Source organism: Ignavibacteriales bacterium, from assembly GCA_026390575.1.
Lineage (GTDB): Bacteria > Bacteroidota > Ignavibacteria > UBA10030 > UBA10030 > Fen-1298.
The window spans coordinates 1-109133 of sequence record JAPLFR010000003.1 but is presented as its reverse complement, the minus strand read 5'-3'; the positions used below and the strand labels follow the sequence as shown (position 1 = coordinate 109133).

Annotated in this window: 99 protein-coding genes and 3 tRNA genes; 93 read left to right on the top strand and 9 right to left on the bottom strand. The window is 43.7% G+C overall.

What is annotated here, in order from left to right; translation table 11 throughout:
* The 28 genes from NTX44_03525 to NTX44_03390 all read left to right on the top strand — a co-directional run.
* The coding region (locus NTX44_03525) for a hypothetical protein (GenBank protein ID MCX6120673.1) at nt 1–232 on the top strand (232 nt) is incomplete at its 5' end.
* 183 nt (nt 233–415) lie between these two features.
* Nucleotides 416–1867 carry a glutamate--tRNA ligase gene (gene gltX, locus NTX44_03520; GenBank protein MCX6120672.1) on the top strand — a complete coding sequence of 484 codons (1452 nt, stop codon included), beginning with the start codon at nt 416–418 and terminating at the stop codon, nt 1865–1867.
* Nucleotides 1868–1921: 54 nt separating this feature from the next.
* On the top strand, nt 1922–2308 hold the full coding sequence (gene folB, locus NTX44_03515) for a dihydroneopterin aldolase (protein ID MCX6120671.1): 387 nt from the start codon (nt 1922–1924) through the stop codon (nt 2306–2308).
* Between the two features lie 9 nt (nt 2309–2317).
* Nucleotides 2318–2830, top strand: a complete 513-nt coding sequence (gene folK / locus NTX44_03510) for a 2-amino-4-hydroxy-6-hydroxymethyldihydropteridine diphosphokinase (GenBank protein MCX6120670.1) — start codon at nt 2318–2320, stop codon at nt 2828–2830.
* On the top strand, nt 2767–3486 hold the full coding sequence (locus NTX44_03505) for a deoxynucleoside kinase (GenBank protein ID MCX6120669.1): 720 nt from the start codon (nt 2767–2769) through the stop codon (nt 3484–3486). Before folK ends, NTX44_03505 begins: the two co-directional genes overlap by 64 nt.
* A gap of 1 nt (nt 3487) precedes the next feature.
* The gene (locus tag NTX44_03500) at nt 3488–3730 is read left to right on the top strand and encodes a hypothetical protein (GenBank protein ID MCX6120668.1); all 243 of its coding nucleotides are present in this window, start codon (nt 3488–3490) and stop codon (nt 3728–3730) included.
* A gap of 92 nt (nt 3731–3822) precedes the next feature.
* Entirely contained in the window at nt 3823–5121 is a 1299-nt protein-coding gene (asnS, locus tag NTX44_03495; GenBank protein MCX6120667.1) for an asparagine--tRNA ligase, read from the top strand.
* 58 nt (nt 5122–5179) lie between these two features.
* Entirely contained in the window at nt 5180–6364 is a 1185-nt protein-coding gene (locus NTX44_03490) for an ATP-binding cassette domain-containing protein (GenBank protein MCX6120666.1), read from the top strand.
* Entirely contained in the window at nt 6361–7608 is a 1248-nt protein-coding gene (locus NTX44_03485; GenBank protein ID MCX6120665.1) for an ABC transporter permease, read from the top strand. The genes NTX44_03490 and NTX44_03485 overlap by 4 nt, the downstream gene beginning before the upstream one ends.
* A gap of 37 nt (nt 7609–7645) precedes the next feature.
* The gene (locus NTX44_03480; protein ID MCX6120664.1) at nt 7646–8155 is read left to right on the top strand and encodes an NADH-quinone oxidoreductase subunit J; all 510 of its coding nucleotides are present in this window, start codon (nt 7646–7648) and stop codon (nt 8153–8155) included.
* A gap of 42 nt (nt 8156–8197) precedes the next feature.
* A complete protein-coding gene (gene nuoK, locus NTX44_03475) occupies nt 8198–8500 on the top strand; it encodes an NADH-quinone oxidoreductase subunit NuoK (protein ID MCX6120663.1) in 303 nt (100 codons plus the stop codon).
* An 81-nt stretch (nt 8501–8581) separates the two neighbouring features.
* The gene (gene nuoL / locus NTX44_03470; protein ID MCX6120662.1) at nt 8582–10540 is read left to right on the top strand and encodes an NADH-quinone oxidoreductase subunit L; all 1959 of its coding nucleotides are present in this window, start codon (nt 8582–8584) and stop codon (nt 10538–10540) included.
* 21 nt (nt 10541–10561) lie between these two features.
* A complete protein-coding gene (locus NTX44_03465) occupies nt 10562–12133 on the top strand; it encodes an NADH-quinone oxidoreductase subunit M (GenBank protein MCX6120661.1) in 1572 nt (523 codons plus the stop codon).
* A complete protein-coding gene (locus NTX44_03460; protein MCX6120660.1) occupies nt 12134–13573 on the top strand; it encodes a sodium:proton antiporter in 1440 nt (479 codons plus the stop codon). It begins immediately after the preceding gene.
* A gap of 259 nt (nt 13574–13832) precedes the next feature.
* On the top strand, nt 13833–15257 hold the full coding sequence (locus NTX44_03455; protein MCX6120659.1) for an NADH-quinone oxidoreductase subunit N: 1425 nt from the start codon (nt 13833–13835) through the stop codon (nt 15255–15257).
* Nucleotides 15258–15277: 20 nt separating this feature from the next.
* Nucleotides 15278–16870, top strand: a complete 1593-nt coding sequence (locus NTX44_03450; protein MCX6120658.1) for an NAD(P)H-hydrate dehydratase — start codon at nt 15278–15280, stop codon at nt 16868–16870.
* Between the two features lie 117 nt (nt 16871–16987).
* Nucleotides 16988–18739: an alpha-amylase family glycosyl hydrolase gene (locus NTX44_03445; GenBank protein MCX6120657.1), complete on the top strand. Its 1752-nt coding sequence runs from the start codon at nt 16988–16990 to the stop codon at nt 18737–18739.
* Nucleotides 18740–18858: 119 nt separating this feature from the next.
* On the top strand, nt 18859–19917 hold the full coding sequence (locus NTX44_03440; GenBank protein MCX6120656.1) for a cellulase family glycosylhydrolase: 1059 nt from the start codon (nt 18859–18861) through the stop codon (nt 19915–19917).
* A gap of 155 nt (nt 19918–20072) precedes the next feature.
* Nucleotides 20073–21212 carry a tRNA guanosine(34) transglycosylase Tgt gene (tgt, locus tag NTX44_03435; GenBank protein MCX6120655.1) on the top strand — a complete coding sequence of 380 codons (1140 nt, stop codon included), beginning with the start codon at nt 20073–20075 and terminating at the stop codon, nt 21210–21212.
* 72 nt (nt 21213–21284) lie between these two features.
* Nucleotides 21285–21614 (top strand): preprotein translocase subunit YajC, encoded by a 330-nt coding sequence (gene yajC / locus NTX44_03430; GenBank protein MCX6120654.1) that lies wholly within the window; start codon nt 21285–21287, stop codon nt 21612–21614.
* Nucleotides 21615–21625: 11 nt separating this feature from the next.
* Nucleotides 21626–22867 (top strand): bifunctional 3,4-dihydroxy-2-butanone-4-phosphate synthase/GTP cyclohydrolase II, encoded by a 1242-nt coding sequence (locus NTX44_03425; GenBank protein MCX6120653.1) that lies wholly within the window; start codon nt 21626–21628, stop codon nt 22865–22867.
* 154 nt (nt 22868–23021) lie between these two features.
* Nucleotides 23022–23507 (top strand): transcription elongation factor GreA, encoded by a 486-nt coding sequence (gene greA, locus NTX44_03420; GenBank protein ID MCX6120652.1) that lies wholly within the window; start codon nt 23022–23024, stop codon nt 23505–23507.
* A 273-nt stretch (nt 23508–23780) separates the two neighbouring features.
* Nucleotides 23781–24290 (top strand): class IV adenylate cyclase, encoded by a 510-nt coding sequence (locus NTX44_03415; protein ID MCX6120651.1) that lies wholly within the window; start codon nt 23781–23783, stop codon nt 24288–24290.
* Between the two features lie 117 nt (nt 24291–24407).
* A tRNA-Gly gene (locus NTX44_03410) sits at nt 24408–24480 on the top strand.
* A gap of 330 nt (nt 24481–24810) precedes the next feature.
* Nucleotides 24811–24882 (top strand) — tRNA-Cys (locus tag NTX44_03405).
* Nucleotides 24883–24961: 79 nt separating this feature from the next.
* Nucleotides 24962–25047, top strand: a tRNA-Leu gene (locus NTX44_03400).
* Between the two features lie 366 nt (nt 25048–25413).
* Complete coding sequence (locus NTX44_03395; GenBank protein ID MCX6120650.1) at nt 25414–25782, top strand: hypothetical protein; 369 nt, start codon at nt 25414–25416, stop codon at nt 25780–25782.
* A 393-nt stretch (nt 25783–26175) separates the two neighbouring features.
* Nucleotides 26176–26571, top strand: a complete 396-nt coding sequence (locus NTX44_03390; protein ID MCX6120649.1) for a nuclear transport factor 2 family protein — start codon at nt 26176–26178, stop codon at nt 26569–26571.
* A gap of 30 nt (nt 26572–26601) precedes the next feature.
* Here NTX44_03390 and NTX44_03385 read toward each other — a convergent pair whose 3' ends face one another.
* Nucleotides 26602–26853, bottom strand: a complete 252-nt coding sequence (locus NTX44_03385; protein ID MCX6120648.1) for a transposase — start codon at nt 26851–26853, stop codon at nt 26602–26604.
* A gap of 459 nt (nt 26854–27312) precedes the next feature.
* Here NTX44_03385 and NTX44_03380 point away from each other — a divergent pair, with 459 nt between their 5' ends.
* From NTX44_03380 to NTX44_03305, 16 genes are all read left to right on the top strand, one after another.
* Nucleotides 27313–28341 (top strand): LacI family DNA-binding transcriptional regulator, encoded by a 1029-nt coding sequence (locus NTX44_03380; protein ID MCX6120647.1) that lies wholly within the window; start codon nt 27313–27315, stop codon nt 28339–28341.
* A 23-nt stretch (nt 28342–28364) separates the two neighbouring features.
* The gene (locus NTX44_03375; GenBank protein ID MCX6120646.1) at nt 28365–31169 is read left to right on the top strand and encodes a TonB-dependent receptor; all 2805 of its coding nucleotides are present in this window, start codon (nt 28365–28367) and stop codon (nt 31167–31169) included.
* 15 nt (nt 31170–31184) lie between these two features.
* Nucleotides 31185–34901, top strand: a complete 3717-nt coding sequence (locus NTX44_03370; GenBank protein ID MCX6120645.1) for a hypothetical protein — start codon at nt 31185–31187, stop codon at nt 34899–34901.
* Nucleotides 34902–34913: 12 nt separating this feature from the next.
* Nucleotides 34914–35921 carry a PorV/PorQ family protein gene (locus tag NTX44_03365; GenBank protein MCX6120644.1) on the top strand — a complete coding sequence of 336 codons (1008 nt, stop codon included), beginning with the start codon at nt 34914–34916 and terminating at the stop codon, nt 35919–35921.
* A gap of 73 nt (nt 35922–35994) precedes the next feature.
* Nucleotides 35995–37590 (top strand): T9SS type A sorting domain-containing protein, encoded by a 1596-nt coding sequence (locus tag NTX44_03360; GenBank protein ID MCX6120643.1) that lies wholly within the window; start codon nt 35995–35997, stop codon nt 37588–37590.
* Nucleotides 37591–37746: 156 nt separating this feature from the next.
* Complete coding sequence (locus NTX44_03355; GenBank protein ID MCX6120642.1) at nt 37747–40059, top strand: alpha-amylase family glycosyl hydrolase; 2313 nt, start codon at nt 37747–37749, stop codon at nt 40057–40059.
* Nucleotides 40060–40252: 193 nt separating this feature from the next.
* On the top strand, nt 40253–42016 hold the full coding sequence (locus NTX44_03350) for a glycosyl hydrolase family 28 protein (GenBank protein MCX6120641.1): 1764 nt from the start codon (nt 40253–40255) through the stop codon (nt 42014–42016).
* A 187-nt stretch (nt 42017–42203) separates the two neighbouring features.
* Nucleotides 42204–44030 (top strand): hypothetical protein, encoded by a 1827-nt coding sequence (locus NTX44_03345; GenBank protein MCX6120640.1) that lies wholly within the window; start codon nt 42204–42206, stop codon nt 44028–44030.
* Nucleotides 44031–44050: 20 nt separating this feature from the next.
* Complete coding sequence (locus NTX44_03340; protein MCX6120639.1) at nt 44051–44317, top strand: hypothetical protein; 267 nt, start codon at nt 44051–44053, stop codon at nt 44315–44317.
* Between the two features lie 70 nt (nt 44318–44387).
* A complete protein-coding gene (locus NTX44_03335) occupies nt 44388–44873 on the top strand; it encodes a hypothetical protein (protein MCX6120638.1) in 486 nt (161 codons plus the stop codon).
* Between the two features lie 505 nt (nt 44874–45378).
* Complete coding sequence (locus NTX44_03330; protein MCX6120637.1) at nt 45379–45843, top strand: T9SS type A sorting domain-containing protein; 465 nt, start codon at nt 45379–45381, stop codon at nt 45841–45843.
* A gap of 21 nt (nt 45844–45864) precedes the next feature.
* Nucleotides 45865–46791 carry an SUMF1/EgtB/PvdO family nonheme iron enzyme gene (locus tag NTX44_03325; protein MCX6120636.1) on the top strand — a complete coding sequence of 309 codons (927 nt, stop codon included), beginning with the start codon at nt 45865–45867 and terminating at the stop codon, nt 46789–46791.
* Between the two features lie 373 nt (nt 46792–47164).
* Nucleotides 47165–47668, top strand: coding sequence for a thioredoxin family protein (locus tag NTX44_03320; GenBank protein ID MCX6120635.1), 504 nt, complete (start codon nt 47165–47167; stop codon nt 47666–47668).
* 46 nt (nt 47669–47714) lie between these two features.
* Nucleotides 47715–47921 carry a hypothetical protein gene (locus NTX44_03315; protein MCX6120634.1) on the top strand — a complete coding sequence of 69 codons (207 nt, stop codon included), beginning with the start codon at nt 47715–47717 and terminating at the stop codon, nt 47919–47921.
* 15 nt (nt 47922–47936) lie between these two features.
* Nucleotides 47937–48908 (top strand): aldo/keto reductase, encoded by a 972-nt coding sequence (locus tag NTX44_03310; GenBank protein MCX6120633.1) that lies wholly within the window; start codon nt 47937–47939, stop codon nt 48906–48908.
* 80 nt (nt 48909–48988) lie between these two features.
* Nucleotides 48989–49504, top strand: coding sequence for a hypothetical protein (locus NTX44_03305; protein ID MCX6120632.1), 516 nt, complete (start codon nt 48989–48991; stop codon nt 49502–49504).
* Between the two features lie 113 nt (nt 49505–49617).
* Here the strand turns inward: NTX44_03305 and rpsU are convergent, their stop codons facing one another.
* Together rpsU and NTX44_03295 are read right to left on the bottom strand one after the other, a co-directional pair.
* Nucleotides 49618–49812 (bottom strand): 30S ribosomal protein S21, encoded by a 195-nt coding sequence (rpsU, locus tag NTX44_03300; protein ID MCX6120631.1) that lies wholly within the window; start codon nt 49810–49812, stop codon nt 49618–49620.
* Between the two features lie 32 nt (nt 49813–49844).
* Entirely contained in the window at nt 49845–50273 is a 429-nt protein-coding gene (locus tag NTX44_03295) for a hypothetical protein (GenBank protein ID MCX6120630.1), read from the bottom strand.
* Between the two features lie 197 nt (nt 50274–50470).
* Between NTX44_03295 and NTX44_03290 the strand changes: the two genes are divergently transcribed.
* From NTX44_03290 to NTX44_03090, 41 genes are all read left to right on the top strand, one after another.
* The gene (locus tag NTX44_03290) at nt 50471–51361 is read left to right on the top strand and encodes a M23 family metallopeptidase (GenBank protein MCX6120629.1); all 891 of its coding nucleotides are present in this window, start codon (nt 50471–50473) and stop codon (nt 51359–51361) included.
* A 9-nt stretch (nt 51362–51370) separates the two neighbouring features.
* Complete coding sequence (locus tag NTX44_03285) at nt 51371–51736, top strand: polymer-forming cytoskeletal protein (protein MCX6120628.1); 366 nt, start codon at nt 51371–51373, stop codon at nt 51734–51736.
* Nucleotides 51737–51768: 32 nt separating this feature from the next.
* Nucleotides 51769–52065 (top strand): AtpZ/AtpI family protein, encoded by a 297-nt coding sequence (locus NTX44_03280; GenBank protein ID MCX6120627.1) that lies wholly within the window; start codon nt 51769–51771, stop codon nt 52063–52065.
* Complete coding sequence (locus NTX44_03275; protein ID MCX6120626.1) at nt 52055–52438, top strand: hypothetical protein; 384 nt, start codon at nt 52055–52057, stop codon at nt 52436–52438. The genes NTX44_03280 and NTX44_03275 overlap by 11 nt, the downstream gene beginning before the upstream one ends.
* Nucleotides 52439–52449: 11 nt before the next feature.
* Entirely contained in the window at nt 52450–53367 is a 918-nt protein-coding gene (gene atpB, locus NTX44_03270; protein ID MCX6120625.1) for a F0F1 ATP synthase subunit A, read from the top strand.
* A 52-nt stretch (nt 53368–53419) separates the two neighbouring features.
* A complete protein-coding gene (locus NTX44_03265) occupies nt 53420–53650 on the top strand; it encodes an ATP synthase F0 subunit C (protein ID MCX6120624.1) in 231 nt (76 codons plus the stop codon).
* Between the two features lie 14 nt (nt 53651–53664).
* A complete protein-coding gene (atpF, locus tag NTX44_03260) occupies nt 53665–54159 on the top strand; it encodes a F0F1 ATP synthase subunit B (GenBank protein ID MCX6120623.1) in 495 nt (164 codons plus the stop codon).
* Between the two features lie 6 nt (nt 54160–54165).
* The gene (gene atpH, locus NTX44_03255) at nt 54166–54714 is read left to right on the top strand and encodes an ATP synthase F1 subunit delta (protein ID MCX6120622.1); all 549 of its coding nucleotides are present in this window, start codon (nt 54166–54168) and stop codon (nt 54712–54714) included.
* 115 nt (nt 54715–54829) lie between these two features.
* A complete protein-coding gene (atpA, locus tag NTX44_03250) occupies nt 54830–56383 on the top strand; it encodes a F0F1 ATP synthase subunit alpha (protein ID MCX6120621.1) in 1554 nt (517 codons plus the stop codon).
* 3 nt (nt 56384–56386) lie between these two features.
* Nucleotides 56387–57286 (top strand): ATP synthase F1 subunit gamma, encoded by a 900-nt coding sequence (gene atpG / locus NTX44_03245; GenBank protein ID MCX6120620.1) that lies wholly within the window; start codon nt 56387–56389, stop codon nt 57284–57286.
* A gap of 114 nt (nt 57287–57400) precedes the next feature.
* Nucleotides 57401–58690 (top strand): GspE/PulE family protein, encoded by a 1290-nt coding sequence (locus NTX44_03240; GenBank protein MCX6120619.1) that lies wholly within the window; start codon nt 57401–57403, stop codon nt 58688–58690.
* 187 nt (nt 58691–58877) lie between these two features.
* Complete coding sequence (gene ffh, locus NTX44_03235) at nt 58878–60206, top strand: signal recognition particle protein (GenBank protein MCX6120618.1); 1329 nt, start codon at nt 58878–58880, stop codon at nt 60204–60206.
* A gap of 61 nt (nt 60207–60267) precedes the next feature.
* Nucleotides 60268–60708, top strand: coding sequence for a 30S ribosomal protein S16 (gene rpsP / locus NTX44_03230; protein MCX6120617.1), 441 nt, complete (start codon nt 60268–60270; stop codon nt 60706–60708).
* Between the two features lie 225 nt (nt 60709–60933).
* Nucleotides 60934–61203: a KH domain-containing protein gene (locus NTX44_03225; protein ID MCX6120616.1), complete on the top strand. Its 270-nt coding sequence runs from the start codon at nt 60934–60936 to the stop codon at nt 61201–61203.
* Nucleotides 61204–61256: 53 nt separating this feature from the next.
* Nucleotides 61257–61763, top strand: a complete 507-nt coding sequence (rimM, locus tag NTX44_03220; protein ID MCX6120615.1) for a ribosome maturation factor RimM — start codon at nt 61257–61259, stop codon at nt 61761–61763.
* Nucleotides 61763–62440, top strand: a complete 678-nt coding sequence (gene trmD, locus NTX44_03215; GenBank protein ID MCX6120614.1) for a tRNA (guanosine(37)-N1)-methyltransferase TrmD — start codon at nt 61763–61765, stop codon at nt 62438–62440. Before rimM ends, trmD begins: the two co-directional genes overlap by 1 nt.
* Nucleotides 62441–62491: 51 nt before the next feature.
* On the top strand, nt 62492–62833 hold the full coding sequence (gene rplS, locus NTX44_03210; GenBank protein MCX6120613.1) for a 50S ribosomal protein L19: 342 nt from the start codon (nt 62492–62494) through the stop codon (nt 62831–62833).
* A complete protein-coding gene (locus NTX44_03205; protein MCX6120612.1) occupies nt 62833–63666 on the top strand; it encodes a hypothetical protein in 834 nt (277 codons plus the stop codon). Before rplS ends, NTX44_03205 begins: the two co-directional genes overlap by 1 nt.
* A 66-nt stretch (nt 63667–63732) precedes the next feature.
* Nucleotides 63733–65484, top strand: coding sequence for a DNA repair protein RecN (recN, locus tag NTX44_03200; protein MCX6120611.1), 1752 nt, complete (start codon nt 63733–63735; stop codon nt 65482–65484).
* Nucleotides 65471–65941, top strand: coding sequence for a four helix bundle protein (locus tag NTX44_03195; protein ID MCX6120610.1), 471 nt, complete (start codon nt 65471–65473; stop codon nt 65939–65941). The genes recN and NTX44_03195 overlap by 14 nt, the downstream gene beginning before the upstream one ends.
* A 9-nt stretch (nt 65942–65950) precedes the next feature.
* Nucleotides 65951–67408 (top strand): cysteine--tRNA ligase, encoded by a 1458-nt coding sequence (gene cysS, locus NTX44_03190; GenBank protein ID MCX6120609.1) that lies wholly within the window; start codon nt 65951–65953, stop codon nt 67406–67408.
* 5 nt (nt 67409–67413) lie between these two features.
* On the top strand, nt 67414–68940 hold the full coding sequence (locus NTX44_03185; GenBank protein ID MCX6120608.1) for an amidohydrolase family protein: 1527 nt from the start codon (nt 67414–67416) through the stop codon (nt 68938–68940).
* A 25-nt stretch (nt 68941–68965) separates the two neighbouring features.
* A complete protein-coding gene (locus NTX44_03180) occupies nt 68966–69748 on the top strand; it encodes a hypothetical protein (protein ID MCX6120607.1) in 783 nt (260 codons plus the stop codon).
* Between the two features lie 239 nt (nt 69749–69987).
* The gene (locus NTX44_03175; GenBank protein ID MCX6120606.1) at nt 69988–70929 is read left to right on the top strand and encodes a hypothetical protein; all 942 of its coding nucleotides are present in this window, start codon (nt 69988–69990) and stop codon (nt 70927–70929) included.
* A 35-nt stretch (nt 70930–70964) separates the two neighbouring features.
* A complete protein-coding gene (locus NTX44_03170; GenBank protein ID MCX6120605.1) occupies nt 70965–72428 on the top strand; it encodes an outer membrane protein transport protein in 1464 nt (487 codons plus the stop codon).
* A 100-nt stretch (nt 72429–72528) separates the two neighbouring features.
* Nucleotides 72529–74940 carry a penicillin acylase family protein gene (locus NTX44_03165; GenBank protein MCX6120604.1) on the top strand — a complete coding sequence of 804 codons (2412 nt, stop codon included), beginning with the start codon at nt 72529–72531 and terminating at the stop codon, nt 74938–74940.
* Nucleotides 74937–75695 carry an NAD-dependent deacylase gene (locus NTX44_03160; protein MCX6120603.1) on the top strand — a complete coding sequence of 253 codons (759 nt, stop codon included), beginning with the start codon at nt 74937–74939 and terminating at the stop codon, nt 75693–75695. Before NTX44_03165 ends, NTX44_03160 begins: the two co-directional genes overlap by 4 nt.
* Nucleotides 75685–77124, top strand: a complete 1440-nt coding sequence (gene pyk, locus NTX44_03155; protein MCX6120602.1) for a pyruvate kinase — start codon at nt 75685–75687, stop codon at nt 77122–77124. Before NTX44_03160 ends, pyk begins: the two co-directional genes overlap by 11 nt.
* A gap of 269 nt (nt 77125–77393) precedes the next feature.
* Nucleotides 77394–78299, top strand: coding sequence for a sugar phosphate nucleotidyltransferase (locus NTX44_03150; GenBank protein ID MCX6120601.1), 906 nt, complete (start codon nt 77394–77396; stop codon nt 78297–78299).
* 158 nt (nt 78300–78457) lie between these two features.
* Entirely contained in the window at nt 78458–79567 is a 1110-nt protein-coding gene (mnmA, locus tag NTX44_03145; GenBank protein ID MCX6120600.1) for a tRNA 2-thiouridine(34) synthase MnmA, read from the top strand.
* A gap of 187 nt (nt 79568–79754) precedes the next feature.
* Nucleotides 79755–80327, top strand: coding sequence for a sigma-70 family RNA polymerase sigma factor (locus tag NTX44_03140; protein ID MCX6120599.1), 573 nt, complete (start codon nt 79755–79757; stop codon nt 80325–80327).
* Nucleotides 80324–80779: a zf-HC2 domain-containing protein gene (locus NTX44_03135; protein MCX6120598.1), complete on the top strand. Its 456-nt coding sequence runs from the start codon at nt 80324–80326 to the stop codon at nt 80777–80779. The genes NTX44_03140 and NTX44_03135 overlap by 4 nt, the downstream gene beginning before the upstream one ends.
* Nucleotides 80780–80798: 19 nt before the next feature.
* Nucleotides 80799–81164, top strand: a complete 366-nt coding sequence (locus NTX44_03130) for a hypothetical protein (GenBank protein MCX6120597.1) — start codon at nt 80799–80801, stop codon at nt 81162–81164.
* 84 nt (nt 81165–81248) lie between these two features.
* Nucleotides 81249–82301 carry an efflux RND transporter periplasmic adaptor subunit gene (locus NTX44_03125; GenBank protein ID MCX6120596.1) on the top strand — a complete coding sequence of 351 codons (1053 nt, stop codon included), beginning with the start codon at nt 81249–81251 and terminating at the stop codon, nt 82299–82301.
* 98 nt (nt 82302–82399) lie between these two features.
* Nucleotides 82400–85657, top strand: a complete 3258-nt coding sequence (locus NTX44_03120; GenBank protein MCX6120595.1) for an efflux RND transporter permease subunit — start codon at nt 82400–82402, stop codon at nt 85655–85657.
* A gap of 285 nt (nt 85658–85942) precedes the next feature.
* Nucleotides 85943–86950, top strand: a complete 1008-nt coding sequence (locus NTX44_03115) for a hypothetical protein (GenBank protein ID MCX6120594.1) — start codon at nt 85943–85945, stop codon at nt 86948–86950.
* Nucleotides 86943–87491, top strand: coding sequence for a spore maturation protein (locus NTX44_03110; protein ID MCX6120593.1), 549 nt, complete (start codon nt 86943–86945; stop codon nt 87489–87491). Before NTX44_03115 ends, NTX44_03110 begins: the two co-directional genes overlap by 8 nt.
* Nucleotides 87492–87521: 30 nt before the next feature.
* The gene (locus NTX44_03105) at nt 87522–88829 is read left to right on the top strand and encodes a hypothetical protein (protein ID MCX6120592.1); all 1308 of its coding nucleotides are present in this window, start codon (nt 87522–87524) and stop codon (nt 88827–88829) included.
* A 196-nt stretch (nt 88830–89025) separates the two neighbouring features.
* Nucleotides 89026–90423 carry an MBL fold metallo-hydrolase gene (locus NTX44_03100; GenBank protein ID MCX6120591.1) on the top strand — a complete coding sequence of 466 codons (1398 nt, stop codon included), beginning with the start codon at nt 89026–89028 and terminating at the stop codon, nt 90421–90423.
* Nucleotides 90424–90527: 104 nt separating this feature from the next.
* The gene (locus NTX44_03095; GenBank protein MCX6120590.1) at nt 90528–92456 is read left to right on the top strand and encodes a hypothetical protein; all 1929 of its coding nucleotides are present in this window, start codon (nt 90528–90530) and stop codon (nt 92454–92456) included.
* 13 nt (nt 92457–92469) lie between these two features.
* Nucleotides 92470–92922 carry an ATP-binding protein gene (locus NTX44_03090; GenBank protein ID MCX6120589.1) on the top strand — a complete coding sequence of 151 codons (453 nt, stop codon included), beginning with the start codon at nt 92470–92472 and terminating at the stop codon, nt 92920–92922.
* 85 nt (nt 92923–93007) lie between these two features.
* On the opposite strand, the gene NTX44_03085 is transcribed toward NTX44_03090, so the two are convergent.
* From NTX44_03085 to NTX44_03060, 6 genes are all read right to left on the bottom strand, one after another.
* Nucleotides 93008–94348, bottom strand: a complete 1341-nt coding sequence (locus tag NTX44_03085) for an outer membrane protein transport protein (protein ID MCX6120588.1) — start codon at nt 94346–94348, stop codon at nt 93008–93010.
* A 240-nt stretch (nt 94349–94588) separates the two neighbouring features.
* The gene (mdh, locus tag NTX44_03080) at nt 94589–95512 is read right to left on the bottom strand and encodes a malate dehydrogenase (protein MCX6120587.1); all 924 of its coding nucleotides are present in this window, start codon (nt 95510–95512) and stop codon (nt 94589–94591) included.
* 153 nt (nt 95513–95665) lie between these two features.
* Nucleotides 95666–95923 (bottom strand): 50S ribosomal protein L27, encoded by a 258-nt coding sequence (rpmA, locus tag NTX44_03075; GenBank protein ID MCX6120586.1) that lies wholly within the window; start codon nt 95921–95923, stop codon nt 95666–95668.
* 14 nt (nt 95924–95937) lie between these two features.
* Nucleotides 95938–96246: a 50S ribosomal protein L21 gene (gene rplU, locus NTX44_03070; protein ID MCX6120585.1), complete on the bottom strand. Its 309-nt coding sequence runs from the start codon at nt 96244–96246 to the stop codon at nt 95938–95940.
* Between the two features lie 92 nt (nt 96247–96338).
* On the bottom strand, nt 96339–97184 hold the full coding sequence (locus tag NTX44_03065; GenBank protein MCX6120584.1) for a shikimate dehydrogenase: 846 nt from the start codon (nt 97182–97184) through the stop codon (nt 96339–96341).
* Nucleotides 97185–97254: 70 nt separating this feature from the next.
* On the bottom strand, nt 97255–98673 hold the full coding sequence (locus NTX44_03060; GenBank protein MCX6120583.1) for a tetratricopeptide repeat protein: 1419 nt from the start codon (nt 98671–98673) through the stop codon (nt 97255–97257).
* Between the two features lie 70 nt (nt 98674–98743).
* On the opposite strand from NTX44_03060, the gene NTX44_03055 reads away from it, so the two are divergent.
* The 8 genes from NTX44_03055 to NTX44_03020 all read left to right on the top strand — a co-directional run bounded on the left by NTX44_03055 (nt 98744) and on the right by NTX44_03020 (nt 108935).
* Nucleotides 98744–99535, top strand: coding sequence for a YggS family pyridoxal phosphate-dependent enzyme (locus tag NTX44_03055; protein MCX6120582.1), 792 nt, complete (start codon nt 98744–98746; stop codon nt 99533–99535).
* 11 nt (nt 99536–99546) lie between these two features.
* Nucleotides 99547–100074, top strand: coding sequence for a DivIVA domain-containing protein (locus NTX44_03050; GenBank protein MCX6120581.1), 528 nt, complete (start codon nt 99547–99549; stop codon nt 100072–100074).
* A gap of 22 nt (nt 100075–100096) precedes the next feature.
* A complete protein-coding gene (locus NTX44_03045) occupies nt 100097–100924 on the top strand; it encodes a purine-nucleoside phosphorylase (GenBank protein MCX6120580.1) in 828 nt (275 codons plus the stop codon).
* Between the two features lie 97 nt (nt 100925–101021).
* Entirely contained in the window at nt 101022–104153 is a 3132-nt protein-coding gene (ileS, locus tag NTX44_03040) for an isoleucine--tRNA ligase (protein MCX6120579.1), read from the top strand.
* Nucleotides 104154–104216: 63 nt separating this feature from the next.
* Complete coding sequence (locus NTX44_03035; protein ID MCX6120578.1) at nt 104217–104723, top strand: TraR/DksA C4-type zinc finger protein; 507 nt, start codon at nt 104217–104219, stop codon at nt 104721–104723.
* A 95-nt stretch (nt 104724–104818) separates the two neighbouring features.
* Nucleotides 104819–105475 (top strand): signal peptidase II, encoded by a 657-nt coding sequence (locus tag NTX44_03030; GenBank protein MCX6120577.1) that lies wholly within the window; start codon nt 104819–104821, stop codon nt 105473–105475.
* An 11-nt stretch (nt 105476–105486) separates the two neighbouring features.
* Nucleotides 105487–106476, top strand: a complete 990-nt coding sequence (locus NTX44_03025) for an RluA family pseudouridine synthase (protein ID MCX6120576.1) — start codon at nt 105487–105489, stop codon at nt 106474–106476.
* Between the two features lie 59 nt (nt 106477–106535).
* Nucleotides 106536–108935: a DUF5686 family protein gene (locus NTX44_03020; protein ID MCX6120575.1), complete on the top strand. Its 2400-nt coding sequence runs from the start codon at nt 106536–106538 to the stop codon at nt 108933–108935.
* Nucleotides 108936–109133: the final 198 nt, after the last annotated feature.

The window sequence follows — 109133 nt, the reverse complement described above, 5'->3', positions numbered from 1 at the left end:
TGCTGGATACATTCGATCCACTAAAGCATATCGTCCTTGGACATTGATTCACAAAGAATTGTATTCAACGCGTGCAGAGGCGATGAAGAGAGAAACGTTGTTGAAGAGTTCGAGTGGCAGGAAGTTAGTAGCGGAGTTCATAGAAAATTGGCATGCACAAGGTTTGTCCGTGGCGCTACAAGCGCCACGAGATCGCGTCCCGACGAAGTCGGGACGGACTAAACCTGCATAGTGGGTAACTGCTATCGAGGGTTCTGAGCCGAAGGCTTATGCGCCTCTGGCGCAGAATCCCTCTCTCTCCGCTAAACTACGTCGCGTAAAATATCGCGCGATGTCGTTGTGCAGGCAAGTCCTGAAAGATGGATGAGCGTCTCGTATCTTCGGGACGCTTTTTTTATATCGCAGGTTATTGAAAATGGAAAATCAAATTCGCGTTCGTTTTGCACCAAGCCCTACGGGATATTTACACGTCGGGGGATTGCGTACAGCACTCTATAATTATCTCTTAGCAAAACATTTTGGCGGTAAATTCATTCTTCGCATTGAAGATACCGATCAATCGCGCAAAGCAGAAGGTGCAGTTGAAAATCTCATTGAAACATTGAAATGGTCTGGAGTTGAATATGACGAAGGACCAGATCGCGATGGCGGCTACGGTCCGTATGTACAATCTCAACGGTTAGAATTGTACCGCACGTATGCGCAAGAACTTATCAGCAAGGATAAGGCGTACCATTGCTTCTGCACATCCGAACGGCTACAGGAAGTTCGTCAGAAACAATTGGCTGCAAAACTCTCTACTTCGTACGACCGACATTGCCGTAATGTGTCTCGTGAAGAAGCGGAACGCCGAATTGCTGCTGGCGAGCACTATGTTATCCGCATGAAAATACCGCTCGAAGGTGAATTATCATTTGATGATGTTATTCGCGGCAAGGTGACCATTTCTTATAACATGATAGATGATCAAGTACTCATCAAGTCGGATGGATTTCCAACATATCATCTTGCGGTTGTTGTCGATGATCATCTCATGGGAATTACACACGTCATTCGCGGTGAAGAGTGGCTGTCGAGTGTACCGAAACATATTCTGCTCTATCAATATTTCGGATGGGAAATACCTGTACTTGCACATCTTCCCTTATTGTTGAATCCCGATAAATCCAAACTCAGCAAGCGGCAAGGAGATGTGGCGGTAGAAGATTATCGCGCCAAAGGGTATCTCAAGGAAGCACTTGTAAATTTTATTGCGTTCCTCGGCTGGAATCCAGGGGATGAACGGGAAATATTCTTTATGGAACAGCTTATTCAGGAATTTACATTGGAACGTGTAGGTAAATCCGGCGCGGTGTTCAATATCGAAAAATTGAACTGGCTCAATCAACAGCATATCAAACTTAAATCGAATGAAGAACTTGCTCAACTCATTAAACCGCAGATGCAATCTGTTCAATTAGCGGATGTTGATAATAGTTATTTTCTCAACATCATTGGATTATTGAAAGAGCGGCTGAGCTTTCCGAAGGATTTTATTGAGATGAGCACATATTTCTTTCGTGATCCTGAATTGTTCGATGAAGCGGGACTGAAAAAATATTGGGAACCAGAGACAGATGGTCAATTAAAATTGCTCGCTGACCGTCTTGAATCGCTTTTGGAATTTTCTCATACTTCCGTCGAAACAGCATTACGGCAATTAGCTGAAGAGCTTCAGATCAAGCCGACGAAACTTATCCATCCAACGCGGCTGGCGCTTTCCGGGAGAACCATAGGTCCGGGATTATTTGAAATGATAGAACTGCTTGGGAAAGAAACAGTCGTTCGTCGTTTGCGCCGCGCGATAGAAAAATTCAAAGTGGTGTAAGTTGCCTTTCCGGCTTTGGTTCTCTATATTCATCTGCCTTGAAAAGAACATTCTATGCCAAAACAACGAAAAAAAATTTTAGGTATTATTCGTTTGCACAATGCGGTGTTTTATGCGTACCATGGCGTGCTTTTAGACGAGCAAAACCTTGGCGGTAAGTTTGAGGTGGATGTCGATTTGCATTGCGATCTTTCCCGGGGAGCAAAGAGCGATCACCTTGATGATACCGTCAATTATGAGCGTGTCTACGATTGTATTCGCACGCTGGTGCTGGAGAAAAAACATTTACTGCTTGAGTCGCTTGCAAGCGCAGTCGGCAGAGGTATTCTAAAAAATTTTTCCAGAGTGCATTCTGTAACAGTAAAAGTCCGCAAACCAAGCGCACCCGTTAAAGGTATTATTGATTACGTGGAAGTAGAACTCACTGAAACGCGGAGGTAACTGAAAAAGATGAGTCGGATTTTTATAGGATTAGGATCGAATCTTGGAGATCGGGTAAAATATTTGCATCGAGCGCTATCTGAGTTGGAAAATTTGCATCAAACGACCGTGAAGAAATATTCGTCGATTTATGAAACGGAACCGGTCGGAGTAATAGAACAGCCGAAGTTTTTGAATATGGTGGCTGAGTTGGATTCCACACTGCGTCCAGATGATCTTGTTCGTCAACTGAAAGAAATCGAACTTCGCGTTGGCAGAACATTTCGTGAACATTGGGGACCGCGCGAAATTGACCTTGACCTGCTGTATTATGGCGGTGAAATGCTGAATGAGACAGCATTGCAGGTGCCGCATCCGGAAATTTCCAACCGGCGGTTCGTTCTTGTGCCTCTTAAAGAAATTGCCGCAGAATTCCAAGATCCTTTGCGGCACCTCAGCGTTGAGGAACTACTCCAACGTTGTTCGAACACCAGCGCCGTGCGCAAAACGAATCAACAAATATCTTTGCAGGTAAAAGTATGACGGCAGAGCTTCCCTCCGAAATTCATTACATTGCAATTGAAGGAGTTATTGGCGTTGGGAAAACAACATTAGCTCGGATGTTGTCTGACCAGTTGGGTGCACGTTTGGTGCTGGAAAAATTTGAAGAAAACCCTTTCCTCCCAAACTTTTACAAGGACCCGGAACATTACGCTTTTCAGACGCAAATATTTTTCCTGCTCAGCCGGTACCGGCAGCAGCAGGAATTATTCCAAGCCGATCTCTTCCATGCACATATCGTATCCGACTACATTTTTGAGAAGGATAAAATATTTGCGTACCTGACATTGCGTGATGATGAATTGAAACTATACGAGAATCTACTCGTCGCCATTGAGAAAACGATTCCGCCGCCCGACCTTGTTATTTATCTCCAATCGAGCAACGACCGCCTTTTGGCAAACATTAAGAAACGCGGGCGAGAGATGGAGAAAAACATGTCGGATGAATATATTAAAGAACTGAATGAAGCGTATAACTATTTCTTTTTCCGCTACAAATCTACACCGCTGCTTATCGTCAAAGCGACGGATATCGACTTCGTGAATAACCCGGAACATTTCGAAGATCTGCTGACGCAAATACTCCGTCCGAATAAAGCGCCGGTGGAATATTATAATCCGCTTGTGAAGAAGTAGTATGATTCGTTTATTTATATTTACACTTGTTCGTTTTTTCTTTATAGCACTTGCTATTTACGTAGCACTTACACTTCTGAAGAAAATTATCCAATCCTTGCAGGGACGCTCCCATCCATCCCCAGGCACATTCCAGCAAAAGAATGAACCAAAGCCAAAGGAAGATTACAAAGATGTAAAAGACGCAAAATTTGTCGAGCTTCCGAATAAACATACCGAAGATCATCAAGATTCGCCGAGTTGAATCGTATACCTAAAGTACATCATTTCGTTTGAACAAGTCCGGTTAGTTTCCTATATTTTGCAAATACTTTTTATCACTTTGAATGGCATTGTATGGCCCGAATCTATATTAACGAATTAGCCCAGCATGTGGGTGAAGAAGTTCAGCTGCATGGATGGGTCTATAATAAACGTTCCAGTGGAAAAGTAAAATTTCTCCTTTTACGGGATGGGACAGGTATTGTTCAAGCTGTCATTGTGAAAGGGCAGGTATCGGATGAAGTGATCAACCTCTTTGAGTCGTTGACACAAGAGTCTTCTTTATCAATTCGAGGTAAGGTAAGAAAAGAAGACCGCGCTCCCGGAGGATATGAATTGGATTTGACTGATATTCCAAAGATCTATCAAATTGCTCATGAATATCCCATCACTCCTAAGGAGCATGGGATCGAGTTTCTGGCAGATCGGCGCCATCTCTGGTTGCGTTCGGCACGCCAGCATGCAATTATGCGTGTGCGGCACCGTATCATCAAAGCGATTCGCGATTTCTTTGATGGACGCGGATTCACGCTTGTCGATTCACCGATCCTTACTCCTGCCGCCTGCGAGGGAACTTCGACTCTTTTTGATACCGACTATTTCGATCTTGGAAAAGCATACCTCACGCAGTCAGGGCAATTGTATGCGGAAGCAAGCGCGATGGCGATGGGGAAAGTGTACTGCTTCGGTCCAACATTCCGTGCAGAAAAATCAAAAACGCGCCGCCACCTAACAGAATTTTGGATGGTGGAGCCGGAAGTTGCTTTTAACGACTTGAATGATGATATGGATCTGGCGGAAGATTTTTTAGAATACATTGTTCAAAGCGTTTTGAAAGATTGTTTGCCGGAATTGAAAGCACTGGAGCGTGATATTACGAAACTCCAGAATGTGAAAAAACCGCTGCCGCGTATTACGTATGATGAAGCAGTGAAAATTCTTCTTGATAAAGGATTGCCGTTTGAGTGGGGAAATGATCTTGGCGGCACTGATGAAACCGTTGTTTCCGAACAATTTGATCGTCCGGTGATGGTGCATCGCTACCCGTCTGAAGTGAAAGCATTTTATATGAAGCGCGATCCGGATAATCTGAAAGTCGCTCTTGCCGTTGATGTACTTGCGCCGGAAGGATACGGTGAAATTATCGGCGGCAGTCAACGCGAAGACGATTTAGATGTTCTGCTTGCGCGAATCAAGGAACATAAACTTCCACAGGAAGCGTTCGAGTGGTATGTCGATTTGCGTCGGTTCGGCAGTGTTCCACATTCTGGGTTTGGACTTGGTGTAGAACGTACCGTTGGCTGGATTTGTGGATTAGAGCATGTACGCGAAACAATTCCATTCCCGCGCATGATTTATCGTAATACGCCTTAAACGGACAATGCATTCCATCTACCATTGTTCATGATGTTCTAGGTATCGGTGATTGAATATGCTGAAAATTAGTAACTTGCGAAAAGAGTATGATAACGTTGTTGCAGTGGACGGCGTTTCGCTCGAAGTCAAGCGGGGTGAATTGTTTGGCTTGCTCGGTCCCAATGGAGCCGGCAAGACAACCACCATTCGCACGGTGCTGAACATCATTCAACCGGACAGCGGCGAGATTAGATTTGACGGCAAGCCGTTTACTCAAGAGATGTGGAATAGTATCGGTTACTTGCCGGAAGAACGAGGATTATATCGCAAAAGTAAAATCATAAACACAATTTTATATTTTGCATCTCTCAAGGGATTAGCTGCTAAGCAAGCCAAGCCGCTGGCGTTCTATTGGCTGGAGCGATTCGGATTGAAAAATGAAGGTCACCGGAAAATCGAGGAGCTTTCAAAAGGAAATCAACAGAAAGTTCAACTCATCCTTTCCATTCTCCACCGTCCGGAACTGCTGATTCTTGACGAGCCATTCACCGGCCTTGATCCCGTCAACCAGGTTCTTTTGAAAGATGTTTTGCTGGAACTTCGTCAGCAGAATACCGCCATCGTTTTCTCGACACATCAAATGGAACAAGTAGAAAAGATGTGCGACAATATTTGTTTGATTAATAAAGGGAAACCGGTGCTCAGCGGAGAACTCTTCGAGATTAAAAAACAGTACGGAACGAATTCCATCCATCTTGAATATGAAGGCGATGGTGAATTCCTGAAAAGCTTTAGTTTCATCCGTCGGGCGGACGTCTATCAGAATTATGCTGAACTTGAGCTTACCGATATTTCTAAGAGCAGCGAATTGCTTGTGAGTCTCAACGGAAAACTATCGTTGAGAAAATTTGAAATTGTCGAACCCTCACTGAATTCTATTTTTATCAATGTTGTTGGCGGTCCTGAAAAAATTGAACAAGCAAGCGAGAAACCAATTCCTGTTTCGCAAATACAGCAAAAATCGACCGATGCCCTTGTGATGAAAGAAGGACGAGTTCGGAAAGCATTGTTTTCATTGATTGGAATGGCTATTCTCACTCTTGCCTTTACAATGTTTGCTTTGAGTCAAATACATCCGCAGCTCATGACTGTTGGAATCTTATCTGCCGTGACAATCTTGAGTGCTGTTCGGTTTTTCCAAACGAAGAAAAAAGTGAAACAAGAATTCATATCAAAGGCATCTCCGAAGGAACGGTTATGAAATCTAAAGCGTTCCAAGTTGCAGTATGGGAATTTAGTGAAAAGGTTAAGTCGAAAGCGTTTATTATCTCGCTTGTTGTTATGCCGGTTATAATGGTTCTGTTTGGCGTTTTACCGGGGCTGCTTATATCGCGGCCTGATGCAGATGCAACTGTCGTTGGAATAATTGATGAAACCGATAGCATCGTTGGCCCGCTTGCTAGGAGACTTGACGAAAAATATAAATTACCGGATGGTCAACCTAACTATGTTATAAGGAATCTAAGTTTACCAGGAGCTACTGAAAAAAAGAAGATGACAGCGAACAGCATGGTGACGACAGGAGATATAACAGGTTATTTTTATTTTCCTCCGGTCATCTTCGATAGCGGCAAAGTTGAATATCGATCAGAAAATGTAAGTAATATTAAAATTCAAGAACGATTTTCTCGAACGATAGAAGAAGTCATCGTCGAAAGTCGGATTCTTAAACAAGGATTGGATCCGGCACTCATTAAAAAAATTACAGCGGATATCAATGTCAAATCCATTAAAGTTTCCGAAAAAGGCGATGAAAAGGAAACGGGGTTTCTCGAAACATTTTTCAGCGGTTACGTTGTTATTATGATGTTAATGTTTTTAGTGTTGACTTCGGGTCAGCTTCTTATACGGAGTGTTGTAGAAGAAAAAACGAACCGTGTTATTGAAGTGCTCCTTTCATCTTGCTCTGCTAGAGATTTGATGGTGGGAAAAATCCTTGGGCTGAGCGGGCTTGGAATTGTGCAAATGCTGATTTGGGGGATGATTGGCTTTGCTGTATCGTTAAAAACAGGGGCAAACATCTTCACAACTATGAATCTGATGCTTTCACTTGTTTATTTTATCTTGGGATATATTTTCTATTCTGCAATATTCGTTGCGGCAGGTTCTCCAGTGACGACCGAGCAGGAAGCGCAGCAAATTACAACGTATGTAAGTTTGTTGCTTGTGTTTCCAATGGTCCTTGCCATGCCTGTCATGCAAAATGCAAATTCGGTTTGGATAAAAGTGCTCTCTTTTATTCCATTACTGACACCAACATTGATGGTTTTGCGAATTTCCGTGCAGATGCCGGCGACATGGGAAATTATTGGCACTATTGCACTTCTTATTATTTCTTCCATTGTTATGATGTGGGCAGCGGGGAAAATATTCCGAGTAGCAGTATTGTCCTACGGGAAAAGGCCGACACTCCCTGAACTTCTTCGCTGGGTGCGTGAGAAATGATCTATTTTGTGTTAACTAATTAGTATGGATTGAAAACGTGACACTCGAAGAAATATTATTTTATATTTTTGCGACGGGCGGAATCGTCTCTGCAATGCTCGTTGTAACGCGCCGTAATCCAATCATCTCTGCAATATATCTCATAGTGAATTTCTTCTGCCTTGCCGGCATTTATCTGACACTGCATGCACAGTTCATTGCCGTCATTCAAATTCTTGTCTATGCAGGCGCTATTATGGTATTGTTTGTCTTCGTTATTATGCTGCTCAATCTTGGCGACGAACGCCGTTTACGCGACGGATTCACATGGAAGAAAGTCGCTGCTGGCGGCTTCAGCTTCGGTGTACTCATGGAGTTGATTTATATATTTATGATGCAAACCGGAACGCCATCCATCGAAATGGAGCGAGCGACAAATATCGGGACGGTGGAGGCAGTCGGACGTGTGCTGTTCACACGCTTCCTGTTTCCATTCGAAGTGACATCGCTTTTGCTTACAGCGGCGATTGTCGGTGCAATTGTTCTTGCAAAGAAGAAACTCAATTAGTTTAGTATTTTTAATTTTACATTAAAACATTTTTCATTGAGTATGGTTCCATTAAATTCATACTTGATTCTCAGCGCAGTGATGTTCATTATTGGCGCAATGGGTGTGGTGACACGACGCAATGCAATTATTGTATTCCTGTCCATCGAGCTCATGTTGAATTCCGTCAATCTCACACTTGTTGCTTTTTCAGCGTTCTTCGGAGATGCGACCGGTCAAGTGCTCGTGTTCTTTGTGATGACGGTAGCGGCGGCGGAAGCGGCGGTTGGCCTTGCAATAGTTATTGCCCTCTTCCGACGCAAACAAACAATCAATTTAGATGAAATTAATATTATGAAGTGGTAATTCGAAAAAAAAGGTAGAAGGTAGAAGGTAGAAGGGAAGAAATCCCTCATACCTAAATTCTAAATATTAGACTCTAGAAAAATGTTCTCATACGCGCCATTAATTATTGTCTTTCCTTTTATAGGATTCCTCGTTCTCGGAATTTTCGGTTCGCGGATGAAGAATGAAAAACTCGTTGGAGCGATCGGCTGTGGTACAGTAGGATTTTCCTTCTTATTTGCTTTAATACTTTTCGTACAGATGTTGGGCGTTGAACCGGAGCAGCGAAAGCAGTCGGTGGAATTATTCACGTGGCTCTCAACGTTCACTGGTTCATCAAGCTCGCTCACCGTCAACGTTGCCTATCAAATTGACCAGTTATCGATTTTAATGACGCTTATTGTAACCGGAGTTGGATTTTTAATTCATATTTATTCCATTGGTTATATGCATGACGACGCCGGATTTTGGCGCTTCTTTGCCTATCTGAACCTTTTTATCTTTGCAATGCTCACTCTTGTTCTTGCTGATAATTTCCTGCTCATGTTTCTCGGCTGGGAAGGCGTTGGGCTTTGTTCCTATTTGCTCATAGGATTTTGGTACGAAAAGAAATTCACAGGCGACGCTGCAAAAAAGGCCTTTATCGTCAATCGTATCGGCGACTTTGGATTTATTCTTGGCATGCTGTTGATATATTCCACGTTTGGCAGTCTGAACTTTAACGCTGTATTTAACTCGGCATCACTGTTGTCGGTGGGGAATACGACTGCTTTATGGATTACACTCTTGCTTTTCGTTGGTGCGATGGGCAAATCGGCGCAGATTCCATTATATGTTTGGCTGCCTGATGCAATGGCCGGTCCTACGCCGGTAAGTGCATTGATCCATGCCGCAACAATGGTAACGGCCGGTGTATATATGGTCGCACGCTGTTCAATTCTTTTTGCACTCGCTCCGGTGACCATGGAGTTTATAGCAATTGTTGGTGCAGTGACGGCTGTATTCGCAGCGACTATTGGATTGGTGCAGAATGATATCAAGAAGGTGCTTGCGTATTCCACAATCAGCCAGCTTGGGTACATGTTTCTTGCAATGGGTGTGGCGGCATTCAGCGCCGGCATCTTTCATCTGATGACGCACGCGTTTTTCAAAGCACTTCTCTTCCTTGGATCCGGCGCTGTCATACACGCGATGCACGATGAGCAGGATATTCAAAAGATGGGCGGATTGAAAAAATACTTACCTGTCACATATAAAACATTTCTTATTGGCGCGATTGCAATTGCGGGCATTCCGCCTTTCGCTGGATTTTTTAGTAAAGATGAAATTCTCTGGAGAGCGTTTAGCAGTGAACAAGGATCATGGATACTTTGGCTGCTTGGAGTTTTTGGAGCGGCAATGACGGCGTTCTATATGTTCCGACTGGTGACACTTACATTTGAAGGAAAAGAGCGATTCTCCACCAAAGGCGGATCCGCCTCTGGCGGAGATCATCATCATGTACATCCTCATGAAGCACCAAAAACAATGACCGTACCGCTCATTATTCTTGCTGTGCTGTCGATCATCGGAGGATTCGTCGGTATCCCGCACGTAAGCGCTATCGAGAACTGGCTTGAACCTGTCTTCTCTCCAGCGCAATATAAATTACTTGCTGGTGAACATGCCGGTGGAATCATGGAATACCTGCTGATGTTTGTTTCAGTTGCCATTGCCGCCTCCTGTATTTATGTTGCGCGTTGGATATATCTCCAGCGTGAAGAACTCGCTGTATCTCTTGCGAAACGGTATCCTCGAATCTATCGCACACTGCTCAACAAATATTACGTCGATGAAATATATGATGCAGTGATTGTTGATCCCACGGTGAAAATATCAAACGATATACTCTGGAAGGCGATGGACGTTACCATGATTGATGGATCGGTCAATGGTTCAGCGAAAATTATCAACGGTGTCGGTCAAATACTTCGGAAAATTCAAACAGGTGTGGCGCAGTCGTATGCAGTAGTGTTCATTGGCGGTATCCTTTTTGTGATCACGTGGCTGTTGTTGAGGTAACATAAAAATGGAATTGATACGATGATTTCTGAATTCATCTTGACGGCGATAATATTTCTTCCGCTCTTCTTTGCTGTCATCGTTCTTTTTCTTCCGGAAGAGAACGACCGTGGTATTAAGCTGATTGGATTTGGAGGGACAGCGCTGACTTTTATTGTCTCGCTCGTTCTTTATTTCGGATTTGATGCAGCCGTTTTGGGATTTCAATTTCAGCAAAAAGCTGTCTGGATAAGCAGTTTGAATATCAGCTATCACGTTGGCATTGATGGGATGTCGTTGCTGCTGATTCTGCTGACGACATTTCTGACACCGCTGGCGCTCTTGGGAACGTGGAATGCTATTCAGAAACAGATTAGAAATTATACAGCGATGGTGCTGTTGCTGGAAGTTGGAATGATCGGCGTCTTTGCATCGCTCGATTTGTTCCTCTTCTACATTTTCTGGGAAGCAATGCTTATTCCGATGTACTTTATCATCGGAATTTGGGGCGGACAAAACCGCATTTACGCAGCAGTAAAATTCTTTCTCTATACATTATTCGGCAGTCTATTGATGCTTGTCGCAATTATTTCACTGGCGTATTTTGCATCGACTGTTCCGGGCGGACAATTCACAACCAACTTGCTTGATCTCTATCGTATTGCACCGATGCTCCCCGTCGACCTGCAGATGTGGATGTTTGCGGCGTTCGGATTGAGTTTTGCTATTAAAGTACCACTGTGGCCATTGCATACGTGGCTGCCCGATGCCCACGTCGAAGCACCAACGGCTGGCAGCGTCATTCTTGCCGGTATTTTATTGAAGATGGGCACATACGGCTTTATCCGCTTCAATCTGCCGCTCTTTGCCGAAGCATCGCTGCGTGCGGTACCACTTATGTGCACGCTCGCTGTCATCGGAATTGTCTACGGAGCATTAGTAGCAATGGTGCAAACCGATATCAAGAAACTTGTTGCATATTCGTCTGTCTCGCACCTGGGATTTGTAATGCTTGGAATATTTTCGATGACCGAAGAAGGATTGCAAGGCGCAATCATTCAGATGATTAACCACGGACTTTCGACCGGCGCACTCTTCCTCCTTGTTGGTATGATTTACGATCGCACACACACGCGGTTAATTGCAGACTACGGCGGAGTAGCGAAGCTAATGCCGATTTTTGCAACCTTCTTCATGATTGTTTCCTTCTCGTCTATCGGCTTGCCTGGATTGAACGGTTTCGTTGGTGAATTCTTGATCATGATAGGATCGTTTAAATCAACGTTGATAGATAATCGAATCTTTACTGCGGTCGCCGGTCTTGGCATTATCTTCTCAGCTGTCTATATGCTGTGGATGTATCAGCGTGTCATGTTTGGACCTGCGCATCAAGATGGTCTTTATGGCGGACATCATCTTATCGATTTGACAAAACGAGAAATCGCTGTGCTCGTTCCGATTGTACTCTTCATCGTATGGATTGGTGTTTATCCGAAGCCTTTCCTCAGCAAATCTGCTCCATTAGTGAAACAAACGGTCGAGCAGATGGAAAGCGTGAAACGTGGATCGCAGGTACGATTCATCGGTTCATTACAGCTTCAATCTGAAAAATAATTGAAATCACAAACTAAAAATATTGTCTGGAAATTTGCCGTTATCGCTGTCGTTGTGATGGCGTTGTATAATTTCTTCGGCTCTTATCTGATGGCTGTAGAAGTAATACCTGTAAATGCGTGGTATATAGCACCGTTCCTTCTATTGCTCCTATCAATTGCGATCATGCCGTTTATCGACAGGAATTGGTGGGAAAAGAATTATCCGCTAGTTGCGTTCACTCTGGGATTCGTTGTCGTTTTCTATTACTCATTTTCGCTTCACAATACTCCGCGTCTTTTTCTAACATCGTATGAATATATAAGTTTTATCTCGCTGATCGGATCATTGTTTGTCGTGTCAGGTGGAGTCCATCTTCGAATACGCGGAAAGTCAACGCCGAGAGGAAATGTCGCATTGCTTGCCACCGGTGCAGTTATTGCAAATATTCTTGGTACAACCGGTGCGTCGATGCTGTTGATTCGCCCATTTATTCGGATGAATAAGTACCGCATTAAGGGTTATCATGTTGTTTTTTTTATTTTCCTTGTTAGCAACATTGGCGGTGCGTTAACACCGATCGGCGATCCTCCATTGTTTCTCGGATTTCTCAAAGGTGTTCCTTTTTTCTGGATAATCACCCGTGTTTCTTCTATCTGGATATTGACGATAGGAATGATCCTGATAATATTTTATGTGATCGATGTGTACAACTTTCGGAAGGAATCGGTCGCGGCAAAGGAATCGACAATTGAAATTGACGAGCCGGAAGTATCCGGATTGCACAACATCGTATTTCTTCTCATTATTATTGCGGCCGTTTTTATAGAATCGCCTGCGCCATTGATGCTGCGGGAAGTACTTATGTGGAGCGCGGCGCTCGCATCGTTTCTGACAACAAAGGAAGAAATTCACCAGAAGAATGATTTTAACTTTGTGCCGCTGAAAGAAGTGGCAATATTATTTGCTGGAATTTTTGCTACGATGCTACCGGCGCTTGATTGGCTGGAATTGAATGCGGTAAGCATTGGCATTGTAACGCCGGGACAATATTTCTGGGGATCAGGAATTTTGTCAAGCGTGCTCGACAATGCGCCGACATATTTAAATTTTCTCACAGCAGCATTCGGATTGCACGGAGCGAATGTGGACAATGTGCAGCACATGAACCTGATGCTTGGTCTTACAACTCCATCAGCGGCTGGTTTACCGAATCCGCTGCAAGCTAGTGCATTGGAGATTACGTCGCAGTCATGGCGTTATGTACAGGCGATTTCAATTGGTGCAGTGTTTTTTGGTGCAAACACATATATTGGCAACGGGCCAAATTTTATGGTGAAATCCATAGCTGAACAATCCGGAGTTCAGTGCCCAAGCTTCTTCGGTTATATCGCGAAGTATTCGCTGCCGATTTTGTTTCCAATATTTGCATGTATCTGGTATCTCTTTTTCCGGATCTAAGCGTTCACTTTTTTATGAACGACTGTTTAGAGCAAATTTAAGTAAATTGTCAATAAATCGAGTTTCACGAAAAAGCATCTTGGATGAATAAAGATTGACAAATACGATAATTATTGCCACGACGCCTGCCGGCAGGCAGGTTTATGTCGAGGATAAATAGATGTGGCTCAAGCCGTAACATTTATATTATTCTATTCCACGAGCTGAAGTTCGTGGGAATTAATGCTAATGGATAAAACTCTGAATTGAATATGGATCTATGAATTCTTATTTGAACGATATTTATTCCAACGCACCTGTCATGATCGTGACAGTGACAGCGCTTGTGGCAATGATAGTGGAAGCAACTCACCGTACAAAACCGGTAATAACTTCGTACGTCAGCTTGGCTGGGCTAGCGTTGGCAGCAGTATTCGCTGTCTCTAATCTGGACGCTGAAGGACAAAGTTTTGGCGCGATGATCCGGCACGGCGGTTATGCAAATTTCTTTGGTACGTTATTTTGCATCGTTGCATGTATGACGGTCGTACTCTCACGCAATTATTTTGAACAGCAGAAGTACCATCGCGGAGAATTCTATATCCTGCTGCTTTTTACCACAGTCGGTATGATGTTGATAGCTTCGGCAAATGATCTCATCATTCTTTTTCTCGGTATTGAATTGATGTCGGTATGTTTATATGTGCTGGCGGGATTTATTCGCACGAAGGAACGCGCAAATGAGGCGGCATTAAAGTATTTCCTGCTCGGAGCGTTCTCAACCGGGTTTCTTCTCTATGGTATTGCGCTTATCTACGGTGCAGTCGGCACAACAAATCTTCTGATAATTCAAAACGTATTCGCTGTAGTTGCAACCAATAGTGTGTTTGTCATCGGTGCTGGTCTGATCATCATTGGGTTGGCATTCAAAGTGGCGGCGGTACCGTTCCACATGTGGGCGCCGGATGTGTACGAAGGTGCACCGACAACTGTGACAGCGTTTATGTCAACAGGAGTGAAGGCAGCAGCATTTGCGGCGTTTATTACCGTGTTCATTCGCACATTTGATTTTCTCGGCGGACGGGTCAATGAACTTATCGCTCTTCTTGCCGCGGCATCTATGATTCTTGGCAACATCGTCGCGATTACACAAACAAATATCAAGCGGATGCTGGCATATTCAAGCATCGCGCATGCCGGATATATGCTCTCCGGTATCGCCGCCGGTACGCTTGATGGACAAGTGGGTGTCATGTTCTATCTTGTTGCTTATACTATGATGAATTTTGGCGCTTTCGCCATCGTCAGTTTTGTGGAACAAGAAGATGATAAAAATCTTACACTTGATGATTATGTAGGATTAAGCCGCCAGCAGCCGTTGTTGGCATTCCTTATGTCTGTCTTTATGTTTGCACTAGCTGGGGTTCCGCCGTTCGCTGGATTCTTTGGCAAGTATTATGTCTTCTTTGCCGCAATCAAATCACACATGACGTGGTTGGCAATTATCGGCGTGCTTGCGAGTCTTGTATCTGCATATTATTATTTGCGAGTTGTGGTATTGATGTATTTCCGGGAAGGGCATGCTGATATTGCCTCCAAACCATCGCGAGCGGCATTGGCGGTGGTAGTGCTCTGTGCGGTTGCTGTGCTCGTGCTCGGACTGTTTCCTTCGTTTATCATTCAAGTTGCTCAACGTTTCTTGTAATTCACGAAACGGAGTTTTTTATGCAGCGCGTAGTTTCGGCCGAAGAAATGCGATGGTGTGACGAGTCCACTATCAATACCTACGGTGTCCCCGGATTACTCTTGATGGAGAATGCCGGACGCGGCGTAGTCGAAATCATCAAGCAAAAATATTCCACGCTTGAAACCAAAAATATTCTCATTGTCTGCGGTAAAGGAAATAATGGCGGCGATGGATTTGTTATCGCACGTCTGCTTTCAAATTCATGTGCACAGATAAGTGTCCTGCTGATGGCGTCACCATCTGAATTGAAGGGAGATGCAAAAAGGAATTTTATCATTCTGCAAAAATTCGTCAAGAAGTCGTCCCATCTAATCACGCTTCATCGATATTCAAAAAAACTTCTTTCATCAATTCCAAAGCCCGATATTATTGTGGATGCTATATTTGGTACCGGCTTTAGCGGTGCTGTCCGTAAACCATTTGCAGACGTCATTGACTGGATGAATACACAAGAAACGCAGATTGTTGCGGTGGATATTCCTTCCGGTGTCAATGGAACAACCGGGGTCGTTGAGAATTGCGCAGTGCGAGCCAATATAACGGTGACCTTCGGAGCTATCAAATCCGGATTACTCTGCAATCAAGGACGCGAGCGGGTTGGATCTGTATCTGTGGTAGAAATCGGAATTCCAAACTCGATTATAAAAGATAGACGACTGCAAGCTACTCTTGTTGAACAAGCGGATGTGAACAGGATTATTCCAAAGAGATCGATGCACGCGCATAAGTACAGCGTTGGCAAGGTGCTGGTGCTCGCCGGTTCAAAAGGATTAACTGGTGCGGCGGCATTATGCAGTACCTCTGCAATGCGGGCCGGTGCCGGTGCGGTTGTATTGGGAACACCAGAACCAGTGTATCCTATCCTTGCACGCAAGCTGACGGAGGTGATGACTTTTCCGCTTCCGGCGACGAGTGACGGAACATTGAGCCTTAGCGCACTTGATGGAATTCGCGCAAAACTTTCTTGGGCGGATGTATTAGTCATCGGTCCAGGATTATCTCAAAATCTTGAAACACAGCAGCTTATTCTCAAACTCCTGCTTGAGTATCGTGGAAAAGTGCTGGTTGATGCCGATGGATTAAATGCAATAGCTGCGAATGGGATTTCTAAGTTCCGTTCCGCACGCGCTCAATGTATACTGACGCCGCACGTTGGAGAATTCTCGCGTCTTACTGGATTGTCATCGATCGAAGTTGAACGCCACCGTATTGAGGCGGCTCGTGTTTTAGCAAAGCAAATTGGTACAACGATCGTACTCAAAGGTGTTCCAACTGTTACCGCATCAAAGGATGGGAACTGTTTCCTCAACTCAACAGGAAATCCCGGAATGGCAACTGCAGGTTCGGGTGATGTACTCTCCGGAATTATTGCCGGCTTATGGGCGCAGGGAATGCCTGATAGTGAAGCTGCTTATGCCGGTGTGTACCTCCACGGATTTTCAGGGGATCTTGCCGCAAAGAAAATAGGAAAACGGGGTCTTCTGGCAAATGATCTTATTGAATCTTTACCTGCCGCGATGCAATTAATTAAACTGATAAGAGAAGACCTTCATTGGATTCCAACGCTGTAAGGGAGATGTTCTCCCGAACTGAACATCCTGAAAACTGTGCTTCCGGGGATACGCTCTTCAACCGACTTGGGAGCGATGTTTAAGTCAACTTTACTCATAATAATCTGAATGAACATTATGATAAAAAATAAAATTATAATTCTTCTCAACATCGCTCTATTTCTTTTTGTTCTTACAGCAAGCGTGCCTCAGAGTCAAGCACAGGATACAGCGAATACATCAAAAACAACCTACTTGATAACCGGGAATGTTCAGCGCCCGGAGAGTCCGGCGTGGGTGGATAATGCGGTCTTCTATCAAATCTATCCTCAAACATTTTACGATGCGAACGGCGATGGAGTCGGCGACTTGCAGGGAATTATCGAGAAGCTGGATTATATAAAAAGCCTGGGTATCGGTGCGATCTGGCTCAACCCGTTCTATGAATCTCCCTTTCGCGATGCTGGATACGATGTGACTGACTTTTATAAAGTAGCGCCCCGGTACGGAACAAACGAGGATGCAAAACGATTGTTTGCTGAAGTGCATAAGCGGGGGATGCATGTCATTATCGATTATGTCCCAAGCTATACCAGTATCGATCACCCGTGGTTCAAAGCATCGTGCGATCCGAAGCCAAACAAGTACAGCAACTGGTACGTTTGGACAGGCAGTACGTGGTTTCCAGGAATGGAAAAATATCGCAGCAACTTCATCCAGGGGTATTGCGAACGCGACGGTATGTTTATGAATAATTTCTTCTGGCATCAGCCGGCATTGAATTACGGCTATGCGAATCCGGATCCGCAGCAGCCGTGGCAGCTTCCTACAGACCATCCCGATGTGATGGCATTAAAGGAAGAAATGAAAAATGTCATGCGCTTCTGGCTCAATATGGGATGCGATGGTTTCAGAATTGATATGGCCGGTTCGCTGGTGAAAAATGATGACGGTTCAGCAACCAGCAAGTACTGGAAGACCGTGCGTGAGTTCCTCGATAAAGAATATCCCGGTACTTTCACGGTGGCGGAATGGTCGTACCCCAAAGATGCGGTGAAAGGCGGCTTCAACGCCGATTTCTTCCACTGGTTCAATGGGTATGACGACCTATTCCAAAAAGAAAAGATCCGGAATCCAAATCATGACGGTCATAGCTTTTTTGACTCAGAAGGAAAGGGAGATATTTCCAACTTTATCAAACTCTATATGGATCAATACTATGGAAGCAGGGAAAAAGGATATATTTCCGTTCCATTCGGCAATCATGATTTAACAAGAATAAAAAACAACGGTAGGATTGATAAGGATATCGCGGTCATTTTTGCGTTCATGCTCACACTCCCCGGGACGCCTTTTGTATATTACGGCGACGAGATTGGTATGCGACAGTTAGAGGGATTGCCTCACATCGAAGGAAGTTATATGGGACGCGCCGGCGACCGGACGCCGATGCAATGGACCAATGGAATGAATAAAGGATTTTCAACAGCGAGTCCGGAAAAATTGTACCGGGCTGTGGATACAACAGCAGGTGCGCCTGATGCAGCGACACAGGAAAAAGATAAACGCTCGCTGCTCAATAAAGTGAAAGAGTTGATTCAATTGCACAACACAGAACCGGCACTTCTTGCATATGCAGAATTCGCTCCTGTCTGTGCAGAAAAGGATACCTATCCCTTTGCATATATCCGGACAAAAGGAAAAGAACGGTTGTTGGTTGTACTAAATCCTGCAAACCGGGAAGTGAGAACAACTTTTGCACTGACATATAAAAGTCAGAAACCAAAACTAATCTCGGGTGAAGGAACTGTATCGCTGAAGGAGAATTCAGCTTCGATCAGAATGAATCCGGTTAGTTATGCTATCTTCCGAATGAATGAAGTGAAGTAGGAACACTTTTATTAAAAGGATATTTCTCTATGAATCCATCACATTTTTTTCGACAGTTAAGAGTTGTCGGAATATTCTTCATCGTTATACAGACAATCTGTTTTTGTCAGAGGAGCACAATGAATCCATCCGGATTTGAAGTTCATCGCGGTGTCAATCTCAGCCATTGGTTGTCGCAAAACTTCGGCTGGTCACCGAAAGCAACATTTATAACTGAACAGGATATCAAATTTATTGATAGCATCGGGTACGACCATGTCCGGATTCCTCTTGATGAAGTCGAGTTATGGGATACGACAGGAAAACCGATTGAAGAATCATTCGCATTTCTTACGCATTGCCTGAATTGGTGCGCCAAATACAATCTGCATGCAATTGTGGATCTGCACATTATCCGTTCCCATTATTTCAATGCCGCGAATGAAGGGGGAACAAATTCACTATGGACCGACACGAATGCTCAAAATACTTTTTTGCATCTCTGGAGCGATTTGTCTGCCCACCTCAAGCGTTATCCGGTTTCCATGGTCGCATACGAACTGATGAATGAACCCGTTGCCGAAAATCCGGAAGATTGGAACAGGTTAATCGAGAAAGCAATGAAAGCAGTACGTGCGTTGGAACCACAGCGGGTACTGGTGATCGGTTCCAACAGATGGCAAACACCCGGTACATTTCCGCAGCTGAAAATCCCTGCGAACGATCCCAATATCATTCTGAGTATGCATACATATTCACCCCTCTTTTTTACACATCATCTGGCAAGTTGGGTTCAGTTTAAAGAATATAAGGGACCTGTGCGCTACCCGGGTCAGGTTGTAATCGACGCAGATTATAATGCATTTGTGAAGAATGATTCTGGACTGGTTCAGGTGATGAAGAACGCGAGGGAAGTATGGAACAAACAGAAACTCGCTGAAGAACTCCTGCCGGCGGTCAAGCGGGCAAAAGAACTTGGCCTGCAGTTGTATTGCGGTGAATTTGGCTGCCTGCCGCATGTCGATCGGAATGAGCGGCTGGCATACTACCGCGATCTGATTTCAGTTTTTAATGAGAATCAGATCGCGTACTGTAATTGGGAATATAAAGGAGATTTCGGCATTTATACGTTCGATTTCGAAAAGAACGCATCACTTGCTCCCGATATCGAGCTTATTCATATTTTGACGCAGAAATAAAACTGGCATACGATTTCGACGGGAGTTGTATTCCTCGCCGTTATAGCATTTGACAACCGTCCATTTTCTGGCTATATTTTATAAGAAGAATTTGAAATATTTTTTTACTCAGCCGCAGGGATTCTCTTCTGCGGTTTTTTATTGATTGAGCACATTTGAAATATAAACGCATTGCACAAGACGGCAAAGCCCGTGCTGGTGTTCTTGAAACCGATCATGGTGTGATTGAAACACCGATTTACATGCCGGTTGGAACGCAGGGAACCGTTAAGGCAACGGAACAACGAGAACTGATCGAGCTTGGTGCTCAAATCATTCTTGGCAACACGTATCATCTATATTTGCGGCCAGGAATGGATGTCATTGAACAAGCGGGCGGTTTGCATCGCTTCATGAATTGGCAGAAACCAATTTTAACTGACAGCGGCGGATTTCAGGTATTTAGTCTCACTGCCTTGCGGGATATTGCTGATAACGGTGTGACGTTTCGTTCGCATCTCGACGGTTCTGCGCATGTCTTTACACCAGAGAGTGTTATTCAGATTGAACGGCAGCTCGGTTCGGATATCATGATGGTATTCGATGAATGCACACCGTATCCATGCGAATTTGAATACGCAAAAAAATCGAACGAGATGACGGTACGTTGGGCTGAGCGCTGCAAAATGGCGGCGGAACAACAACCCGCCCTTTATGGACATTCGCAAGCGCTCTTTGGTATTGTACAGGGAAGTGTGTATCCGGAAATCCGCGAGATGAGCGCACGCGCGCTGACAGAATTTGATTTTGACGGTTACGCAATCGGTGGACTGGCGGTTGGTGAGCCATTGGAAGAAATGTATAACGTAACGGAATTTACTGAACAATTTCTTCCAACTGATAAGCCGCGGTACCTTATGGGGGTTGGAACACCGGAGAATATATTAGAATCTATTGAACGCGGCGTGGATATGTTCGATTGCGTGATCCCGACACGGAACGGCAGGAACGGAATGCTCTGGACGCACAGCGGAACCATCAATATCCGCAACGCGCAGTATAAAACCGACTTCACACCGGTTGATGCAGAGTGCAATTGTTATACATGCCGGACATTCACGCGTGCCTATTTACGGCATCTGTTCGTCACAAAAGAAATATTAGCGCTGCAATTAGCATCGATTCACAATCTTGCGTTTTTCTTATGGATAACGCGCGAGGCACGGAAAGCAATTTTGGAACAACGGTTCACAGAATGGAAAGCGATGATGCTTGCAAGATTACAAATATCATCAGCAATAGCTGAACCAACATAGTGGAATTTTAAGAAATCCAAAATCATTAATTATAAATAGCAATTAATATCATTTCATAAACAGGAGGATACAGTGCTACATTATTTCACACTTCTCATGGGTCAGCCGAATCAAGGGGAAGGCCCCGGCTTGATGTCAAATGTTATCCTTTTCGGCTCCATCATTCTTATTTTCTACTTTATGATTATCCGTCCCCAGCAAAAACGCGCTAAGGAACGCCAGAAACTTATTGAGAGCATGAAAAAAGGCGATAAAGTTATTACGTCAGGCGGTATGTACGGCACAGTTGCTGGATTGGATGAGAAAACTGTGCTTGTTGAGATAGCCGATAAGATAAAAGTGAAATTAGACCGCAGTGCCATTGCAACAATTATTTCGGAGTCTGCACCAGAAATAAAATAACCGAATAACTCATGGCAGAAGAGCAGTTCCATACGATTGAAGAAGCGATTGAAGATTTCCGGAATGGGAAAATTTTGATTGTTGTCGATGATGAAGACCGTGAAAATGAAGGTGACTTTGTTCTTGCGGCCGAAAAGGTGACTCCGGAAGCGATTAATTTCTTTGTAAAGGAGGGACGCGGAGTTGTGTGCACACCTCTTACAACTGAACGTGCAAAGGAATTAAATCTTGATCTCATGGTGGAAGCAAATACGTCACTTCATGAAACACCATTCACCGTCTCAATTGATTATCTGCACGGAACAACCACTGGTGTGTCCGTAGCGGATCGATCTATAACTGTGCGTGCGCTCACTGATCCGAAGGCTCAAGCACATGATTTTGCCAGGCCCGGGCACATTTTTCCGTTACGTGCAATAGAGGGCGGTGTGCTGCGTCGCGCCGGTCACACAGAAGCGGTTGTGGATCTCTGCAGACTCTCCGGTTTAATTCCGGCTGGAGTATTATGCGAAATCCTTGCTGAAGACGGTACTATGGCGCGTGTTCCGCAGCTATTGAAAATTGCCGAAAAATTTAATTTAAAAATTATCACTGTGCGCGCCCTGATTGAATACAGGATTCGGCGCGACAAGCTTGTCCAGCGTGTCGTCTCAACGGACCTGCCTTCGATGTACGGGAAGTTTCGTATTCATCTTTATAAAAGCCAGACCGACAGCAAAGAGCACATTGCGCTGGTCAAGGGAAATATTTCTCCCGAGATTCCAACGCTTGTGCGTGTTCACTCGGAATGCTTGACAGGCGATGTCTTCGGTTCGCTCAGATGTGATTGCAATGCACAATTGGTTGCTTCGATGGAACAGATAGAAAGAGAAGGATGCGGCGTCGTTCTCTATATGCGGCAAGAAGGACGCGGCATCGGATTGTCAAATAAACTTAAAGCGTACAGCCTGCAGGATGAGGGGCTCGACACAGTTGAGGCGAATGAAAAACTCGGTTTCCGCGCCGACCTGCGAGATTATGGCATTGGCGCGCAGATTCTTCGCGATCTTGGCGTCGGGAAAATGCGCCTGCTGACGAACAATCCCAAAAAGATAATTGGGCTCACCGGATATGGATTAGAAGTGGTGGAGCGTGTACCACTCGAGATTGATCCCAATCGGTACAATGAGCGGTACCTGACAACGAAACGTGATAAACTTGGTCATTTAATATTGGTAGAGCCAAGGAGTTCAGGAAAAGGTAAGAAGAGTTAGACAATAAAATTATTCTTGCGTCTATCTAATTAATCACCTACTTTGATTTTAGAATAGTACAGCCACCATTCTCAAGGATGATGGCTTTTATTTTTGCATGTACCCTTCAGAGATTTTCGGCTGAAGGGATTTTTTTCTGTCGAAGGAAGTTGATATGGGAGAAAGTAATAACGGTAAAGTATATCTCACGCGTGAAAAACTCACAGAGCTTGAGCATGAACTGCGCGAAATGAAAACGATCGGCCGTGCAGATATGGCGGCAAAGATTGCCGAAGCGCGCGGCTATGGTGATTTAAGTGAAAACGCAGAGTACGATGCCGCTAAAGAAGCACAGCAGCACCTTGAACTCCGTATTGCGAAGCTCGAGGAAACACTTTCGCGTACACAAATCATCGATACGAATAATTTGCAAACAGATAAAGTCTACATTCTCTCGCTTGTGAAGATTCAAGATCAGCGCACCAAACAAATCATCGAGTACCGGCTTGTTGCACCCGAAGAAGCCGACTTCGAAAAAAATAAGATCTCTTTCACTTCGCCGATCGGTAAAGGATTGCTCGGCAAAAAACCTGGCGAAACCATCCAAATCAAAGTGCCTGCCGGTATGCTGGAGTATAAAATTATAGAAATCGGCCGGTAGAAGATTCATAAAGCGAGAAACAAAGTTGTGCATCTGTTTAAACTCTTCCGACATAATTGAAGGGAGTTTCTAAATCTCAAATCACAAAATGCAAAAATCAAACAACGTTCAATAACTAAATACAAAACGCGATAAATATTTTATGCAATCGAACAGTTGGAATTTTGTATTTCTTTGAGATTTTCCCGAAGGGATGCCTGTGGCAGAGCTTTGGAAATTGATTTATTAAATATCCTCGTGAATTTATCCTTCCATGCATTTATAAAATAAATTATGCCGCAGAATTTAGAACTGAAAGCACGCATTTCATCGGTTTCTGAGGCTGTTCGTGCCGCGCATCGTCTGAACGCACACGCAAAAGGCGTTTTACAACAGCGTGATATTTACTACAGGGTTCCTCGCGGCCGGCTTAAGCTCAGAATCATAAAAGATCGTTCCGCAGAACTGATCTTCTACAATCGTCCGAATAAAAAAGGAAGCCGTTATTCCGATTACGTTGTGCTTCCCGTCGATGATGCAATACTCACAAACGCTTTGTGTACAGCGGCATTTGGACAGAAGGTAATAGTGGAGAAGAAACGCCGCCTTTTTCTCTATAAAAATTCCCGAATCCATCTTGATGAAGTGCGCGGACTTGGAACGTTTATAGAATTTGAAGTACTCGTGAATTATGGAAAACGGCAAGCGCAAAAATTGCTGGATGTGCTCTCCAAGGAATTCGCAATCAAGCCGGCGGCAGTCATTGGCATTTCCTACTCTGATATGCTTCTTCATAAGCAGTAAGCGCTGAAAAACAAGAAATGCAAAGAGACTCTTTTTAAGGTGAACTATCACAAAATAATGGAGAGAGAAAAAACTCTTGCAGAGTGTAGACGTTTTTGGTATATTATTGCTGGCAATGCGGGAATAGCTCAGTTGGTAGAGCGCAACCTTGCCAAGGTTGAGGTCGCGGGTCCGAGCCCCGTTTCCCGCTCTGTCTCTAGAATGCACAGCAATCAGAGACACTCTTGACGAAACTGAAAGATTCCGTTCCTTTACGGCTTTTGAGAGACGTCCGGAGAAATCTTATCTATGAATTTACCCCGCTGCCACTAACCCCACCGGACAGCGGGGTTTTTATTCCGGGGCGATTTGTTGATCCGAATTCTTTGTAATTTTAAGTATTAAATAAAAAATTGACAATTGAAAATTTCTCTGGTTCCTTACCGCATCCCATAAAGCGGGACAAGAGTGGTAAGGTAAGTAATGAAATTGCGGGTACAGGTTAATTCCGCAATTGAAATTGACAATCGAAAACTTAATTGGCGCCGTACCCAAGTGGTAAGGGAGAGGTCTGCAAAACCTTTATGCAGCGGTTCGAATCCGCTCGGCGCCTCTATCAATTGCGAAGTGCGAATTATAAATTTCGGATTTTTCCAATTCGGAATTGACAATCGGAAATTGACAATGATTTTGCCGGGATGGCGGAATTGGTAGACGCACAGGACTTAAAATCCTGTGTCCTGCAAAGGGCGTGCGGGTTCGAGTCCCGCTCTCGGCACTGTAAATTCGATGTTTCAATGAAACTGAAGATTTTGTATTTATCCTTCCTTCGACTCACTTTGATTGTTTTATGTCTGCTGCTTCAGCCAACTAAACGAAAGTTAAGACTTCAAACGGTGGATGGAGCTTCTTGCTTTCTCAGATGAAAACTAATACATTTATCGAAAGAACGTATCACGCCACGGTCTCCATCGCTGTTTGTTTGGGCTGACACAGAGAAAAGGAGAGGTCATTGAGACAATCAAAATATTTTCACTCATCTATAATTCATACCTCAAACGCATGAACTATAGAGTTACTCTATCAAAGCGGTAGTTAGACGGTAAGAAATTAGTCATTCAAATAAAAAGAATGTGTTAATGGAATGCCAGTAACTTATCGGTTCGAGTCTAATATAGTTATAATAGAAATGGTTGGTGAATATTCTATGGACGATATTCCTAAAACCATTCTCAAATCGATCGCGGATTCTACTTGTCCGGCAAATCCTTCCATACTGGTTAATCTGAGTGAATCTCTGAGTATTTATAAAAGGTCTACAGAAGATGTCATAACTGTAGCGCGCTCTCTTGTATCTCTGGGCAAATATTTCAATAATCGTATCGCGTTGGTTGCTCCAAACGATTTGCAATACGGTCTGATGCGTATGGGTTCCGTTTTCTCGGAAGAGCTTGGGATGAAGGTTGAAATATTTCGTACGTTCGCTAAAGCTCGTCAATGGTTACTTTCATGAAACTCGCTTTCCGTTTAACCAGACGCTCCCCGCAAAAAAAGCGGGGTTTCGTATAAAGCGCTCAACAAACTGACAGCCGGAGGCCTGAGAATGTTATTGCAGCAAGTGCAATACAAATTAAAAGTTTACAAAATTCATGCTTGCCTGCCGGCTTGTCCGCTGAAACGAAGTGTAAGCGGAAGTGCCTACGGCCTGTCCGCCGCATCCCGCTTTGCGGGACGGATGGCGGGCACGCAGGCTGGGCGAGCAACGGTTTTGTATTAAGTTGTGAGCCAGAGGCTCATGCGCCTGTGGCGCAAAAGTAACTTACATGAAATAATAGAAGCAGTAACACGCTATCGCGTGTTACATTATTAGGCCTCTGGCTGTTAAGCGGTTATTGTAAAGACAAAAATGGACAAACAGATTATCTACGACTTTGTTAGCGCTATCAACGAACACAACGTTGAAAAAATCTGTTCGCTCATGACGGACGATCATCAATTTATCGATTCTCAAGGAAACATAGCTCTAGGTAAAGAAAAAATGAGAGCAGGATGGATCGGATACTTTCAATTGTTTCCTGACTATAAAATCGAAATTACGGATATTTTTCTTAATAGAAATACTATTGCCGCGTTTGGTTTTGCAAGCGGGACATTTGAAGGATTGAGTGAAAGAAAAGAAAATTACTGGCGTCTACCAGCTTCTTGGAAAGCGGTCATTAAGAATAATAAAATTCAATTGTGGCAAGTGTATGCTGATTCAAAAATTCCATTTGATATTATCAGTAAAAGCAAAAAACAATAAACGCTTAACCAGATACTCCTCGCTATCCGGTTACAAAACAACGGGACGCATATAATGCAGAAAGCAGCGTTGACGCTTCGTCTGTGGAAATACATCCCGCAGAGCATTCCACAAGCCCAGAGATCCATCAGCAATCATCAAACCTATCCACTGCAAGCCACGTCGTTTTAAGTCACGAAGCACTTCGCGCCAAGAGCCAGCGCTTTCACGATACCCTTCGACAAGGCTCAAGATCTCTTTTTGCCCTTGCCGATTTAGGCCAACAACCACCAGAACAGCCATGGCATCGCTTTTCGGACCAGCTTTGGGATAGACGCCATCAGCTACCTCTGATCAAACTAATACGTTGATTACAGATTCAGGGCATAATATTTAATAACTCATTTCAAGTTTTAAATGCTTTTTCTTTTTTTCCTTTATCAGGTAGACATTACTTGTTAAAGAAACAATACTGACTTATCACTAACATCTTATTCAGGGCAGGTCAGTAAGATTTCCTTTCGACTATTTAGTTAGTGAAAGCTTAAGGGAGTTGATAAGAAAATGTTGAATTGTGGAACTAGTTCCAGAATGTAGAAAGCCCAATTGTTTTGAGAATGAATTGGATCAAACTTAGAAGGAATTTTTTCCGTTAAATTATGGAAGCATTTCCATAATTTTGCGAAAAAGAAAAAAAACGTTTGATATGCAACAAAATTGGTTGTATTTTATGAAAGTTGTTCCACAAATGGGATTATCGGTTTGAAAGTTAGACAAATAACGATTTATGACATAGCGAAGGCGGCTAAGGTTGGTGTTGGGACAGTATCCAGAGTTTTTAACGGCAGTTCTAGAGTCTCCTCAGATACTAAAGCGAAGGTATTGGAAACGGCAAGAGAGCTGCATTATCAACCGCATAGTTATGCCAGGTGGCTTACCAGACGGCACGTTCGCACAATAGCGGTCATGGTGCCTCATTTTGGCCATTACTTTTTCCATGAAATTTTATCTGCAGTCCAACAGAAGACAGAGGAATTAAATATCGATCTGGTTCTTTACGGAGGAAAGGCGCCAGATCAAGTGGAGGCAAATATCATTAGAGCAATTCAAAATGGGCACACAGATGGCTTGATTCTTTTTTCCATAATGTTGTCGGAACGGTATATAAAGATATTAAAAGAATCCGGTCTACCGGTCGTGTTGGCTGATGCAGAATCTTCACATTTCGATTCCTTTACAATTGCGAATTCAGAGGGTGCGTATGTAGCGACAAATCATTTAATTGCGCTAGGCCATACTTCTGTCGGTATGATTAATGCGCAATTGACAACACCACCTGCAATTCAGAGACTGGAGGGTTACAAGCGTGCGCTGGATAGACATGGGATTCCATATTCCGATGATCTGGTCAAAACAAGTGCGACAGATAAATGGGGTGGGTTTTATCGTGACGCAGGATATCAAGCCATGCTTGAGTTTTTGAAACTTGGTCCGGCGATGCCGAAAGCTTTTTTTGTTTCCTCAGATATTCAGGCCATCGGTGCGATTGATGCCTTGTCTGAAAATGAGCTTAGAGTTCCGGAAGATGTTGCAATAGTCGGATTCGATGACATCGAGCTTGCACAAGAAATGAAGTTAACAACAATGCGGCAGCCTATTTTTGAATTGGGGACACTTGCGGTAGAACGAATCGCGTTGAGGATGTCAAACCATAGAACTGAAATTATACATAAGAGCTTTTCACCTTCGCTTGTTATCAGGCGTAGTTGCGGGGCTCTGAGAAAAGACTAATACTCAAATAACCGAGGTAGTGCATGCGAAAAGTTGTTACTATTGTAATTGTATGTTTGCTCTCGTTTAAAGTTTACGCGGGCGATAGTGGAAAGATTGCAGGACGCGTCGTTGATGCTTTGACAAAAGAGCCTCTGGCTGGAGCTAATATCATAGTTGTGGGAACAACACGCGGCACTGTCGTTGATCTAGAGGGCAGATATGCAATTCTGAATTTATCACCGGGAACATATTCTATCCGTGCAAGTGCTTTGGGATACCAGGCAATGGAAATTGCAAACCTTCGCGTCTCCATTGACTTAACAACTGTTGCCGATTTCATTCTTACGGAATCGGCAATAACTACCCAGGCGGTCGTCGTAATGGCAGAGCGCCCACTTGTTCAGAAGGATATGACCTCCTCTACTGCTATCGTGGACAGCAAAAAAATTGAAGCTCTCCCTATCACGAGTTTCCAAGATGTGCTCGCATTGCAGGCTGGAGTAGTGGCTGGTCATTTCAGGGGAGGAAGAAGTGGTGAAGTGACGTACTTGCTTGATGGGATTCCGATGACCGATCCAAATACCGGCAGCGCTGTCATAAATGTCAACACAAACTCGATTCAGGAGATGCAGCTTGTTACAGGAGCATTCAATGCCGAATATGGAAATGCAATGAGCGGCATAGTCAACATTGCCACGAAGAATGGTGGTAATGAATTGAAGGGCAACATTACTGCGTATTCGGGAGGGTACGTCACCAGTCATTCGGACATATTCACTGGTCTTCAGAAGGTCAACCCATTTAATAGCCAGTGGCTGGAAGTGTCGTTGAATGGACCAATTGTGAGCAATGATCTTTTTTTCTATATAGATGCCAGACACTATTATACGGCAGGAAATCTGTTCGGGATAAGAAAATTTAATACTTTTGATATAACGAATGCAAGAGCAGCATCTACAGCAGACTGGAATATTCAGGAGACGGGCGACGGCGCAACTGTGCCCATGGCTCCTTATTTAGAAATGTACTTACAAGCTAAGTTAACCTATAAACCTTCTGCGACCTTCCAGATTTCATATAATTGTATACTCAACAACAATCGAGGAAAAGATTATAATTTTGCATTCAAATATAATCCTGACGGAGAGCTTAGCAATTTTACTAAAGGCTATGTGAATAACCTCAACATAACACACACCATTAACTCAAAAACCTACTATAATGTTGGCGCTTCTTACTTCTTTCATGACTACAGAGAATATCTCGATCAAAGCCCATTTTCATTGTCCGATCTTTTTAATCGGCGAGATCCATTCAATCAAGATTACGTAAACACCGCGCTCTTACAGGCTCCGGAGGGTACATTTGTCACCGGAGGAACTATTATGGCGCACAATGTAAACAACACCGGCTCGTATCTAGTGAAGTTTGACATAACAAGCCAAGCAACAGATAATCATATGATAAAAGGGGGCTTAGAATTTAACAAGTATCAATTATTTCTCCATTATATCAATCTACAAATGCCTCAGGGAGACATTAACCGAGATCCAGTTCTTGATGGAAAACCGTTTCTCGAAGGTCCCGTCGTTATTCCGAGTATAGAATCACTTAACAACCAGTTGTACCTTCATCGACCGATGCAATTTTCTGCTTACCTTCAGGACAAAATGGAGTTCAAGTCACTCATAGTAAACTTTGGTGTCCGGTTTGATTGGTTTCACCCTGACGGACAAGTGCTCGCAAATCCTGCTGATCCAAATGTCTATTGGCCTCTTCAACCGCAGTACCAGGATAGCGTGATAGCTCCTGGTGTAACGGATACCACTTTGCTACATCAAATAGCGGTTCAGAAAAGAATGGGGTTCTGGTACAAGAATGCTACAGATAAATATCAATTCAGTCCAAGGCTAGGAGTGTCATTCCCAATAACCGATCAGGGCATAATACATTTCTCTTATGGACTTTTCTTCCAAATGCCTTCTTTCTACCAATTGTACCAAAGTCCAGGATATAAATTGCGAATAGCTGGCAGTACATTTCTCGGGACTATTGGTAATCCCGATCTCAATCCCGAACAAACTACGAAAGGAGAGCTAGGTTTGCAGCAACAACTTTCCGATGACATTTCGATAGATATCACAGGTTACTTCAACGATATCCGGAATCTATCAGGCACATTGAACGAAATCATCTATGTGTATGGTGGGGCAGCGGAATATAGCAAATTTGTCAACACAGATTTTGGATTCGTCAGAGGTTTAGTGATATCGATCGACAAGAGGTTAGCCAATTCTTGGGCTGCTACGCTAGATTACACCTTTCAAATTGCGAAGGGGAACGCGTCGGATCCCAATGCTGCAGTTAATTTGCTGAACAGTGGCGTATTACCGGAAACCCAGCTCATACCTCTTGACTGGGACCAACTGCAAACACTAAATGTGACACTTAGTTATGCCAACCCCTCGAATTGGGGAGCGAGTTTCAACTTTCGTTATGGCAGTGGGACTCCCTATACACCGCAAGGATTGACCAACGTTGGACAGTTAGTATATAATTCTGCAATAAAACCTGCGACTTATAATCTCGATGCACGAATCTACAAAGATTTTAAGATTGGTGGGAAGACCCTATCACTTTTCCTGCGGATCATAAATCTTCTAGACACTAAGAACCCGCTCAACGTTTATACAGATACAGGTTTACCAAACGTCTCTCTGGCAGAGGAACAGATAATTTCTACGAATCCATCGCAACGAATATCAACGGTACATGACTGGTACACAAATCCAACTTTTTACTCAGAGCCGAGGAGAGTTGAATTTGGAACCACAATTTCGTTCTAAGCTTAAAGGTTGAAAATGAAAAATTTTTCTGTGTGTGTTCTTTTCTTATGTATCTCTGGTGTGGCTTTGGGGCAATCACCTGGACTTCTGAATTACGCTAAGACTCACAGAGGGAATGCTCTTTATACACGGTTTGGTGTACATAACGGAAATAAAGTTGGCATCTCATTTCGCAACGATGGCTCGATCTCAGGAACTAATGCGAATGATTTTAGGGGTTACTGGCCTACTCCAGCTACAAAGGACAGCTATATCGGGGATGTTGATCCTGTGGTTGGCATTCAGCTTCCTCTAAGAGATTATACTCGCAACAGTCAGCACATATCTCTTCATCTTGTTGACACTTTGCACTCGGTCACTATTACTCCCGGACCAAGAAATGGTCAAAGCCTCAAAGTGGATCCCAATACGGGTGCCTTTCAAGGATTTGAGCCGGAGGTCGGTTACGTAAACCTAAACCAGGATACAATCGCTATGAGTCATATTCCTTCCAGTTGGCCGTCCTTTTGGCCAGATCATCCGGACTGGATAGACCCTGGAACGGGCAAAGCGGTATGGAATGGTTATTTCGGAAAGGGTGTTTCGAATGCCGACCAAGAAAGCTACTTCGTAATGGATGATGCACAGGATAACAGCGTTCAACAGCGAACGAATAATCTTTTCCATCCTGATTCTACTGACCTTACCAGAAATGGCATGGGCATAGTCGTTGCCGTGAGGGGCTTCCAATGGTCGCAGATACAAGCGCAAGATGTTCTTTTCTGGCTCTATGACATAACGAATGTCGGCACCACTAATTACGATAAAGCTGTTTTCGGTTTAGTCATAGGTGGTTGCGTGGGTGCATATGGGTCAGGAACGGGACAAAATCTGTCCGCTATTTGTGGGGACAATCTCGCCTATTTTGACTTGAACAATAATCTTGCCTACACTTGGCAGGCAAGCGACAATAATTACGGGGCTGGATGGGTACCACTCAAGCAAGTGTATCCTGGCGCGACTACAAACACAGGATATGCGGGATATGCTTATTTGGAGAGCCCGGGGAATCCTTATGATGCAATCGATAATGATAATAGCAATGAAGATGCTAACAACCCGGTTTTTGCAGAAAGTGATTTTACATTTAATTCATCAAAAAACACTTACTTATCTTCACGCAAGCTCTCCAGAACCAATGCCGGTAGTAATTCTAACTTTCCTGACAATGAAATCGTCTTAATAACTCCCACACCTGAAATAGTCACTTCGGGTACTCAAACACCCTTTCAAGTAATCAAGTATGAAAGGAAAGTCGTTCTCTTGGACACGTTGCTTAAAAGCGCTACGGACACCGAGACTGTGTACTCGCAGGATTTGCCATTTAGAATTTATGATGGGGTGACACTTACTGAGATACCGAACAATGGTGTTGACGACAACTTGAACGGTATAATAGATGAAAACCATGATTTACATTATGAAAGGATTTTCAGGGACAATTACGGCAGAATATTACGCAGGGATCTCAGGCCTCTTGCATTTAGAGATTATTTGACGGGAGCAGGGAACGACAATACTATGATCGACAAAGCGCGAGATAGCGGTCCTGGACAATTTGTCACAAGCTGGGTCCCTAACTATAGCCAACCTCGTAATTCAATTACGGGAAAATATCCTGGTATTTTTCAATCACATTGGTCTGGCGATGAAAATGGGAATTGGAACTCAAAGTTTGATGATGTAGGCGCTGATGGTCTTCCGAGTACAAATGATTTCGGCGAGGGCGATGGAGCGCCCACTGAAGGCGAACCCCATTTTGATAAAACTGACGTGAATGAATCCGATCAATTGGGATTAACGAGTTTTAATTTTTTTAATTATAGTGTATCCCCACCAATGAATAACTCAGAAGCTATATGGAACAGAATGGTGCCGGGTTACTTTGATGTCATACCACAGGTCCCTATGGACGGTGACTTTATTTTTGCTTCTGGATATTTTCCGATGCCATCTCGTCACACGGAAAGGTTCTCGCTCGCGTTGGTGTTCGGTGCGGATAGTGCAGAGGTCTTTACCAACAAACAAATTGTTCAGCAGATATATGATAATAATTATAATTTCACCAGGCCACCGTACAAGCCAATTCTTACGGCAATCCCAGAAGACAAGAAGGTTACATTGATGTGGGATGATAGGGCGGAAAGTTTCATCGACTATTCTATTCAGGAAGTCTCGAAGCGACATACGTTTGAGGGATACAAGATTTATCGTTCAACAGGACCTGGATTTACTGAAAATGGTGGAAAACCAATTGCAACTTTCGATCTCGCGGATGGAATACGCGGTAATTTTCTGCCGCAAACTCAAGCTCTTTCTAACTTGCCAACATTTTTTCTAGGCACCGACATTGGACTGGTTCATACATTCGTGGACAGCAGTTTGCAAAATGGCCAAACCTATTTCTACGCCGTCACATCATTTACGAAAGGAGACGAGCAAAACAATATTTATCCTGCAGAGAATTCGAAGTATGTAACAATCGATGCAAAAGGAATAGCTCACCCGGATGTGAATGTTGCTTATGTGATGCCCAACGCACCTATGGCAGGATATATGCCAGCAACGGGCGGCCTAATTTATCATAATGCCCCGTTATACGGAACTGGAACTGCGTCTTTAAACATCGTGGCATCCTCACAATTGAGATCCTTGTCGGGGCACAACCTCCAAATCGTTTTCAACGATAGCGACATTACGACTCGGCCGGCAAATGCACCTGGTCTGGTAACTTATCTTAATAACACAACTTCTTATTCCGTGATAGATTTAACATCCCGCGATACAATCCTCAACAATCTTACCATTGATGAGTCACAGACGTCAACCGTATTTGCTGGGATGACCATCACATTCATGAATGATTCAACTCGCTTAGTAGTCAGCGACTCTTCTTTCGGTTGGAGCCAAGATTCCTTAAATAGCTCGTACCCGTATATAGTTGACTTGTTCAATTTGGGAGGAGCTTTGCCTACTAATTATGATCCTTCTGACTACCAAATAGAATTCGGCGGCACAATCGTTGATACATCGCTTTCTTATGCCGTACTTGGGCTCACTGCTCAGCCAGTAAATTTCAGAGTGAAGAATCTAACTACAGGACAGTATTCGAAGTTCTGTTACGCTGTGGTAAATAACAGATTGACAAATCCACCGAAAACAAATATAGATATTATAATTGTCCCAAGAATCACTAATAGAAATCCGGTTTTAGGATGGTACGTCAGCTTTAGTGGGAAGTTGGGTATTCAGCTACCAAGTAGCGGAATATTCACACTGGTTACGAAGAAACCGTTTAGGAGGGGAGATGTTTTCGAGTTCATAGTTCCCAAAGATTCGGTGAATATTGTTGTGGCACGACAGCAGCTTGATAATATAAGGGTTGTTCCAAATCCATATGTGGCTTCATCAACGCAAGAACCAGCATTGCCACCTGGAATCAATAGCGGCCGCGGATCAAGAAAGATTTCCTTTATTCATCTACCGCCTAATTCCACGATATATATATTTACTTCACGGGGTGAGATGGTAAGAAAATTGCAGATGTCGGCAGGGCAGGATATTTCTAACGGTTCCGTCGACTGGAACCTCAGAACAGATGCTAACTTGGAGATAGCCTATGGTGTCTACTTATATCTTGTAGATACTCCAGGCATAGGACAAAAATACGGCAGGATCGCGGTCATAAAGTAAATGAGGTTGCAGATGAAAATAAAATTTTTAGCAATTGTGTTTGTTTTGAGTACTTCACAGGTTTATCCACAAAACAAAGTCGGCACAACTGCTGCAGCGTTCTTAGGCATAGGCGCCGGCCCGCGCGCGATAGGAATGGGAGGTGCTTTTACGGCAGTAGCAAGCGACCCTTCGGCGCTCTATTGGAATCCCGCTGGCGTATCAAGAACCGGCCAAACTGAAGTTTTATTTGAATATACAAATTATTTTTTCGGGATAAGTTACAATTACTTTGCGGGTGTTGTTGCTCTTAACGAAGATAATGCCATTGGAGTGAGCATAACCAATCTTAACTATGGTAGTGATGTTGTGACGACACTTTCTGCACCTGAGGGCACAGGGCAGACTTGGAGTGCAAGCGACTGGGCGGTAGGGGTCACTTATTCAAGGAATCTCACGGATAGATTCTCCATTGCTGGGACCGCAAAGATGATAGTACAGAACATTTGGCGCGAATCGGCAACAGGTTGGGCGCTTGACGGCGGTGTACTATATATTACTCCGTTTAATGACATGAAAATAGGGATGGAAATAGCAAACTTTGGTACGGATATGCAGCTAACCGGATCTGATCTTTTCGTCTCTTATGATTCGAATCCTTCAATGGAAGGGAATAACAAAAATATCCCGGCACAATATTACACTAATTCTTACCCTCTCCCTTTATTCTTTAGAGTCGGGTTGTCGATGGACGTTGTACAGTTGGGTGATCATCGTTTGACAGTGGCTGCTGACGCGATACATCCAAGTGACAACTTACAAAGCGTGAATGTTGGAGCAGAATATTCGTGGGGCAATTTGGTCTTTCTGAGGGCAGGTTACAAATCGCTTTTTCAATCTAATAGCCAGGAAGGACTAACCCTTGGGGTTGGATTTCACTACCAGATAGATACCCATTTGATTGCAAAGATTGATTATGGTTTTGAGGATTATGGGTTATTAAAAAATCTTCAAGAATTTTCATTTTCAATAGGATTTTAAAAGGAGTTTGTCGTTGAGGAAAAAGATTCATGTGCAATTAATCGAAAAAACAAAAACAAAGGAGAATATGGTTATGAGAAAGCTTTCATATTTTGTGATAATTATTATAGGTGTAATGATTGTAACTCCGATAGCTAACGCTCAGAACCAGGTCACATTTCAGGTTAATATGGCTGTGCAGCATCTAAGCGGCATCTTCGGAATTGGAACCGACTCCGTTGCAGTCCGAGGCGGTTTCAACAATTGGGGGAACTCTCCGGGCAGTCCATTATGGATGAAAAAAAATTCGAGTGACACCATTTACACGGCAGTTTGGACATTCCCGGATTCTTTAGTAGGAGATACTATAGAATACAAATTCTTTTCAAGCAATGTTAGTGCATCCGGTGGGGCGGGCGGCGGCGGCGGTTGGGAAGGAGATTTTGCTCCTCCGGAAGGAATCGCTGGACATCGCTGGTACAAGCTTACCGCTGGTAGTCAGGTGATTCCAACAGTGTTTTTTGATGATGTTAGTGTGGTAATGGTTGTCCCGACCCAGACCATCACTTTTCTATGCGATATGACCGTAGCTGCACAAATGGGATATTTTTATCCTGATATTGACAAAGTCTGGGTCTGGGGTGACGGTATTCCCGGTGGATGGGGACCTGGCTCTCAGATGATACAGAATCCGTTGAATCCAGGTCATTACTTATTGTCTGTTTCCATTGTGCAAAATCCCGGTACAGTTCTAGGATATACTTTCCATATAACAACCAATAGAACTACAGGTCGTCCTCTACCTTATGGCGGTTACGACCAGGGTTGGCACAACAACAATTATCTTTATACAACGACAGGGAGTGATCAAGTGTTGTCGGAGATATTTTACAATGGTTCTTCTGCAGTCTTGACACATGATGTTACGGTGATTTTTTCCGTTAATGTCAAAGGAGCCATCAACGCTAGGACAGGTAATCCATTTCCGAAGGTTGACAGCGTGTACATCAGCGGCAGTGACGGGAATATAGGTGCGACTGTTCCTGAGATCGCATGGATTAATAGTGCACCATGGCGTGCCAGCGATATCAATTGCAAGATGTATGACAATGGAACGCACGGAGATCTGGTCGCGGGTGATTCAATCTACTCACTCAAGGTGAAATTCCTCGCTGGATCCGGTAATAATGAAAAATTCATGTACAATATAATGTACAACGTTGGCGCAACAAGCGGCGACTACTATGACATTACTAATGTTGATCAAAATGAACAGAATACTGTTTATAGTGCAAACTGTCATGAGTTTGTGATCCCCGATTCTGGAGGTGTTGTTCTCAGATTGACCACCAACAAGTTTGGCGATTACTTAGATAATACTACTGTTGCCCAGATTACCGGTGTCGAAAAAGTTTTGGGAACTCCTACGGTTTTCAGTCTTGATCAAAATTATCCGAATCCATTCAACCCTTCGACGACTATTCGGTATTCCATTCCACAGAATGGCTCTGTTACGCTGAAAGTCTATAATGTTCTTGGTGAGGAAGTCGCCACTCTTTATGATGCCACACAGAAAGCCGGTGTGTACGAAGCCCAATTTAACGGCGCAAATTTCGCAAGTGGTGTGTACTTTTATTCACTTCATGCAGGGAATTATTATTCTGTAAAGAAACTGCTTCTACTGAAGTAAGGTAATCTCAATATTTCAAAAGGCGCTCCGTTCCGGATATTAGAAATGTTGGGACGGAGCGCCTTTTTGAGTAGTCCTTCTAACGAAAGTAATGATTAGCGTGCTGTATATTACAATGATTTGTCTTAGATTGTTATAAAAACGGAACCCGTTAGTATGATCCATTCAAGGAAGTTTTTCCTGTTATTATCGGTATGCTCAACATTCATTTTTGGTATAAGACTTTCTGCGCAGACGGCTGTATCAATAGGAATCTTGACTGGGGGAGGAGACTGGTACGAGGATACAGTCAGGATTTATGCAACTGTAAGCGACGCAAGCATTGGTAGTGCGATGGTCGAGGTGAGAGGCAACAACTATGTTCACGATACCACAGTAAGTGTGTCGTCGAGTCTTCTGTCTGCGCTTGTGCCACTGGTTGATGGCAGAGATACGATAATAATTTCAATTACAAAGCCGTCGGCTGCAACCGTGAGCAGTAGAGTTGTGTTTGATTACCACGCTGACCATTCAACAAATATAATTATCAATTATAATATTAGTGGAAGTGCTGTAATTCTTGATGCAACTTCATCGACAAATCCGGATAATTTACCGGTCAGTTATTTATGGGAGCCTGATCCATTAAATCCATCGCTTGTAGCTTTATCTGGTTCAAACACAGCTACGGTATCCTATGAATCTCCAACTGCAGATGGCGAATATTATTTTACCGTGAAAGCTATTACTAGTCTCGATACATCGTGGGCACGTGCGGTGATAGTGGTGGATTCTGGACGAGCGCATATAGTTGATTCAGGAACATGGCATCCGTCGTGGATTGATAATGCAGTGATTTACGAAATTTTTGTTAATAGCTTTAGTTTTGGTGGACAATTTATAGAGGTCACAGCAGCAATTCCGCAGTTGAAGGCTCTCGGAATAAACTGCATCTGGCTGATGCCTATATACCCGGCGGTATCAACGCATGGTTATAACGTTACAGACTATTATCATGTGAGATCGAGTTACGGTTCTAATAGCGATTTTGCGAATCTTGTGAATACGGCACATCAATACGGGATCAAGGTAATCTTAGATTTGGTGATCAACCATACGTCGGCAGAGCATCCATTTATAAAGGATGCATACCAGTACGGAATATATTCACCGTACAATGATTTTTACGTATGGCATAATGGTGTGGTGTCAGAAAGCATGTACGTTTATTACTACGGATGGTCGGATTTGGCAAACATAAATTATCAAAGCAATTGGACAAAGGAATACCTGCTCAGGATGTCTAAATATTGGATTGAGAAATTTAATATAGATGGATACAGATGTGATGTCGCTTGGGGAGTAAATGACGGTGGCGTAAATGAATGGGGGCAAAACGAGATACGTCCGGGTGGACCAGCCTTCTGGCAGACATTCAGGGCCGAGTTAAAAAGCGTTAAGCCTGATATATATCTCCTCGGTGAGATGGATGCTGCTCGTTATTATGGACGTTCGCCGTACTTTGATAAAAAATTTGACAGCGGATATGACTGGTCGTTTCTTTCTTCCATTGAAAATTGCTTAACACATATAAGTTCTGTTACTACTTTCGATCTACTGGTTAAATTTTACGAAAGTAGTAATTATCCTTCATTCGCTCGCCCTTTCCGTTTCATTGAGAACCATGATCTTTCAAGATTCATTTCGATGTACAATGTTCAACAGACAAAGATGGCAGCGACGCTTCTTCTTACCATGCCCGGCGTACCTTTGATTTATTCTGGACAAGAGTATGGTGAGTTGACTATGCGTAATCTTATCGATCGAACCGATCCGAACGATCTGAATCCTTTCTATACGAAGTTGATACATATTAGAACCTCGCATCCCTCGCTTGAACAGGGAAGCCTCATGCGACTTCAGACATCGTCAAATGATACGGTATATGCGTATCTCAGAATGTTCGGAAATGATAAGGTGGTAGTGCTTAATAATTTCTACAGTAATAACGTAAATACCATTGTTACTATACCGCGAGATTCATTGAGGTTCGATTCAACAAAGACGTGGTATGTAAACGACATATTGAATGGCGAATCAACTACGGTAAACACATCTTCATCACTTGACGTATTCGATATCGATCTCGCCCCCTTCCAATCGAGAATCCTCATTTTCTCCAATTCGCCAATATATAACGGCGTTATGGAGAACGAGGCAAAACCGAAAGTGTTTAAATTAGATCAGAATTTTCCAAATCCTTTCAACCCGAGCACACACATCAATTATTCGTTGGCACAATCTGGATTTGTTTCATTGAAAGTTTATAATACTCTTGGTGAGAATGTTCAAACCTTGGTATCTGACTACAAACACCTGGGAGACTACTCACTCACTTTTAACGGAAACCGGCTCAGTAGTGGCATATACTTTCTTCGGTTGCAACAAGGTTCGCTAACCAGCACCAAGAAGTTATTACTACTAAAGTAGAATCAACTAAAGATAGATTGAAGTAAAGTTCTTAAGTTATGGTGCTATTTTAAAATTTTACTAAGACAAAGTAGTCGAACAAATTTGCGAATAGAATGAAATCTTTCAGCGTTCCTTTTAATGCGACTGATCGTGATTATTGGCACAGAATAAAACTCAACGGGAAGTTATGGTAATTTGGAGTCTGGAATCTATGAAAGCTCACAAATATTCAATTTGGCTTCTTTTAATTCCAACGATCGTTCTCACAATGGCAATAAGAACGGGCGTATCCTATGGTCAAACCACCGTTGTTGTAACATATCCTGGTCCCACAGGTATCTCGGCTGCGACCGATAGAATTGTTACGGTGAACGAGAATCCCGTTTTTGTTTACAATACAGCCGTTAACTTCAACCGGACGTATTCTACGAATCCCGTACTTGAAACCACTCCCGTAGCTTACTTTGATTTTTGTGGTGAAGTTACGATCAATGTGATTGTCCCGGGAGTGAAAATAGGCATGGTTACTATACGTCCTTTGGCCTTGGGAATTAAGCCGATCATAAATGGCGATACCATATCTTTTCTGCTATCAAACCCGGCAAAGCTCACGATAGAAATTAATAATAATCTGCATCGCGCCCTTCACCTTTTTGCAAACAAGTTGAACCTCAATCCACCGCTAGAGGGTGATCCAGGTGTTATTTATTTTGGTCCGGGCGTCCACAATGCAGGGAGTATCCAGGTTGGAAATGACAAAACAGTATACATTGCCGGCGGAGCAGTTGTATACGGTTGGATTAAGGCAATGAATATGCAAAATGTTAAAATTGTCGGTCGAGGCATTCTTGATGGAAGTATCTACTCCCGGTGGCCGAACGCAGTCGTTCCCATTGATTTTGAGCATTGTCAGAACGTGACTGTGGACGGTATCTTGATACTAGATCCGGCAGGATGGACGCTCAATACATATTTCTGTGATCGTGTGACAATTAATGATGTAAAAATAATATCGGCTCGTTCTAACGGTGATGGGATTACTACGCAATCCTGTACGAATGTTACCGCGACGGATTGCTTTGTGAGAGGCTGGGACGATAACCTTGTGGTGAAAGGGTACGGTGGCACAGTCCCGGGGTACGCTTATGGTAATGTGAAAAATGTCATATTCGACAATATGATTTTATGGACCGACCTTGCACAGTCTTGCGAAATTGGATACGAGACGAGGGCAGATACCATGCAGAACATTACCTTCAAAAACATAACGGTGCTGCATAACTTCCACAAGCCGGTGATGAGCATCCACAACAGCGATGAAGCTGTAGTAACCGATGTGCATTATGACAATGTTACAGTCGAAGATGCTGAGATGGGGCAAGGGGATGGTTCAAAATTACTCATTGATTTGTTCATAGGGACTTCTGTCTGGAGTCAGTCTTCCGAAAGAGGGAAAATTAGAAATGTGACTTTTAACAACATAAGAGTGCTTGGGGGCAATTTTCCGCCTTCACGCATTCAAGGATTCGATCAGAGTCATGACATAGAAAACGTGTCCATAAATAACTTGTATCTTTTCGGCACATTAATCTCCAATGCAAGTACAGGAGGGTTTTCCATCAACCAGTATGTACAGAACGTTTCGTTTGGCACGGACACCGGAATAGAGACAAATTCCAGTGATGAATCTGGTCCTAGGAATTTCTTGCTTGCACAAAATTATCCCAATCCTTTCAATCCGAGCACGACAATTCTTTATGAAATTCCTGAGGCTACACGAGTCACACTGCAAATTTATAATGAGCTAGGACAGCGTATCGCGATCCTTGTCGATGGCATTTTCCGGGCTGGGCAGTACGGTGTTGTCTGGAATGGGCGAGATACTTTGGGAATGCAAGTCCCTAGCGGGATTTATTTTTATCGTTTGCAAGTCGGAAGTCTTTTCGCGACGCGCAAAATGCTGCTGTTGAAATAACTATTATTGAGAATGAACTCGTGATCAAAGACATTTGTGGATGTTCTTCTCCTCATCAGTATTTAGGGGAGCGAGCACATAGAAAGGAAAGGTGCTGTCAATAATGAAGGAATTGTGTCCATCAATTGTTCGATTTTCTTATATGAACTTCTTGATCAATGAAAACTAACCAAGCTTTAGTAAAATAATGATGAAGCCCTTGTTTTGGTTTGTCATCGCAGTGTGTACTTTCGAGGGCATTAAAGCACAAACTCCCCTATCGAGTGATAACAACGCAACGAAAATTGACACGTTGGCCTTAATTGGTAGCAAGCCGATTACGACTGCAGATTTCCTTAACAGGTTTGAATTGTCAATTTATCCAGGTAAAGATGATCCTACGATGTTGGAAAAGGTCAAGCGTGATTTCCTTTACTCGATGATTGCTGAGAAACTTTTGTCTCAGGCAGCCGAACAATCTGAGATTTCCAGCACTTCGTCCGAAAACCTTGTTCGCGATCAGATGGAGAAAATTTTTATGAGGGATGCTCTTTACAAAAAGGAAATCATACCTCGTGCGCAGACAGTAGTCACAAATGACGAGATCTTGAAAGGGTTCAGCTTGTCCGTTCATAAGTATTTGGTGGATGCATATTATTTTGAAAGTGACAGCGCAAAGGCGTGGGATTTTTGGTCCGCTCTTAGGGAGGCACCCTCTCAGGACATCTATAAACTTGTTTCTCGTTTCAAGATACGTCATGATACTTTGGAGATTCCATACGGTGAATCATCAGCAAATTTAGAGGGTGCTTTCTTCGGGCAAAAAGAGGGATATATTTCGAAACCCATAATGACCGTTGACGGCGTTCTTATCTTTAAAGTTTTGGGGAGAGAACCGAATCAAAAGTTTATCTCTGGATCAACGGAAGACCGGCTGCTCAGGATTCGCAAGATTCTCGTAGCTCGTAAGGAAATGGAACTTGGTAATGAATATGTTGAAGATATTATGAAAAATGTCCGTGTTACAGTTGATTATAAAATTTTTCGCCCGTTAGTATATGCTATCCAACGAATCTCTGAAAAACAAAATCCTCTGTCGTTCGATCCACGCTACCGACTTTCCCCACAGGAAATACTTTTACTTCAAGATGAATTTAAGAAAGAGCTCTCCAATCCTCTGCTGACTTTTAATGGAGGAAATATCACGCTTAAAAAGGTTTTTGAAGAACTTGCAAGCTCAATATTTGCTACGGAAGATACGACAATATCTGGAATAACATTTGCGTTGCACAACTCACTTCGTTTTATTTCTCAAAACTATTTCCTTGTCAAAAGAGCAAGGGAATTGGGGCTGGAGAATTCTCCCGGAGTCAAGTACAACATTCAGATGGTACTCGATGCCTTCAGATCGTATCGAATGGCGAATCAAATAATTGATAATGTTACAATTACTCAATCGGAAGCGGACATATTTTTTGCAGCCCATCACGATGAAGTGCTAAAAGGAATTGATCTGCGTTTGAGAGTATATGAAACTGAGAATATCAACCAGGCGTTTGAGATCTATACTAGACTTACCAGAGAAAAAGACTCTTCTGTTGCTGAAAGTGATACAACAGTTTGTTGGGTCAAAGCTTATGATCTTGGCGAGATCGGTGCAGTACTTGCGGGATTCAAGCGAGGAGAAGTTTACGGGCCTGTAGTGAACAACGGCAAGTTCTTCCTTTATCAAATCTTTGATAAAAAATCGTCTGTTAATAATGCTGCTATAAAGAACAGCGTGCAAGTTGCGGAGGAAATACTTCTCACAGACAAGAAACGGGAGGTGCTGTGTAGATACATTGCAAAGCTCGCGAAAGAAAATAATGTCAGGTTATTCAGCCACAATGTCCTCGGCATAAGGGTCACACCTTTTCAAATGCTAACGTATCGGTACATGGGATTTGGCGGGCGAATACTTGCCGTCCCGGCATTGTATCCCCGAGAAGAGTGGATAAAATACTTCTATCAGCAAGAGAAACGTTCGCAGCCATGATGTAAATAATGGAAAGCGAAGTGAAAAGACCACGCCTGAGTATCTGGCAAATCTGGAATATGAGTCTCGGATACATAGGGATGAATCGCGATATGGAATGGTCTCAAGGAGGGCATTTCAAAGACTCACAGTCGCTCATATTCTTAACTCGTAAACTGCCAGTGCCATCCTTCAAAGTCGTGAAGACAGATTCATTACTTGTGATTACAACGGAAAAATGGTCGTTGAAGTATAAAGTGGGCTCAGGCAAGTTTACGAATGCCAATTTTCAGATAGCTTTCAATTGAACGGTAATACTATTGTGCGGCATCCCGGTGTATCTGAAGTTCATCCGTTAAGCACCTGTCTTAAATAGGGTTGAATATTAAAATCTCAAAGCCAAATCGAGTTACCCGAAGCTATACGCAACACCTTGTCGCTAATCCTTCGACTGTTTTTCCATTGCTTTGCCCAGTCCGCGAGGCAGATTGGATTGATGGATGGGATCCAATCTCCGTTCTCACGTACTCTGGAGTGTCCGAGTTAGATTGTGTATTTACCACGGCAGCAACTCCGAATAATGATATTTGGTATATCACTCGACATGAACCTAGCACTGGATTTGTCGAAATGCTCAAGATCACTCCATTGATAACTGCATGCAAATTAACAATCCAGCTTCACCCGTCTGATAACGGCTCGGAAGCCATTATTACATATTCCTATATAAGCCTTGGGTCTGAAGGTGACGCTTTCATCGAATCATTCACCGAGGAATACTACCGGAAATTCATGCAAGATTTGGAGTCACGTATCAATCATTATCTTGTCCATGGCAAGGCCTTACGTGTATCAGGTGCCTAATCTGTAACTTAAACTTGTCTTGTCCAGATAATTGAATCACAACCAGCACACAAAACCATACACTCTCCGAGTAATGGTTACGTGTAAGGATAACTGGAGAATGACCATCCTCTCTATCTACATTTTACGAATAGCCACTAAAAAGCATCGAAAACAAAGCAGATATTGAGGAAATGACTACAATGACTATGAAGACTTTCCTTTTTAATGAACGATAGCAGTAAAGCGGTGCATTGTCAGTCTTATGTGATGAGCAAGCGGCTCGATGACGGGGAATCTTCTTTGCTATTCTTCCTTATTCAACCTATCTTCAACCACATACCAACACGGTCATAAGACGAGGAGGGTCGTCGCAGGCGCCTCTCTCGTATTCACAGACAGAGAAACGAATATGTTTGCAATATTCTGCAAAATATTTGCTTCAGAAGATCCCCTACACACCCGACAACAAATTTGTTGCCATTTAACGGTACAATGTAGCCCACCAACAATCACCGGAGGAACAATGCGACGTGTCATTGCTTTACTATTCACGGCTTGTAGCTCCATCTGTCTCGCTCAAACAGATTCGCTGTTCGTGGAGAAGATGGATGGAACAATCCGCGGTTATCCAATCTCTTTGATAAACCAGATTTCCTTTTCTGATTTACCTACGAGCATAAGAGATCAAGAGTTAATACAGACGGTTCTTTCTTCTTTTGCGCTCCGTCAAAATTTTCCAAACCCGTTTAATCCGACGACGACTATCCAGTATGATATTCCTCGTAACGGTGAAGTCAACGTAGCTGTGTATGATATTCAAGGCCGCCTTGTTCGATCCCTGGCAAGCCTCACTCAACAGGCGGGCTCACATAGCATAGTGTGGGATGCTCGTAGCAACGGGGGAACCATTGTTGCGAGCGGTACATACTTTTGCCGCATTGATTTCAATAATGCATTTCTTGTCAAGAAACTAGTCCTTCTCAAATAGCAATTCACCAAGGAGATTATTATGAAGCGCACATTTATATTTCTTCTCTTTTTGGGGATGTCTTTTTCAGCATATTCTCAGACAAAGATGTTCATCAATAAAAACAATGGAACAACAGATTCTTTGTTTCTGTCCGATGTGAAGAGCATTTCATTCAAATCGGGTTCTTCTACTTCCCCTTTGGGCGGTATGATCCCAGTTGCGGGCGGCACATTTACGGTCGGCACAACACCTGTCACGATCAGCAGTTTCACGATTGATAAATATGAAGTTACATTTGAGAAATGGACAGAAGTAAGAACCTGGGCATTGACGAACGGTTATACTGATTTGGCGGCAGGCAAGAATGGTCACAATCCGATTGGGACGAATAATCCTGTAGACTCTTTGAATTGGTTTGATATAGTAAAATGGTGCAATGCCCGTTCGGAGAAAGATGGACTAACTCCTGTTTACTATACCACAAGTGCACAAAGCACGGTGTATAGGACGGGAGAGACAGTGATTAATACAGACGCGGTGAAATGGACAGCAAACGGCTATCGTTTGCCGACAGAAACAGAGTGGGATTTCGCCGCCCGAGGAGGAAATTCCACACAGGGATACACCTATAGTGGCAGTAACACCTTTGACAATGTTGCTTGGTGTTGGCAAAACTCCCCAATCAATACGCACACCGTGGGGACAAAAATGGCAAATGAACTTGGTATTTACGACATGAGCGGCAATGTGTGGGAAATGGTATGGGATTGGTATTCCAGCACGTATCCGTCCGGGACGACAGATCCTAAGGGTCCATCGACTACTCAAAGCTTTCGGGTGTTTAAGGGCGGTTCGTTCGACGCTGATGGGGGCACCTGCGCGATGGCTTACCGCATCTTCGTCTACGGCGGCGACTTCCCGAACGTCCGCCAATGGAACAGTGGCTTCCGCTGCGTCCAGGATTAACGCTTTTACTCTTTTACCCATTTACGACGAAGCGAGTGAATAAATAGTATTTTTAAAAATTGCTTGCGAAAACTCTTAACCGAAAAATAAATCCAGCCCCGCCATCACGACGGGGCTTTTAGTTGTCTGTCTCGTCCTCAGATTAAACATCGCCGCTTTCTTGTGAAGAACAAGCTTGCGCAAATAGGAGGAATATCAAAGATGGTTGAGTTGATACGTACAATTTTGTATCATGTCATAAGGATAATTCATGACCAGACGTGTTCAAATATAAAGTGTTTCTGAATATCAGATGACTTATCTCTCGATATACTCAAACCAAATCGTTCTTCGTTTTCCCTTTTGCTTGCTCATTTACATGAAAGGAATTACTTTGAAAACAATAATCATATCGATATTGGCAATAAGTTTATTGATTGTTCCATTAGCTATTGCACAAATTGCTGACTCTGCCAAACCAACATCATCTGAGCAGCACAAGAAGTTTGACCCGGCGCGAAATGCACAAGAAGATATCAAAGAAGCAATTGTTCTCGCTAAGAAATCGGACAGACGTATTCTTCTCGATGTCGGAGGTGAATGGTGCATCTGGTGCCACCGCCTCGATAGTCTGTTCCTTCAAAACAAAGATCTTGCAGAATATTTAGACAAGCATTATGTTGTTGTGAAGATTAATGTGAGCAAAGAGAACAAGAACCAGAAACTTTTATCAAAATATCCCCAGGTACCTGGATATCCACACCTCTTTGTGCTGGATAGAAACGGTAAGCTTTTGCACTCACAAGATACGGGAGAATTAGAATATCCAAAGAATTATCCTATTAAAGGGCACGATAAGAAAAAAGTATTTAACTTCTTGAAAAAGTGGGCAAAGTAGGTTTATTATCTGCGAGGTATATATGACATCAGTGGAACAGCGTAAGATGATTCAGAAACTGAAGCCAGTTGTAATGAAAATGAGTGCGGATGAGCGGCGAGGATTTGAGATGATGGTAAAACGGGACCACGACGATGAAGAACTTGATTCGCTGACCATGGCAAAGCTGAAACAGTTGCATGGTAAATTCTTTCCGAAGCATTCTAAAGAAGATCTCGAAGACGCATGGAATAAACTGGCAAAAGGGAAATAATCAGGGAAAAAACACATGGAATACAGAGCGTTCGGGAAAACAGGAATTACTATCTCAGAAATCGGTTATGGTGCATGGGGCATTGGCGGTGCGATGTGGCAGGGTTCGAAAGATGATGAATCACTTCGGGCGCTGCATCGAGCAATTGATCTCGGCTTGAATTTTATCGACACCGCATTAGTGTACGGTGAAGGGCATTCCGAGAATTTGGTTGGAAAGGTGATCAAAGAACGGAAGGAACGGTTATACGTTACATCGAAAATTCCGCCGAAGAACCTCAAATGGCCGGCGATGCCGGGAACACCTCTGCAGGAGGCATTTCCTTTCGATCACATCATCAAATGCACGGAAATGAGTTTGAAGAACCTTGGCGTTGATACGATTGATGTTCAACAATTCCACGTGTGGGATGATGCTTGGGCAGCAGAGAACGAATGGCAGGATGCAGTTGCCAAATTGAAGGAACAAGGAAAAATTCATTTCTTTGGAATGTCTCTCAATAATCATGAGCCAGATAATGCTCTGAAAGTTGCTGCAACCGGATTAGTCGATTCGTTCCAGGTTATCTATAATATTTACGATCAGACACCGGAGAAGAATCTCTTTCCACTATGTCAGAAAAATAAAATTGGCATTATTGTGCGCGTACCGTTAGATGAAGGCGGATTGTCGGGAAATATTACTGCGGAGACAAAATTTCCCGAACGCGATTTCCGCAACAGTTACTTTCGCGACAATCGGAAACAGCAAGTTGCCGAACATGCAGATGCACTCAAGAAACTCCTCGGCGAAGAAGCTCAAACATTAGCCGAACTTGCTCTCCGGTTTTGCCTGCACCATCCGGCAGTCTCGACGGTTATCCCCGGTATGCGCAGTATTTCCAATGTTGAGGCGAACTGCCTGCTTTCTGACAGAAGGAAGCTGAGTGATTCTCTCGTTGCCGAACTGCGCAATCATACATGGGAACGAGATTTCTACCAAGGATGATCTCTGTGTTCAAGAGAATTGCAAACCCTGCGTATAACAAATTGCTCACTGTTTCTTAAAATAGAAAAATGGAGTTCGCAATGAAAATCTTTCCGTTGTTCTTTCTCTTACTCTTCATATCCTGTGTCCCGGATAAAAAGAAAACAACTGCTTCGTTCTCAGAAGATGCTGCAGTGATTGAACAAGAGATTGCTGATTTTCACCACGAACTCAAACGGGCATATAACGGTGCTTCCATAAACACCGACAGCTTGATGGATAATTTCTTCGGGAAGGATGTTTATTATGTGACCTACTGGGGAATGACCGAGCCCATCGATTCGACAAAATCGCGTCTGCGCCATGCCCTGCCTGGAATCAAAGATTATGATAACCGGATAGAAAGCATGAACGTCAAAGTCTACGGCGATGGAGCGTATGCTTTTTTTATCTTGCGTCAAACGTACACGCTCAACGGGATTCTCATGGATGAATACCTGCCAACAACATTTGTATTTGAACGTCGCGAGAAACAGTGGGTGGTGGTGCATTCGCAGCGTTCGGCCGATTTTCAGACGATTCAGCATCTTATGAATATAGCACAACGACGCGAATAGCAGGTCAATCAGGAAATACTTGAATTGATAGTAAGATAGAAGGTGATCCAAAACGCACGAAGCCCCTCCAGTATTTCACTGAAGGGGCTTCATAGTAAAATGTGTACGGAGGTTTAAAGTTCTTCTGACGCCGCACGTATGGTTCGGCGAATTGCTTTTGCCTGTTTCATACGTTTCTTGACCGAAGGTTTTGTGAAAAATGCACGTTTTTTCACTTCCTTTAAAATGCCCGATCGTTCATACTTTTTTTTGAACCGTCGTAACGCACGGTCGATGGGTTCATTTTCACCAATAAGAATGCCGACCAAGAAATCACCTCCTTCGCTCAAGATTACATTTTTTATACAGCTTCGTTTTCCACTACCTCTTCTGCAATATTCTCTAACAGTTTCCGCTCACCAAGCTTCTCGAATGCAACAACAATAGAATGGATTCCATTCGACATTTTATCTTTTCGAACGACTCTTCCCATATCATCCAAATCCGAGTGATAAATCTGTTCACCGATGGTAAATGTCTTTTGTTTGGAGTACGGAGTGCATTGTTCACGAATGAGAGCGATAGCTTGAACCTTCTTCTTCGTCTGACTGGCAACAGAAAGAGTTAATAAAGCAGTTTGTTTACACTTACCGCATCGGTACCACATTTTTACAGTCTCATTGACGGTCTCCGTGCCGGTATTCTCGGTTGGCTGACCGCCAACGAATTCCATTTTTGTTTCCCGCCGGCAGTATGCACATTGATGCATGATATATTTTGTCTTTGCCATATTAATTCCCTATAAAATCTTTTTTGGGACTACTTCAGATTGGCTGATTCAGCATGAATGATACAGGAGTACGCCAACTGCCTTATAAAGTACGGAAAATTGGCTGGTAAGTCAAGCCGCAGAAATTTTGATTTTCAGCCTTTTTTTATTATACTTTAGCCGCAAATGAATCACTTTTGAAGTAAAGGTTGAAGCTTTTGGCAGCAGAAAGTCAGCACCATAGTTCAAAAAAGAACCGTTTCACCATTGTTTTAGTGCCGGATGAAGATGCCAGTAAAGCGAAAAACTTTCGATTAGCTCCTTGGCAATTTGTTGCGGGATTATTAACATTTGCGGTGGCAGCGGTTGTGCTCGTACTGCTTATTCTTATTTATACTCCAGTGGGTGAGATCTTCCCATTATCAAACCCAGGGCTTGAAAATAAGTACGGCAAAGAACTGATTTCGCTTAACCAGCGAATGACGAGTTTGATGGAACAACTTGTTGAGTTGCGATCCTACAACATGAAGTTGCGGCGGGCAATGGGTGAAAATTTGACGATTTCTGATTCTGGAGTCGTGAAAACTGTGCCAAGAACAGCCGCCGTAGAAAAGAATAAGATCGGCAAGGATGAACAGATGGCTGCGAATGTCCAGCCATTCATGAGCCCGGTACAACAGATGATACCTGCCCGATCTGTGAAACTTGAACCAGATGCGAGAGTTGCGGTTTCGTTCCCGGCTATCCTTCCGACAGAAGGATATATGACGAGGGGATTTGATCCGGAACATAATCATTTCGGTTTGGATATTGCCGGGAAGACGGGTAATTTAATTGTTGCAGCAGCGGACGGTAGCATAGTTTTTTCTGGCTGGACGTACGATGGTGGCTATATCGTGATTGTTTCTCATGCGGGCGGTTTTATGAGCTTTTATAAACACAATCAAGCATTGCTGAAATCTTCAGGTTCGTTTGTGCGGCGCGGAGATCCGATTGCAACACTCGGTAATTCCGGAACAACGAGTTCCGGTCCGCATCTGCATCTTGAGATCTGGAAAGATGGAGTTCCAGTAGATCCATCCCTCTATTTGATAAATTTTTATCTCTAAAGGTGGCGCGTGTCTACAAAATTTGATCCTGTTAAAGAAATGAATATCATCGGTGCCGGAACGGTTGTCGAAGGAAAGATTCGAAGCCAAGGAAATGTGCGCGTTGATGGGAAGCTGATCGGCGAGGTAACTGCGAGTGAATCGCTTTCCGTAGGCGTCACCGGAGAGATTGAAGGAAATATTACGGCAAAGAATGTCACTATTGGCGGAAAAGTACGCGGCACCATTAGTGCTTCAGAAAAAATAGTGTTCGAAGGAAAATCGGTTATCCGGGGCGATATACGAGCCACTCGTCTTATCATTGACGAAGGATCGATTTTTGACGGCAGAGTCTCGATGACGGAAAAGGTTCCGATATACGAAGTGAAGCATTAATCTGGAATAACCGCGGAGAACAGGGACACACCATGGACTCTGAATCTCCAAATCGGCAATCGAACCTAAAACAAAAAAAAGAGAGCGTACCAAGCATCTCTCGAAATTTTGCACCATTCCTGACCATGGGAATCCAGCTTGCCGTAGCAGTGCTATTGTTTTTTTTTCTTGGTCATTGGATTGATAATAAATTTGACATTGCGCCGATTGGAACACTGGTCGGCATCGTCATCGGCAGTACCGGCGGATTTATAAAGTTCTTTAAGACAGTAGCATCCATCACAGCTGATGAAAAGAAACAACGAGCGAAGAACAAGCATGAAGATTGATTGGTCATTTCTGCGGCTGGTAGTTCTCTGTTTCGCAGGCGCTGCTGTGTTAACGTACTATCCGATTTCCGAATTTGCGACAGCTGAAGTCCTGCACGGTATTATTGCCGGCGGCGTGATGAGTCTCATCAATTTGCTGCTGGGGTATGTGGCGATTGAAATTTCGTATGAACGGTCGCATACGACGTTCTTAAAATATGTGTTAGGCGGAATGGTGGTACGGCTCATGCTCATGTGGGGCGTGTTGCTGCTTCTTATTCGAGTATATAATTTTCATTCCGCATCATTAATGTTGTCTTTGCTCTTTTTTTATGTCATGAATTTAGTTCTGGAGATTTTTTATCTTCAGAAAAGGGTTTCCTCAAAAAAATAGGATAGAAATCGTTGATCTTTGAATCTTCTTTGATAGCTGATACACTTCACCACACTGCTCAGACAGTTGCAGATACTGCGGCAGCAGCGCATGCTTCCGGCGGGCATGGAGAAGGATTTAATTTCGTGCACTTGCTGGAGCATATAAAAAATTCGAATAGCGTTGAATTACCCGGTATTCATCTCATGCTGCCTCAGTTTGCACCGATGCAGATAGGCGGTATCACCTTAGATCTTTCTCTGACAAAACATGTCTTCTTCCTCCTTCTTGGCGCTGTTCTGCTTCTCATCGCTTCTGTGTATGCAGCACGATCGTATAAGAAGAACCTTGTTCCGCGAGGATTTGTGAACCTGATGGAATTGATTATCATTTTCATCAGAGATGAAGTCGTATTACCGAATATGGGACCGGGTGGACTCAAGTATCTGCCGTACTTGCTGACGACATTCTTCTACATCCTTATTATGAATCTTTCCGGATTAGTGCCTTTCGGTGCGACTGCAACCGGTAATATTATGGTCACTGCCGGGCTTGCCATTATCGCATTCTTCATGATTCAGATATCAGCAATTAGAGCTAAGGGCCTCAGACATTATCTTGCAGAACTAACGGGTGGAACGCCCTGGTTTCTTTGGCCGATTATGATTCCCATTGAAATTCTTGGCTTGTTCACAAAACCATTTGCGTTGTGTATGCGTCTGTTTGCGAACATGACCGGCGGCCACATTGTTATTCTTTCGCTCTTTGGTTTGATTTTTATGTTTCGTTCATTTATCGTAGCGCCTGTGTCGGTGTTATTCGTTGTTGGAATTTATATGTTAGAACTCTTTGTTGCCTTTCTGCAGGCATACGTTTTCACGATGCTGACTTCGTTGTTTATGGGATTAGGTATGCAAGGAGAACATCATGAAGAAAGTCACACTCATTAATAGAATAAAATCATTTCACACACACAATAAAAATCATTAGGAGGATTAGTCAATGGAAAAAATTGCAATAGCGTATTTAGCAGCAGGATTTGGAGCTGGACTCGTCATATTAGGTGCAGCATACGGTATTGGTAAACTTGCCGCCGCTGCAATGGAAGCCAGCGGACGCCAGCCGGAAGTTGCTTCAGAAGTGCGTACATCAATGTTGATTGCCGCGGCACTGATCGAAGGTGCAACATTTTTTGCACTTGCGATTTGCATTATTCTTGCAACGAAGAGCTAAAGGAACATTGATCCATGGAGTTACTATTTGACACGAATCCGGGGCTTATTGTCTGGACGATTATCTCATTCCTTATTTTGCTGATCGTACTGGCAAAATACGCTTGGAATCCAATCCTGAAAATGCTTGGAGACCGTGAAGGGCAAATTCGTACTGCGTTAGAACAGGCAGAACGTGCCCGGACGGAAACAGCAGAGATGATAAAACAAAACGAAAAAAATCTTGCCCGCGCTGAGGAAGAATATCAAAAAATGATTCGCGAAGGCAAGGCGTTTGCTGAAAAAATAAAAGATGAAATTGTGGTAAAGGCAAAACAGCAGGCACAACAAGAGTTGAATCGGGCAGCGGAAGAAATTCAGCGCAATGTTGAAGCGGCAAAGCTGCAGCTTCGTTCTGAAGTTGCCGACCTTGCCATTAAGGCAACAGAAAAAATTCTCGAAGAGACATTAGACGAGAAGAAGCAGAAGAAGCTTACAGATTCCGTGATTAATAAGCTTCCTAAGAATTGACGGACTATGGCAAATCTGCGAATAGCAAATCGATATGCTGAAGCTTTATTAACCGCTGCTGAAGAATTGCACATCTTGAAAAAGGTAAGTGATGACCTCATTGTCGTCCAGCGAATCATTAAAGACTCGCACGATTTCCAACGTTTCTTGAAAAGTCCTGTCATCAAGAAGGATAAAAAACAAGAGGTATTCAAAGCAACTTTTGGCTCATCGGTTCAGCCGCTTACACTACAATTTTTATCCCTGCTCGTTGAAAAAGAACGAGAAGAGGCTCTACCGGGTGTCATTGAATCTTTTTTCCGACTGCAGGATGAACTGTTAGGCATTGTTCATGTCAGCGTTAAAACAGCTGCGGAATTATCACAACAGCAGACGATGGAGCTTACACAACGATTTGAAGCATACTCGAAAAAGAAAGTACAAATCGATCTCAGTTTAGATAAACAACTGATCGGAGGGTTTATTGCTCGCATCGGAGATACAGTGTTTGATGGCAGTGTGAAGCAGCAGCTTGAACTACTCCGCAAGCGTTTTGCGGAGGAATTGATTGTGTGATAATTTAGAAGTTAAAAATAAAAGTTAAGGATTTAAGAGTAAAAATAAGAATAGGAACAATAAGCTCAAAGCTCAACGATCATAGCCAAGAGCTAAAAGTACATAGAGGAAGAAAATGGCAGAAGTACGACCTGATGAAGTATCGGCAATATTACGGAAACAGCTTTCCGGTTTTGAAAAAGAAGTAGATGTATATGATGTTGGCACTGTTCTGCAGATAGGTGATGGCATTGCGCGTATTTACGGCCTTTCAAAAGTCATGGCAAGCGAGCTGGTAGAATTCCCCGGCAATGTGTTCGGTATGGCTTTAAATCTAGAAGAAGATAATGTCGGATGCGTGATCTTTGGTGAGACTTCCCATATCAAGGAAGGCGATACCGTGAAACGGACAGGCCGAGTTGCGTCTATGCCCGTTGGCGAGCAAATGCTTGGCCGTGTGATGACACCGCTTGGACAACCTCTTGACGGTAAAGGACCAATTAAGACAAATAAATTTCTTCCGTTGGAGCGTAAAGCCCTTGGCGTCGTTGCTCGAAGTCCGGTAAAAGAGCCGCTGCAGACCGGTCTCAAACCGGTCGATGGGATGATTCCGATCGGACGCGGACAGCGAGAGTTAATTATCGGCGACCGCCAGACAGGAAAGACCGCTATTGCGATTGATACAATTATCAATCAAAAATATACACACACTGAAAAGGCAAAGAAGGAAGGTATCAAACCGGTCTATTGCATCTATGTTGCCATCGGTCAGAAAGGATCGACGGTTGCTCAGGTGGTAGCAATGCTGGAAGAGCATGGTGCAATGGAATATACAACGGTGATCCATGCATCGGCAAGCGACTCTGCGCCTATGCAGTTCATTGCTCCCTATGCGGGCGCAACACTTGGCGAATTTTTCCGGGATTCAAGCCGTCACGCGCTTGTGATCTATGACGATTTGTCCAAGCACGCGCAGGCGTACCGGCAGATGTCGTTACTATTGCGCCGTCCGCCGGGACGTGAAGCATATCCGGGCGATGTTTTCTATTTGCATTCACGTTTGCTGGAACGTGCATCAAAACTCAATGAACAACTCGGCGGTGGAAGTCTCACTGCATTACCGATCATCGAAACGCAGGCAGGTGACGTTTCAGCGTACATTCCGACAAATGTCATCTCGATCACCGATGGTCAGATTTATCTTGAACCCAGTTTGTTCAATGCCGGTGTACGGCCTGCTATCAACGTTGGTATTTCGGTATCGCGTGTCGGCGGCAACGCTCAAATCAAAGCGATGAAGCGAGTGGCGGGACGTTTACGCATGGATCTTGCTCAGTATCGAGAACTGGAAGCATTTGCAAAATTCGGTTCAGATCTTGATAAATCGACGCAGCAAACATTACGTCGAGGATCGCATCTTGTAGAATTGCTCAAACAAGATCAATATGTTCCGATGCCTGTTGAAAAACAGGTAGCAAGTATGTTCACCGGTACAAACGGGTATTTGGACGAGTTGCCATTGACAGAAGTACAGCGGTTCGAAAAAGAGTTTCTCGAAATGATGGATATGAAATATCTCAATGTACTCAATGCTATTGCCGAGACAAAAGAACTCTCGAAAGATCTTGACGCGCAGCTTCACAGTATCGCAAAAGAATTTGTTCAGAAATTTAAAGGGACGATAAAGTAACCCGTGGCAACACTTCGAGAAATCCGGCGCCGCGTAACAAGCGTTACGAGCACGCAAAAAATTACAAAGGCCATGAAAATGGTTGCCGCGGCAAAACTACGACGTGCACAAGAAGCGCTTGTTTCGGCGCGTCCCTATGCCCGCAAGATGAACGAGCTGCTGAGACATCTTGTCACAAAAGTTGATCCATCTATCCATCCGTTGCTGCACGAGCGGGAAATCAAGCGAGTGGTTCTGGTAGTGGTTGCAGGTGATCGGGGAATGTGCGGAGCGTTCAACGGTAATATTATCAAAGCTGCTGTCGATCATGTGAATACTCATTATTCAAATCTCATGAAGGAGCCCGACGGCGTTCGCATTGTTACAGTTGGGAAAAAAGCAACCGACTTCTTTGTGAAGAGAAATTACAACCTGTATGCTCAACACATCGGTTTATTTGGAAATCTTCATATCGGTTATGCGCGAACGATCATTCAACAATTAATAGACGATTATCTCAAAGGTGAATTCGACAAGGTGGAAGTTATTTATAACGAGTTTAAGTCTGTTATTCAGCAGCGAATTATTGTTGAGCAGATATTGCCGATTCCTCCAGAACAAATTCAGAAGACAAATGACATCCACGCACTCGCTCAGGTTGATTATATCTTTGAACCATCGAGCAGTGAAATTATCGATGTGCTGCTGCCGAAGCATTTAAATTTCCTGATGTGGCATGTGTTGCTGGAATCCAGCACTGCCGAAGAAGGTGCACGGATGACGGCGATGAACAATGCCACGGAGAATGCAAAAGAACTGATCCGTGATTTGACCCTGTCGTATAACAAAGCGCGGCAGGCAAGCATCACCAAGGAGTTGCTTGAAATTGTCAGCGGAGCAGAGGCGTTAAAAAAAGCAAGTTAAACGGTTTTCGTTTTACCGTTCGCGTAAATAACAAGGCGAGCGGTTGCTTGTTGGAGAATTTAGGAATACCTTTTCCGATAGGTTCATAGAGCCATCACTTCGAGGAGAAGAGTTATGGCAGTCACGCCGCAACAACCAAACCAACCGCGCACAGTACCTGTGCAAGGGCCGCAACGTATTTCCTTGGAACAGATCGATGTCAATGAGCTCTCAAAGGATAAGATCCGGGATTTGTTCCGGCAAGGAAAACTTCCCACAGCTGATCAGATTGTTGAAGAAATTCTGACCCGAGCTGTTCAAGCTAATGCGAATGATATCCATTTCGAACCGATTGAAGGAGAAATGCAAATTCGATTAGGGCATGAAGGAACGCTCAAACGTTTGCTCTCTCTCCCACCTGATATGAACGATTCCTTAATTAGTGTGCTGAAATCAAAAGCAACGCTGAATCAATTTGAAAAAAAGAAACCTCAAGAGGGGCGCTATTCGGCGGTCTATGGAAATGAGGCGATTGATTTTCGCGTCAACGTGATTCCTGTACTTTCGGGTGAACGGTGTTTGGTCCGATTGTTGCACAAAACTGCAAGTATTTCCAGAATTGAAGAACTTGGATTCAGTAAAGAGAATCTTGAACGACTAAGAGTATTGCTTCGTAATCCTCGAGGCTTGCTGTTAATCACAGGGCCATCGGGAAGCGGCAAAACAACAACGGTATATGCCTCTGTGAACTATGTGGCGACTCCTGAAAAATGTGTGATTACTGTTGAAGATCCGGTTGAGTATCGCCTGCCGTATGCAAGCCAGGTGCATTTGCCTCCTGATAAATCATTTAATTTTATTGATGCGCTCAGAGCAATTCTTCGACAGAATCCAAACATTATTATGGTTGGTGAAATCCGCGACGCGGAAACCGGCATTGTTGCCGGTGAAGCCGCACTCACGGGTAATCTTGTGCTCAGTACCATGCTTGCTGACGATGCGATTGGAGCAATTCACCGCCTGCTCAATCTTGGTGTACCAGCATATTGGCTCGCTTCAACGGTTGTTGGAATTGTGTATCAACTTCTCATCCGCAAAATTTGTCCCAATTGCAAAGAAGAATACCAGCTTTCGCCTGAAGAACTCCAAATGGTTGGTGCTCCTATGGAATCATCTGATCTTAAGTTGTTCCGCGGTCGCGGCTGTCCGAATTGCTTGGGCACCGGTTATAAAGGTCGAACTGCAATTTGTGAAATTGTGACAGTTAGTCCGACGTTGCGTGATATGATCTTTCAAAAAGAATCGATCCTGGCTATGCGAGAAGAAGCAGCCAATTTTGGTTTCCAAGGCATCCGGCAGGATGCAGTGCGTAAAGCAATCACTGGCATAACAACTCTGCAAGAAATCACACGCGTGCTTGGTTAATGTGATAAGAAAAAAAATGATTTTATCTCTCTTTTTGTGGAAATGAAAATCCACAAAATAACTTCTTGATTGCCTCCCCTTTTTTCGCTATTTTTCAATTAGTAAAGTCGTAGAAGCTTCTTGTTCTAGCGGTTTTGTAATGCTAAGACAAAAGAAGCTTTATTGTATTATTGGCTCTGGAAAGTGAATGTTCGAAAGTCTTACCCAGAAGTTAGAAATAGCTTTTAAGAAACTTCGCGGACAAGGAAAGATAACACCTCAAAATATTGAGGAATCCCTGCGCGAAGTGCGTCGAGCACTGCTTGATGCTGATGTCAATTACAAGGTTACAAAACAGTTCATTGAAGATGTTCAGAAAAGAGCCGTAGGACAGGAAGTGCTTGCGAGTATCACTCCAGGCCAGCTCATCATCAAAATTATTCATGAGGAGATGGTAAAGCTGCTTGGGGAATCGAAAGCAGATATTGCAACAGCACAAGCTCCTCCGACAGTTATTCTGGTGGCGGGATTGCAGGGATCCGGAAAGACAACATTTTCTGCAAAGTTGGCGAACCACTTGAAGAGCAAAGGACGATTTCCATTGCTTGTTGCGGCAGATGTTCACCGGCCTGCGGCAATCGATCAACTGGAGATGCTGGGGAAACAACTTCAGATTCCTGTGTACGCTGAACGTGGATCAAGCGCGGTGAAGATTGCTGAAGATGCTATCACTTTTGCACGCAAAAACGTTCGCGATACAGTTATTATCGATACTGCAGGGCGTCTGCATATCGATGAAGACATGATGAAGGAAGTAGAAGCGGTGCGCGAGAAGGCACAACCGCATGAAATTCTGTTTGTCGTTGATGCAATGACCGGACAGGATGCCGTCAACACAGCGAGAGCATTTCACGAACGTTTGAATTTCGACGGTATTGTTCTTACAAAACTTGATGGTGATAGCCGCGGCGGCGCAGCGCTTTCGATTCGTGGTGTGGTCCAGAAGCCGATAAAATTTATTGGTGTTGGAGAAAAACTGGATGCTTTGGAGCCGTTTTATCCCGAGCGTATTGCTTCTCGTATCCTTGGGATGGGTGATATAGTAACACTCGTCGAAAAGGCGCAAGAACATTTTGATGAAGCAAAAGCTGTCAAGTTAGAGGAAAAACTTCGGAAGTCGCAATTTACTTTCGAAGATTTCCTGGATCAACTCCGTGAAATTAAAAAGATGGGTTCTTTGGATCAAATGATGAGTATGATACCGGGAATGAATAAACTTCCGGCAAACGCCACGGTTGATGAGAAGGGCCTCGTTCGGGTAGAAGCGATCATTCAATCGATGACGGCAGAAGAGCGCGTACGGCCATCGATCATCAACGGAAATCGGAGACGACGTATTGCACTCGGCAGCGGCACGACGGTTCAAGATGTTAATCGTCTGCTAAAACAATTTGATGAAATGCAGCGGATGATGAAACGGTTCAGTAAAGGAAATATGCGCCGTACCATGCGCGGTATGCAATTCCCAATGAATTAATGAAGAGTATGAAAACAACTATTTTTGTAACAGAATCAAGTCAAACAGAGGAGTAACAACATTGGTAAAAATTCGAATGCGAAGAGAAGGGAAGAAGCAGCATCCTATTTACAAGTTAGTTGCAACGGATTCCCGTTCTCCTCGTGATGGTGGATACCTTGAAGCTCTCGGTCAGTACGATCCGCATACCAACCCCATCACTTTAGTGCTGAAAGAACCGCGAATAGAATACTGGCTGAAGCAAGGCGCCCAGCCCACTGATACCGTGCGTTCGTTGCTGAGACGGACCGGCTTCTGGCTGCACTGGACGCTTACGCGCCAGGGTAAAGATGAGGCAACGGTAAAGAGCGTCATGGAACGCTGGCAAATGCTTCAGGTTGACAAACCAAAGCATGAAGCAGACCGGAAAGCACGGCGTTCGGAGCGAAAGAAAAAAGCAGCAACACCGCCAGCAGAAGCTCCAGCTCAAGCACCCGCTGAAGCTCCTGTTGCAGCCGCTTAAGGCGATCAACGAGTCTGAACTCCGCGCGTGCGCAGTACGATGTGCATGATCTTTTGGTGGAAGACGGATCGACCTTACGCCAGAGGATACTTGATGGTTTTCCATCGAACGGATATTGAAAATTTCTTTTAGTTCAATAATCCATAGTTAGAGCAGTGGTAAAGCCCTAACACAGTTTCCACAATTGAAATGGTTGTGAAATGAACGGAAAAAAGATCCGTCATTATGCTCACACAGCCGTTATCCTATGCGGGAGGTGGAATGATGAAGGAATTTCTGGAGTTTGTTGTAAAGCATCTGGTGGATCATCCAGAAAGCATAATCGTCGAGCTTGAAGAGAAAGATAATAATCACATCTTCAAACTAAAAGTAGCAGAAGGAGATATTGGGAAGATTATTGGCAGACATGGTCAAACGGCAACTTCCCTGCGTGTGCTTTTAAAAGCAGTCGCTGCAAAAGAAGGTAAGCGAGCGGTACTGGATATCATAGGATGAATGGTCATCCGTTTCCGGGACCTGTATCTCGGGATTGAAACCAAAGAATTTGTATGGATTTAATTGCGATCGGAAGAATTTCTAAACCGATTGGCACTCGGGGTGAAGTGAAAATTTCGCCGTTGACAGATGACAAACGGAGATTTGAGAATCTGCCAGCAGTGTGGCTTGGATATGATGCGGCGAAAGTAGAATGGAAGAAGATTCTGAAGGTGAGAATCGATACCAAGCAGGTGGTTCTTGGTTTCCATGGCATCGAGACGATTGAAGAAGCGGAAAAATTAAAAGACCTGTATCTTTTTATTCCGAAGGAAGATGCTGTTGAGCTTGAAAACGGAACCTACTTCGTGGACGATGTGATTGGATGCGAAGTGGTGACAGAAGAGCAAACGATTGTTGGTACGGTAACGGATTTGCTTTCGCTTCCCATGAATGATGTGTGGGTTGTTAAAAAAGGTGCACAGGAAATTCTCATTCCGGCTGTCAAAGCGGTTATTCGGCAGGTGGATGTTGAAAAGAAACGCATCACTATTCACGCTTTAGATGGATTGCTTAACTGATGCGGATAGATATTATTACAGGATTGCCGAAGTTATTGGAAAGTCCGCTTCAGGAAAGTATTTTGAAACGGGCACAGGAGAAAGAAATTGTAGAGATCGTTGTTCACGATCTCCGTGCGTACACGCACGATAAACATCATACTATTGACGACACGCCTTTTGGAGGCGGTGCGGGAATGGTACTGAAGCCGGAACCGTTCTTTGAATGTGTGGAAGAGTTGAAAGCACAACGCATGTATGATGAAATTATTTTTCTGTCAGCAGATGGCGATGTGCTTACGCAAAAGATCGCGACGGAGTTATCGCTGAAAAATAATTTAATAATGTTGTGCGGACACTATAAAGGCATCGATCAGCGGGTTCGTGATTTGTTAGTCACACGTGAGGTTTCTATCGGTGATTATGTCCTCACGGGCGGTGAGCTGGCTGCGGCAGTTGTAGTGGATGCAGTTGTGCGGCTCATTCCCGGTGTGTTAAACGATGGTGAATCCGCATTGACGGATTCGTTTCAGGATGGTTTGCTTGGATGTCAGCAATTCACACGGCCGGCGGAATTTCGCGGATTGACTGTACCGGATGTATTGCTTTCAGGAAATCATCAGGAAATAGATCGCTGGCGTCAGGAGCAGCGTGAACGAAGAACGAAACGTCTGCGCGGCGACAGCTTTGTTTCATAAAAATAATTGAAGATAATACACAGTACTTTGATTTAGTGGAGTGAAATACAAATGGATAAATTAAAACTTGTTGAGGCAACTCAACTGAAAACCGATGTCCCGCAATTTAAATCCGGCGATATCGTTAACGTGCATGTGAAAGTCAAGGAAGGCGATAAAGAACGCATTCAGGAATTTCAAGGCATTGTCATAGGTCGGCGTGGTTCCAGCGTCAATGCCACATTCACTGTTCGCAAGATTTCTGACGGCGTTGGCGTCGAGCGAATTTTCCCTGTTCATTCTCCCAGTGTCGCAAAGATTGAGAAGGTGAAAGATGGCAGAGTTCGCCGCTCGAAAATCTATTATGTTCGCGATTTGGCAACGAAAGCAGTTGCTCAAAAAACGAATGCCTGATGAAATCGCGGCTTGCAGTATCCGATGCACTGTATCTGAAGCCGCTCGTCTTTGGATTGGATCGAACGGATTCGCCGTTTGAAGTGGTTACAGATATTCCAGCAAACAATGCAGTTAAACTCAGCGAGCGTTCCGGAGGAATTCGGAACGCTTTTTTGTCACCTATCGATTATGCGCGGCATGGCGGGGAATACCGGATAATGCCGAACATTTGCATCGCATCATCCAATCAGACCAACACCATTCAGCTTGTTCTCAAATCCAACCTGCATAATATTGAGCGTGTTGCAATCGATGTGCGATTCACGTCTGAAATCATTCTCGCAAAGATCATTCTTTCGGAAAAATACCGTAACCAGCCATCGCATGCAAAGCTTCAATTTATTCCGATGATGCCGGATATTGATGCAATGTTAGCGAAAGCTGATGCTGCCCTCATTGTGCAGGATAAACCGCAGATGATCGGTCGTACAGGCACGTTCACGCTTGATCTTGTAGAAGAATGGAATGACCTGACCGGTTTGCCGTACATTCATGGATTTTGGGTTGGGCGAGAAGAAGAATTATCAAAAACAGAAGCGCAGGCATTGCTCGCGGCAAAAAATAACGGGATTCTTCTAAAATCACAAATTGCACAAAGTGTAGCACAACAGCAGAATCTTTCTGTACATGAATTGACTGGTTATATTTCATCGTTCTCATATGATTTCGGCGAGCAGGAAGAAGAAAGTTTAGCCGAGTTTATTCATTATGCCTACTTCCATGGTGTCATAGGCGATGTGCCGGAGATACTGTTCTTTGATGTTGAGACAAGCAATCCGTCGCAAAATTGATTTACTGCAAAAACATTCTCCTTCATTGAAATTCCATCTTTTTTCCTTACATTTGAGCGAATCTGTATGCTCAAATCCCTGACCATTCGCAACTATGCTCTTATCGAATCCGTTGAAATCGAATTCGAGAGCGGGCTGAATATCCTCACGGGCGAAACCGGCGCCGGCAAATCTATTATTATCGATGCGTTGAGTCTCATACTCGGGGATCGCGCAAGTTCTGATGTGGTGCGCAAAGGAAGCGACAAAGCTATTGTCGAAGGTATCTTCGGAATGGCGGAAAACGAAAAAGTGAAGGCACTTCTGAAACAAAATGAGATCGAATTGCAGGAAGATTTTATTCTCCGCCGCGAAGTTTCAATGAAAGGACAATCCCGCTGCTTTGTGAACGATTCACCTGTATCGCTCACAGTTCTCAAAGAAATCGGTGATCACCTTGTTGACCTTCATGGTCAGCATGAACATCAATCATTGCTGCGACCAGAGACGCATATCGGCTTGCTGGATGAATTCGGAAGTTTAGATACGTTAGTGGATGAATATCGCGAATCTTACGACCGGCTCACGGTGCTTTTCACGGAATTGCGTGCGCTTTCGTTGAAAGAGAAAGAACTGAGAGAAAAGCGCGATCTGTATGAATTTCAGATAAAAGAAATCGATGCTGTCGATCCGCGTTCTGGTGAAGAAGGTGATCTGGAAAATGAATTGCGCATTTTAGAGAACTCTGAAAAACTTTATGAAGCGACATCGCAACTCTATCAATCACTCTACGAAGGAGAGACAGCCCGGCAGAGTTCTGAGAACACGGGAGGGCAGTCGGTGTATGATTTATTGCTCAAAGCGCGCAACCAGCTTGAAGATCTTGCAGCGATTGATACGACCTTTGAAGATATCAAGAATGAATGTGCATCGGCGGCAGCGATTGTCGGCGAATTGACGAAGTTTATTCAGAGTTATAATTCTAAGATTGAATTTAATCCTGAGCGGCTGGAACAAATTCGCGAACGACTTGGTCAGATCACACTCCTCAAGAAAAAATACGGAGGTTCATTGGATGGTGTGATTGAACATCGTGAGAAGATTGGTAAAGAGTTTGCCATGGCGGAGAATTTCGAAAGTGAAATCCGGAAATTGAATGAATACATTGAGCTTGAACGAAAAAGCTGTTCTGCCGCTGCTCAGCGTCTCTCAACAAAACGGCGGGAGCTGGTCAGCAAGATCAGCAAATCGGTGTGTACAGAGTTGGCCAAGCTGGGTATTGCAAACGCACAGTTCGATGTGAAGATTGACAATCGCGTGCTGGGGAAATTAGACGGTAAAGCGAACAGTGCCTATGTCAAACTCGGACGAGAATTGTACGATGCAACACAAAGCGGAATCGACGTTGTTGAGTTTTACCTTTCAACAAATGTTGGTGAAGACTTGAAACCATTGGCGAAGGTCGCATCCGGAGGTGAAATATCGCGTATCATGCTTGCACTGAAAACAATTCTAGCCAAAGCAGACCGTCTGCCGCTGCTCGTCTTTGATGAAATTGACGTCGGTATAAGCGGAAGAATTGCTCAAGCAGTGGGTAAAAGTATGAAGAGTTTATCCCAATTCCATCAAGTCATCGCCATCACACATTTGCCGCAAATTGCCGGATTTGCTGATTGCCATTTTGTCGTGGAGAAGAGCGAGAAAAAACAGCGCACATCTTCAACTATTCGTAAGTTAGAAGAAGAAGAGCGCATCCAGGAAGTCGCCAGACTCCTCAGCGGTGAAGAAGTGACCGAAACGAGTTTGAACGGTGCAAGAGAATTGATTGCGAAAAAATGAAGGGATTAGGCAAGAGGTCTTAGGTTTTAGGAAGAAGAGTGCGGGGATGAGAAATTTTCGAGAACTTAAAATATGGCAAAAGGGAATGGATATTGTAACTGGTGTTTATCAACTTACTAGTCTATTGCCAAAAGATGAAAAGTTCGGACTGAAAACTCAGCTTCAACGGGCGGCTGTTTCTATACCATCAAACATAGCTGAGGGTTGTAGTCGGAATAGTGAAATTGATTTTAAAAGGTTCTTAGAAATTGCGATAGGTTCAACATACGAACTTGAAACTCAATTGACTATCGTTGAAAACATCAATCTTGTTTCAGAAGAAAAAGTTTTTCCTATGCTTCAATTACTTTCCGAAGAACAGAAAATGCTCAACAGCTTTATTGCAAGCATAAAGGAAAGAAGCGAGAAAAAATACAAAAAGTTACCTAAATCCCAAAACTTAATGCCTAAAACCTGATCAATTATTATGCCCCTTTTTATCTATAACACACTTTCCCGTACAAAAGAAGAATTCAAGCCGATTCACGAAGGGCATGTGGGGATCTATGTCTGCGGACCTACCGTATACAGTCATTCGCACATCGGTCATGCAAAAAGTTATATTTCCTTCGATGTCATCGTTCGATACTTGCGTTATCTTGGCAATAAAGTACTTTATATTCAGAACATTACCGATGTTGGTCATCTTACCGACGATGCAGACGAAGGTGAAGATAAAATTATGAAACAAGCGCGCCTTGATCGTGTCCATCCAATGCAAATCGCCGAGACGAATACGCGCAGTTATTTTGATGATATGGATAAGCTTGGAATCGAGCGCCCGGATATTTCACCGCGAGCGTCGGGACACATCATCGAACAGATCGAAATCATAAAGCAGCTACTTGCGAACGGTTATGCGTATGAGGTGAACGGTTCTGTGTATTATGACGTCCCGAAATTTAAGAATTACGGCAAGCTTTCGGGTCGTGTGCTGGAGGATTCGGTTGAAGGAACGCGCGTTGAATCGCGTTCGGAGAAGCGACATCCGGCGGATTTTGCATTGTGGAAGAAAGCGGAAAGCGGGCATATTATGCGATGGCCGAGTCCGTGGGGCGCAGGATTTCCCGGATGGCACATCGAATGTTCGGCAATGTCGATGAAATATCTTGGCGAGACATTTGACATCCACGGTGGCGGAATGGATAACCAATTTCCGCATCACGAATGCGAGATTGCGCAGAGTGAAGCTGCAACCGGAAAACAGTTTGTGAAGTACTGGATTCACAACAACCTTGTGACTGTGAACGGGAAGAAAATGTCAAAGTCACTCGGAAATTTTGTAACGTTAAAAGATGCTTTCAAGAAATATGATCCGCTCGTCGTGCGTTTTTTCATTCTGCAAAGTCATTATCGCAGCACGTTGGATTTCAGCGATGAAGCAGTACAAGGCGCGAACGCCGGATATGATAAATTGCTGAACACCATCCGCAATCTCCGGGAGGAATTAAAGAAAGCTGAATCTGAACAGCGGTCACATGGAGCGGGATTTGATCTCTCTTCGCATAAAAAACATTTTTTAGAAGCAATGAACGATGATTTTAACGCACCGCTCGCTGTTGGAGTGTTATTTGATTTGGCACGCGAAACAAATCAATCGCTAAACTCTGAACAAAAGTTGAGTAGTGAGACGCTCAAACAAATCGACCAACTCTTTGACGAACTTGGTGGAAAAGTCTTGGGAATTATACCAGACGAACTTCAATCTGCCACTGGTGATGCAAAGACAGAATCTCATCTCATGGATTTGGTCATTCGTATCCGTACAGAAGTGCGGAAGCAAAAGCTTTGGGCGCTGTCTGATATCATTCGTGACGGTTTGAAGATAATTGGTTTTATAATCGAAGATAAAAAAGATGGGACAAGCTGGCGTAAGATAAACTAACGTCCATGATCGATTCCATTAAAATAATCGAAAACGGATTCGTTTTTACCGGCGATACACAAAACCGTGCCGGGAAACTGACGCTAATAATTCAAAACGGCCGCATTATCGAGGTCGGTAAGCGTGCTGATGCTCTCAAGGCAACATATCCAAATGCTGAAGTCATTGATGCCGCAGGAAAAATTATATTACCGGGATTTGTAGATGCGCATCATACGGGTGAGTCGTTTATCTTACACTATTTAACATCCGGTCAGCCGATGGCGCGATGGAATAAGAATCCGCTCCCGAGCCGTTCTCTCGATTATGTTCGGAAAGAAGCTACATTCCAAGAATTCTTAACGTTGTACCGATTATCGTATTATGCCGCGCTCAAATCCGGTGTAACAACATTGGCAGAGTATGGCTTAGATAATCCTGAACATTCCTTTCCAGCGTCATTTGAGGCGATGCAGCAAACGAACCAAAGAGGTTTTATCGGTTTGCATAATGGCGATCAAATTGAGGCGGCTCGTAAGTTACGCGAATCGTCAATTCGTTTTGCATTTGTTATCGCCGATGAAGAAAATCTTACGACATACAATCTTCAATCCAGCATTCGTTCTGCACGTGAACTTCAGTGGCCGATTATATTGCATTTGGGGCAGACCCGTCAAGCGTTTAACATTGTCAAGAAAAACTTCAATAAATCCATAGCGCAACTTTATGCCGAGTATGGGGCGATTGATTCGCCGGTACATCTGCTTCACCTCTCGTGTTTTGACGAGGGAGATTATGAAATCATCGTAAAGTCTAGGGCTCCGTTAGTATATTCACCATCAGCAATTCTTCAAAAAGGAACAGAAATGCCGCCTTTCGGAGAATTACTCAAGCATAAAATTACGCTGGCATTGGGTACTGATTGGGGATCAGCACAGCCATTGGAAAATATTCATTCCTATTGCTCCATACTTAAAACCCTTAGTTTGCCGCAAGAACAAGCGTACCGTCTGCTTGCTCTTCATACAAAGAATGGAGCGTACGCACTTGGGCTTGATGCTGATATTGGAACAATCGAAACAGGAAAGAAAGCCGATCTAGTTTTCCTTGATCTCTCTGAGTTTCGTCTGAATGCTATTCTTGCTGATAAAAATGCCGAACGAATTCTTGAAGTTGTTCTTCAAGAAGCCGGCTCGCAGCAGGTGAGCGATGTCATGATCAATGGCGAGTTCTATATCCGCGAAAGACATGTTCTCACATATTCAGAAGAAGATTTGGCAAGGGAAGCACAATCAATTTTCAAAAAATTATTATCTCTCACTGAAGAGAAAACCGTCGTACAGTTGTCGCCGGCAACGATACTCCAATTTCCTGCACAACAAAAAAATGAGAGTACATCTTCTGCAGATGAAATGGTTGTTGAAGAAGGATTCAGAATTGTTCGGAAGGAACGGACAAAATCCGCTCCGCAAACAAAAGACATTAGCTCAACTGAAACTGGTAAGGAACTTCCAAAAAATGTGAAGAAAATATTTGGAGATGATGAAGCATAAGTCAGTTTGTGAAAAGGAGAATAACGTGAAAAAACTCAGTGTATTGCTGATCGTAAATATTTTAATGATCGTGACAATAGAAACGGCGGAAGCACAAAGTTATGCAGGCGATGCAGCGACTGTTGAACCGACAATGCTGATTGATAAACCGACAGCAGGTTTGCTGAAGCGCGGATCGTATTCCGTTTCTTCGAACTTCTTTCAGAATGGCGGTGTATTGGTGGGGATTTCAGTGGGAATTTTTGAACCGTTCACATTTGGAATTTCGTATGGCGGAACAGATATTGTCGGCCAAAACAAAATTAACATGAACCCCATGCCCGGAATGAACGCAAAACTGCGTCTTGTGAGCGAGAGTTCTACTATGCCAGCGCTTGCTATCGGTTTTGATTCTCAAGGCAAAGAACCATATCTCAATGCTGATACATTAAAGCGTTACACAGTCAAATCGCCAGGAGTGTATATTGCAGCCAGTAAAAACTATGAGTTACTTGGCAATCTCAGTGTGCATGGCGGATTCAATAAATCTCTGGAAACAGATGACGGTGATAAAGATCTCAATATGTACGTAGGTGCAGAGAAATCGATAGGCAGAGATATATCGATTATGTTCGAGTTCGATTTCGCAGCAAATGATAATAATGATCATGCACTTGGCAAAGGAAACGGATACCTTAATTTTGGTTTCCGATGGACGTGTGCAAAAGGTCTCATTGTCGGCTTCAATTTGAAAAATATCACAAAGAACCAAGACAATGTGAATGTTGGAAATCGTACACTCCAAATTGATTATATAGGAAATTTTTGATCCGCTATTATCTCTAAATTTATATATAAATTTCAATGTGTTAACCTGCCAGAAAATATTGAAGTTTATTGTGCATGACTGAGGACAGTAGCGATTAGTTTTGTGTACGGTTGAATATTTTATCGTTCGTATAGCCGCCTGAAGATGGCGAAAAATCGCCGAATTCAGGTCTTTTATTTTTATAAATCACTGGCAAGAAACTTGAGCACTTTTTAAGCGTCAAACAAATGAGGTCAATCATGAAAACAATGATATTCTTCTTCAAACTTCTTCTGCCGATAGGATTGATGGCGTTTCTTTTCCAAGGCTGCTACACGCAATTTGTGACAATGCATGAAGAAGATTCATCTTATCAACAGGAACAACAACCTGCTGTTCAAAACGATTCTTCATACTATGGTGAGGATAACGATAATTGGCAATCACATCAATATCTCGGATTCTCATATTATTATCCTGGCTGGCGTTCATATTGGTCGTGGGATTACGGTTGTGTTTATCCATCGTATTGGGATCCATGGTATTGGGGTTCTGCGTTCTATGTCGGCTATTCATATTATCCTCATCATTGGGGTTATTGGAATTCTTATTCAGGCTATGGAGGATACAATCATTATTATTCTTCCCGGCCGTTTGTAACACGCAATTCCGGATATCAGAGAGGCGGTAATATCAGACAAACATCGGGTAGTACAAGATCTGGATATATAGGAACAACTGGAGCAGACAATACAGGAGGAATGTATGATGGACGAAACGGAACTAGCCGGGGAAATGTTAGTCTTCCTGGTTCAGCTGGAAGGGTAGGATCGCAAAGTGGAAGTACTGGAACAACAGGAACTACACGTGGTGCTTCCAGTGGTGTTTCAACATCCCGCCGATCGAGCGGCGGCCACTATAATCCGGCCGTTCAGCAGCCGCGTTATCGGGATCAAAGTACTATGACGACGACGAGAAGTTCCAGACACAGCAATACTCGCGGCAGCGGACAAGCTCGAGGTCAAGGTGCAAGCAGCAATCAATCCAGATCAAGCGATCAGAGTTCGGCGCCAAGCTATACACCGCATCCATCGACCCGGACAAGTTCTGCGCCAAGTTCTGCTCCAAGTAGTGCACCAGCACCAAGAAGCGATGGCGGTGGTGGCCGTCAAAGCAGTGGTTCAGGTAGATCAGGCCGTTGATTAAATTAAAAAAAAGAATGGAGTAATGTAATCTTATGAAAACGTTTCGTAAAACATATTGGTTGGTTATTTTGATGATAATTGGGTTACAGATTCAGCCTGTGAACGCGCAATTTGCAGAAGATGCGTTGCGATATTCTCAACTCGGATTAGGTGTAAGTGCACGACAACTCGGAATGGGTAATGCAACCGTTGGAGGTGTTGATGATTACTCCGCGTTGTTCTGGAATCCGGCGGGTTTGGCGCTTGAACGAGATTTCGAGTTTTCCTTCGGCTTATCAAGTCTTGGATATTCAAATGATGTATCGTATATAGGGACGAAAACATCCTCAAATAATAGTGTGGTGAACCTCAACAACCTTGGACTTGTGTATCCAATCCCGACTGTACGGGGGAGCCTTACTTTTGCATTCGGATTCTACAGAGCCGCAAATTATACGACGACAGCATCCATGAGTACATTTAATCCATATAGTTCCTATTCTCAAAGTATTTATTTATTAGAAAAACCATTGGCATACAACATTCCGTATAAACTTTTTCTTGCTAATGCCGATACCTTGGGTAATGTCATTCCAATCCTGAATGGAAATGTCCAACAAGCGATAAACGTGATTGAAGGTGGAGGATTGAACCATTGGACATTTGGCGGTGCTATTGATGTTGGTCCAAATCTTTCTGTAGGTATTTCACTCAATTATGCAGGAGGATCATATTCGTATGACCAGACAGTGAACGAAAGTGATACGAAAAATTATTATCCTGTATCGATATCTCCTGAAGATTTCAACCAGTTTAGCTATGAGAGCACAGTAAATGATGATATAAAAGGATTCAACGCTCTCTTTGGATTGATGTTTCGTAAAACGGGAAAATACTCGATCGGGTTCGCTATTCGAACATCAACCACCTATAATATCTCTGAAACATATACTGAAGCCGCATCGAGTCAATTTAAGACTAAGGATGTCAATGGCTTCAGTGCATACTCCTATCCACTAACGTCCAACTCCATCAAATATGAAGTTACAACGCCTTATATATTGAGCGGAGGTGTTTCTGTTCAGCCTTTAGAATGGCTTCTTTTAGCCGGGGATGTTGAGTATACGGATTGGACGCAAATGGATTTAAGTGCGGATGGTGTAGATTTTAGTACTCAAAATTCTCGTATCAAGAACGAATTGCGAGCAACAACTAATCTTCGCGGAGGTGGTGAAGTCTCCCTAAGGAATTTAGGTTTGAAGCTGCGCGGCGGGATTATTTACAATCCGTCACCATGGAAAGGTGATCCGACAAGTCGCAATCAGATGTACTATACTGCGGGAATAGGGTACATGCTTGATGAACGTACATCCATCGATGCAGGATATGCATATGGAACCTGGAAATCTTTACGAAATAATTACTCATATTCAGCATCCGGTTATACATACGATGAGGGAACTGACGAAACAGTTACAACCAGCAATTTGAATTTGACTCTGCTGTATCGTTTTTAGCTTAGTTGCACTGCTTTTCAAGTTTGATTACATTATTCCGTTCCGATTGATATGATCAATCGGGACGGAATTTTTTTTTCATAAAAGAATAGGCATGCGAATGACGCGAAAAGCTCTGATTGGAATCGGTATAATAATTATTGTTGTTTTGTTTATGAGCACTGTCATCGGTTATTTTCTCGTGATGCGATCATTTCCAAAGGTTACCGGGACAATAAACGTGAAAGGATTAGTGCAGGAAGTAAAAGTCTATCGGGATGAATATGGCGTCCCGCATATTTTCGCTCAATCGGAATATGATGCATTCTTTGCAGTTGGTTTTACTCAGGCACAGGATCGGTTGTGGCAAATGGAATTGACGCGGCGTGTCGGTATGGGGCGCTTAGCGGAGGTGTTAGGAGAGCCGGCGCTTCCGATTGATAAAATGTTTCACACACTCGGCTTATGGCGGCATGCGCATAAACTATCGCAAGCGCTTGATGATGATACACGCAAAGCATTGCAGGCGTATGCGGATGGCGTGAATCAGTTCTTGACAACACATTCCGGTAAATATCCTATTGAATTTGATATGTTAAATATTGTACCGGAGCCGTGGACGATTGAACATTCACTCCTTGTCAGCCGATTGATGGCGTGGGAATTGAATTACTCGCGCTGGATAGATTTACTGCTTGCAGAACTCGTTCAGCGGTTTGGTGAAGCGAAGGCGAAAGAAATCTTCCCGTACTGGCCGGAGAATGCCCCGTGTATTATTCCAAAGGAATTGAAAGGGAAGACGATTGCTGAGGACCTTCGTCCGTTGTTCGATGCGGAAGGAGCCTGCCGTTCACTTCTCGGTATTCGTGCTCTTGAGTCGGGCAGCAATGCGTGGGTAATCTCCAGTGCAAAGTCTGTTACCGGAAAACCACTTCTTGCAAACGATCCACATCTTATATTGATGTCGCCCGCGCGGTGGTACGAACTTCATATCAGCGCACCAAGTCTGGATGTTGCCGGAATGACTATTCCCGGCGTGCCATTTATTGTGGTAGGAAGAAATGAGCGTATAGCGTGGGGTGTGACGAATGCAATGATGGATGACGAAGACTTTTATCTTGAAGAAGTCGATTCGCTTCAACATCCGACACGGTATCGATTCAACAACGAATGGCTGTCTATTGGAGAGACCGTTGATACGATTGTTGTGAAAGGAGCATTGCCTGTTGCACTTTCCATATTCAGTACACACCGCGGACCGATTGTGAATAAAATGGAACCCGCCGCTCAATCTGCATCATCGCTCATATCTATGCGATGGACTGGAAATGAAATCTCGAATGAAGCCGGTGCTTTATATCGTATGAACAAATCCGGCAACTGGCAGGAGTTTCAGGAAGCGTTAAAATTATTTACCGTACCCGCACAGAATTTTGTCTACGCTGATGTTGACGGTAATATTGGATACCGCACGGGCGGCAAGTTGCCGATCAGAAAAACGAAAGGGCCGACATTGCCGTTCCCAGGCTGGACAGACGAGTACGATTGGAATGGATTTGTCCCGTTCGATCAGATGCCGCATGTCTTTAATCCACCGGAAGGATTTATAGCGACAGCCAACAACAAGATCGTCGATGATTCGTATCCTTATACCATCTCTCATCATTGGGAATCTCCGTGGCGGTCGATCCGCATCAGCGAGGTACTTACCGAACAAAATAAGTTTACGGTAGAAGAAATCCAGCGCCTGCAGTTCGATCTTGTTTCCACGCATGCAAGAGAAATGGTTCCGTACATCCTTCATGCATACGATAGTGTTGTCGTCGTAGATAAAGATGTGAAAACGATATTGGAATATTTTCGGAATTGGAATTTCGAAATGCGAAAAGAAGATGTCAGTACAACTCTTTTCCAAGCGACGATCAACGCTCTTATCTACAATACCTTCCACGATAAAATGGGAGACCGGTTGTATGGATTGTATGACACCCTGGCAAGCACACCGTTGTCAGCATTGTCTCATTTGCTGAAGAACCCAAATTCTGAGTGGTTCGATGATTCCAAAACGCCTTTGCAAGAAACGCGGGATGATCTTATCCGCAAGAGCGTTAGCGATGCACTGGTTATGCTCAAGAGCGAACTTGGCGGTGATCTCAAGGAATGGCAGTGGGGAAGAGTGCACACGGTAACATTCGAACATGTCCTTGGCGCGAACAAAGTACTCTCCGGATTCTTCAACATCGGGCCATTCCCGATTGGAGGTTCGCACTCGACGATTAACGTCGGGCAGTACTTCATTGCTCATTCTTTTAAAAGTGCCGTTGGACCGTCGATGCGGCAAGTATTTAATCTCGCCGACATAAACGATACACGAAGTGTTTTGCCTCCGGGACAATCGGGGCAGGTATTTTCCAGCCATTATAAAGATCAGGTATCACTCTGGCTCAATGGCGCATACAAAATTCGTCCGATGCAGTTATCAATAATAGAATCGACATACCGGGATGTTCTCACACTAAGACCAATGCGATGAATATCTCTCATAAGCTTCGTTCGTTACTTCAAAATACAGAATCAATTTGTGTGCTTACGGGCGCTGGTATTTCAGCAGAAAGCGGCGTAGAAACTTTTCGCGGCTCCAATGGATTATGGTCGAAGCTCAAACCGGAAGAACTAGCGAACTTCGATGCGTTTATGCGTAATCCGGAGCTCGTATGGGAATGGTATAACTACAGAAAGGAAATTATACACCATGTGAAACCCAACCCTGCACATTTCGCCCTTGCGCGTATGCAGGAATTGGTAAAAGATTTCACATTAGTGACACAGAACGTCGACAATCTGCATCGACGTGCTGGCAGTACACACGTGTTAGAACTCCATGGCAACATAGAGCGCAGTTACTGCATCGGTTGTGGAAAATTTGTTGCGAACGTCGAAGTTTCTTTGGAAAACAAAGTGCCGCACTGTCAATCCTGCAACGGAATCATTCGTCCCGATATTGTGTGGTTTGGCGAGATGCTGCCGGAAGGAGTCTTTGAAGCGGCAACAGAAGCAGCGGAGCGGTGTGAATTATTCCTTACTGTCGGTACATCGGCGGTAGTGTATCCTGCCGCAAGTCTTCCTCTAACCGCACGAAAGCATGGTGCATACGTTGTGGAAATTAATATGGAGCGAACGGAAATATCGCACTCTGTTCATGAAACACTTCTGGGAAAAGCAGGAGAAATACTGCCGCAGCTTCTCAAGATAAAAGAAGAAAGAAAAGGAGAGAGCTATGAGAATTAAAAAAGCGATCGCCAAAACAAAAATTATTTGCACACTCGGTCCTGCTTCGCAGAGTATTAAACAATTGGTGGAACTTATTAATGCAGGTATGGATGTTGCGCGATTGAATTTTTCACATGGAACGCATGAGGATCATCTCTTATCCATCCAAAATGTACGAGAGGCGAGCAAACTCACGGGAGAGCACATCAGCATCTTACAGGATTTGTGCGGGCCGAAGATCCGGACAGGAAAACTTCAGAATAATTCCATTGAATTGAAAGCCGGTGCAACGTTCACATTCACCATCGATGAAATTGTGGGAGATGAACACCGGGTTGCAACGACGTACCGTGAATTACCGGATGATGTGAAAGCGGGAGATACTATTTTATTGGATGATGGGAAAATGGCACTGCGGGTTGTATCGAAAACAGTAAGGGATGTTGAATGTACGGTGATCAATGGCGGCATTCTGAAGGAACATAAGGGAATGAATCTACCAGGTGTCAAGTTGAGTACACCGTCGTTGACTGAAAAAGACATAGAGGATTTGCAATTCGGCATTTTACATGACGTAGATTATGTGGCGCTTTCATTTGTGCGGTCTGCCGAAGATATTCGACATCTACGGTCCGTCATTCAGCAGCAGACAAAAGTACGGGTCCCTATTGTTGCAAAAATAGAAATGAAAGAAGCGATCGATGTCATTGATTCCATCGTGGCGGAAACCGATGTTGTTATGGTCGCGCGTGGTGATCTTGGAGTTGAGATGATGCCGGAAGATGTGCCCATCCTGCAGAAGATGATTGTGCGAAAGTGCAATGAAGCCGGTGTCCCCGTGATTATCGCAACGCAAATGCTGGAATCGATGATAGAAAACCCGCGACCCACACGTGCCGAGGCAAGCGATGTCGCAAACGCCGTGCTTGATGGCGCAGATGCTGTTATGTTAAGCGCAGAAACGTCGGTCGGAAAATATCCGGTTGAGACTGTGCAAACGATGGATCGCATTATTTGCCGGGCTGAAATTCGCTTGCGCAATCACTTAAGCATCAAACAAATTCCAGCGGAAATTCAGCAGAATGTATTTGATGCTATCGCGCGTGCGGCTTGTGTCTTGGCTCGCCAGGTGAATGCCACAGCAATCGTACCAATCACACATTCAGGTGCAACAGCAGTGAAAATAAGCAAGTATCGCCCCGAATCGAGGATCGTTGCAATAACCAGCGACGAAAGAATCCTTCGCAGTTTAAACCTCGTATGGTCTGTGCGCGGTATTGTCATGAAAGATTTCATCCAAGATAATGATACAGCATTCCGCAAGATTATTGAATGTCTCAAACAAGAAGGATATGTTGAACGCGGTAACTTTGTTGTCTTCACTGCCGGATTACCATTGAAGGCGATGGGAACAACGGATACTGTTCATGTGGAGCGTGTGGAATAATCTAGGGCCACTTCTAAAAAGAAATCTTGTGTTTTTATTAAACAAAAATAAAAAAGGCAGTAGTGCTCGTTTCCATTTGCAACCGCATTATCTAAAACACAAGATTATTTAATGGAAACGGCACTAGATGTATAATTATGCATTGGTCGAAAAATCTGTTGTTGCGCCAATGGTACTTCTTTCATAAATTTCTTTAAGAAAGAACACTGTCCAGACAACTACTGCACAATGACAGTGTGTGATTGCCGCTCACGAAAAAAGAGCAACACATGGCAGACACAGATCATCTTTGGGGAATCGTTCTCGCCGGCGGAGAAGGAAAACGTCTGCAGGAATTTATCCGTAAGCGGTATGGTGTCGATCGTCCAAAACAATACTCTGCAATTATCGGCAAACGATCCATGCTGCGCCACACGCTTGATCGTGTAGAAAAATTAATTCCCCCCAGACAACTTCAAATTGTTGTTGCCCGTAAACACAGAAAATACTTACCGGAAGAGCTCAAAGAACGCGAGATGAAGGCAGTTCTTGTAGCCCCAGAAAACCGGGAGTCAGCGGCAAGTGTGTATCTTGCACTTTCGCATATTTATTTCCGTGATCCGGACGCTGTTGTGGCAATCTTTCCATCAGATCATTTCATCGGTGAGGAAGAACGTTTTCTTTACTATGTCGAACGGGCAATATCGTTCATTGGAGAGCATCCCGATTACGTCGTTCTCTTGGGAATCAAACCAACCAACGCAAATCCGGAATATGGATGGATTGAACCAAATAAAAATTTTCTTTTGCATGAAAGAAATCGTTTCTACAGGGTTCTCAATTTCCGCGAGAAGCCGAATTTGGAAGAAGCGCAAAAACTCTTTGATAAAGGATGTTTGTGGAATTCGCTGGTGTTAGCGGCAAAATGCGAAACATTAGTAAAGATGTACCGTCAGCAACTGAAAGTTATTTATGATGCCTTTAAAAAAGGAAAATCGGTGTATGGTACGGATGAAGAAGAATCCTTTATTGTAGATGCATTTGAAAATATTCCATCGAGAAGTTTTTCAAAATGCGTACTCGAAGTAATTCCGGAAAGTCTTTTTGTCTTGCGTGGAGAGGGAATTCTTTGGAGTGATTGGGGGACTAAGGAACAGGTCTTGAAAGATCTCGATAGTCTTGGTGTATCGCGTTAAGGGGTTTGCTCACGATATGAAGTCATTCCATGTTTGTTAGAAACAATTCCATCCATAGCTGAAACCTTTTCTATCGTTCGCATTGTTAAACAATTGGGCTGCAGATCCCATTTGTTGTTTTTGAACACGGGGTAATTGTTTCATATCTTAAGAGTGAAATGAAAACGGATAATAAAAATATTACGGTAGCAGTTGGCATGAGCGGTGGTGTGGATTCCTCGGTTGCAGCCGCGCTGCTGCTGAAAGAAGGTTACAGCGTCATTGGTATTACGATGAAGACGTACGATTATATGGAAGTTGGCGGTTTTGGTCCGAACGAGAGCAGCTGCTGCGATCTCAACGCTGTGATGGATGCTCATGCCGTTGCAGAGAAGTTGGGCTTTCCACATTACGTTGTCAACTTGCGCGAAGAATTTGGAACTGCCGTTATCAACAATTTTGTAGAAGAATATCTCAAAGGTCGAACGCCAAATCCATGTGTCATCTGTAATCGGAAGATTAAATTCGGCGTGCTCCTGGAAAAGGCGCAGGAACGTGGAGCTCAGTATATTGCAACCGGGCATTATGCCCGTGTTCGTTTCGACCAGCATCGGAAAAGGCATATTCTTTCGCGTGGCATGTATGCTGAGAAAGACCAATCTTATGCACTGTGGGCGGTAACGCAGGAAGCACTGAGCAAGACGATGTTTCCTCTCGGTGAAATGACAAAACCGGAAGTGCGGGCACTTGCGGAACAGTACGAACTCATCAATGCACGAAAACACGAAAGTTATGAAATCTGTTTCGTTCCCGACGATAATTACGAAAGGTTTTTGAAGGAACGCATTCCCAATTTACAGGGACAAGTTTCCGGCGGCGATATTGTGCAAGATGGAAATGTTGTCGGCAAGCACAATGGATATCCATTCTACACCATTGGTCAACGCCGTAATATCGGAGCATATGGCCAGAAAATGTATGTAACTGAAATCGACAGTAACACAAATACGATAAAAATTGGAACGGATGATGAACTTCATCATCGTACTCTCATCGCTAGTCAAGTAAACTGGAGCGGAATAGCTGTGCTGGAAAAGAATCTTCGTGTGCGGGCAAGAGTACGATATAAGGATAGTGGAACGGATGCACTTGTTTCTTTAGAGGAAAATGGAAATATTAAAGTGACGTTTGATCAGCCGAAACGCGCAATCACTCCAGGTCAATCGGTAGTGATATATGATGGAGACGATGTTCTCTGCGGTGGTGTGATAGAACAGGTCTTGGATTGATGATGGGAAAGAAGATTCTTTGCAGAATAATTTGGGCGGCTGTTGAAGTTGTTCTTGAATGATAACTCATGTTCCCTCAATGATCTTCTCGTTTTCGTTACATTGTACCCTAAAAATCTGCAATAATTAATAGAAGCGGAAACAAATTGATGCATTATGCGTTTATTATGCGGAAACTGAAACGACAGTGACCGACGATTTTGCACTTATTAAAGCGATTCAGGCAGGTGATCATCAAGCATTTGAGTCGCTGGTCCACCGTTATCAGCGTCAGGTGGCAAACCTGATCTATGTAACAATGGGCAGCTCTGATGACGTGGATGATATCGCACAAGAAGTATTTATTCGAGTATATCGGTCATTGCCGCGGTTTAAGTTCGATGCATCATTCTTTTCATGGATTTATCGGATTACGATGAATTTGTGCATTGATGAAATTCGGAAACGCAAGATCAGGAAAGTTTTATCGTTAGATTTCTTAACAGAAGATGCGCTGGAAAAAAGCCGAAAGAATAAAGATCATGGAATGCCCTCTGATTCGCTGTTAACTGAGGAAAGGCGTCAGGTAGTTCAATCGGCGCTTCAACGATTAAAACCAGAACACAGAGATATCCTTGTGTTGCGTGAGTATAAAGATTTAGGATATAGTGAGATTGCAGAGACGCTTAATATCAGCTTGGAAGCTGTGAAATCACGCATCTTTCGTGCACGATCTGAGCTCAAAAATCTCTTGAGTGAATATTTCGAGGAACGAACATGAACCACAAAAAGATACAATTACTCGTATCATCCTATTTGGATGGTGAAGTCAACGAGAGTGAAAAAGCTGAGGCACTTTCACATCTCGAAGTATGTCCTGAATGCCGTCGATTCATTGAACAGGCGAAACTTATGCGAGAAAATATCTGCGCACTCGGTGAAGTAGAACTTGCAAATTCCTTTGCAGCACATGTGGCATATTCAGTAGAGAAGCGGGACGAACAAACTGTAGAATGGCTTGGAATAGAACCCTCAGCGAGAAATACATTTATCTTGCTTGCGACTTTGGTCCTTATCCTATTCTTTTTTACGAGTTACAACAATAATACTGGATCGGCAATGAATGATCAACTATTAAATAAAATTACATCAAATTCTGTCTCGACACAGGTATTACTCCAACAAGAAAATCTCTCGAAGAGTGATTTATTATATGCGGTGATGACTAAATAATGAGTGAAAAGGGCGAGTTATGAAACCAAAGACAAAAACAATTCTGTTTATTCTTCTCAGTTTTATTTTGGGAGTTATATGTGGTTGGTTTATGCAGGATCGCGTTTTTATAAAATCAGGTCATACACCGCCAGATTTCCAAAAAATGTTAACGGAACGGCTTCACCTTAATGAGAGTCAAATCGCGCAATTGGATTCAATTCTTGAAGCACGCAAGAAACAAATGGAGATTCAAAGAAACCAAATGCATGCAGTGTGGGATACAACACGATTGGAAATCCGTCGAATTTTAAATGTCGATCAACTGAAAATATTTGATGAAATTCTTCAGGAAAAGGATGCACATGACGCGAAAAGACGGGAACACGATTCACCAAAGAAATAGGGTTTTGTCATCAAGATTCAATTTGGGCTATATTAAAAAATCAATAACCACACTTGAGCAATATGTCTTAGTAGGAATAACCTCGTGAAGAAAATATGGAAATATAGTGTTCCACTTCTTATTATTTTAATCGCTGGCTCGGTTATAGCGTATAAAATTACAACGAATGCAAAGACAGCGGATACGCGACGTTCTATAGCGCCTTTAGTAAAAGTAGAAAAACCGTTGCATGAATTGGTAAAGATACAGCTTCAATTCAACGGCGATGTTCTGCCTGTAAGGCAAGCAGGAATATTCTCTAAGGTCAGCGGTAATCTTGAGCGCATCTATACCGACATGGGATTTGTCGTTCGAGCGAACCAATTGTTGGCAACGATTGATTCAGCAGAATTGTATCAGCAATATCTACAAACGAAGGCGACGTACCAGAACGCGCGAATTACATTTGATCGCATAAAACAATTAATAGAAAAAAGCTTAGCGTCGAAACAAGATTTAGATAATGCGGATGCCGCAATGAAAGTTGCTCAGGCAAACTTTGAGGCTGCTTCGACCCGGTTGAGCTATTCACGAATCGTCGCGCCATTCAATGGAATTATTATCAAACGTTTTCTTGATCCGGGTGCATTGGTAACAGCGAATAGCTCGACACTGTTTATATTAATGAATCTGGATAATGTGAAAATTATTGTCAACGTACCTGAGAAAGTTGTTCCGTATGTCTATCAGATTCGTACGGCACTCGTGACACTCGATGCTTTGCCTGGGAAAGCATTCACAGGAAAGGTGACGCGCTTCAGCGAGGCAATCGACTTATCAACCCGAACGATGGCCATTCAAATCGAGATTGCAAATCGTTCTCATGTTATTAAGCCGGGAATGTTCGCAACCGTCCAAATAACGCTTGCAGAACATCAAAATGCTGTTACGGTGCCGACCAATGCTCTCCTGAAAGATGAAAATGGTCAATATATCTTTGCACTTGAAGAGAAAAAAGTAAAACGCATCAGGGTGCAGACAGGAGTTGAGCAAGTTGAACGCACGGAGATCCTTTCAGGCTTGACGGGAGACGAGACCATTATTACGGTAGGTCAGCAATTCGTGAAAGACGGCGGGCAGGTTACAGTACAGCGATGATTCGTAATTCATAATGAGCAATGAGGGTATCCTTTATACGTCATCCTTATGTCTTCATTCATTATTACTTGTTTGGATTTTTCCAGTAGGATCATACTATGTGGCTAACGCGGCTTGCACTTCGCTATCCAATCTCGACATTCCTTTTTGCGTGCACGATTGTTGTTCTAGGATTTGTATCGTTCACACAGCTTCCCATTGATCTGCTGCCGAACATTTCGATTCCTGTTGTCACTTCGGTCACGTATTATCCCGGAGCAGGTCCACTTGACATGGAGCAATCCGTAACGCGCATTATTGAACGCAGCGTCAGTTCGGTCAACGATGTAAGTTATGTGCAATCAAGCACTCGAGAAGGTATTTCACGTGTCAGAGTAAATTTTAATTGGGATGCCAACGTGGATGTCGGAATGATCGATGTCATGCAGCGGGTAAATCGCGTTCTCAGCCAGCTTCCGGAGGGAATTCAACAACCCTCAGTGCTGCGCTTCGATATAAACAGTCAGCCGGTATGTAATGTAGTCGTCTTTGGCGATATGGATGAACGAGATCTCTATGATCTGGCATATAACATCATTGAACCACAGATAGAACATTTGTCAGGAGTAGCTTCCGCGCCTGTTTCAGGAGGCCGAATTCGAGAAATCCATGTGACGCTTGACCGGAACAGACTCGAAGCAATGCAGCTTCCTGTTGCGACTGTCCTGGATGCCGTTGCAAATTCCAATCTTATTATTCCTTCCGGTGATCTCCGAACAGGTCAATTTGATTATTCGTTGAAGACGGAAAGCCGTTTTAACATCGTCAAGCCGATGGAAGATGTTATTGTGAATACAGTCAATGGAATCCCAATCCGCATCAAAGATATTGGTGCGGTCGAAGATAGTTATCAGGAACAAACAGAAATCGTACGCATCAATGGTAAACCGGGATTGACCTTGCGCGTACAGAAACTTGCAGGTGCAAATACGGTTGATGTGGTTGATAACGTTATGCGCAACCTGCCAAAGCTGACCGGTATTCCAGAGTCGGTACGATTGTCTATCTCCTTCGATCAATCGCTCTACATTCGCAATACAATTTCAGGTTTGCAGCGTGAAGCGACGCTCGGCGGTGTATTGGCGATGATCATCATTTTACTATTCCTTCGGAATGTTCGCGGTACGCTTATCATTCTTGTCGCTATTCCTATGTCTATCCTCATTACGTTTATTTTATTTCGTTTTGGGAACATCACACTGAATATCATGACATTTGGAGGATTGGCACTCGCTGTCGGAAGACTCGTGGATGACTCGATCGTAGAGTTGGAGGCCATCTCACGGCATTACAATAGGCGTAAACCGGGACAGTCAAAGATTGAAGCGACACTTGAAGCAGCAAAGGAAGTGGCAGCACCTATTTTCGTGTCGACGTTGACAACAGTTATTGTTTTCCTCCCAATCGTTTTTCTCACGGGTATTGCAAAACTTCTTTTTATTCCACTCACGGTTACTATTGCTGTAGCATTATTCGGATCGTTTTTTGTTTCGAGAACAATAACACCATTGATGTGTTTGAACTATCTGCCGCCTGAAAAAGAAATTAATCGAGCTTCATTAAAATTACAAGATCGTATTCGCGTTAAGGCGCACGATGCACTTGATCAATTGGATACTTGGTATGAACAACGACTCACATGGGCAATGGGACATAGACGGTCTATTGTAATCGGAATCCTTGGTTTTTCGCTTCTGTCCTTTGGATTATTTGCCTTCATCGGAACAGAATTTTTCCCTGATCAGGACGAAAGTCAATTTAGCGTTTCGATCAAACTTCCGGTAGGCTCAAGAGTTGAAAATACAGACAAAGTGGCAAGATTGATTGAAGAGATTATCCAAAAGAATGTGCCGGAAGTTCAAGCAATGATTGTTGATGTGGGTATCCCTACCTCCTCAAAAGGCGGTGGTGGCGGCGGCGGCGGGGGAAATGCAGGAAGTCATGCAGCGAGAATACAGGTTGCTCTGGTACCATCAGACAAACGCGACAGATCTGTCTTTGAAATTACCAGACAACTACGCCCACAACTTCAAAGAATCCCGGGTGCTGCGGTGTTTCTCGATCAAGGAGGTTTCTTGAGATTTTTGATGAATTTTGGATCGTCAGCTCCGATTGATGTAGAAATACGAGGATATGATTTAGAAAAAGGAACAGCGCTGGCGAAGGATATTTTGGGTATTGTTCGCTCTACACCAGGTGCGGTTGACGTCCAGATTTCAAGGGATGATAATCTCCCTGAATTGCGCGTGCAAATAGATCGGGATAAGGCAGGAGTTCTTGGCATTAACGTCGCTAATATTTCGAACACTATTAACACTTGCATGAATGGAACGGTTGCTTCCGTTTTTACTGATCCAACGACGGGCAATCAGTATGACATTCTCGTACGTTTGGATCAAGACTACCGTTCGAGGATTGATGATTTGAAAAAACTTGTTATCACGACGAACAGCGGAAAACAAGTACTCCTTGGGAATATAGCGACAATCGTGAAAGCAAATTCACCGGTCCAGATCGATCGGAAATATCAACAGCGATTAGTAGAAGTGACGGCAAATGTTGCAGGTCGTGATTTAGGAAGCGTCGCAAGTGATATTCAGAATAAAGTTGATCAGCTCACTATTCCTCTCGGTTTTGAAGTGAAACAAACCGGCAATGTTGAGCAGCAGCAGAAAACGAACCGCGAACTTTTACTCGCGTTCGCACTTGCAATACTCCTTGTCTATGTTGTGATGGCGTCGCAATTCCAATCATTTATTGATCCCTTCATCATCATGTTCACCATTCCGCTCGGGATCGCTGGAGTATTCTGGACGCTCTTTTTGACTAGTACTACGCTTTCCGTCACATCTGCGCAAGGCATTATCGTTATGGTGGGAATTGTCGTGAGTAATGGAATATTACTAGTAGACTATATAAACAAACTGCGTGCATCCGGAGTTGAGCTCCATGAAGCAGTTGTCCGCGGCGGCAGAACGAGACTTAAGCCAATTCTCATGACTTCGCTCGCAACGGTGTTGGGATTGATTCCCATGGCGATTGGCATGGGCGGCGAATCCACTCAAGCACCGCTCGCAATTGCCGTCATCGGCGGATTGACATTTTCGACAACACTGACACTGTTCTTCATTCCAATTCTCTACACAATATTTGAAGAACGATTCAAACGAAAAATACAAAGTGATGAAGATGCGCCTATTGAAATTGAATCAATACCTATGCAAACCGAAATAAAAGTAGAGAAATCGACTACGATGAAAAAACCGGCGGTACGAAAAGGGAAAAAAACATCCGACTCTTCTTCATCAAAGAAGTAGTTTGATTGCATAGGCATACCTACTCAGCGTTTTCCCTCGTTTGAAGAAGAAATGTTCTCGAAATCTCACAGCGTTCATTGGAGAGATTTCAGGAATTCTTTATACACCAATATCTTTGAAGCCGCAGGCGTCGAACGTTTGTAATATTTGATTCTCATCTATCTTCTTTCGAAATGTGATTGATGTCGCATTCTCAACATTCCGTTTGGTTTTCTGCATATAAAAGAATAATTTGACGTCGAGTTCAATGTAGTCTGCTTAAAGTGTCTATCATAGGGATTTGTAATGCTAAATTACATCTGGCTCTTTCTTATTGCCATCGCGCTCATCGTTGGTGTTGGCAAAGATATCAACGATGAATTACGAAACACCTACCAAAATGGTGTGCCGCTGGAAGTGACATTCCTCTCTCCGCAAATACCATCAGGGACTGCTATGAGATGGGAAGGGCAGTTTTATCTTACGGCAAAACAATTCAACGATTTCTACGGAACGACATCGCAAATTGATGAAGTCAAACAACCCGTTGTTATTTCGCTTTTATCAGATGGAACGGGGAGTTTTATTTTTTCGTCCACTGATGTAACACCGATGTATTGGAAAGAAATGGGAAAATCCGCTTCTGCCAAGGACAAACTGACGGGGAAAGTGGAGAACATAGTATTTTCTGACGACAAATCTTGGGCGAAAGCAAAAATAATACTGGAACCGATTCGGTTTGTGAAATTGAAAGCCATTACACAAGCAGCGATCGATTTCGCAAACACTGCAGTTGAGATTGCAATTGGACTCATTGGTGTCATGGCGCTGTGGCTTGGTCTCATAAAAGTTGCAGAGGAAGCCGGATTGGTGAAAGTGCTTACACGATTGCTTGCACCACTTACGAAACGTTTATTTCCAGATGTTCCCTCTGATCATCCTGCTATTGGTGCGATCATTATGAATACGGCGGCAAATATGCTCGGCCTCAGCAACGCTGCAACACCGATGGGTTTGAAAGCAATGGAGGAACTGAATAAGCTCAATCCAAAAGCCGGTACTGCAACAAACGCAATGGTAACGTTCCTTGCAATTAATACGGGCGGATTAATTTTGATTCCCGCTACTGCGATTGCAGTGCGAGCAGCATCTGGTTCTGCAAATCCCGGGATCATTATCGGCACAGCAATCTTTGGTGCGGGATGCGCGACGATAACCGGAGTGATTGCATCAAAAATTCTTCAGCGTCTTCCGAGATACAAAAAAGACTTGGAACAAGAAAGAAAAGCAGCAAAGGGGAAAAGCCATGGCTGACCTCTTTCGTTCCATCATAAACCTGATTTCTATATTTGCTATTCCGCTGATGATTGCAGTGTTTCTCGGCTGGGGATTTGTGAAGAAAGTGCGCGTGTATGAAGTCTTCGTGGAAGGTGCTAAAGATGGATTTCATACAGCGATTCGCATCATTCCCTATTTAGTAGCAATGTTGTTTGCTATCGGTATTTTCCGTGCCAGCGGTGCGATGGATTTACTGGTTGTGATAATTTCACCAGTCACAAATTTAATCGGTATGCCTGCAGACACATTGCCGATGGCGCTCATGCGCCCGCTGTCAGGCAGCGGTTCATTGGGAATTATGACAGAGTTGATGAAGGCGCATGGTCCTGATTCGTTCGTCGGCGTACTTGCTTCAACAATGTACGGCAGTTCGGAAACAACGTTTTATGTGCTTGCCGTTTATTTCGGAGCGGTGAACATTAAAAATTCCCGGCACGCTGTACCAGTCGGGTTACTGGCAGATCTTGCCGGCATGGTCGGCGCTGTTTTTATTTGTCGGATCCTTTTCGGAATTTAGAAAACGAACAGAAAAACAACAGGAGGAATCATGAAATCAATTAAAATACTCGTTGTCATATTCTTGATGCTGATGTTTGTATCGTTCTCCGTAAACGCACAACTCCCAAATGCCGCCGCAGCGATGATGGGAAAGAGTGGTGGTACAATCCCGATGGGCTTTGGCGCCACTTTCATAGATGGCGAAATGTATTACTTGATCAACATTACGCCGGAAGTAGCATTCGGACAGCTCGGCATAGGTCTCGATCTCAATTTGCGTTTCAATACGCAGGGGAAGCTACGCATGGGTGATTATTCAAAATTTGAAGACTATCTCCGTATCATTCGTTATGTTCGCTGGGCGCAAAAAGGTGATCCATTCTACGTACGTGTCGGTCAGCTTGATTACTCGCTACTTGGCCACGGATCGATCATCTATAATTACCGAAATAGTGCAAGCTATGATATGCGGAGAACAGGAATGGAATTAGATTTCAATTTTGAGAAGTTCGGTTTCGAATTTGTATACAGCGATTTTACAGGAAGAGGACTCTTGGGGTTACGCGGGTATGCAAAACCCTTAAAGTTCACAAGTCTTGCGAAGGTTCCGGTGATCAGCAACTTTGAAGTCGGCGTCACCTATGCACGTGATATGGACCTGTATGCCGATTACACACACCTTGACTCGAGTAGAGCCGGTCTTTCGATCTATGGTTTCGATCTTGGGTTGCCCATATTATCTTACTCATTCTTAAAATCGACCTTGTACTACGATTTTGCTCAGATCTCCAATTATGGACATGGCTCTACCGTCGGGATAAACATGTTTCTTTCAGGTATGGGAATCCTCACACTCAGAGGGAAATATGAATTTCGCATAAATGGTGCAAATTATATACCTGCTTATTTCAACGCATTATATGAACATGATCGGTTTAATGTTGTCACTAGACTCAGTAAATCAGACACGCTTTTGCAAGTTGCTGCAAACCGAGGTTATTTTGGCGAGATCATTATTAGCGTCCTGAACACCTTTAACATCGTCGCCGGCTATCAGGCTCCTTATGACGTCAAAAACCAAGGCATACTGCATGCAGAATTGCAATTGCCGCAGGTCGCCGGTATCGTTGTGCGAGGGGCGTTTGATAAAACAAGAATAGGCCGCGTTTTTATATTGGATAATTTTTCTATCCTGAGCGCAGAGATTGGGTACAAACCTGTCAAATATTTATTGGTGTCAATGCTTTATCAGCGTACCTTCTCAAACAGATATCCAGATGGCTCCTTACATGCTGATGGTTCCTTTGAAAAACAAGATCGAGTAGAACCGAAAGTCAGTTTTATTTATGATTTTTAGGTTCGTAAGCCGAAAGAGTTGATCGAGTAAGCGCTTTCATGATGATCAGAGGATAAACGATGTAAAGCATTAATCTCTTATACCTTCCTACACAGTGAAGAGGCGATTCTGGAATCAGGATCGCCTCTTTTGCATTTCATCTCTCTTCTTTCTATTTTCAAACAATGAATCATACTATTGTGGAAAGCAATATCCAATGAACATTCAATTTCTCGGAGCCGCACGGACTGTCACCGGCTCAATGCATCTCGTCTCTGTGAATGGTACAAAAATTCTTTTCGACTGCGGCATGTTTCAGGGAAAACGAGCGGAAGCGTACGAAAAGAATCGCAATTTTCCATTCGATCCATCCAACATTGATGCGGTCATTCTCTCGCATGCCCATATTGACCATGCCGGCAATCTTCCCAATCTTGTGAAGAACGGTTATCGCGGTCCTATCTATGCCACTTCGGCAACGCGCGATTTGTGCAATATTATGCTCTACGATAGCGCATACATTCAAGAGCGGGACGTTGAATACGTGAATAAGAGACACCAAAGAAAGCATGAGCCGTTTGTACAGCCGTTATATGATGTTGTGGATGTAACCACAGCTATGACACAATTCATTAGTATCAATTATGAACAACAAGTGCAGGTTGCTAATGGAGTGATGGTGAAATTCCTCGATGCCGGACATATCCTAGGATCTGCCGTGATCGTGCTTGAGGTAGAAGAAGGTGGTAAAAGAAAGAAGATCGGTTTCACCGGCGATTTGGGAAGAAAGAATGCGCCGATCATCAGAGATCCGCAGCCAATTGACAGCGTGGATGTTCTCATTTCTGAAAGTACCTATGGCGGTAAACTGCATGATCCGGTAACTGGCATGAAGGATTCGCTGTGTAACGTCATCCAGCAAACATCTGACCGCGGCGGGAAGGTGATCGTACCGTCATTCAGTGTTGGAAGGACACAGGAGATTGCATATCTTTTATCCGAATTGTTTGATGAAGGCAGATTACCTGTTGTACCAATTTACGTCGATAGCCCGCTTGCAGTAAATGCAAGCGACATTTTCCGTTCGCATACCGAATGTTTTGATCAAGAAACACTTAATCACTTGCATGCGCATGAAGATCCGTTTGGCTTCAATCGGTTACTGTATGTGCGGTCGGTGGATGAATCGAAAAAATTGAACGATATGCATTCTCCTTGCGTTATCATTTCAGCCTCCGGCATGTGCGAAGGCGGAAGAATTGTACACCATCTTGCCAACAACATCGAAAATCCTAACAACACCATCCTTATCGTTGGATATCAGGCAGAACACACACTCGGCAGACGGATAGTGGAGAAACAGCCGGAAGTGAGCATCTTTGGGGAAATACTTAAATTGAATGCAGAAGTGGTGGTTCTGAATTCATTCTCAGCGCACGCTGGCCAGGATGAATTGGTGGAGTATATTACTGCGGCTGACCAAACCCAATTGAAAAAACTATTTCTGGTGCATGGTGAATTAGTGCAGATCGAAAAACTTTCTGCGAAACTCAAAGAAACTCATGTGAAAGAGGAGATTTACATTCCGGTGACAGGTGAGAAGTTTGAAGTGTGAAAATGAGATTTGATATACTCGCGTACTCAGTTGAAATCGAAGCACGCACGGATTGTGAACGATTTCTGCAGATGTTCAGTGAACGATAATGGAATGAGTCAGTGATGTTTGTGCTCAGAAGTCCATGCACTTTCCTATATCTTTTTATTTTGGGATTGTTCTTCTTCCAAGAAAGAGCGATTGGTCAGGAATTGTTTCATCCTTTTACAGCTCCTGAAGCAGATAGTTTGAAGCTTTCTTCTCTTAGTTTTGATCACGTTCTCAACACGTATATATGGTCAGGAGATTTCAAAAAGGATATCTACGGACAGCTTTGGGATGTTACGTTACATCAGAAAATTCGATCTCGCCTTATAAAAACGAACCAGACGGCAATTCAAGATGAGTATCAGGGTCTCATTGCTTTACGTGCACGGCTCTTTGAAAACTGGAATTTCCAAATTAAAAACTCATCCAATGTCCTCGCTGACAATCGTGCAATTGATCTCGGCAGAATGGCACAGCATCAGGTTCTTGCAGGGTTCGAGTACTTGCCGACGGGAAATATCGCCGGTGAAGCACTGGGCGGATATGAACTGAACACACAAGAGGAGGAGAACGATAATGGTTTTGCTTACGCACTCGGTTTCAACGCACGTCAAGTAGACCTTGAAGAATTCAAAGCATCTCTTCAATCATCATGGAACCAATCCTTGCTCGGCCGTCGTTCGCCTCGTACAGGAGATATCAAGCTTATCCTTTTACGTGATTTCGGCAGCGGCATTGACGATTCGCTTGCGGTGAATTACAGCACACAGCGCAGGCAATTCTATACGTCGCTCGATTCTTCTACCCAGCTCACTCTCGGTGTACCGCATAATATTCTTCAGCGTGATGCAAGCGTGTTAGAAATTTCTAATCAAATGAAGTATAACTTGGATCAAAATTTCTCCCTGGTTGTTTCAATCGGAATCTCAAATCAGCTGATCAATCGAGGATATCGCTTTAAAGATTACCTTCATCCCGCATCCCTGATTCTCGATTCGCGCATCCAAGAAATACAATTCTTTGGCAGTATTTCATTGCAGTGGTCACCACTGTATTGGCTTAGGGCAGATGTTAAACTTGCATACACCGAAAAAGATGAACGACATTCAGTGCTGGATGATATTCAGGCATCGAATGCTATTATTGATACACAACGCGCTTCGGTAAGCCGCTTAGAGAATACTGCTCAACGCACGACATTGACGGCGGCCCTCAAAGCTGATGTGACGCAGGATGATAAAATCCGCGTTGTATCGTCGGCAGGCATTCTGCGTTATGATACACCAAGTATCTTCAATACTGATGATCGCGATGAATTACTTCTGACATCAGGAGCCGAGTATTTGCATCGCTTTTCATCTCGCCTCCTGCTGATGCTGAACGCAGATCTGACATTATTTCATCTTGTGTATCTGCATCGAGATCAGAGTGCAAATAATAATTGGAACCGTGTTATCCGATTCTCGCCAAGTGTCGAATACATGCCGAGTTCTTGGTTCCGCACAGCTATGCGAACCGAAGTGCTGGCAAATTATACAGTCAGTGATTATGAGCAGCAGGTCGCGTCTATACGAAGCTTTTCATTTAGGCAGGTCTTGTGGTCAGATTCCACCGTTGTGCAGCTCAGCGAAAGAATCCAGTGTAACTTTTCAGGAAGCTTGCGTATCTTTGAACGTGGCACGCTTCGTTGGCAGGAGTTCACGGAAAAGCCGGAAGAATATGTCATCGAAAAAACGATGTGGCCGGAAATCGTTTGGTCTTCGATGATTGGAGTAAAAATTGGAATTGGATTCCGTTATTTTGGTCAAGACCGATACACATACGAAAGTAATCAGCGAATATTTTCTCAAGGGATAGAAGCCATGGGCCCGACCGCATCTATTGAATGGTCAGGATTGTCAGGTGAAAAAGTTGTTATTAATGGATGGCGGGAAGAACAAAAAAACAATGGAAAAACGGCAACAATACTTTCGAATCTATCAATACAAGTAGGATTTATCATTTAATGTTGGAAACGAAATGAAATCAACATTGAACAAGAAAAAGGCGGATAAAATACATCAAAAATGTATTTATAAAATGATTTGCCGAAGCAACCCAAAAGAAATATCACGGATTGAAGAATTTCTGCAGCAAGTCAGCAAACATCTTCATATCGATGATGGTATGATGTACCGTCTGCTGGTTTCCTGCACAGAAGCAGTGAATAATGCAATTGTCCATGGAAATAAATCCGATCCCGATAAGGACGTTACTATTCGCTGCGTCGTTAGGGATAAGAATCTCACTATTTATGTACAAGATGAAGGAAGTGGATTTGATTCGGAAAACTTACAAGATCCGCGTGATAAGAAAAATTTGATGAAAGAAAACGGTCGCGGTGTGTTTTTAATGCGTTCGCTCATGGATCAAGTGAAATTTAAACGATTAAAGTCTGGTTCTGTTGTGGAGATGAAAGTAAAACTTCACTGACGCTTGTGCAGGAGTAAAGAAAAAGAAAAACCCGCCTCAAGAGAGACGGGTTTTTTGTTTTTAAGAAAAATAAATATGAAAATATTTAGAATGCGTAACCGACGTTCACACTAAATATATGAGCTGTGGAGTTATAGACTCCAGGGACACCGCCAATACTTGAGGAACTGCTTCCTGTCGGATTTGAACTCGCTGCATTCTTTTCAGCAAAAAGAACTAACATATAAGATGCATCTACGGAGAGATTATCGTTAATTTTATAGCTGCCGCCGAGTGTAATATCGGTTCTATCCGCATCTGGAAGCATTGGTTCGGTCTTGCTTGCTGGCTGCGGAGTAAGATCGAGAATCAATCCGCCACGAAGTGTAATATCTGCATTATACTTATATTCAGCGCCGGCACGAAGCAGGAATCCATCATCCCAATTCTTATCCTGAGTGATTGTCCCCTGACCAACTAATGTAGGGTATGGAGGGGGGAGGGGAATAATAACCGGAGGAGTGATAGCTATGCTTAGCTGTTTATATGCCGACCACTGGACAAATTGGAAATCGCCTTCAACTGTTAGTTCAGGCATAATTTCGTATGCTGCACCAACCTGGAGATTGGCTGGTAAAGGTAATGTTGCTTTGCCTGTTCCACCTGGGAATAAAAGGGCATATGTATACGTAGCTGGTAAACCGGGAATATGAACATTCATTCCGGAAAATTTTAGGTCACCGGTAAATTCAATATTGGTACTGGCTCTATAGGACAATCCAATCGATAACTTATCCATAGGTTTATACGTTGCACCAAAATTGGCATTCCATCCTTTTCCGGTTCCTGTCATTTCCATCAGACTGGTTGGTATTCCTAGAGGATTCTTTGTCAACGTTACTGTTGCGTACACATAACTTACACCCCATCCGACAGATAATTGATCATTAATCTTGAGAGCAAAGGAGGGATTGAAGTACCAAGTTGCAATATCTGCTTTTACCGATTTCATACTGCCGAGGTAAGCACCATTCAAAGCTGGTCCCCACAGGTTATCCCATTCAGTGCCAAGTCCATATGGATTATATATTCCAAGACCAACGGTAACCCTGTCATTGGCCTGATATGTGCCATAAACATTGATCGGTGTAAATACTTGCGATTTTGCTGATGCTTCCACTGGTTGCATAACGCCGACACCCTTAAATGTAGACGAGGGCATGATTAAATTAAATCCACCAAGCACATTAATTCCTTTGAGCGATGTCATTCCAGCGGGATTGAAATAGATTGCAGATGGGTCTGAAGCTCGAGCAACAAACGCACCGCCCATACCTACAGCACGTGCTCCTTGTTCATTTAACTGGTATCCGCCGCCTAAAGCGATACAAACAATAAGCACAGAAAGGACGATAGTCCCGATTACATGGAAGGAAAGCTTTCTCAATGTGACCTCCTGAAGTGATGTGAGTGATTTGTGATTTGTTGTTAAATCAAACAAGATATCTCGCAGTATGTTCCAATTGCAAGCAGTATAATAAATGAATTATTAAGATGCAATTTTCAGAATACAAATTTATTGCCAATTGTAGAACAACGAAGGAAACGGTGAATCGTGAAGCGAGAAAAAAGAAACCCCGCGGAAATTCTCGGCGGGGTTCATAGATGCTATGAAAAAAGAGAGTATTTAGAACGTGATTTTGTTCATATTTCCTTTGACATCGGCGGCGGACTTGTTCAGAGCGGCTTGTTCTTCTGGCGTCAGTTTAATCTTAATGACTTCTTCCATCCCTTTTTTGCCAAGTTTAATAGGAACACCCACCACAGTGTCGGTAATTCCATATTCTCCTTGAAGCTGAACGGAGCAGGGGAGAATACGTTTTTTATCTTTGACAATTGCCTCAATCATTTGAACCGCTGAAGCAGATGGTGCATAATATGCACTGCCGGTTTTTAAGAAATTCACAATTTCAATACCCCCATCGCGAGTTCGTTTCACTAAACGGTCGATCGTTCCTTGATCCATCAAATCAGGAAGCGGAATGCCGGCAACCGTTGAGTATCGCGGTAATGGCACCATCGAATCGCCATGCCCACCGAGGACAAACGCGCTGACATCTTCAACGGAGACTCCAAGTTCCATTGAAATAAAAGTTCGGAATCTAGAAGAATCTAAAATTCCTGCCATGCCGATGACCCGATGACGTTCAAAACCACTTATTTTAAGAGCCACATACGTCATCACATCTAATGGATTAGAGACAACAATAATGATAGCATTGGGAGATTGTTTCACTGATTGCTCGGTGCATACTTTGACAATATTCGCATTTGTATTCTGTAAATCATCTCGGCTCATCCCCGGTTTTCTGGCAATTCCAGCGGTGATGAGGATGATGTCTGAATTGGCGGTCGGTTCGTAAGAGTTTGTTCCGATGATTTTTGTATCTGACCCTTCAACAGGTGCAGATTCTGCAATATCAAGAGCTTTCCCTTGTGGCATTCCTTCAATAACGTCAACAAGAACAACTTCGTTGGCGAGTTCTTTGTCAACGATTCGCTGAGCAGATGTTGCTCCAACATTGCCTGCACCAATAACAGTGATCTTCATGAAATCCTCCTATGTTAAAATTGCATTATGATGAATGTAAGAACAAAGATTAAAATTTTAGAGTTCCTTGCCAATCAATCCGATATGAAGAAAATTCTTGTATGGAAAAAAAAAGCCCCCAAACGGGGGCTATGTAAAAACTATTTTTTGAATTTAAACGGCTTGTAAAATACTCACACGCTGTCTTGTTTTGCCAACGCGTTCAAACTTCACAATACCTGTGGCAAGTGCAAAGAGTGTATCATCACTGCCGATACCGACATTTAAGCCGGGATGAAACTTTGTGCCGCGTTGACGCACGAGGATGTTGCCGGCGAGTACAACTTGACCGCCAAAGCGTTTCACTCCGAGGCGTTGAGCATTACTATCGCGGCCGTTCCGAGAACTTCCACCGCCTTTTTTATGTGCCATACAACCTCTCCAGTTTAAGCAAGATTTGTTATTTCAATTTCTGTGTACTGCTGCCGGTGTCCGTTGCGGACTCTGTATCCCTTCCGCTTCTTCTTTTTGAGCACGATGACCGTCTCGTCTTTCACGTGTCGCAGCACTTTCGCTTCGACAAACGCTCCTTGAATAAAGGGATTACCGACCGTTGCTTTCTTTTCGTCGCCCGTTAGGATGACCTTGTCAAACTTTACCGTTGAGCCGACTTCCGACTGCATTTTCGGTACGAACACTTTGTCGGAAGGGGAGACCTTCACTTGTGTTCCAGCAATTTCTACTACTGCGTACATTATTGTCCTCACTGAATACAATCGTTTTTGAACCTTATAAGTTAGTGAAAAAGTGGAAGAGAGTCAACGAATTTTCCAAGGAATGAAAAATTTCATTTCTCAGCTAATTTGCCTTCAAGAACTTGCCGGATCTGCTCCAATGGCATTTCCATTCCCGTCCAGAGTTGAAACGCTGCAGCTCCTTGATGAATAAACATCCCCAAACCGTCAATTGTTTTTGCCCCGGCGGCTTGCGCATCGCTTTGCAGACGGGTAGTTAATGGTCGATAAATAAGATCGAAGACAATATGCTTCTTCGATAACCAATTTTTATTGGGGAGTGGAGAGTCAAGGACTTGAGGGAACATTCCCACAGCGGTTGCATTAACGATGAGTGTAGAGTCCTTGATTGCAGCTTCAAGGGCTGCATCAGTACAATGGATCACATTGAATTGGACAGTGCTTCTGCCTATGCCTTTAATAATCGCATACGCTTGTTCTGGAAACAGAGCTGAGAATGTAATCGCCTTAGGTCTGATCGTGTGAGCCAGCACGTGCGCTACTGAACGAGCCACACCACCAGAGCCCATAATCGTACACATGGTACCCTCGATTTTTTCCCGATCGAGGCGAAGCGATCGCTCAACACCGATAATGTCTGTGTTATATCCAATGAGTTTATTATTGCGATTCACGACAGTATTCACGGCACCGATGGCTTGTGCTTCCGGAACAACTTCATCGAGTAAGGGGATGATTGTTTCTTTATGTGGAACGGTCACATTGAACCCGTCCAAATTCAGTTCTCGAAAACGTTCGATTGATTGTTGCAAAGAAGCCGGTTCGATATCAAGCATTTCGTACTGGCAATCCAAGCCAAGTAATGTAAATGCCGTATTGTGCATGAGCGGAGAAAGAGAATGACCGATGGGATGGCCGATAACTGCAAAATGTTTCATAAGAGATACATGTCCTGAATTTAGTATAAAATGAAAAACCGCAGAGATTAGATGTACGAATGAAGAGCGGTTACTGTTTTCTAAAAAGGTGCCCGAACACTTGGTCGGTCACGAGGCTGGGATAGAGTTGTTCAAAATCTTTTTTCATATCTGGCACCAAATTAAAAGCGATAAAAAATTCATTCGATGCTTCTTCTTTGGAATTCATTGACAGCAATACTTTTCCTCGACTGAAATATGCCGGTGCAAATTTTGGATCAAGTCGTATACATTCTCCTAATGCCGAGAGCGCTTTATCATAAGATCCTTTTTCGCCCAGTGTGTCGCCAAGATCGAACCAAATTTCCGGATCTTTCGGATCCAATGTCACAACTCTTCTATAACACTCAAGGCAGTCATCGATTCGTCCAAGATTGTACAGTGCATCACCGCAAGCGTACCAATATTCCGGATATTCAGAATTAATCTCAGCGGCTTTCTGGTATTCAGCTAAAGCCTGCGTCGTCTGCCCGAGTGCATCGTAGCAGCATCCTTTGCCAAAATATGATTCGTGGTGCCGATCGTTAATCTTAATTGCAGCTGAATAGCAAGCGATGGCTTCGGTGAAATCATTTAATTCTTCATATGCATTGCCGAGATTATGCAGCGCTGCTACGTCCTTCGGTTCATAGTGAAGAGTTGTTTTGAAACATTTAATAGCATCCTGCAGCCGCCCTAGATTTGCATATCCGTTGCCCATATTATACCATGCCGCAGGGAAATCCTCCTTAATCGCGAGAGCATATTCGTAACTCTCAATGGCTTTCGTGAATTGCCCAATCCGATTCTGGACGATGCCTTTATTATACCACGCGTTAAAGTTATATGGGTCGTGATTGATATGTTCATCATAACAGCGGATGGATTCTTCGGGTTTATCAAGGTAATCGTAACAATACCCAAGTTCATACCACGCATCAATATAGTTCGCATCGATCTGAAGAATACGATGAAAGATTGATTCCGCTTCAGCGTATCGTTCCAGTTTTTCCAGCGTTACACCTTTATGAAACAGCGCATCTTCATGGGATGGATCAAGTTCGAGCGCCTTATCGAACGATTCCATCGATTCATGTATGCGATTTAAATTATCTAATGTTATACCGCGATTGATATATGCCTCAGGATCTATAGGATTGAGTCCCAGTGCTTTCTCAAAGCAGAGGAGCGCCTCATCATACTTGAATAAATTATTGAGGATCATGCCTTTTCTCTGCCAAGCATCAGCATTGAACGGTTCAAATGAGAGCAATCGTTCGGCATACGTTAATGCATCGTCATATTTATCGTGTTCAAAGTAAAATTGGATAATTTCTTCCAATGCTTCCGGATTGTTAATATCCTTGCCGCCGTTACGGAGTAATTCACGGAACCGCCGAACATCGTCTTCCGAATGTTTGTTCTGCTTCGGTCCCATGTTGTTATCTTCAAAATGATCAAAATTAGACACAGCGTACTCCGTCATCAATAGTTCACGTAGTAATAAAAGAAATTAACGACTTGAAGTCAAGAAATGTGCAATGTCATCTTTTCAAATTTTCAAAAATTGCTCTTTTATGTTTGTATTTGATTTTGGCGGCGAGTTGGAGTATATTTATTGTCTAAAAAGCAGAATGATTGCTGAAAACCTCAAAAATCTGCGGAAACGCATCGAGCAGACCTGTCAAGAATGTGGACGAAAAATTGATGAAGTGCAGATTATTGCAGTTGCGAAAACGTTTTCGACAGGTTTGATACAAGAGGCACTCGATGCAGGTCAGATTGATTTTGGTGAGAATTATGTTCAGGAATTGCAGGAAAAACATAAAGCTCTCGCTGAACGATCAATACGTTGGCATTTTATCGGTCATCTGCAATCAAACAAGGTGAAATATATAACCGAATATGTTCACCTTATTCACTCAGTGGATGATTTGAATCTTGGCAAAGAAATCAGCAAACGTGCCGAGCGATGTAACCGCGTTCAGGATGTGCTGGTGGAAATTCACACCACCGACGAGGCGACAAAATTTGGTGTTCAGCCGGAGCATGCTATCGCATTGATAAAAGAATTATCACAGTTACCTCATCTTCGTGTCTGCGGATTGATGACGATGGGACCGTTTTCGGATAACCCGAATGATTCTCGTTCTTCTTTTCGATGTGTGACTGATTTGAAAAAACAGATTGAAGCTGAGGGAATTGTGAATGTACAGATGCGTCACCTTTCGATGGGTATGACGCATGACGTTGAAGTAGCGATTGAAGAAGGAGCTACCCTGGTTCGTATCGGAACGGCAGTATTTGGGAGACGCACAAAGAACTTGAATTGAAAGGAACAACGATGAAAATTACTCCGTTAGAAATTAAGCACCAGCAGTTCAAGAAATCGATGCGCGGATACGATCCCGTCGAAGTGGAAACGTTTCTTGAAATGGTCTCGAACGAAGTGGAAGATCTCATTCACGAGAACAGGGAACAGAAAGATCAACTCCTACAACAGGAAACGCAGCTTGTTGATTATAAAAACATTGAAAAGACACTTCAGCAGACGTTGATGCAAGCGCAGGAGACAAGCGGAAAATCCATTGAAAACTCCAAACGTGAAGGGGAGCTTATCGTGAAGGAAGCGGAGATCAAGGCGTCGCAAATTTTGGAGAAAGCACGGCTGGATTTTGCTCACGTCAAAGAAGAAATATCCCAGCTCAAGGCAAGGAAGGAAAGTGTTCTCAGTCGGTTAAAAGTCTTGCTTTCGTCGGAATTAAATCTAATGAAAGCGCTTGAGATTGATGATGACGAAGGGACAAAAGATCCGTCCAGAGGAACAGGGAAAGATTATTTGGAACTCGAAGGGATTCTGAAGAAGTTGTAAGAGTATGATAGAGGACGAGAAGATGACTGAACTGAGAAATCAAATTGCACAAGCGTTGGAATTTATCCGAACCAAAACGGACGCAAAGCCCAAGATCGGCATTATTCTTGGAACCGGCCTTGGCGGATTGGTGAAAGAGATCAAAAAGGAAGTTATCATCGACTACGCCAACATTCCCCATTTTCCTGTCTCGACGGTTGAATCACATCACGGCAAATTGATTTTTGGAACACTTGCCGGGAAAAAAATCGTGGCGATGCAGGGACGATTTCACCTGTATGAAGGATATGATCTGAAGCAAATTACTTTTCCAGTCCGCGTCATGAAATTTCTCGGTGTCGAAAACATTCTTGTTTCCAATGCCGCCGGTGCGCTCAATCCGCTTTTTCAAAAAGGCGATGTCATGCTTATTTCAGACCACATCAACTTGCTGGGCGACAATCCGCTCATCGGCCCCAATGACGATGAACTCGGGCCGCGCTTTCCGGATATGTCGGAAGCATACAGCAAAGAACTCATCGCTCTCGCCGAACAAGCTGCGCTTGATTTGAAGATCCGTGTGCAGAAGGGTGTTTACGTTGCGATGCAGGGACCAAATCTTGAGACGAAAGCCGAGTATCGTTTCTTGCGTACTGTTGGTGCAGATGCTGTCGGCATGTCCACGGTTCCCGAAGATATCGTTGCTGTCCATATGGGAATGAAAGTTCTTGGCTTTTCTATCCTCACTGATGAATGTTTCCCGGATGCGTTGAAGCCGGCACTGCTGGAAGAGATTCTCAAAGTTGCCACAAAAGCCGAACCGAAGATGACAGCGATTATGAAGGAAGTCGTGAAGAGAATGAAGCAATAAAGCAAAAGTAAAAATGAAAAGTGAAAAATCACTGAATCACAGAATCATCAAATCTTAAATCACCCAATCACCGAATCACTAAATCGAAATTGTTAGAATGTTCAGGCAGTTAACAGACAAATTAAATTACCATGAACTCGAATCAGAAATTCTGAAGTCTTGGGAAACAAACGACATTTTCAAGAAGAGTATCTCAACGCGTGAAGGGAAACCGGAGTTCACTTTTTACGAAGGTCCGCCAACGGCAAACGGCCGCCCCGGCATTCATCACGTGATGGGCCGAACGCTGAAGGATACCATTTGCCGCTATAAGACGATGCAGGGATATCAAGTGCATCGCAAAGCAGGATGGGACACGCACGGCTTGCCGGTTGAAATCGAAGTGGAAAAATCACTCGGCTTCAAACACAAGGACGACATCATCGGTTATGGTGTGGCAAAGTTCAACGAGGAGTGCAAGAAGTCGGTTTGGAAATACAAAGCCGATTGGGAAGAATTGACGAAGATCATGGGCTACTGGGTTGACCTCCAGCATCCCTACGTCACATTCGAAAACAATTATATCGAGTCCATTTGGTGGGCACTGAAGCAGTACTTTGACAAAGGACTTATCTATAAAGGATATAAAATTCAGCCGTACTGCCCGCGATGCGAAACACCATTGTCTTCGCACGAAGTTTCGCTCGGGTACAAAGATGTGAAAGATCCATCGGTCTATATAAAATTAAAAGTAAAAGGGGAAGAGAATACGTTCTTCCTCGTTTGGACGACAACACCATGGACGCTGATCTCGAACGTCGCACTGGCCGTTCATCCGGAGATTGAGTACGTCAAAGTTGAACAGAAAGGTGAAAACTTCATTCTTGCTGAAGCCCGTCTGTCGGTTCTTGGTGATGAATACGTTGTGCTGGAAAAATTCAAAGGCGCAGCGCTTGCCGGCAAAGAGTACGAACGGATATATTCATACCATCACGTGAAAGAAAAAGGGTGGTACGTTGTTCTCGCTGATTTTGTCACAACGGAAGACGGCTCCGGTATTGTTCATATGGCACCGGCGTACGGTGAAGATGATTATCAAATCGGCAGGAAGTACGGCTTGCCGACGATTCATCCAGTGAATAAATCAGGCGAGTTTAATGCCGAGGTCACCGATTTTGCCGGGATGTTTGTGAAGGATGCCGACCCGGAGATCATTCAGAATCTTCGTCATCGAAATATTCTTTATAAGAAGGAAATGCATCTCCACAGTTATCCGCATTGCTGGCGTTGTGCGTCGCCGCTGTTGTATTATGCCCGTGAATCGTGGTACATTCGCACTACCGATTACGCGAACCGGATGATTGCGTTGAACAAACAAATCAACTGGATTCCGCCGGAAGTCGGCGCCGGCAGGTTCGGCAACTGGCTGGAAGATAATAAAGATTGGGCGCTTTCGCGCGACCGTTTCTGGGGAACACCGCTTCCCATTTGGTTGTGTGAACAATGCGGCAAGCAAAAGTGCATCGGCAGCGTGGAAGAATATAGAAAAGGTGAGAATGTTTCAGAGCCGCTCGATTTGCATAAGCCGTATGTTGATGCTGTAACGTTTGCGTGTGAATGCGGCGGGACGATGAAACGCACACCCGAGCTTATCGATGTATGGTTCGATTCCGGTTCGATGCCGTTCGCGCAATGGCATTATCCATTCGAGAATAAAGAACGATTTGAAAAGGCATACCCTGCCGATTTTATTTCTGAAGGCATCGATCAAACGCGCGGATGGTTTTATACACTGCATGCCATCGGCACATTTCTTTTCGAGAAACCGGCGTTCAAAAATGTGCTTGTGAACGAACTCATTCTCGACAAGCAAGGACAGAAAATGTCCAAATCGAAGAAGAACACGGTTGACCCGTTTGAACTGCTGAAGAAATACAGCGCTGATACAGTGCGGTGGTATTTGGTTTCGCAAAGTCCCGTATGGCGGCCGACATTATTTGATTCAGAGATCATAGGCGAAGTTCAACGAAAATTCTTCAGTACGCTTGTGAACACGTACTCTTTCTTCGCGCTGTATGCGAATGTGGATGGATTCGACAACAGTGAACTAAGAATCCCCACAAGCGAGCGGCAGGAAATTGATCAATGGATTTTATCTGAGCTGAATTCGCTCATAAAAAATTATATTCAATCGATGGAAGGGTATGATGTGACACGGGCAGCGAGAGCTGTAAGCGATTTCACGATTGATCAGCTTTCCAATTGGTACGTGCGCCGCAACAGGCGTCGTTTCTGGAAGAGTGAAAAAGGAAGAGATAAAACCGCGGCATATCAAACGCTGCTCGAATGTTTACTGACAATCTGCAAGCTCATTGCGCCGTTCGCTCCGTTTTTGTCGGATGAACTATATCGCAATCTGATGATGGGGAACACATCGGCACTCCAATCTGTTCATTTGGAGTCCATGCCGAAGGCGGATGGGAGTACCATCAATCCGGAACTTGAATATCGGATGGAACATGTCATCCGGATCGTCGGACTTGTGCGCGCGATGCGGATGAAATCAAATTTGAAAGTCCGCCAGCCGCTGCAAAAAATTATTCTACCGGTGAAATCTGAGGCCGACCGGAAAGAAATTGCATTGATGGAAGATGTCATTCTTGAAGAGATAAACGTCAAGCATATTGAATACGTGGCGGATGAATCTGCTATCATAAAAAAGAAATCGAAACCGAACTTTAAATCTCTTGGTCCCAAGTTTGGTAAATCAGTCCAGCCGATCGCGGCGCGGCTTCGCAATTTGACATCCGAAGAAATCAGCAAGCTTCAGGTGCAGGGGACGCTCTTGCTCAAAGTCGACGGTACAGAGTACACCATAGACACGAGCGATGTTGAGATAGTACACGAAGATATTCAGGGTTGGTTAGTTGAAACCGATGGTTCGCTGACAGTTGCGTTAGATACGGCTTTGACAGACGAACTCGTTGACGAAGGGCTGGCACGAGAATTTGTAAATCGCGTGCAGAACCTGAGGAAAGACTCTGGTTTTGACGTTACAGACCGGATTCGTATTCACCACGCATCGTCAGAGCGATTAACCAAAGCGCTGGATCGTATGACGGAGTATGTGAAGCAAGAAACACTGGCAATTGAGTTCCAGGCAATATCTGACGAAGATGCCCGGAAACTGAGTGCTAAAAGTGAAGATATTAATAGTGAGCAAAGTTTAATTGCAGTTGTGAGAATTTAGTTTATATTTGTGAAGTTTAATTGATTGTTTTTTTCATTATCCCAATAACACGGGAGGAAAGCCATGGCCAAGAAAAAAGTTGTGAAGAAATCAATAACAAAAAAAACGACGAAACGCGTTTCGACAAAAGCCGCTAAAAAAACCACAGCAAAGAAAATGAAAACGAAAGCCGTGGCTCAGAAAGTGCCATCCAAGAAGGGGTATGGCAAAGCGGACCTTGAGCGGTTTAAGAAAATTATTTTGGATAAACGGAAAGAAATTCTCGAGGAACTTGAGTCGTTGAAATCCACAATGATGGATGTAACAACCGGGCAGTACGAGATTGAAAATTCGACCTACTCGCTTCACATGGAACAGGGTACGGACGCGATGGAGCGGGAAAAGACATTTCTTTTTGCTTCACGCGAAGGCAAGTTTCTTAATTATTTAGATGACGCCCTGCAGCGTATCGCGCATGGAACATACGGATTCTGTTCTGAATGTGGTAATCTCATTGACAAGGAACGCCTCGAGGCAGTGCCGCATGCGCATCAGTGCGTTAAGTGCAAAATGAAAAAAGGCGGTAACTAACGAACAGCGATCAATGAATAGTGATGAATGAATAATTTAAAATCACTCTTCACTGTTTGCTCTTCACTCACAACGATTGATTATTGAGGTTTTTCTTGCGTGTCTTGTATGTAACTCTCTGTATTGTTATTGTTGATCAAATAACCAAGTTGGTGGTGAAAGGATTTACTCTTCCGATCTTCGACTACTATCACCAGGGAATGCAGCTTGGACAAACTATTCCGGTCATCGGTGATTTTCTTCGGCTCACGTTTGTCGAAAATCCAGGTATGGCATTCGGCATTGAAATCGGCGGTCGATTATTCCTTACGCTTTTCTCGTTCGCTGCAAGCATCGGTATCTTCTACTACATCTATCATTTGCGCAAGGAATCGTTCATTGTTCGTTTAACGTTGGCAATGATCCTTGGCGGAGCGATTGGTAACCTCATCGACCGAATATTTTACGGTGTTATGTTCGGCGAAGGGCCGCTGTTCTACGGCAAAGTTGTAGATTTCATCGATATGGATTTTTTTCACATCGACTTTCTTGCAATCCATATGAACCGTTTTGCTATTTTCAACATTGCCGATGCTTCAGTCTCTACCGGTATTGTATTGATGCTGCTGTTTTATCGGAAGTTTTCTAAAATAGAAGAACCGGCAGCAACAGCGATTGATGCAGAACAAAATTCTGCCGATCAAAATCCTTCGATCAGCAATATGAATGAACCTAAGAACGATGTCCAGAGTTCTTCGGTGAATCCATCATAACATCACGAATTATGTCCCCTCAGGAGCCCTCTGGTACGAATACAGAGGAGCGCGAGCAACTCCGCATCGTCGTTCCTCCCGGTGAACACCGCAAACGTCTCGATGTCTATCTTACACATCGTGTAGAGAATGCCACGCGCAATAAAGTTCAGCAAGCCATCGAAGCTGGAATGGTGCTGGTGAACGGCAAGATTGTCAAGTCGAGTTACCTGCTCAATCCGAATGACGTTATTGATATTACGTTTCCGCGCCCGCCGCGCATGGATGCGGAGCCGGAAGATATTCCGCTCGATATTGTTTTTGAAGATGCGTCCCTGTTGATTGTGAATAAACCGGCAGGCATGGTCACTCATCCCGCATACAACAATTATTCCGGCACGCTCGTGAACGCACTCCTGCATCATTGCAATCATCTTTCTACACTTAACACCGAGATGCGCCCCGGCATTGTGCACCGGTTAGATAAGGATACAACGGGACTTATGGTGGTGGCGAAAAGCGATGCGGTGCATGCATTTCTTGCAAAACAATTTGCCAAGCGTACCATCGACCGGGAGTACTGGGCAATAGTCTGGGGCAGATTCAAATCGCCAAAAGGAACGATCGATGCAAATCTTGGCCGGAGCAAGCGCGATCGGAAAAAAGTAGCGGTTACAGAAGATGGAAAATCTGCAATTACGGAATATGAAGTACTAAAAGAATTCGAGTTTCTTACACTCGTTCGACTGCATCTCATGACCGGCCGCACGCATCAAATTCGCGTGCATTTGGCGCACATTAATCATCCGGTATTTGGCGATCCTACGTATGGCGGACGAACCAATACGTGGAATGGACTGGAAGGGAAGAAAGCGCATGCCGCTGCAAATCTTCTGAAGCTCATCCCGCGACAGGCACTGCATGCAAAGACGATCGGTTTTATTCATCCTGCAACAAAAGAATTTGTGAAGTTTGATTCCGAATTACCGGCAGATATGCAATTGATTTTAGAGCATATCTAAAATTGCCATGGATCTGTGAACAGTAATACTTTATCCTCAATTAAGCCTGTAATAAAAAAATGACACGACCGCATACAATCGCTCTGTGGATCCTTATACTTATCGGTGTAAGTACAGCGCTCTCGCAGCAATCATTTGTTATCCACGGCAAAGTAGTGGACGCTGTCGAGAACGAACCGCTTCCTTCGGCGACCATCAGAATTGCCGGATCGATGCTGGGAACTATTACAAATAGAGAAGGAGATTTTCGGTTTGCCTTGCGTGATTCTCTTGTCACTCTGGTTGTAAGTTATGTCGGCCATACATCGGATACAGTGATCATAACCGATCGAGGTGCTCACAGATTGTTGATCCGTTTACAGCCCAATGCCATTCAGGTTGCAGAAATGGTAGTGACAGGTGAAGATCCTGCATATCAAATTATTCGCTATGCTATTGAAAGCAAAAAAAAATGGATGAAGCGGTTGACATCCTACGAAGGCAAGGCATTCAACCGGCTAGTCATTCGTGCGCAGGATTCCATCGCTGCCATCACAGAATCATATTCGACGCTCTACTGGCGAAGCGATGATTCCCTCCGCGAAATTGTTACACAGCAGAAGCAAACAGGTAATCTGCCGAAGTCGATGCAGGCGGTTCGTGTCGGCCATATCATCAACTTTAATGATGATGAAATTACGATGGGCGGCTTTCAGTTTACAGGCCCGACTGCACCGGACGCATTCGATCTCTATGACTACAAGCTGCGCTCCACGAGAAGAATGGATGATTTCGAAGTATACGAGATAGAAGTTATTCCGAAGTCACGTATCAATCCTTTATTCAAAGGGATGATTGAAATTGCAGAACGCACCTATGCGGTCATCGAAGCCGATCTTGAACCCAATGAAGCGTACGGGCCGCCGTTTATATATTTTTTGAAATCCCATTATAAACAATCGTTCCGATTTTTCAATAGTTCTGTCTGGCTTCCTGTGCATTACCGATTCGAAGCAAATATGGAATTACGTATTATGGGGATTAAATTTCCGCCCATCGGTGTTGAGCGGGACGTGGTCATCTACGATTATCGGGTGAATCCAGAACTCCCCGATAGTATTCGCACCATAAGCAAAACAGCAGTCGACTCTTCTGCGAAGAAAATTGATTCCACGTTTTGGGCAACACATGATGTGCTGCCATTGACAATGGAACAGGACAGCGCCTATCATAAACTCGACAGCACACAGACGCTGGAAAAACAATTTGCCCCATCCGGGGCGATGATGAGTTTTATGAATGCGATGACTACCGGTGTATTGAGTTACCTCGATCTGACATTCAATCGTGTGGAAGCATGGCACCTGGGATTTTCAAAAACGGCAGATTCATTAACGAGCGACTTGGGTGTCCGTGGTGGAGTGGCGTACGGCACAGCCGATGAGAGATGGAAATGGCATGCAGGGGCGACACTTTCGTTCGGTGATACAGTGAGCCGCACTACGGCTTTCGGCGCCGCAGCAATAACGATGTCCAACCGGAGATGGTCGATATCGTTGGATATGTATGACCAGTTGGAAGAATTTCCTCTGGTGTTGATGAAAGATCGGTTCTTCAATATCTTCAATGGTTTGTTCGCACATGCAGACGCGTACGATTATTATCGTGCCCACGGCGTGAAGACAACAGTGACCTATTTGCCGGCAGATTGCTGGCGTTTTTCCCTGGCAGAGCTTTCAGAGAATCAACAATCGCTTGCCAAGCATACCGAGTATTCATTCTTCAATCGTTCCGAGATGTACCCGGATAATCCTTCTATCATTGATGGGAGAATGAATAGCTTCACATTGAATGCAAGATACGCAACGACTGAAATGCCGGGCATCACACGGAATTCATTCAGTGCATCGACTGTAGTGGAATACTCAGATCCATCTCTGAGAAGTGATTATTCGTTTACGCAATTTCACCTGAAACTTCGCAGTAAAATATCCACGATGAATTATAACCTGTTATTCCCGCCATCGCTCACAGTTATCGTCAATGCAGGAACAACAGCAGGACAGCTTCCACCGCAGAGATATTTCTCGCTTGCCTCCAACGTGTTATTCGTAGGAGAGCAAGGGACATTGCGCGGGGTAGAGTCGCGTGAATACTATGGAGACCGTTATGCCCTGGCTTCCATTGAATATAATTTCCGACGGGCGCCGTTTGCGCTTACCGGAATTAAAGCACTCTATGAATCGAAACTTGAATTTATTGTGATAGGATCTGTGGCGCGGTCATGGTTGACGGACGAGGCACTTCGAACACCGCAATTTCCTGTGAAAGACACCGATGGCTGGTACTATGAAGCAGGAATCGGTGTTTCGAATATATTCGATTTCTTCCGTCTCGATTTATCATATCGGTTCACGCAGCCGGGCAAAGTGATACTCACGCTCTTGCTCTCAGATTTTGTTTCTGGCTTTGGACAGTAATCTATCTTTACAGACTTACCGGCAGTAATGGATTTGCAAAAACAATGAAGATGCTTCTGCTGAAATAAGGACATTTGTCCTCCTACTTTTCTTGCAGATGGTACCCAGAGTTTATACTTTGGGTACCACAGCGAGAAGAATCCAAAGGAGGATAGATGGAAAGAAGTCAGCGACATCGATCACGCTATCGCCGAGCAG

Coding starts and splice junctions, on each gene's coding strand:
- ffh (MCX6120618.1), top strand. CDS start 58,878: ATGTTCGAAAGTCTTACCCAGAAGTTAGAAATAGCTTTTAAGAAACTT.
- NTX44_03265 (MCX6120624.1), top strand. CDS start 53,420: ATGGAAAAAATTGCAATAGCGTATTTAGCAGCAGGATTTGGAGCTGGA.
- NTX44_03205 (MCX6120612.1), top strand. CDS start 62,833: ATGAAATCGCGGCTTGCAGTATCCGATGCACTGTATCTGAAGCCGCTC.
- folK (MCX6120670.1), top strand. CDS start 2,318: ATGAGTCGGATTTTTATAGGATTAGGATCGAATCTTGGAGATCGGGTA.
- NTX44_03020 (MCX6120575.1), top strand. CDS start 106,536: ATGACACGACCGCATACAATCGCTCTGTGGATCCTTATACTTATCGGT.
- NTX44_03055 (MCX6120582.1), top strand. CDS start 98,744: ATGTCATCTTTTCAAATTTTCAAAAATTGCTCTTTTATGTTTGTATTT.
- atpF (MCX6120623.1), top strand. CDS start 53,665: ATGGAGTTACTATTTGACACGAATCCGGGGCTTATTGTCTGGACGATT.
- NTX44_03375 (MCX6120646.1), top strand. CDS start 28,365: ATGCGAAAAGTTGTTACTATTGTAATTGTATGTTTGCTCTCGTTTAAA.
- NTX44_03440 (MCX6120656.1), top strand. CDS start 18,859: ATGAATCCATCCGGATTTGAAGTTCATCGCGGTGTCAATCTCAGCCAT.
- NTX44_03345 (MCX6120640.1), top strand. CDS start 42,204: ATGATGAAGCCCTTGTTTTGGTTTGTCATCGCAGTGTGTACTTTCGAG.
- NTX44_03105 (MCX6120592.1), top strand. CDS start 87,522: ATGAAATCAATTAAAATACTCGTTGTCATATTCTTGATGCTGATGTTT.
- NTX44_03490 (MCX6120666.1), top strand. CDS start 5,180: ATGCTGAAAATTAGTAACTTGCGAAAAGAGTATGATAACGTTGTTGCA.
- NTX44_03365 (MCX6120644.1), top strand. CDS start 34,914: ATGAAAATAAAATTTTTAGCAATTGTGTTTGTTTTGAGTACTTCACAG.
- mnmA (MCX6120600.1), top strand. CDS start 78,458: ATGAAAACGGATAATAAAAATATTACGGTAGCAGTTGGCATGAGCGGT.
- nuoL (MCX6120662.1), top strand. CDS start 8,582: ATGTTCTCATACGCGCCATTAATTATTGTCTTTCCTTTTATAGGATTC.
- NTX44_03390 (MCX6120649.1), top strand. CDS start 26,176: ATGGACAAACAGATTATCTACGACTTTGTTAGCGCTATCAACGAACAC.
- NTX44_03170 (MCX6120605.1), top strand. CDS start 70,965: ATGAAAACGTTTCGTAAAACATATTGGTTGGTTATTTTGATGATAATT.
- NTX44_03135 (MCX6120598.1), top strand. CDS start 80,324: ATGAACCACAAAAAGATACAATTACTCGTATCATCCTATTTGGATGGT.
- NTX44_03310 (MCX6120633.1), top strand. CDS start 47,937: ATGGAATACAGAGCGTTCGGGAAAACAGGAATTACTATCTCAGAAATC.
- NTX44_03110 (MCX6120593.1), top strand. CDS start 86,943: ATGGCTGACCTCTTTCGTTCCATCATAAACCTGATTTCTATATTTGCT.
- NTX44_03360 (MCX6120643.1), top strand. CDS start 35,995: ATGAGAAAGCTTTCATATTTTGTGATAATTATTATAGGTGTAATGATT.
- ileS (MCX6120579.1), top strand. CDS start 101,022: ATGTTCAGGCAGTTAACAGACAAATTAAATTACCATGAACTCGAATCA.
- greA (MCX6120652.1), top strand. CDS start 23,022: ATGGGAGAAAGTAATAACGGTAAAGTATATCTCACGCGTGAAAAACTC.
- NTX44_03165 (MCX6120604.1), top strand. CDS start 72,529: ATGACGCGAAAAGCTCTGATTGGAATCGGTATAATAATTATTGTTGTT.
- NTX44_03450 (MCX6120658.1), top strand. CDS start 15,278: ATGCAGCGCGTAGTTTCGGCCGAAGAAATGCGATGGTGTGACGAGTCC.
- mdh (MCX6120587.1), bottom strand. CDS start 95,512: ATGAAGATCACTGTTATTGGTGCAGGCAATGTTGGAGCAACATCTGCT.
- folB (MCX6120671.1), top strand. CDS start 1,922: ATGCCAAAACAACGAAAAAAAATTTTAGGTATTATTCGTTTGCACAAT.
- NTX44_03240 (MCX6120619.1), top strand. CDS start 57,401: ATGGCAGTCACGCCGCAACAACCAAACCAACCGCGCACAGTACCTGTG.
- rpmA (MCX6120586.1), bottom strand. CDS start 95,923: ATGGCACATAAAAAAGGCGGTGGAAGTTCTCGGAACGGCCGCGATAGT.
- asnS (MCX6120667.1), top strand. CDS start 3,823: ATGGCCCGAATCTATATTAACGAATTAGCCCAGCATGTGGGTGAAGAA.
- NTX44_03150 (MCX6120601.1), top strand. CDS start 77,394: ATGGCAGACACAGATCATCTTTGGGGAATCGTTCTCGCCGGCGGAGAA.
- NTX44_03445 (MCX6120657.1), top strand. CDS start 16,988: ATGATAAAAAATAAAATTATAATTCTTCTCAACATCGCTCTATTTCTT.
- NTX44_03500 (MCX6120668.1), top strand. CDS start 3,488: ATGATTCGTTTATTTATATTTACACTTGTTCGTTTTTTCTTTATAGCA.
- NTX44_03090 (MCX6120589.1), top strand. CDS start 92,470: ATGAAATCAACATTGAACAAGAAAAAGGCGGATAAAATACATCAAAAA.
- NTX44_03120 (MCX6120595.1), top strand. CDS start 82,400: ATGTGGCTAACGCGGCTTGCACTTCGCTATCCAATCTCGACATTCCTT.
- nuoK (MCX6120663.1), top strand. CDS start 8,198: ATGGTTCCATTAAATTCATACTTGATTCTCAGCGCAGTGATGTTCATT.
- NTX44_03175 (MCX6120606.1), top strand. CDS start 69,988: ATGAAAACAATGATATTCTTCTTCAAACTTCTTCTGCCGATAGGATTG.
- atpA (MCX6120621.1), top strand. CDS start 54,830: ATGGCAGAAGTACGACCTGATGAAGTATCGGCAATATTACGGAAACAG.
- gltX (MCX6120672.1), top strand. CDS start 416: ATGGAAAATCAAATTCGCGTTCGTTTTGCACCAAGCCCTACGGGATAT.
- NTX44_03280 (MCX6120627.1), top strand. CDS start 51,769: ATGGACTCTGAATCTCCAAATCGGCAATCGAACCTAAAACAAAAAAAA.
- NTX44_03305 (MCX6120632.1), top strand. CDS start 48,989: ATGAAAATCTTTCCGTTGTTCTTTCTCTTACTCTTCATATCCTGTGTC.
- trmD (MCX6120614.1), top strand. CDS start 61,763: ATGCGGATAGATATTATTACAGGATTGCCGAAGTTATTGGAAAGTCCG.
- NTX44_03415 (MCX6120651.1), top strand. CDS start 23,781: ATGCCGCAGAATTTAGAACTGAAAGCACGCATTTCATCGGTTTCTGAG.
- NTX44_03050 (MCX6120581.1), top strand. CDS start 99,547: ATGAAAATTACTCCGTTAGAAATTAAGCACCAGCAGTTCAAGAAATCG.
- NTX44_03350 (MCX6120641.1), top strand. CDS start 40,253: ATGAAAGCTCACAAATATTCAATTTGGCTTCTTTTAATTCCAACGATC.
- NTX44_03095 (MCX6120590.1), top strand. CDS start 90,528: ATGTTTGTGCTCAGAAGTCCATGCACTTTCCTATATCTTTTTATTTTG.
- NTX44_03455 (MCX6120659.1), top strand. CDS start 13,833: ATGAATTCTTATTTGAACGATATTTATTCCAACGCACCTGTCATGATC.
- NTX44_03100 (MCX6120591.1), top strand. CDS start 89,026: ATGAACATTCAATTTCTCGGAGCCGCACGGACTGTCACCGGCTCAATG.
- rimM (MCX6120615.1), top strand. CDS start 61,257: ATGGATTTAATTGCGATCGGAAGAATTTCTAAACCGATTGGCACTCGG.
- NTX44_03130 (MCX6120597.1), top strand. CDS start 80,799: ATGAAACCAAAGACAAAAACAATTCTGTTTATTCTTCTCAGTTTTATT.
- NTX44_03315 (MCX6120634.1), top strand. CDS start 47,715: ATGATTCAGAAACTGAAGCCAGTTGTAATGAAAATGAGTGCGGATGAG.
- atpH (MCX6120622.1), top strand. CDS start 54,166: ATGGCAAATCTGCGAATAGCAAATCGATATGCTGAAGCTTTATTAACC.
- NTX44_03485 (MCX6120665.1), top strand. CDS start 6,361: ATGAAATCTAAAGCGTTCCAAGTTGCAGTATGGGAATTTAGTGAAAAG.
- pyk (MCX6120602.1), top strand. CDS start 75,685: ATGAGAATTAAAAAAGCGATCGCCAAAACAAAAATTATTTGCACACTC.
- NTX44_03275 (MCX6120626.1), top strand. CDS start 52,055: ATGAAGATTGATTGGTCATTTCTGCGGCTGGTAGTTCTCTGTTTCGCA.
- NTX44_03325 (MCX6120636.1), top strand. CDS start 45,865: ATGAAGCGCACATTTATATTTCTTCTCTTTTTGGGGATGTCTTTTTCA.
- NTX44_03425 (MCX6120653.1), top strand. CDS start 21,626: ATGGCAGAAGAGCAGTTCCATACGATTGAAGAAGCGATTGAAGATTTC.
- NTX44_03115 (MCX6120594.1), top strand. CDS start 85,943: ATGCTAAATTACATCTGGCTCTTTCTTATTGCCATCGCGCTCATCGTT.
- NTX44_03370 (MCX6120645.1), top strand. CDS start 31,185: ATGAAAAATTTTTCTGTGTGTGTTCTTTTCTTATGTATCTCTGGTGTG.
- NTX44_03225 (MCX6120616.1), top strand. CDS start 60,934: ATGCTCACACAGCCGTTATCCTATGCGGGAGGTGGAATGATGAAGGAA.
- NTX44_03185 (MCX6120608.1), top strand. CDS start 67,414: ATGATCGATTCCATTAAAATAATCGAAAACGGATTCGTTTTTACCGGC.
- NTX44_03330 (MCX6120637.1), top strand. CDS start 45,379: ATGCGACGTGTCATTGCTTTACTATTCACGGCTTGTAGCTCCATCTGT.
- NTX44_03395 (MCX6120650.1), top strand. CDS start 25,414: ATGCCAGTAACTTATCGGTTCGAGTCTAATATAGTTATAATAGAAATG.
- NTX44_03065 (MCX6120584.1), bottom strand. CDS start 97,184: ATGAAACATTTTGCAGTTATCGGCCATCCCATCGGTCATTCTCTTTCT.
- NTX44_03355 (MCX6120642.1), top strand. CDS start 37,747: ATGATCCATTCAAGGAAGTTTTTCCTGTTATTATCGGTATGCTCAACA.
- NTX44_03385 (MCX6120648.1), bottom strand. CDS start 26,853: ATGGCTGTTCTGGTGGTTGTTGGCCTAAATCGGCAAGGGCAAAAAGAG.
- recN (MCX6120611.1), top strand. CDS start 63,733: ATGCTCAAATCCCTGACCATTCGCAACTATGCTCTTATCGAATCCGTT.
- NTX44_03465 (MCX6120661.1), top strand. CDS start 10,562: ATGATTTCTGAATTCATCTTGACGGCGATAATATTTCTTCCGCTCTTC.
- NTX44_03045 (MCX6120580.1), top strand. CDS start 100,097: ATGACTGAACTGAGAAATCAAATTGCACAAGCGTTGGAATTTATCCGA.
- NTX44_03035 (MCX6120578.1), top strand. CDS start 104,217: ATGGCCAAGAAAAAAGTTGTGAAGAAATCAATAACAAAAAAAACGACG.
- NTX44_03295 (MCX6120630.1), bottom strand. CDS start 50,273: ATGGCAAAGACAAAATATATCATGCATCAATGTGCATACTGCCGGCGG.
- NTX44_03025 (MCX6120576.1), top strand. CDS start 105,487: ATGTCCCCTCAGGAGCCCTCTGGTACGAATACAGAGGAGCGCGAGCAA.
- cysS (MCX6120609.1), top strand. CDS start 65,951: ATGCCCCTTTTTATCTATAACACACTTTCCCGTACAAAAGAAGAATTC.
- rplS (MCX6120613.1), top strand. CDS start 62,492: ATGGATAAATTAAAACTTGTTGAGGCAACTCAACTGAAAACCGATGTC.
- NTX44_03160 (MCX6120603.1), top strand. CDS start 74,937: ATGAATATCTCTCATAAGCTTCGTTCGTTACTTCAAAATACAGAATCA.
- rplU (MCX6120585.1), bottom strand. CDS start 96,246: ATGTACGCAGTAGTAGAAATTGCTGGAACACAAGTGAAGGTCTCCCCT.